The sequence below is a fragment of the Leclercia sp. GLN_9 genome, from assembly GCF_043105735.1.
Lineage (GTDB): Bacteria > Pseudomonadota > Gammaproteobacteria > Enterobacterales > Enterobacteriaceae > Enterobacter > Enterobacter adecarboxylatus.
The window spans coordinates 1-81984 of the sequence record NZ_JBICLV010000023.1; the positions used below are offsets into that span (position 1 = coordinate 1).

An 81984-nucleotide genomic window follows, 5' to 3' on the forward strand; every position below is an offset into this window, starting at 1 on the left:
CTGACCCGGCGGCTTGTTTGCCGTTGTTCCGTGTCAGTGGAGGCGCATTATAGGCAGTTCTTCGGCGGTGACAAGCATAAATCTCAAAAAGTTTTCCGCTCGCTCACTTTTCGCTCTTTACGTTTATTAAAGCCGCGAATTGCGGGTTAATTGCGCAATTTCCCGGGCGAAACTGGCGACCTGTGACCAGTCGGTATAGACCACTTCTTTGCGCGTATCGGTTTCGCCGCCGGTCATCTTCATAATAAGACGGATCATAAAGCGGTCGTACCAGCGATAATGTGGGTAACGCAGCGCACCGGCAAAGACGGCACAGGCCGCTGGCTTCCAGGGCGAGTTCAGCAAAAACTTACGGGTGTAGCTGTTGGTCTGCGGTGTGCGCTTTTCTGCTTTACGTGCCACCAGGTTTACAGAGTAGAACGCCCCCGGCAGGCTGTTCAGCGTAGCCACATGCTTTTTCACAAAGCGATCCACCGCCGGATGGAAATGACCGTAGCGAATCGAGGCCCCGATGACCACGCGGTCATACTCCTGCCACGCAATCTCATCGGTACGGTTCAGGTTGATGACATCGGAATAGATGCCCTGCTCTTTTAACTCAGAAGCCAGAAAAGCGGCAATCTCGCGCGTTTGTCCGTCACGGGTTGAAAATAGAATTAATGTTTTCATAAATGGCTCCCTTTATTCGCGCCAGAAAGTTGGCGTAAAGAGGACCAACAGCGTAAAGACCTCAAGACGCCCGAACAGCATGTTGGCAATCAGGATCCACTTCGCGGTCGGATTCATGCTGGCAAAGTTATCTGCGACTACGCCGAGGCCCGGTCCCAGGTTATTCAGTGTGGCCACAACGGAAGCGAACGCCGAGAAGTCATCCACACCCGTTGCGATAATCGCCAGCATGCTGACGATAAAGACCAGCGCGTAGGCGGAGAAGAAGCCCCACACCGCTTCAAGAATACGTTCTGGCAGCGCGCGGTTACCCAGCTTAATGCTATAGACCGCATTCGGGTGAACCAGACGTTTAAGTTCGCGGTTGCCCTGCTTAAACAGCAGCAGGATGCGGATCACTTTTAGCCCGCCCCCCGTCGAGCCGGCACAGCCGCCGATAAACGCTGAACAGAGTAGCAGGACCGGCAGGAAAAGCGGCCAGCGCGCAATGCTGTCGGTGGTGAAGCCTGCCGTCGTCGCCATCGACACCACCTGGAAGAAGGCCTGGTTCACCGTAGTGACCGCCGAGGCATAGACATCGTGCAGCCAAAGCACCAGGGTACAAATCACCACCAGCGTCAGCTGTACGCCGATAAACATGCGGAATTCGGGATCGCGCCAGTAGACCTTCAGGTTACGACCGCTAAGTAAAGAGAAGTGCAGACCATAGTTACAGCCGGAGATCAGCAGGAAGACCGCAATGATGGTGTTGATCGTTGGGCTGTCAAAATAGCCGATACTGGCATCATGGGTGGAGAACCCACCAATCGCGATGGTGGCAAAGCTATGGCCGATAGCATCAAAGGCCGGCATTCCAGCGAACCACAGCGCCAGCGCACAGGCAACGGTCAGCAGCACATAGATGAGCCATAAGGTTTTGGCCGTCTCGGCGATACGCGGGCGCATCTTATTATCTTTCAGCGGCCCCGGCATCTCTGCCCGGTACAGCTGCATCCCCCCGACGCCCAGAATTGGCAGGATCGCCACGGCTAATACGATGATCCCCATCCCGCCGAACCATTGCAGCATCTGGCGATAAAAGAGGATGGCGTGGGGGAGCGAGTCCAGCCCCACCAGCGTGGTAGCACCGGTGGTGGTCAACCCGGAGAAGGATTCAAAGAACGCATCGGTGATGGTCAGGTTGGGCTGTTCAGAAAAGATGAAGGGCAATGCCCCCACGCTGCCCAGCACGGTCCAGAACAGCACCACGATCAGGAAGCCTTCGCGGGATTTCAGCTCCCCTTTCTCACGACGGTTAGGCCACCATAATAAGGAGCCAATCATCAGCGCGACGAAAAAGGTCTGTGTAAAGGCCCGGCCCGCACCATCCCGATAAATAAGCGCCACCAGTCCGGGAAGGATCATCGTCCCGGAGAAAAGTATGACCAGCAATCCAACGATTCGGGTTATGGCACGAAAATGCATCTCTGCCGCTTCCTTTGGTATTCAAAAAGTAAGGTGGGGATTATTCTTCAATCGGCCGTAATTGCAACGAACCACGACTAAAATCAGCCAGTTTTGCTGAGAATGCCGGAAGCGACGCCTGAGGTAGCGCCACACGCAATTGCACCGTCGCCTGGTAATCACTGTGCACAATCAGACCCTGATACAGCTTCAGCAACGACTCGATGCCGGATAACTGGGCGTAATCGCACAATAAAGTATATTCGGTAAGTGGCGTTTTGCGGATCGTTGACAGGTGATTAAGCGCCTGCTGAACACCGCCGCCATAGGCCTTAACCAGCCCGCCCGTTCCCAATAATACGCCGCCGTAGTAACGCACCACGACGGCGGTGATTTCACCCACGCCACTGCCCATTAACTGAGAGAGCATCGGTTTACCCGCCGTGCCCGCCGGTTCACCATCATCCGAGAACCCCAGCTTCTGCGAATCATCAGGCGGCCCGGCGACCCACGCCACGCAGTGGTGGCGTGCGTCAGGGTGCTCTGCCCGTACTGACTCAACAAAGGCTTTTGCCGCCTCCACGCCGTCGGTATGTGCCAACAGCGTGATGAAACGGCTTTTTTTGATCTCTTCCGCAAAGGTGACCGGCGCTGCCGGTATGAGCCAGCTGTCCATTACGCCAGCTTCAGATCTCGCGTCATGTTTTCAGTACCGTTTTCGTGGATCACCACGTTATCTTCGATACGGATGCCGCCAAACGGCTTCAGCGCCTCAATCTTCTGCCAGTTGAAGTGCTTGCTGAACTGCCCTTCGCGCCACGGCGCCAGCAGAGACTCAATGAAGTAAATACCCGGCTCGATGGTCAGCACCATACGCGGTTGCAGGATACGCGTGCAGCGCAGGTAAGGATATTTGGACGGCGCGGCCAGATGCGTACCGGTGTCATCCTGCATAAAGCCCGCTGTATCGTGAACCTGCAGACCCAGAGGATGGCCAATACCGTGCGGCATAAACGGCCCGGTCAGGTCGTTTTCCACCATTGCCTCTTCGCTCATATCGCTGACGATCTGATGCTTACGCAGCAGCTTCGCGATGCGCTGATGGAACTGGATGTGGTAATCCACGTAGCTCACACCGGCCTTCATGGTGGCGATCAGGGCCAGTTGCTCTTCATTCACGTCTTTGATCAGCTGGGCGAACTCGGTATCGCTGTTCGCGGCCCAGGTGCGGGTCAGGTCGGCGGCGTAGCCGTTGTACTCCGCGCCAGCATCCAGCAGGAAACTGCGCATTTCGGACGGTGCGCGGTGATCGAGTTTGGTGTAGTGCAACACTGCCGCGTGCTCATTCAGCGCCACAATGTTGCTGTACGGCACGTCGGTATCACGATGGCCGGTGGCCGTCAGATAGGCCAGGTTAATGTCGAACTCGCTCATCCCGGACAGGAAGGCTTCGTGCGCCGCACGATGGCCATTGACCGCGGTTTTTTGCGCTTCGCGCATACACGCCAGCTCATAATCGGTCTTGTAGGAACGGTAGTAGTGCAGATAGTCGATAACGCCTTTCGGGTTAATGTTATCCGCTGCGATGTCCAGACCGCGCGCACGTTCTGGCACCGGGCCAATATAGGCCATGTTGCCGCGGGTAGCAGGTAACTGGCTACCAATGCCGTCTGCTTTCGGCAGGGCAATCACCTCAACCTCTTCGGTCCAGAAAGAGGTCGGCAACGGTTCCACGTTGTGCCAGTAATCCACTGGCAGGTAAAACCACAGTTTTGGCTTGTTCACGCCATCCACCAGCAACCAGCAATTGGGAACCTGGGTTACCGGCACCCAGGCTTTAAATTGCGGGTTCACCTTGAAGGGATAAGCGTGATCGTCGAGAAAGACATTAAACAGCTCGCCGGAGTGGATGAGTAAGGCATCCAGCTTAAAGCGAGCCAGTACGTCGCGGGTACGTTCCTGTAACGTAACAATGTGATTTTTATACAGCGCGGCCAGTGAGTCCATCGTTCTTCCTTTTGTTTTGACCTCAAGTATCCGCATCTTAGCACACCTCAGAAAGGCTGCGTGATCTCCGCCGAGCGTGATCAGACCTACAATTATTTAATGAGTAATTTGCATTTCATTAACACAAAACCCACACTCCGATTCATCTGGTATGACCAGATCCAATTGCTGGATTCAGGAGACCGACATGCTCTACAAAGGCGACACCCTGTACGTAGACTGGCTGGAAGGTGGCATTGCCGAACTGGTGTTCGACGCCCCCGGCTCAGTGAATAAACTGGACACCGCAACCGTGGCCAGTCTTGGCCATGCGCTGGACGTTCTGGAAAAAGAGGCCGACTTAAAAGGTCTGTTGCTGCGTTCTGAGAAAGCGGCATTTATCGTCGGCGCAGACATCACCGAATTCCTCTCGCTGTTCCTGGTGCCACAAGAGCAACTGAGCCAGTGGCTGCATTTTGCCAACAGCGTCTTTAACCGTCTGGAAGATCTTCCGGTCCCGACTATCTCTGCGGTCAACGGCTATGCACTGGGCGGCGGCTGCGAATGCGTGCTGGCGACCGATTACCGTCTGGCCACCCCGGATCTGCGTATCGGCCTGCCTGAAACCAAACTGGGCATTATGCCGGGCTTTGGCGGCTCGGTCCGTTTGCCGCGCCTGCTGGGTGCCGACAGCGCCCTGGAGATTATTGCTGCCGGTAAAGATGTCGGTGCCGATCAGGCGTTAAAACTCGGTCTGGTGGATGGCGTCGTTAAGCCTGAAAAACTGCATGAAGGTGCGCTCGCCATTCTGCGCCAGGCGATCAATGGCGACCTAGACTGGAAAGCAAAACGCCAGCCGAAACTGGAGCCGCTGCACTTAAGTAAAATTGAAGCCACCATGAGTTTCACGATTGCCAAAGGCATGGTGATGCAAACCGCGGGTAAACACTACCCTGCGCCGATCACCGCAGTGAAAACCATCGAATCTGCGGCACGCCTGGGCCGTGACGACGCACTGAAATTAGAAAACCAAAGTTTCGTCCCCCTGGCGCATACCAACGAAGCCCGCGCGCTGGTCGGTATTTTCCTCAACGATCAGTTCGTTAAGGGCAAAGCGAAGCAGCTCACCAAAAATGTCGAGACGCCAAAACAGGCGGCGGTACTGGGCGCAGGCATTATGGGCGGCGGCATCGCTTACCAGTCGGCCTGGAAAGGCGTGCCGGTGGTCATGAAAGATATCAACGAGAAGTCGCTGACCCTGGGCATGACCGAAGCGGCCAAGCTGCTGAACAAACAGCTCGAACGCGGCAAGATCGACGGCCTGAAGCTCTCCGGGGTGATCTCCACGATCCACCCGACGCTGGAATACAGCGGTTTCGATCGTGTGGATGTGGTGGTCGAAGCGGTAGTCGAAAACCCGAAGGTGAAAAAAGCGGTACTGGCAGAGACAGAAGACAAGGTGCGCCCGGATACCGTGCTGGCGTCCAACACTTCCACCATTCCAATCAGCGAACTGGCCAGTGTCCTGAAGCGCCCGGAAAACTTCTGCGGAATGCACTTCTTTAACCCGGTGCATCGCATGCCATTGGTTGAAGTCATTCGCGGCGAGAAAACGTCTGACGAAACCCTCGCCAAAGTGGTGGCCTGGGCCAGCAAGATGGGCAAAACCCCGATTGTGGTGAACGACTGCCCGGGCTTCTTTGTCAACCGCGTGCTGTTCCCGTACTTTGCCGGGTTTAGCCAGCTGCTGCGCGACGGGGCTGATTTCCGCAAGATCGACAAAGTGATGGAAAAACAGTTTGGCTGGCCAATGGGTCCGGCCTATCTGCTGGACGTGGTCGGTATTGATACTGCGCATCACGCGCAGGCGGTGATGGCGGCCGGCTTCCCGGAGCGGATGCAGAAAGATTACCGCGATGCGATCGACGCGCTGTTCGAATCGAACCGCTACGGTCAGAAAAACGGCCTCGGCTTCTGGCGTTATAAAGAAGACAGCAAAGGCAAACCGAAGAAAGAAGAAGACGCAGCCGTGGACAGCCTGCTGGCTGAAGTCAGCCAGGCGAAGCGCGATTTCAGCGACGAAGAGATTATCGCCCGCATGATGATCCCAATGGTCAACGAAGTGGTGCTCTGTCTCGAAGAGGGCATTATCGCCAGCCCTGCGGAAGCCGATATGGCGCTGGTGTACGGCCTGGGCTTCCCTCCGTTCCACGGCGGCGCGTTCCGCTGGCTGGATACGTTGGGCAGCGCCCGCTATCTGGATATGACGCAGCAGTATGAACATCTCGGCGCGCTGTATCACGCCCCGGAAGGTCTGCGTACCAAAGCGCGTCATAACGAAGCGTACTATCCCCCGGTGGAGCCTGCCCGTCCGGTTGGCGCACTGAAAACGGCTTAAGGAGTCACAATGGAACAGGTTGTCATTGTCGATGCAATTCGCACCCCGATGGGCCGTTCGAAGGGCGGCGCATTTCGTAACGTGCGCGCGGAAGATCTCTCCGCACATTTAATGCGTAGCCTGCTGGCGCGCAACCCGGCGCTGGAAGCTACCGCTCTGGACGACATCTACTGGGGCTGCGTTCAGCAGACCCTGGAGCAGGGTTTTAACATTGCCCGTAACGCGGCGCTGCTGGCGGAAATCCCCCATTCCGTACCGGCAGTCACCGTTAACCGCCTGTGCGGTTCATCGATGCAGGCTTTGCATGACGCAGCACGCATGATCATGACCGGCGATGCCCAGGTCTGCATGATTGGCGGTGTGGAGCACATGGGCCACGTGCCGATGAGCCACGGCGTCGATTTCCACCCCGGCATGAGCCGCACCGTGGCGAAAGCCGCGGGCATGATGGGGCTAACGGCAGAGATGCTTTCCCGCCTGCACGGCATCAGCCGCGAAATGCAGGACAGCTTTGCCGCCCGCTCACACGCCCGCGCCTGGGCTGCAACGCAGTCCGGTGCCTTCAAAAATGAAATTCTGCCGACCGGCGGTCACGACGCCGACGGTGTACTGAAGCAGTTCTACTTCGACGAAGTGATCCGCCCGGAGACGACAGTTGAAGCCCTTTCGACGCTGAGACCGGCCTTTGATCCGGTGACCGGCACCGTGACGGCGGGTAGCTCTTCCGCCCTGTCCGATGGTGCTGCGGCGATGCTGGTGATGAGCGAAAGCCGTGCCCGCGAGCTGGGCCTGACGCCGCGCGCGCGCATCCGCTCAATGGCGGTGGTGGGTTGCGATCCGTCAATCATGGGTTACGGCCCGGTGCCCGCCTCAAAGCTGGCGCTGAAAAAAGCCGGGCTGTCCACCAGCGATATCGACGTCTTCGAGATGAACGAAGCCTTTGCCGCGCAGATCCTGCCGTGCATTAAGGATCTGGGGCTGATGGATCAGATCGACGAGAAGATTAACCTCAACGGCGGCGCCATTGCGCTGGGCCACCCGCTGGGCTGTTCCGGGGCGCGAATCAGCACCACGCTGATTAACCTGATGGAACGTAAAGACGCTCAGTTTGGTCTGGCGACCATGTGTATCGGCCTGGGTCAGGGGATCGCGACGGTATTTGAGAGGGTGTAATCAAAAGATAGTTCCCCTACATTATTCGCGCTGCATCGCGGCAGTAACTGAGCGAATCCCCGGGAGCATAGTAAACTATGTGACCGGGGGGGAGCGAAGGCAGCCAACAAAGAGGCAGCGTGAATGATGACGGGGAAAAGTTTAGTTGCCGTTTTCCCGCCTGTCAGGGGCGGGCTTTTTCTTTTCAGATAAACGCAAACGCGTCGCCAAACAGACGATCTTCACGCGCCCCACGTTCATTGCAGAACAGGTCCCGGGCAATTTTTGCCATTTCGAAACGACCGGCAATATAGATGTCGTGATTCACCAGCGTACCGTGATCCTGCAGTACCGCCGTTAACACAGTGCCGCTGCGACCACGCCAGCCCTCTTCCGGCTGCTCAACCACCGGCTCAACACGAAGGTTCGGATGAGTAACGCTCAGCGCTTCCAGCTCAGAGAGATCGTAAAGGTGCTTCGCCTCACGGCCACCCCAGTAAATGGTGATGTCCCGGTCCGGGTTACGCGCCAGCGCCGTCAGCAGAATGGAACGCACGTAGGAAAAACCGGTGCCGCCTGCAATCAGGATTAACGGACGATCTTCGTCATCGCGTAGCCAGGCTTCGCCATGAGGAATATCAATCTCAATCACGTTCTCTTTCAGAATGCGATCCATTACCGCCATCGCATACAGATTCAGCTCTGACGCCCCAATGTGCAGCTCGATAAACTCTTGCTCGTCCGGCGTTGAGGCCATTGAGAAAGGACGCTTATCCCGCTCATCCATCACCACCATTAAATACTGGCCAGCGCGGAAGGAGAACGCCGATTCAGGTACTAAACGGACGCGATATACGGTGTCGGTGATAGCGTCTACCGAAGTCACTTTACAGCTTAAGGTTGTCATTCGCTCTCTCTGTCGGCAAGTCTATAGGGCATAACGGCGCCGTCAGGCGTCTTTACCGTTATTCATTATGGCCAGTTCATCCCAGATCGCGTCAACTCTCGCAGTCACCTCAGGATCCTTTTTGATCGGACGACCCCATTCACGTTGGGTTTCGCCGGGCCATTTATTGGTGGCATCCAGTCCCATTTTTGAGCCAAGCCCGGAAACCGGCGAGGCAAAATCCAGATAATCAATGGGCGTGTTTTCAACTAACACGGTATCGCGTGCCGGATCCATACGGGTGGTAATGGCCCAGATCACGTCATTCCAGTCGCGGGCGTTAACGTCATCATCGCAAACGATCACAAACTTGGTATACATAAACTGACGCAAGAAAGACCATACGCCCATCATCACCCGTTTAGCGTGACCGGCATACTGCTTCTTAATGGTTACCACCGCCAGGCGATAGGAGCACCCTTCCGGCGGCAGATAGAAATCAACAATTTCCGGGAACTGCTTTTGCAGGATCGGCACAAAAACTTCGTTCAGCGCCACGCCCAGTACCGCGGGTTCATCCGGTGGACGCCCCGTATAGGTGGAGTGGTAAATGGCATCCTCACGCTGGGTAATGTGCGTCACGGTAAACACCGGGAAGCTGTCAATTTCGTTGTAATAACCGGTGTGGTCGCCATACGGCCCTTCCGGCGCCATTTCACCCGCCTCGATGTAGCCTTCGAGCACGATTTCCGCACTGGCGGGCACTTCCAGATCGTTAGATACGCACTTCACCACTTCGGTTTTAGTGCCGCGTAGCAGCCCGGCAAAGGCGTATTCCGACAGGGTGTCTGGCACCGGCGTAACAGCACCGAGAATGGTGGCCGGGTCGGCGCCCAGCGCCACGGCGACCGGGAAGCGTTCGCCCGGATGGGCCGCGCACCACTCCTGGAAATCAAGCGCGCCGCCGCGATGCGACAGCCAGCGCATAATCAATTTATTCTTACCAATCAACTGCTGACGGTAGATGCCGAGGTTCTGCCGCTCTTTATGCGGACCGCGCGTCACGGTCAGGCCCCAGGTAATGAGCGGGGCGGCATCTTCGGGCCAGCACTGCATGATTGGGATACGCGTCAGATCGACCGCATCGCCTTCCACAATCTTCTGCTGGCAGGGCGCGCCGCGCAGGCGTTTGGTCGGCATGTTCAGGACTTGCTTAAACTGCGGCAGCTTATCGAAGAGATCGCGAAATCCTTTTGGCGGCTCAGGCTCTTTTAAAAAGGCCAGCAGCTTGCCCACTTCACGCAACGCGCTGACATCCTCCTGCCCCATCCCCATCGCCACACGTTTTGGTGTGCCAAACAGGTTGCAGAGCACCGGCATGGTATAGCCTTTCGGGTTTTCAAACAGAAGCGCTGGCCCACCCGCGCGGAGCGTGCGGTCGGCAATTTCTGTCATTTCCAGGTAAGGATCGACAGGAAGGGTGATGCGTTTCAGTTCGCCCTGCTTTTCCAGCAGTTCCAGGAAGTCGCGTAGATCGTTGTATTTCATGCAGTTAGTCAAGCTCTCTCTGTAAGCATTTTATTATACGGCGTAAGACTGCCTGATGCTGTAGTTTTGTTAAATAAGCGTGAAGATTCAAGGCTTCTTCTGCGTACGGCCATTATAATCACCTTAGCGATCCCGCCAGGGTTTTGATATGCTTGCCGGTATAGCAAGTGGAAAAGAGTCATTATGCAGGCCTGGTATTTACTGTATTGCAAGCGTGGGCAACTTCAGCGTGCTCAGGAACATCTGGAACGCCAGGCAGTGAACTGTCTGACGCCTGTGATCACGCTGGAAAAAATTGTCCGTGGTAAACGCACCACCGTCAGTGAACCGCTGTTCCCGAACTACCTGTTTGTTGAATTCGACCCCGAAGTGATCCACACCACCACCATCAGTGCGACGCGCGGTGTCAGCCACTTTGTGCGCTTTGGCGCGCACCCGGCGACGGTGCCCGCTTCTGTGATCCACCAGCTCTCGGTCTACAAACAACCTGAAGACATTACCGATCCCGATACTCCCTTCTCCGGCGACGATGTAGTGATCACCGAAGGGGCGTTTGAAGGGCTGGTAGCGATTTTCGCTGAGCCGGACGGTGAAGCCCGCTCCATGCTGCTGCTGAACTTACTGAATAAAGAAGTGAAGCAGAGCATCAAAAATACCAGCTTCCGCAAAGTTTAAAATTCGACGCCAAACAGACGACGTACGTTGTCATCCGTCTGCGTAGCCAGCCACTGCGCCTCTTCGTCACGCCAGTGGGCGACCCGTTCAATGATATGTCCCAGATAAGCCGGTTCATTGCGTCGTGAGGCCGGTTTTGGACGGAGATCGCGTGGCAGCAGGTACGGCGCGTCGGTCTCCACTAACAGGCGATCGGCAGGTATCACCGGCAGTAACTCGCGCAGTTCCAGTCCCCGTCGTTCATCGCACACCCAGCCAGTGATCCCCAGATACAAACCGCGCTCCAGACAGGCTATCGCCTCCTCCCGCGTGCCGGTAAAACAGTGCAGCACTGCCCCAGGCAGTTTATCCAGCCAGGGTTCCAGCAACGCCAGAAAACGCTCGTGGGCATCACGGCAGTGCATAAACACCGGCATGTTCAGCTCCGCGGCTAACGCCAACTGGGCGCTAAAGGCATGTTCCTGCTCGGCAGGGGTAGAAAAGTTGCGGTTAAAGTCGAGACCACATTCCCCGATAGCCACCACCTCAGGACATGCGGCTAAGGCCCGGAGTGCGTCGGCACTTTCCGCCGTCCACTGGCTGCTGTCGTGCGGATGGACGCCCGCCGTTGACCAGCAGCGGTCGTAGCGCTGCGCCAGCTGCTGCGCCTGCTCGCTTTCGTGCAGGTTGGTACCCGTCAGCAGCAATCCGTTTACCCCGGCGGCGACAGCCCTGGCCACCACCTCGTCACGATCCTGGGCAAACTGCGGGCTGGTCAGGTTCAGACCGATATCAAACATACAGGCTCCCATATGACAACCGCCCTGGCGGGCGGTTGATGTTACTCTTTTGTCTCTTCGGACTCTTCGTCGTGATCTTCACGTCGCTTGCCGGTATAGAAGCGCGAGAAGAAGATGCCAACTTCAAACAGGCAATACATCGGGATCGCCAGCAGAGTTTGCGAGAAGACATCCGGCGGTGTTAATAGCATGCCTACGACAAACGCGCCCACCAGAATATAGGGCCGTTTTTTCCGTAAGTCGTCCGGAGTAGTGATCCCCATCCAGCAGAGCAACACAATGGCAACCGGCACCTCAAAGGCCACGCCGAAGGCCATAAACAGCGCCATCACGAAGCTCAGATAACTGGCAATATCAGTCGAGACCTGGACTCCTACCGGCGCGGTATTTGCCAGGAAGCCAAACGCCAGCGGAAAGACCACGAAATAGGCAAAGGCCATGCCGATATAAAACAGCAGCGAACTGGAGACCAGCAGCGGGATCACCAGACGGCGTTCATGCTTATACAGCGCAGGGGCAATAAAGGCCCAGACCTGGTAGAGGATCACTGGCGCAGAAGCAATCAGCGACACCCAGAAAGTGAGCTTGATCGGCGTGAAGAAGGGCGAAGCCACGTCGGTGGCGATCATGGTTGCCCCGAGCGGCATCTGCTTGATCAGGGGTGCAGAGACCAGCTGATAGATGTCGTTGGCAAAATAGACCAGGCATAAAAAAATGAGGCAAACCGCAATAATGCAGTTCAGCAGGCGTTTACGCAGCTCGATCAGGTGCGTAATCAGCGGTTGAGTTTCATCTACTGCCATGTTTACGATTTATCACTCGACGAGGGGGACGCGTCAGCAACGGGTGCAGGCTTTTTCTCTGCGGGCGCTGGCGTCGGTTCTTGTTTGGGGATCACCGGCTCGGCTGGCGACTGTTCGGGCGCAGCAGCCTGGTGCTCAGCAGTGGCAGGCGTCACGCCTTCATGTTGCGCTTCGTTATCTTTGACCAGCGGGTTGCGAATGGTATTGGCTTCGTCGCTCGCTTTTTCCGGATCGTTGACACTGTAGGAGCGCTTCATGGATTCCGCCGCTTCGCGCAGTTCGTCCATCGAGGCTTTCAGTTCCGGCGACAGGTTATCCATGCTCGCCTTTTCAACTTTTTTCAGGCTGTCCTGAAACTCCTGCAGCTTAAGCTCCTGGGCCAGCTCATTTTGCACCGTTGTCGCCAACGATCGTAGCGCACGTACCCAGCCTGCAACCGTTTTTACTGCCACAGGCAGACGTTGTGGCCCCAGAACAATGAGGCCAATCACGAAGACCAGCAGCAGTTCACTAAAACCTATATCGAACACGAATTACACCTGCTCGTTATCGTGGCGTTTAGCATTTTCCTTTTTAGCATCGTCTTGTTTATCAGCGATAGATTTAGCAGTGAAATCCGCATCCTGGCTGGATTTATCCTGCTTCTCGTCATCATCTTTGATCGCTTTCTTGAAGCCTTTGATGGATGCACCGAGATCGGAACCGATAGAACCAAGTTTTTTGGTACCGAACAGCAGCACGACGATGACGGCAATGATCAACAATTGCCAAATACTGATACCACCCATACATCTTCCCCAGTTGTAGACGATTAATTAATCAGGCCGCATTATACGTTATGCGGCCCTGCTATAGCGACGCAATTCAGCGCGTTTTACGCCATCCGGCTAACCAGACAACCACGCCACCCGCCATCAACCAGGCGGGCATAAGTTCCCACTCAGGACGATTGATCAGCAGCAGCGTGCCACTTAACAACAGTGTCGCCCCAATGCCAAACAGATACCGGGACTGCCCCTGACGCACATGGTTGGTTTGCAACTCGCGGGCAATTTTATCCACGCTGTGCTGCAAGTTTTTGCTCTGACGCAAACTGTCATACACCAGTTCAGGAATTTCGGGCATTTTTTCAATCCAGAAGGGTGCTTTCTCTTTCAGGGAGCGCACCAGCGCGGGAAGACCAACCTGATCTTTGATCCACGACTCCAGGAAAGGTTTTGCCGTTTTCCATAAGTCTAACTGAGGATAGAGCTGCCGCCCCACCCCTTCAACGTAAAGTAATGTTTTCTGAAGTAAAACTAACTGCGGTTGCACTTCCATATTGAAGCGGCGTGCGGTATTGAACAGGTTCAACAGCACATGACCGAACGAGATCTCTGCCAGCGGCTTCTCAAAGATGGGTTCACAGACCGTACGAATGGCGAACTCAAACTCTTCAACATTGGTATCCAGCGGAACCCAGCCGGAATCAACGTGCAACTCGGCGACTTTGCGATAGTCCCGGTTAAAGAAGGCGATAAAGTTCTCGGCCAGGTAGCGTTTATCTTCTTTATTCAGCGAGCCGACAATACCGCAGTCGATGCCGATGTACTGCGGATCTTCGGGGTGCTCGTAGCTGACGAAGATATTGCCCGGGTGCATGTCAGCGTGAAAGAAGCTGTCGCGGAACACCTGGGTAAAGAAGACCTGCACGCCACGTTCGGCCAGCAGCTTCATGTTGGTGCCCTGCTTTTCCAGGGTCGCAACGTCCGAGACCGGGATCCCGTAGATGCGCTCCATCACCATCATGTCCTGGCTGCAATAGTCGGAATAGACTTCCGGCACATACAGCATCGGGCTGTTTTCAAAGTTGCGGCGCAGCTGAATGGCGTTCGCCGATTCACGCAGCAGGTTCAGCTCATCAATCAGCGTTTTTTCATATTCGCGTACCACTTCCAGCGGGCGCAGACGGCGGCCGTCAGGCAGCAGACGCGGCACCCAGCGGGCCAGGCGATAGATGAGTTTCATGTCGGCTTTGATGATTGGCAGAATATCCGGGCGGATCACCTTAATGACCACCTCTTTGCCATTCTCTTTCAGCTTTGCGGTATGAACCTGAGCAATAGAGGCCGAAGCCAGCGGCTTGATGTCAAAATCATCAAACCAGGTCTCAACCGGGAGATCGCCCATCGCCTTTTCGATCTGCTGTTTCGCCAGCTTGCCTTCGAACGGGGCGACTTTATCCTGCAGCAGCGCCAGCTGATCGGCAATCATTGGCGGGAACAGGTCACGGCGGGTGGAGAGCATCTGGCCGAACTTGATCCAGACCGGTCCCAGCTCCTGAAGAGCCAACCGCAGTCTTTCACCAAGCAGTTTGTCCTGATGGCGATTAGGCATCCAGAATAGCGTTCGTCGCCAGATACGCAGCGGCATTGTGATACGCATTCTGGGGATAAGTTCGTCCAGACCGTAGCTCAAAAAGGTGCGGATGATAAAGTAGAGGCGCCGAATTTCACCAGGCGTCATTTGCCCTCCAGTTTTTCAAGCCGTTTTGTCAGTGCATCGACCGAACGCTCAACGGCTGCGGTCTCTTCTGCGAACCATGCTGCTTCCAGCGGGCCTGGCGCCATGCGCCACTCCTCGGTAAGCACTTCTCCGGCGTAGCGCTGCTGGCGCTGAAAACCCTTTTTCAGCAACGAGGCACCGCCGCGCAGTACTTTACTGATCCCTTCAGCGGCAATATCGCCTGTCCAGGGAGCCAGCAATTCTGCCGGGTCAAACTCGGCCAGGTCAGCCAGGGAGACAAAGTTTTGCACCACCTGGAGATCGCCCTGAACCTCCAGCTCGCCGCTACGGATCAGGGCGGTAAGCTGCTGGCGATCGCGCAGTTTGGGTAACGTGCTCATGTGGGTAATGACGGAGCAATCGGCCTCGCCTTCCCACTCGCCGAGCACGTCGAGCTGACGCTCGCTGAATACCAGCACCAGCGGGGTCGAAAACTCTTTTAATACCACCCGCAGCACTTTGCCGTTCAGACGCTGACGCGCCGTTTTCAGCGCAGGAGACCGATAAAGAAACGTATTCAGTACGTTTTCCACACCGGCTGTGATCAAGGGTTTAAACGGCATTCGCCACCTCCACTCAGAACTTATAACCGCGATGTAGCGCGACAACGCCTGCCGTCATGTTGAAGTAGTCAACATTGTCAAAGCCTGCATCCTGCATCATGGCTTTTAAGGTGTCCTGATTTGGGTGCATACGGATGGATTCAGCCAGGTAACGATAGCTGTCTGCATCGTTGGCCACCATTTCGCCAATACGTGGCAGGATGTGGAACGAATAGGCGTCGTACGCTTTGCTCAGCGGCTCAATAATTGGTTTTGAGAATTCCAGCACCAGCAGGCGTCCACCCGGTTTCAGCACGCGGTACATGGAACGCAGCGCCTTCTCTTTATCGGTGACGTTACGCAGACCGAAAGAGATAGTGATGCAGTCAAAGGTGTTATCCGGGAAAGGCAGCGCTTCAGCGTTCGCCTGGACATATTCAACGTTGCCGACCACGCCAATATTGCGCAGTTTCTCACGGCCCATTTTCAACATGGAGTCGTTGATATCAGCCAGCACAACACGGCCCGTTTCGCCCACCAGACGCGAGAATTTCGCTGTCAGGTCGCCGGTGCCGCCAGCCAGATCCAGCACGGTTTGCCCACGACGCACGCCGCTACAATCAATAGTGAAGCGCTTCCACAAGCGATGAATGCCGAATGACATCAGGTCATTCATTACATCGTACTTCGCCGCCACGGAATGGAAAACGTGGGCCACCATGTCAGCTTTCTGCGCTTTAGCGACAGTCTGAAAGCCAAAGTGCGTTGTGTCTTGTGAATCTTCAACCATCTTAGAGCCTGCTTATCAGTCAAATGTTTGAGAAGTGTAACAGATTGGGCGCATTTGCCCTACGTTTCAACCACCCCAGGAATAACGTTCCAGGGGGCTGCCGACGCCTGTTTGCCTGCTAAGGTATTGTTTATATTTTAAACGGGACTATCACTGCGCAGCCGGTACTCTTCATCCTGAGACGTGGCCTGTTCGACCATTTCAGGATTAATCTCGCGTTTTACCTCTACGCCAAGGCTGCGGAACGATTCGGCCTGGGCCAGCAGGTTGCCGCGCCCGGAGGCCAGTTTTTTCATCGCCTGGCGATAGTTATCCTGAGCGCGATCCAGGCTCTGCCCGACCGATGACATATCATCGACGAACAGGCGCATTTTGTCATACAGGCGGCTGGCGCGATCGGCAATCTGTTGGGCATTGCGGCTCTGGTGCTCGTAGCGCCACAGGTTAGCAATGGTGCGCAGCGCCACCAGCAACGTGGTAGGGCTGACCAGCATAATGTTGTTTTTCAGCGCTTCAGAGATCAGCTCCGGCTGGCGGTCCAGCGCCACCAGGAAGGCCGGTTCAACCGGGATGAACATCAGCACGTAGTCAAGCGAACGCAGGCCAGGCAGTTGCTGATAATCTTTGCGCCCCAGCAGACGAATGTGGTTACGCACAGAGGCGATATGTTCCTGCAACGCCGACTCGCGGGTGTAGTCATCTTCGGCGTTGAAGTACCGCTCATAGGCTACCAGGGTCATTTTGGCATCGATGACCACGTCCTTTTCTTGCGGCAGACGAACAATGACGTCGGGCTGCATTCGCGCACGGGTCTCGGTTTCAATGCTGACCTGAGTTTGATATTCATGGCCCTCGCGCAGACCAGAGGCCTCCAGCACGCGGGTTAGAACCACTTCACCCCAGTTGCCCTGGGTTTTATTGTCGCCTTTCAGCGCCCGGGTGAGGTTGATCGCCTCCTGCGCCATCTGGGCATTCAGTTGCTGGAGATTACGGATTTCATGAGCCAGCGTGTGGCGCTCCCGCGCCTCCTGACCAAAGCTGTCCTGGACCTGGCGACGAAAGCCGTCCAGCTGTTCGCGCAGGGGCGTTAGCAGGCCGTTCAGGCTCTGACGATTTTGTTCATCGACGCGGCGGTTACTCTGCTCAAAGATACGGTTGGCGAGATTTTCGAACTGCTCACTCAGGCGCTGCTCGCTGTTGATCATCTGGCGGATTTTGTCTTCCGCATGCAGCTGGGTGGACTCCAGACGGGTAGTGACTTCGCGCAGGTCGGCTTCCAGCGAGGTATTGATATCCCGCAAATTACGCAGTTCGTTATTGAGTAACTCGCATTCATCGCGCCAGTGCCCGCTCTGCGCCGTTTGTTGTTTTAGCGCACTTAAGTCGGCCACCATCTCTTCGCGTTCGGCAAGCTGCTCGGCTTTTTGCTGCGCATGCTGGTAGCTGGCGAGCAACCAGCCTACGCCGACGCTGACCAGCGCAATAACGGCATAAAAAAGGACAGAAATATCCACGACGCCCCCTGCATCAAGGTATGACCCGCACAAAATAGAATTGTGCTGTATAAACGTCCAGTTTGAAAAGGGTTTTCTGCGAGGCGCTACGCAAAGAAAAAGGCCGAACAGGTCGGCCTTTGGCAGAGAAAAGGGGAAATTACAGCAGGCGACGGGCCGCTTCTACCACGATTTTCACCGCGTGGCTTTCGGTCTGCTTCATGGTCTCAGCGTTCGGGATCTCTTGCTGGGTACGGTTAACGATCACACCCGCAACCATACCGGCACGCAGGCCCTGGCTTGCACACATGGTCAGCAGCGTGGCTGATTCCATTTCATAGTTCATAACGCCCATAGACTGCCACTCTTCCATCGAACCTTTGAAGCGGTTAACGACGCGACCGGAGAAGGTGTCGTAGCGCTCCTGGCCCGGATAGAAGGTATCAGAGGAGGCGGTGACACCAATGTGAGTCGTCGCGCCAACGGATTTTGCGGCTTCCACCAGCGCGGTGGTGCACTCGAAATCGGCCACAGCCGGGAATTCCATTGGAGCAAAGTGCAGGCTCGCGCCATCCAGACGAACGGACGCCGTGGTCACCAGGACATCGCCAACGTTGATATGCGGCTGGATCGCACCGGTCGTGCCGATACGCAGGAAAGTACGAATGCCCAGCTGTGCCAGCTCTTCAACAGCAATAGAGGTAGACGGGCCACCGATACCGGTAGAGCACACGATCACCGCTTTGCCGTCCAGCTCTGCCCGCCAGGTCGTAAATTCGCGATGGGCTGCCAGCTTAACCGGCTTATCCATCAGCGCGGCGATCTTTTCCACACGCTCAGGATCGCCAGGGACGATAGCGAGCGTAGCCCCTTGTAAATCGTTTTTAGTGAGGCCGAGATGAAAAACATCAGACTTAGACATAGAAAACTCCTCTGGGGGTCAGTTTGTCAGCAGAAGCAAAACGGTACTTTACCGAAGGATCCGGCTCAGTTTCGTGACGGACATCACCATGAATAAAATTGATTGCAGTTAATTACCATGAAATAGTGATTAACATCACATTAACGACTTATATCGTTATCTGTTGCACAAAAGATAGCCTGTTTCGGGCACTGTGGATTGTTAACCTGCGGACTATATTTACTTTTGCGCTAATTGGTACGGAGAATGCCATGACTGGAAAATCTGGATTTGCCCCTGCTGCAGACTTGCAAGCCTCAACCGTTGTCACTACGCCCGACGAAGCCATTACCGCCGGGGAGACCTCCATTCCGACCCAGGGCGATAATATGCCCGCTTATCATGCCCGGCCTAAAAATGCGCAAGGGGCATTGCCGATCGTCATTGTGGTTCAGGAAATTTTCGGCGTGCATGAGCACATTCGCGATATCTGCCGTCGCCTGGCGCTGGAAGGCTATCTGGCCATCGCGCCTGAACTCTATTTCCGTCAGGGTGACCCGAACGATTACAGCGACATTCCCACCCTGTACAGCAATCTGGTCACTAAAGTACCGGATGCACAGGTGCTGGCGGATCTTGACCACGTTGCCAACTGGGCGGCGCGCAATGGTGGCGATGCCCACCGTCTGCTGGCGACCGGCTTCTGCTGGGGCGGACGTATCAGTTGGCTGTATGCCGCGCACAACCCCCAGCTAAAAGCTGCCGTGGCCTGGTATGGCAAGCTGGTGGGCGAGAAGACGTTGAATTCACCGAAGCATCCGGTCGATATCGCCACCGATTTGAACGCACCGGTGCTTGGACTCTATGGGGCAGAAGATACCGGTATCCCGCTTGATACCGTGGAGACCATGCGCCAGGCCCTGCGCGCGGCAAACGCCACGGCGGAGATTGTGGTCTACCCGGAAGCCGGGCATGCGTTTAATGCTGACTATCGTCCGAGCTATCATGCCGAATCAGCCAAAGATGGCTGGGCACGGATGCTGGCGTGGTTTGCGCAGTATGGCAATAAGAAGTAACCACAGGACCGGTAAAGACAATCCATTGCCGGGTAGCATCTTGCTTTACCCGGCCCTACAGCTGAACAGCTCTGTGGTTTTGTAGGCCCGGTAAGCGTAGCGCCGCCGGGCAAACTGCCGATGTTATGACGCCTGACGCAAATTCTGCGCAGCTTTCACCATATTTGCCAGCGCGGCCCGGGTTTCCGGCCAGCCGCGGGTTTTGAGGCCGCAATCCGGGTTAACCCACAGGCGCTCTGCCGGAATACGCTGCGCCGCTTTCTGCAACAGGGCTTCAATCCACTCCACGCTCGGGACGTTCGGGGAGTGAATGTCGTATACCCCCGGCCCGATTTCGTTCGGGTAGTCGAACTCTTCAAATGACTCCAGCAACTCCATATCGGAACGCGAGGTCTCAATGGTAATCACGTCGGCATCCAGTGCAGCGATGGAGTCCATGATGTCGTTGAACTCGCAGTAACACATGTGAGTGTGGATCTGGGTGTCATCTTTCGCTACCGCGGCGTTGATGCGGAAAGCTTCCACACCCCACTGAAGGTAGGCATCCCAGTCACTGCGGCGCAGCGGCAGACCTTCGCGTAGCGCCGGTTCGTCGATCTGGATGATGCCGATCCCTGCGGCTTCCAGATCGGCTACTTCGTCACGCAGCGCCAGGGCAATCTGTTTGGCGATGGTTTCACGGGTGACATCTTCACGCGGGAAGGACCAGCACAAAATCGTCACCGGACCTGTCAGCATACCTTTTACTGGCTTGTCGGTCAGGGATTGGGCGAATTTTGCCCATTCCACGGTGATCGCCTCAGGACGGCTGACATCGCCGATCACCACAGGCGGTTTCACGCAGCGGGAGCCGTAGCTCTGCACCCAGCCATTTTGCGTAAAGACGAACCCGTCGAGGTGTTCACCGAAATACTCCACCATGTCATTACGCTCGGCTTCACCATGGACCAGCACGTCCAGCCCCAGGCGCTCCTGCTCCACAATCGCCTGCTTAATGTGTTCGGCGATACCTGTGCGGTAGTTGCCCGCATCAAGGTTGCCCTTTTTGAAGTCCAGACGCAGGCCGCGGATCTCGGTAGTCTGCGGGAAGGAGCCGATGGTAGTGGTCGGCCAGGCTGGCAGGTTGAAGCGCGCGCGCTGGGCTTCGGCACGAACCTCATACGGACTCTGGCGTTGGCTGTCCTGAGCCGTGATGGCCGCCAGACGTTTTTCCACGGCGGCATTGTGCACGCGCGTCGAGTGGCGACGGGCCTGAATCGGGGCGCTCCATTCAGTGATCGCCGCCGTGTCGCCCGTATTCAATGCATCGCGCAGCAGGGCCAGCTCTTCACATTTTTGCAGAGCGAAGGCAAACCAGCTTTTCACTTCTGCATCCAGCCGTGTTTCAACGCTCAGGTCGATTGGGCTGTGTAACAATGAACACGAGGAAGCTACCCACAGATCACGTTTACCGACAATGCCTTTAATCTGTGCATATTTTTCTGTCAGATCGGCACGCCAGACGTTACGACCGTTCACCAGTCCTGCCGAGAGCAGCCAGTCGGACGGCAGACGATGGTGCAGTTCAGTCACCTCATCTTTGCCGTGAACCAGATCCACATGGAGTCCCTGCACTGGCAGCGCGGTAATGGTGTCGAGGTTTGGCGTGACACCCTCGAAATAGGTGGTCAACAGCAGCTTAACCTGGCCCGCAAGCGCATCGTACGCCGGTTTGAAGGCCTCCAGCCACGCCTGCGGCAGCTCCAGTACCAGTGCAGGTTCGTCAATCTGCACCCACTCAATACCGCGTTTCGCCAGTTCAGCCAGGAACTGTTGATACACCGGCAGGATGTCGTTCAGCAGGCTCAGGCGGTCAAAATGCTCGCCCTTCACTTTGCCCAGCCACAGATACGTTACCGGCCCCAGCAGCACGGGTTTGATCTTGTGGCCCAGCGCCAGGGCTTCGTCCACTTCGTCCAGCAACTGGGTCCAGGTCAGTTTGAACTGCTGACCTTTGACGAACTCTGGCACCATGTAGTGGTAGTTCGTGTTAAACCATTTGGTCATTTCCGCCGCTGCCGCTGGCTCACCCGTCGGGGCGCGGCCACGGCCAATACGGAACAGGGTGTCGATATCTACCGATCCATCGTTGTTCTGATGACGAGCCGGCACGTTGCCAAGCAGCAGGCTGGTGGTCAGAACATGGTCGTACCAGGCGAAATCGCCCACCGGCAGCAGGTCAATACCGGCCTGCTTCTGCTGGTTCCAGTGACGGGCGCGCAGCTCGCGGCCTACCGCCAGCAGTTCTTCACGGGTGGTGTTACCTGCCCAGTAACTTTCTTGTGCTTTTTTCAGTTCGCGACGAAGGCCGACGCGCGGGAAACCGAGAGTATGGTTAATGATTGTCATGTTTTCTTCCTCTAATTAATTGTAAATCCTTTGGATTTTCAATTCAGGGAAGGCGGTAAGTTTGCTCATCTCCCGGCGCTGACATAAGTCAGTGACCGGAGTGAGGAAACGCAGCCAACGCACCATAAATTTAAAAGACGAAGGATTTTAGCCGTCCAGATGTTTACACATCCATAATTGGCGGTTACTGTATATTCCTCAAGCGCAAATTGTTCATGGCGAAGTGAAGGACTTTCATGATCGAGATAAAACACCTGAAAACGCTACAAGCGTTGCGGAACTGCGGGTCCCTCGCGGCGGCGGCGGCCACGCTGCACCAGACACAATCCGCTCTTTCTCACCAGTTCAGCGATCTGGAACAACGCCTTGGCTTCCGTCTGTTTGTGCGTAAAAGTCAGCCGCTACGCTTCACCCCCCAGGGGGAGATCCTGCTGCAGCTGGCTAATCAGGTGTTACCGCAAATCGCCAGCGCGCTACAGGCTTGCCATGAGCCGCAACAGACTAAACTGCGCATTGCCATTGAGTGTCACAGCTGTATTCAGTGGCTGACCCCCGCGCTTGAGAACTTCCGCCAGAAGTGGCCGCAGGTGGAAATGGACTTTAAATCCGGCGTGACTTTTGACCCGCAGCCGTCCCTTGTTCAGGGCGAGCTGGATCTGGTGATGACCTCGGACATTCTGCCGCGCAGCGGCCTGCACTATTCGCCAATGTTTGATTTTGAGGTGCGTCTGGTGCTGGCCCCGGATCATCCGCTGGCCGCGAAAACACGCATCACGCCGGAAGATCTGGCCACGGAAACGCTGCTGATCTACCCGGTGCAGCGCAGTCGTCTGGATATCTGGCGTCACTTCCTGCAGCCCGCAGGCATTAGCCCGCAGCTGAAAAGCGTGGATAACACCCTGCTGCTGATTCAGATGGTGGCGGCCAGAATGGGTATCGCGGCGCTGCCGCACTGGGTAGTGGAGAGTTTTGAACGCCAGGGTCTGGTGGTGACCAAAACCCTGGGCGAGGGATTGTGGAGCCGGTTGTACTCCGCGGTACGCGATGGCGAGCAGCGTCAACCGGTTACCGAGGCCTTTATTCGCTCAGCGCGGAATCACGCCTGCGATCATCTGCCGTTTGTGCGGAGCGCGGAGCGACCCAACGGCGATGCACCCACAGTGAAGCCAGGATCACCGTTCCCCCAATAATGAAGCTTGGCCAGTGCGGTTGTTCCTGCCAGATGGCGAGGTTCACCAGCAGGCCTGCCGGGACATGCACGTTGTTCATGATCCCCAGCGTCCCGGCGTCCACCTGCGTGGCGCCGTAGTTCCACATAAAGTAACCCAGCCCGGATGCCACCACCCCCAACCAGACCAGCACGCTCCACTGCAGCGTGGTCGTCGGCAACTTCTGCGGATTCCCCAGCATGAACCATGCCGCAACCGCCACGATAGCCGCCCCCATGTAGAACCAGGCAAAGGCGTTATGCTGCGGCATCGGCCGGGTTTCCATCAGGCGTTTATAGCCCACCATGCCAATCGCGAAGCTGATGTTGGCGAGCTGGACGAACATCAGCCCGGTCCAGAAGTGATCGCTCACTTTGTCGTAGCGAATAATCGCGGCCCCCACCACCGCCAGTGCCGCGCTCAGCAGGTAGCCCCAGCGCAAACGGCGCTTGCTCAGCAGATCGTAAATCAGGGTGATATAGAGCGGTGTCAGCACGGTAAACAGCAGGAATTCCGATACCGACAGGTAGACGTACGCCCGAAAGCTGAACAGGTACATAATGCCAAGCTGCATCGCGCCTACCAGCATATACAGCAGAATGGTTTTCAGCGTTTGCCCACGTGTACGCAGGAACGGCAGGAACACCAGCGCCGCCAGCCCGACGCGCATCAGCACCGAGAAGTAGCTATCGACGTGTCCGGCAAGGTATTCGCCGATCAGGCTAAAGGAGAAGGCCCACAGGATAGTGGTGATGATGAGTAGCGCCACAATGCTTGTCTCTTTAAAAGATGGACAGGCATTGTAGCGAACTCTTTGGTTGACAACTGAACGCTAAACAACCAAATGAAGATTATTCAAGGAACAGCTTACGCAGGTATTTTGGCACTGCGTTGTCGCCGTTGGTACCGATCACTTCCAGCTCCGGGTGCAGGTCTTTCAGACGCTGATGGGCATTTTCCATGATGCAGCCTTTACCCGCCATGGAGAGCATTTCGGCGTCGTTCATACCGTCGCCAAAGGCGATGCAATCCTGCAGGTTAAAGCCCAGACGTTTAGCTACCGCTTCCAGAGCATGCCCTTTAGAGACGCCACCCGCCATCACTTCCAGACAGGTAAGCGTGGAGAAGCTGACGTTAACCCGATCGCCCCAGCGGGCATTGATCGCCTGCTCCAGCGGCAACAGCGCTTCGTGAGTTTCGGTGGTGAAGAACACTTTGCTGATGCCTTCTGGCTCCAGCAGGCCGGGTTCGTACAGCGAGTAGTTGAAGACCGCCTCTTTGAAGAACCGCATCTCGTCCGGGCGGTGACGGTTCATAAACCATTCATCGTCGCGATAGACGTTGGTGATGATATCGGGGTTGTTATGCATGATACCGAACAGATCGGTGGCGATATCGCGATCGAGGTTATGGGTGAAGATCAGATTCCCGTCCAGATCGTGCACGCGGGCACCGTTGGAGGTGATCATATAGGATTTGATCTCCAGATTATCGCGGATCTGCCCCACATCAACGTGGTGGCGACCGGTGGCGAAGACAAAGTTCACGTCACGGGCAGTCAGGAGTTTTAAGGTCTCTTTCGCGTAAGGCGATAAGGTGTGGTCGGGAGAGAGCAGCGTGCCATCTAAATCAGACGCGACAACCTGGTACATAGGAAAATTTAACCTCTGGTGAATATCAGTTATGCCTGCCGAAAAAGTCGACGATGGCGTGGAGTGCGACTGAGCGCATGGCGTCCTTTTCAAAAAGGATCTCATGGTACGCGCCGTTTATGACCAGCGGTTTATCCCCTTCGCAAGGGTGACCGGCTGCGGCTCGCAGTTCACAAAAGCGGTCGTGCATGCGGTTATCCACTACCCGCTCCTCTTCTGCCTGAAGGATAAGCGTGGGCGTGTTGTCCTGACCGGCATTCGCCAGTACCTCTTCCCCTGCCAGAATCCCTTCGCGAACCCAGTGGTAAGTTGGCCCGCCGACGCGTAAACGCGGTTCATCGGCATAAAAGCGCAGGTTGCGGCGATAACGCTGCCGACTGTGAGTTAACACGTTAATGGCAAACGGCAGTGCGCGCCAGCGCCCGGTGCCGATGGCATAGCCTTCCCGAATGCGCTGATGGCCCTCAGCCCAGTCGAGAATATGGCGTACCATCCAGTCCGGGAAGCGCATGACGATGCCAAACATCGGGGCGCTCAGGGCAATGGCATTACACTGGTGCTGCGGGTGGCGCTGTAAAAACAGCGTGGCGATTGCGCCCCCCATCGAGTGCGCCAGGATAAACCGTTTTCGCCACGGACCGGGCTGTACTTCCTGTTGCCAGAAGGCGGCAAAATCATCGACGTAATCACTGAACTGACTCACATGACCGCGGTGCGTGTCGGACAACATTCGCCCGGAGCGTCCCTGACCGCGATGATCGATAATCAGCACGTCATAACCCAGCCGGAAGAGATCGTAGGCCAGCTCGGCATACTTGACGTAACTTTCGATTCGCCCGGGGCAGATGACTATCACCGAATCATGGGCTTCGGCCTGAAAACGAACAAAGCGCACAGGAACATCATCGACGCCTGCGAAACCGCCTTCCTCGCGCTGGCGCCAGAAATCGGTCAACGGCCCCATTGAGAAAGCAGCGAAAGCCTTTTCTCGCGTTTCCCAGTCCTTATTCTGCTGAAACATCGGGTTTACACCCCTGTAAGCCAAGGAATATCGTTTTTTCGTGACAGGTCGTAAAATGTCGCAACATTAGCGTATTGTGGCATAAAAATAGACGATTCGGGAGCTTCAAATGACCTTCGAGTGGTGGTTCGCCTACCTGCTGACATCCATCATCCTCAGCCTTTCCCCGGGTTCCGGGGCCATTAACACCATGACCACCGCCATGAACCACGGCTATCGCGGCGCCGCCGCGTCTATTGCCGGATTGCAGACCGGGCTGGCCATTCATATCGTGCTGGTCGGCATAGGACTCGGAACGCTCTTCTCCCGCTCGGTGCTGGCTTTCGAAGTGCTGAAATGGGCCGGTGCGGCCTATCTTATCTGGCTGGGGATCCAGCAGTGGCGCGCCGCAGGTGCATTGGATCTGAATACGCTTGCTCAGACCCAGAGCCGGGGCCGCCTGTTTAAGCGTGCGGTATTTGTAAACCTGACCAACCCGAAAAGCATCGTCTTCCTGGCCGCCCTGTTTCCGCAATTTATCGTGCCGCATCAGCCGCAGATCATGCAGTACGTGGTGCTCGGTGTAACCACCATTGTGGTCGATATTATTGTGATGATTGGCTATGCGACGCTGGCAACCCGGATTGCAACATGGATTAAAGGGCCTCGTCAGATGAAGGCCCTGAATAAAGTGTTCGGTTCGCTGTTTATGCTGGTAGGTGCGCTGCTGGCGTCAGCGAGGCATGCTTAATCACATTGCCGGATGGCGCTGATCCGGCCTGTGATTAATGTTACCGTCCTTATCGGGACAGGATCAGGTGAATACCGAAGCCGGCGAATAACGCGCCGGCAAAGCCATCAATCCACTTCGCCAGACGTTGATAACCGCGACGCATCGACGGGAGCGCAAACAGGCTCGCCACGACCGTAAACCAGGCGAAGGTTTCCAGCACGATCAGCAGGAAAATGCCCCAGCGTGCACCGGCCCCGACGTCTTCACCCACAAACAGTGAAAATACTGAACCGAAATAGATAATCGCTTTGGGATTCGCGAGATTAGTCAGCAGCCCTTTCACAAAGCTACGCCCACTGGCGGCCAGCTCCATTTTTGGCTCAGGTGCCTCGCTGCCCTCTTTCTTAAATGCCCCGCGCAGCATCTGGTAGCCCATCCAGCACAGATACAGACCGCCGCCCACCATAATGATGTTATGCAGCCAGGCCATTTTATCGAGGATCAGGTTCAGGCCCAGCAGCGCCAGCGCTGCCCAGACCATTACGCCAAGAGTAATGCCCAGCACGCCCATCATTGCCTCTTTACGGGAGCGGCTCACCGCCGTTTGTGAGACGAAGAAAAAGTCAGGGCCAGGGCTCATCAGCGCCACGATGTGCACCAGCGCCACGGTCAGAAACAGGGTTAACATAATTAACTCGCGGGGAAATAGTTCAGGGAGTCATCATCCTGGCACTTTTTTGCCAGACTGACTACTCCTCATCATCGCCATCCGTATGGGAACGAATCAGCGCCATAAATTCTTTCCCAAAACGCTCTAGCTTACGTGTACCAACGCCGTTGACGCTGAGCATTTCGCTGGCGCTGAGCGGCATCTGCTCGGCCATCTCAATCAGCGTCGCATCGTTAAACACCACATACGGCGGGATATTCTCTTCATCCGCGATAGCCTTGCGCAGCTTACGCAGTTTGGCGAACAGCTTGCGATCGTAGTTGCCGCCGTAGGATTTCTGCATCACCCGCGGTTTCAGCGCCACCACGCGCGGCACGGCCAGTTGCAACTCCACGACGCCACGCAGCACCGGGCGGGCAGCTTCGGTGAGTTGCAGCGCAGAGTGCTGGGCAATGTTCTGGGTCGCAAAGCCCAGGTGGATCAGCTGACGGATGACGCTGACCCAGTGCTCATGGCTCTGATCTCGTCCAATGCCGTACACCGGCAGCTTGTCGTGACCCATCTCGCGGATGCGCTGATTGTTGGCGCCGCGCAGCACTTCCACCACATAGCCCATACCAAAGCGTTGGTTGACGCGGCCAATGGTGGAGAGCGCCTTACGCGCGTCCATTAGCCCGTCATACTGCTTCGGCGGATCGAGACAGATATCGCAGTTACCGCACGACTCCTGGCGACCTTCGCCAAAATAGTTCAGCAGTACCAGACGGCGGCAGGTTTGCGCTTCAGCAAACGCGCCCATCGCGTTGAGCTTGTGGCGCTCGATATCCTGCAGCGCCCCGGCAGGTTTCTCTTCGAGGCAGCGACGCAGCCAGGCCATGTCAGCCGGATCGTAGAACAGCATCGCCTCTGCGGGCAGGCCATCACGCCCGGCGCGGCCCGTCTCCTGATAGTAGGATTCAATATTGCGCGGAATGTCGAAATGCACCACAAAGCGCACGTTCGGCTTGTTGATACCCATCCCAAAGGCGACGGTCGCCACCACGATTTGCAAATCGTCGCGCTGGAACTTCTCCTGCACTTCGGCGCGAACGTGGTTTTCCAGCCCGGCATGATAGGCCGCGGCGCTGAAGCCCCGGCTCTGCAGCCGCGCAGCGGTGTCTTCCACCTTCGCCCGGCTGTTGCAATAGATGATGCCCGACTTGCCGCGCTGCTCCTGGACATAGCGCAACAGCTGATCCAGCGGCTTGAACTTTTCCATCAGCATGTAGCGGATGTTTGGACGGTCGAAGCTGCTGACCTGGATCAGCGGATCGTTAAGGCCCAGCAGCCGCACAATATCGTGCCGGGTGGTATCGTCGGCGGTGGCGGTAAGCGCCATAAACGGCAGCTCAGGGAAGCGCTGGCGCAGCTGGCCGAGCGCGGCATATTCCGGGCGGAAATCATGGCCCCACTGGGAAATACAGTGCGCTTCATCCACTGCCAGCAGCACCGGATTCCAGTGCGCCAGATGCTCAAGGAAGTTATCCAGCATCAGGCGTTCCGGGGCGATATACAGCAGACGCACCTGCCCGGTACGGCACCCGGCCATCACTTCCTGCTGTTGCTCGCGGGTTTGGGTGGAGTTGAGACAGGCCGCCGCCACGCCATTCGCCAGCAGTTGGTCAACCTGATCTTTCATCAGCGAGATCAGCGGTGACACCACCACCGTCAGGCCGTTCAGTACCAGCGCGGGAACCTGATAGCACAACGATTTCCCGCCGCCGGTCGGCATTACCACCAGACAGTCACGGCCCGCGAGGGCGGTGTTAATGATGGTTTCCTGGCCCGGGCGGAACTGCTGGTAGCCAAAGGTTTCATGCAAAACCTGTTTAGCCAGCAACTCCTGATTTACGACTTCCGCCTGCACCACATCAACCCCATTTGCCTGAAATAAAAACAGGCGCTATTTTCAGCGCCTGCGAGAGAAACTTCAACGTTTAAGACAAAAACATTCGAGAGGGCTAGAAAAGATCGTTCAGCATCACGCCCACGCCGACGCGGGTCTGGTTGAAGTTGTAGTCGATGAGCGATTCGCCGTAGCCACTGTAGATCTGGGTGTAGAAACGAACATGCTTAGTCAGCGGATAGCTGACGCCCATCTCCGCACCGCCGTAGCCGGTATTCCAGTTGTACTGACCCTTCACGCTAAGCACCGCTTCGCCCAGCTGATAGCCCACTCGCAGCTGGTAGTAGCCCATGTATTTGGTGATATCCGGGTTATCGTCGGTATTGCCCACCACATACCAGGGTTTGACCTCCACCAGCCAGTTACCGTTCTGCGCCATCAGGCGGGTATAGAGACGGTTCCAGCTGCGCGACGTTGGGTCGGAGCGGCCGTTAGACATGTGATTGTAGCCAAACTCCACGTCCCGCAGCGTCCAGCCCGCCAGCGAGTAATCGGTGGCGAAGCCGAGGAACAGCTGTGGCTCATAGTTGGTCTCACGAAACGGCGAAGATTCATCGCTGTTCGACAGCTGCCACCAGGATTTTTGCGTGTAGGAGCCACCCAGAATCGAGTTCGGCCCCAGAATGCCGCGCCATAGCGGGAAGGCAAGGCTCAGCTGAAACTTCACTTCATCTTTTTGCGAATCGTCAGCCCAGTCATAGGTGCGGATCGCCTCTTTATTGAGGTCGCTGGTGGCGGTGTAAATTAAATAGTTGCTGTCATAGGGGTAGAGCGTAAAAGGATTATCGTGCTCTTCCAATAAGTTAGCGATGATGCTGCCGCGCACGGCAGGCGCTTCCTGAGTTACCGCTTCCTGGGCGAATGCCATAGAGGGCAGCGTAACCGCCGCCAGGAACCCGGCCTGATATATCCGCATCGGTGATGCTCTCCTGCGAAATTGTTTTAATGAAGAATTATTTTGTTCCCTTTTAACATATTTAATTAATAGCCGCCTCACCTGCACTCTGAATCTGGAAATTCACATTGATGAGGCATAAAATCAACATCTTTTTAACAATAAGGATGTGACGTGCTATGTCTGCCACGCTAACTGCTGACCAGGCCCTGAAGCTGGTCGGTGAGATCTTCGTCTACCATATGCCGTTCAACCGTGCGCTGGGGCTGGAGCTGGAGCGCTACGAGAAAGATTTTGCCCAACTGAGCTTTAGTAACCAGCCGATGATGGTGGGTAACTGGGCACAAAGTATTCTCCATGGCGGGGTGATCGCCTCGGCCCTCGACGTTGCCGCCGGGCTGGTTTGCGTCGGCAGTACCCTGACCCGCCACGACACCATTAATGAAGACGAGCTGCGCCAGCGCCTGTCGCGGATGGGCACCATCGATCTGCGCGTCGATTATCTGCGTCCAGGCCGTGGGAATCGCTTTACCGCCAGCAGCAGCCTGCTGCGTGCGGGCAATAAAGTTGCGGTCGCGCGCGTGGAGCTGCACAACGAAGAGCAGGTTTATATCGCCAGCGCAACCGCCACTTATATGGTGGGTTGAGAAGGTAAAATCGGGTAAAATTGCGTTACTTTTTTGTAACGGATTTTCCTGATGGATGCTAAACAGACGCGGCAGGGTGTTCTACTCGCTCTTGCCGCCTATTTTATTTGGGTATCGCGCCCGCCTACTTCAAGCTGATTCACTACGTTCCCGCTGACGAAATTCTTACCCACCGTGTGATCTGGTCGTTTTTCTTTATGGTGGCGCTGATGAGCGTAAGCCGTCAGTGGTCAGGGGTGAAAACGCTCCTGCAAACGCCGAAGAAAATTTTCCTGCTGGCGCTTTCTGCCGTGTTGATTGGCGGCAACTGGCTGCTGTTTATCTGGTCGGTCAACAACCATCACATGCTGGAAGCGAGTCTCGGCTACTTCATTAACCCGCTGGTGAATATCGTGCTGGGGATGCTGTTCCTCGGGGAGCGCTTCCGTCGGATGCAGTGGCTGGCGGTGATCCTCGCCCTCTGCGGCGTTTTGGTTCAGCTGTGGACCTTTGGCTCACTGCCGATCATTGCGCTGGGGCTGGCGTTTAGCTTCGCCTTCTATGGCCTGGTACGCAAGAAAATCGCCGTGGAAGCACAAACCGGGATGCTGTTCGAAACCCTGTGGCTGCTGCCAGTGGCTGCGATTTACCTGTTCGGCATTGCCGACAGCAGCACCAGCCATATGGGCAGTAATCCGTGGACGCTGAACGTGATGCTGATGGCGGCCGGTGTCGTTACCACCATCCCGCTGCTGTGCTTTACCGGAGCGGCAACACGTCTGCGCCTGTCGACGCTGGGTTTCTTCCAGTACATCGGTCCGACGCTGATGTTCCTGCTGGCGGTGCTGTTCTACGGCGAAGTGCCGGGTGCGGATAAGATGGTGACGTTTGGGTTTATCTGGGTGGCACTGGCGATTTTCGTCGCGGATGCGATTTATGCCCAGCGCCGAAAAACGCGTCTGTAATCCTCTCGGGCCATGTCAGAGAATGGACAGGGAATGGCCGGGTAAGGCGTAATCGCCACCCGGCATAACACTTAAAGCCAGTTACGGCGCTTGAAGTAGAGATAAGGCGCCAGCCCGGCGAGTACCATAAAGACAATCGCGCCCGGATAACCAAAGCTCCATTTCAGCTCCGGCATAAACTCAAAGTTCATCCCGTAGCTGGAGGCCACCAGCGTAGGCGGCAGGAACACGACCGAGACCACCGAGAAGATCTTGATGATGCGGTTCTGCTCGATGTTGATAAAGCCCATCGCCGCCTGCATCAGGAAGTTAACTTTCTGGAACAGGGATTCGTTGTGCGGCAGCAGGGATTCGATATCGCGCAGGATCTCACGCGCCTGCTCCAGCTGACCGCCCGGCAAACGCGCCTTACGCACCAGGAAGTTCAGCGCACGCTGGGTATCCATCAGACACAGACGCACCTTCCAGCCGATATCTTCCAGCTCTGCCAGAGTCGAAAGCGCTTCGTCGTACTCATCGCCCTGATGGCCTTCCATGATCACCCGACTCAGCTCTTCCAGATCGCTGTAGATGTTCTCAATCTCATCTGCCAGCTGTTCGATTTTGGTTTCAAACAGGTCAAGCAGCAGCTCATAGGCATTGCCGTCCACCATCGCCTGGCTACGGGCACGCATGCGGTAGAGACGAAATGCAGGCAGTTCACGCTCACGCAGGGTAAACAGGCGACCATCGCGAATGGTAAATGCGACGGTGGAGTTACCGGCGTGATCTTCCGCATCTTCGAAGAAGAAAAAGGAGTGGATGTGCAGACCGTCTTCGTCTTCGAAGAAACGGGCCGACGCCTCGATGTCTTCCAGTTCCGGGCGGGTGGCCAGGCTTTGTCCTAGCTCAGATTGTACGCGCAGGCGTTCGTCGTCGTCCGGCTCGACCAGATCCACCCAAACGGCATCAATGAGGGGTTGTGACTCTTCAGCTTCAAGCCGAATCAGTCGGTTCTTTTCCAGTTGAAATGCGCTCAGCATGACCGGGACTCCCAATGCAATAAATATCGGACAGTTCGGTGGGCACACAGAAACAAATTGGGTTTCAGACCATTAAACAGCCTGACTCAGCGCGACGGGAATAACTGTCGCTGACAACCACTAAGGGCATCAGCGTGAGGAGATAGCCTTAGGAGTTGTTCCTGGATGACAGGGAATTGAGCCAGTATCTACTGGGTGTGTCCAAGGCGAATGTCCTCTTAGCGTAATCGTGCGCGCATGTTACGCCAGCAGTCACAGCGGCGTCAACACGCAACGGAACGCTGAAGAACTTAAAATGCCCTTCAACGTTTAAGCCTGGCAGCTTATTAAAAAATAGTGATATTTTTCGGAAAGTTACACTGCTTCCAGCCGGGCGTAAGCGGCCACCAGCCATTTGATCCCCTGCCCCTGGAATGCCACCTGCAGACGGCTATGTTCCCCGCTGCCTTCCAGATTCACAATCGTGCCCTCACCAAATTTGGCGTGGCGCACACGCTGGCCGAGCTTGAATCCGCTGTCGTTTTCAGCAATCGGTGCACCCAGGCGCTGATGGCTAACCGGACGGCTGATGCTGGCCCGCAGACGGACCTCTTCCACGCACTCTTCCGGCAGTTCACCGACAAAACGCGACGGCCGATGGTAAACCTCTTTGCCGTACAGACGACGGGTTTCCGCATAGGTCAGGGTCAGCTTTTGCATTGCGCGGGTCACGCCCACATAGGCCAGGCGGCGCTCCTCTTCGAGACGCCCGCCCTCATCCAGCGACATCTGGCTCGGGAACATCCCCTCTTCCATGCCGACGATAAACACCTGCGGGAACTCCAGCCCTTTGGCCGAGTGCAGGGTCATCAGCTGAACCGCGTCCTGCCAGGTGTCAGCCTGCCCTTCGCCTGCTTCCAGCGCGGCATGGGACAGGAATGCCTGCAGCGGCATCAGATCTTCGTCTTCTTCGTTGTAGCTGAACTGGCGCGTGGCCGTCACCAGCTCCTCTAAGTTCTCGATACGGGTCTGGCCCTTCTCGCCCTTCTCCTGCTCGTACATCATGCGCAGGCCGGAGTCTTTGATCACCCGGTCGGTCTGAACGTGTAGCGGCATATCGGCAGTTTCATGTGCCAGGGCTTCGATCAGCTCCAGGAAGCGTTGCAGTGCGCTGGCCGCACGTCCGGCAAGAGCCTTCTCCTGCAGCAGCTCGCGACACGCCTGCCACAGGGTCAGCTGGCGATCGCGGGAGGTCTGACGCACCACGTCCAGGGTGCGATCGCCAATGCCGCGCGTTGGGGTGTTGACCACGCGCTCAAAGGCCGCGTCATCGTTACGGTTGGCAATCAGGCGCAGATAAGAGAGCGCGTCTTTAATTTCCTGACGCTCAAAGAAGCGCATCCCGCCATAGATGCGGTACGGCATGCTGGCCTGCAGCAGCGCCTCTTCCAGCACACGCGACTGGGCGTTGCTGCGATAGAGAATGGCGCATTTCTCCAGCGCGCCGCCGTTGTCCTGCCAGGTTTTGATCCGGTTAACCACGAAGCGGGCTTCGTCCAGCTCGTTGAACGCGCAGTAAAGCGAGATCGGCTCGCCGTCGATGCCCTCGGTCCAGAGCTTTTTACCCAGTCGCCCGTTATTGTTTTCAATCAGGGCGTTGGCCGCGCTCAGGATGTTGTTGGTAGAGCGGTAGTTCTGCTCGAGGCGGATGGTCTCTGCGCCAGGGAAGTCCTTAAGGAAACGCTGGATGTTCTCCACCTGCGCGCCACGCCAGCCGTAGATCGACTGATCATCGTCACCGACGATCATCACCTTGCTGGAGTCGCCCGCCAGCAGGCGGATCCACGCGTACTGAATGTTGTTAGTATCCTGGAATTCGTCCACCAGGATGTTGGTGAAGCGTTCGCGGTAGTGCTGCAGGATGTGCGGCTTGTTGAGCCACAGCTCGTGGGCGCGCAGCAGCAGCTCGGCGAAATCCACCAGCCCGGCGCGATCGCAGGCTTCCTGATAGGCCTGATAAACCTTCTGCCAGGTCTGTTCAATGGGGTTGCCAAAACTCTGGATATGATGTGGACGCAGCCCTTCGTCTTTTTGGCTGTTGATGTACCACATGGCCTGACGCGGCGGCCACTGTTTCTCGTCGAGATTCATGGCCTTGATCAGGCGCTTAAGCAGGCGCAGCTGATCTTCGCTGTCGAGGATCTGAAAGTCCTGAGGCAGATTGGCGTCCAGATGGTGCGCACGCAGCAGACGGTGTGCCAGCCCGTGGAAGGTGCCGACCCACATGCCGCCCTGGCTGGTGCCCATCAGCTGGGCGATACGGTGGCGCATCTCTGCCGCCGCTTTGTTGGTGAAGGTCACCGCCATAATGGAGTACGGCGAGCAGTTCTCCACGCTTTGCAGCCAGGCGATACGGTGTACCAGCACACGTGTCTTACCACTGCCCGCCCCTGCCAGCACCAGCATATTGGTGCGCGTCGCGGCAACCGCGTCACGCTGTTTGTCATTAAGGCTGTCGAGCAGGTAAGAAACGTCCATTGGCACCGTCACGTAGTAATCAGGAACACTGCAAAGCGCCCGGTGGCGCTTTGCTTACCGGGCCTACGACTGCAAAACCCTGGTAATTTATACAATATTACTGGTGATTATATCAGCGTGGTGAGGGATGCCAACCGTGAAATTTCGATGTGGGGCAGCAGGCGGCTGTCAGGGGTCTGCATCAGATCGGCATTTTCCGGCTTGATCCAGCAGGCCTGCATCCCGCAGCGGATCGCGCCTGCGACGTCGGTGGTCAGGTCATCGCCCACGTGCAGGATCTCTCCCAGCGGCAGACCGAGCTTCTCCGCCGCCAGATGATACATATCGTTGAACGGCTTGGAGCGTCCGTGCGGGCCTGCGCGCAGCACAAACTCGAAATAGTCACCCAGGCCGAACAGCTCCGGCTGGGCGTTGCCGTTGGTGATGGCCACCAGTGGCCACTTCTCTGCCAGTTTCGTCAGCGTGTCATGGGTCTCCTGGGGCACGTCGATACGGCTGCGCCATTGGGCAAAGTGGGCCATTGACGCTTCAGCGCCAAGCGCGGCTTCTGCGGCGGTCAGGCCGGCATTCAGCATCGCCTGCTCCACAGCACGACGACGCCACTCAGTTACGTCGTGATAGATTTCCGGCTCGGTTTGTCGTAACGCCTGGCGTAAACGGTGGAACTCTTTGTTTTCCAGCGTTTTTAACGCCGGATGGTAGTTTTGCACAAACGCCAGCGCTTCCTGCTCGGTACGCAGGATCACCTCGCGGTTGTCGTAAAGGGTGTCATCAAGGTCGAACGTCAGTGCAGAGATGTAACCTAATGGACGATAAAAACGCATTATTTCCCCCGTTTGGCGCGTGGATGCGCCGCGTCGTACACCGAGGCAAGGTGTTGAAAATCAAGATGGGTATAGATTTGGGTGGTGGACAAATTGGCGTGGCCCAGCAGCTCCTGCACCCCACGCAGATCGCCGCTGGATTCCAGCATATGGGTAGCGAATGAGTGGCGAAGTTTGTGCGGATGGACATGGCTGTTCAGCCCCTGCTTGATCCCCCACTCGGCAAAGCGTTTTTGCACGTTTCGCGCCGAGATTCGCTTCCCAAGCTTCGAGAGGAACAGGGCATCATCTTCGGTGCCAAACAGGCCGCGCAGATCGAGCCAGTGTTCTATCCATGCCACGGCGTTACGGCCAATAGGCAGGCGGCGCTCTTTGCTGCCTTTGCCCATCACCCAGACTTCGCCGGTATCCAGATCGAGATGTTTGATATCGAGGTTCACCAGCTCGGAAAGACGTAATCCCGCGCCGTACATCACCTCCAGCATCGCCCGATCGCGTACCGCCAGCGGATCGTTCAGATCGATATCCAGCAGGCGGTTAACGTCATCGACATCGATATTTTTTGGCAGGTGGCGCGGCGCTTTTGGCGCGGCGATGCCTTTAGCCGGGTTGGCATTCAGCTCACCCTGGCTCACCATCCAGTCGAAGAAGCTGCGCAGGGCAGACAGACGCAGCGCAAGGCTGGCAGGACCAAGCCCTTTACGGCGACTGCGCACGGCAAAGGCACGCACCGAGGCGGCATCACACTGCTGCCAGCTGGTCAGGCCCATCTCGTCAGCCAACTGCATGATGGCATCAAGCTGGCGCTGATAGTTGAGCAAGGTGATCGGGCTGAGCTGACGCTCAACGCCCAGATAGCGCAGAAAACGCGTAACGGCAGGGGCCAGCAGCGCATCGGTCATACGCGTTCAATCCAGCGTTCCAGCAGCTCGGGCAGCATCTGCGCGATCTCCTGGATCAGCTGCGTACCTTGTCCCTGCTGATAGTGCTGCGGATCGCGGCTGGTAAACAAGATCACCCCGAGATCGCCATCGCGTCCCATCAGCGACATTGCCACCGAACCAATCGCTTTGGCTTCCGGCAGGACAACCAGCAGTTCCGGGCCATTCAGCGGCCCAAGATAATGGTTCTCACACCCCATGCGCTGAATGCGCACCGGCTCAAAGGCCTGACGGTTCAACGCCAGATGGGTAAAGCCGGAAGGGGCGCCAATGCGCCAACGATCCGGGAACAGGCGCAGGGTTGCCCCGGCCAGACCCAGCTCGCGTGCCCAGCGATGCAAACGGAGCAGAAATTCGTCCAGGCTGCTGGCGGAGGCCAGTCGCGATTGCAGATGCAACAGGCGGTAGAACAGGCCTTCATTACTGGTAGCCTGCTCCATCAGCAGCGAAATGTTCTCTTCAAGGTGGTTGATATGATTGCGCGCGCGGGCCATATGCCATTCGACCAGCGAGACCGTTCCGCGCACGGGATGCGGTACGCGCATCTCTTCAACCACACGGGCATTGCGAATGAAAAACTCAGGATGGCGCAGCAGATAATCAACAACCGCCCGGTCGTCCATCTCCGTCAGCGTTTCCTGCAGTTCTTCTCCTGGTTGTTTCATAGATGGATAAACCCGTCGTAAACTTGTGTCGCCGGGCCAGTCATATAGAGCGGCTGACCCGGGCCTTTCCAGGCGATATCAAGACGGCCGCCTGGTAAATCCACGCGAACCTCTTCCGCCAGTAATCCCTGCGCAATCCCCACCGCGACGGCCGCACAGGCACCGCTGCCGCACGCCTGTGTTTCGCCCGCCCCGCGTTCAAAGACGCGCAGACGGATGTGATCGCGCGTGATGACCTGCATAAATCCAATATTGGCGCGCTCAGGAAAGCGTTCATGGCTTTCCAGCACCGGACCGAGCGTTTCAACGGGCGCGGTCGCGACATCATCAACCTGAATCACGCAGTGCGGGTTCCCCATCGAGACCACGCCGCACAAGACTGTCTGTTCTGCGACGCGCATGATATAGGTCTTTTCCGCTTTGTTGGCGCGGAACGGCACCTGCGACGGCTCGAAGTTCGGCTCGCCCATGTTGACCCGCACCAGTTCGTCGTCGGTGACGCTCAGCACCATCCGCCCATTGGCGGTGCTGACGCGAATATCGCGCTTGTTGGTCAGCCCTTTCAGCCGGACAAAGCGGGCAAAACAGCGCGCGCCGTTGCCACACTGGGAGACTTCACTGCCGTCAGCATTAAAAATGCGATAGTGAAAATCGAGATCGGGATCGTAAGGCGGTTCAACCACCAGCAGCTGATCAAAGCCTACGCCAAGGTGCCGATCGGCCAGACGGCGGATCAGCTCTGGCGAAAAGAAGACATTCTGCGTTACCGCGTCGACGACCATAAAATCATTGCCAAGGCCATGCATTTTAGAGAACTGCATCATTTACTCCATTGCGCGGTTCGCAACGCGCGTCAGTAGTTAACCTGGCTTGGGCCGCCATTGCCGCCGCGATCGTTACGATCTGGCATGGTGGTTTGCACAGGGCTATCCACTTTTTTGGTCGGTGGCGGCGCGGTTTTATCTGCTGGTGGGAAATAGAGCGGCCCTTTCAGACCACAGCCACTCAGGCTAAACAGTGCGAGGAGAACGGCAAGCGTTCCAAAAACGTTTTTCATTATCAGGTTGCCTGTAAGTTCATGCTTTCTGTTTCTATCATCGCAGGAGAAGGCGCAAAAGCAAGAGTTTGCCGCTAACCTGCAACCGGAATTATTTAGCGTTATACTGCCGCCATCACGAAAAACAGGAACAGAACCATGAATGACAGTGAATTCCATCGCCTTGCCGATAACCTGTGGCAAACCATCGAAGAACGTATTGACGACTGGGATGGCGACAGCGACATCGATTGTGAAATCAACGGCGGCGTGCTGACCTTAAGCTTCGAAAACGGCAGTAAAATTATTATTAACCGTCAGGAACCGCTGCACCAGGTGTGGCTGGCCACCAAACAGGGCGGCTACCATTTTGATCTGAAAGGCGACGAGTGGATTTGCGACCGCAGCGGCGAAGCATTCTGGGATCTGCTGGAGCAGGCAGCGACCGCACAGTCGGGCGAAGAGGTTAGCTTCCGCGGCTAATAACAAAAAGCGTCTCTTCAGGAGACGCTTTTTTGGATTTACCTCTTCTCCCTGTGGGAGAGGGTTGAGGCAAAGACACCAGGCCGAATAAGTAAAGCGCATCCGGCTCAGCGGCTCAGCGGCTCAGCGGCTCAGGAGAAATACTGCTGCAACAGCGGAGCGTTCGCATCCTGATTGGCCGGTGCAGCTGCAATCACCTGCGTGCGGAACGGGATCACCTGCGCACGGCCATCGACCTTCACAATCTGGTAGAACTGCGGCAGGTTGAAGTTAATAAAACTTGAGCCGTAGGTGAAGCGGTCGTGTGAGGACGAGTAGAAGCGGCTGACGTCGCGCACCAGCTCCTCTTTGCTGCCTTCACAGTGGTGATACACTTCGGCGCGGTTGGTTTCATCAAGGATATAGATATTGAAACCGGCATCGTCGCCCGACTCTTCAAAGAAGAACTGAATAATCCCTTCGCTGGCAAAACCATCCACCACCTGCGGCAGTTTGACGTGGTTAGTCTCAACCTGGACCGACAGGCCATGCAGTTTGTTGTGCGAAATGGCACCATAGAATTCGATAGCGTTTTCCAGCTTCTGCACTGAAACGTTCAGACGTTCAAAGAACAGACCCCAGGTTTGCCCGGAGACGCGCAGCGCTTTAAAGCGACCGGTTTCCTGACGGGTACTGGAGAGACGCAGGTCGATACATTCGGAGACCAGCTGCTGCACGCGGGTACGGATCAGGCCGCGCAGATGCTGGCTGTAGCAGAACACCTCGACGCTGTCCGGTGGCGCCGCATCCTGGTGCATCTTGCCGAGAATGGTTTTCAGCGCTTCGATCATCGCCTGCTCGCCGTTGAAGTGCAGGGTACGCACCTCATTCCACGAGTTGCGGTACAGCAGATCAACGCTGCCCACCAGGCAGTTTTGCTGCTCGCCAAAGCTGAACACGTCCAGCTTACGGAAATCAAAATGCACCACCTGATTGCGGAACGCCGCCGTCGGGTCGTATTCCAGGTTGACGATAATCGCCAGATGGCGAATTTCGCACGGACTGTAGAGCGCTTTTGGCGTCGGCGCAGGCAGACGCAGCGGGAAGTGGTGCGACACATCGGCCACCATTTCCTGCAGTTTAGCGAGATCGACAATCTCGTTGCCTTTAATAAACAGGCGGGTACGTGATGTCAGCAGACCGTTAAACCAGGCCCAGGCCACCAGCTTGTTCAGGTAGCGGTTATATTCCAGCGGCTGATGGCTGATGATCGAGTCCATGCTTGGCGCACGGTTATACAGATACCACCCGGTACGGTTCGCACGTCCCGGCGGCACATAGATAAAGGTCAGGTTCGGTTCAGACAGGTCTGGCGAAATCTGCGGGTTCACCAACGTCACTTTACCTGGCAGCGCTTCAAATGCAGCATATAGCTTACGGGTCAGAACACCGATATCCTGCGGGCTGGCGGAAACGCTGAGGTTATTACGACGGGCAAAACGGATCAGATTACGGTAGCTCTGCATCATGGCATCGAGCAGTTCATTGTGTGCTTCACGCACCTGGTCGATTTTCCAGTTGGCGCGGTTATCAAGCATCGACAGACGCTCTTCGTCCCATCCCCACTCTTTAACTAACTGGCTGACCACTTCACGACGCCAGCCGACGCATGCCCGTTCGCGGCTGAGCTTCTCACAGACTTTGAGATAGAAACATCGACGAACCAGATCCAGACGGGTCGGATCGTCAATGGCTTTCAGATATTCGGTAACGCGCTCAAGCATCATGCAGTAGGCATCAAGACCGAAAGAGACGATCTCGCCATCATGCAGACGCTGTTTGATGTCTTTCGCCAGCAGACGCGGCGTCGGGTATTCCCACGAATAGGCTTCAAGCAGCAGGGTTTTCAGCACTGCTTTGTACGGGGAATCGATACTTTTATACAGCTGCCACAGGCTTGCGCCGAAATACTCTTCAGCAGACAGCGAGCTTAAGCCGCCCAGATCCAGCCACTCGTTTGGCGTCAGGACGCCCTGGGCGTAGAGCTTCATGACGTAATCGTCGTAATGCTCTTCTTCGTCGCACGGCACCATACTCCAGAGAATACGTTTCCCGGCCAGGCGTACGGCGGTACGGTAGAACTCATCCAGCAATAAGATGTGCTGTGTCGAGCCGCAGTCTTCACCACCCAGACTGCCGCTTTCGTTATGGCGGAAACGGTTTTCATCAATCAGGAAGAAGCTTACTTCCACACCGAGCGATGCTGCCCAGCTCTCCAGCAGGCTGCATTTACGCTGCAACAGCTGGCGCTCGTCATTATCGAGCCAGGATTGATGGCAGACCCAGATATCCAGATCCGAAGAACAGCTTTGTCCTACTGAAGAGGTGCTGCCCATGGTGTAGACGCCGGTGATAGGCAGTTCCCCTTTTGGGGACTCCTGCGGCGGCATGCCACGGTAGAGCTCCAGCTCTTTAAGGTAGTGTTCTTGGGTTTCATCAGGCGTGAAAAGGCAGATGCCCTTGGGAACGTTACCGTCGAGGTAACCCGGCATCAGTGGGTGGTGATAGTGCAACAATGTCGGCAGAAGACTGTAAACCTGCTGGAAAGCAGGACCCATTGCAGCAAGCGCGCGATCGACACGCAGTTGGTTGATGGCATCCAGTCTCTGTTTCAGAGTCTCAATATAGAGGTACAAGACGTATCGCCTGATGTTCAGAAAGCGCTAATCTTCAACAAGACCGAGGATTACGCGTTCACAGTATTTCGAAAGTAACCGTCACCCTTTTTCGCCCTTATCTTTATGGTCTCGGAGACGAAAAAATGGTCTAAAACGTGATCAATTTAACACCTTGCCGATTGACCGTAAAGAAAGATGCGCTACATACAAGTGTAGCACCCTTCCGTACGTGTAAATTCCTGAATACGGCAGAAGGCAACGTCTATGGCTGCCCTGTCCTGAACCCCTCAACGTCCGTAAACCTGACAGTCCCAAGACAACAATGTTAGGATGGTCAGTAGATGATTAAGACGGTAACAAGCATGTTAGACAATGTTTTAAGAATTGCCACACGCCAAAGCCCCCTTGCGCTATGGCAGGCACATTATGTTAAGCAGCGCCTCGAAGCCTGCCATGCTGACCTGCGTGTTGAGCTGGTGCCTATGGTCACGCGTGGCGATGTCATTCTTGATACCCCGCTGGCGAAAGTGGGCGGTAAAGGCCTGTTCGTGAAAGAACTCGAGCTGGCACTGCTTGAGGGGCGCGCCGATATCGCGGTTCACTCCATGAAAGACGTCCCGGTCGATTTTCCGCAGGGATTGGGCCTGGTGACCATTTGCGAGCGCGAAGATCCGCGCGACGCCTTTGTTTCAAACCGCTATGACTCACTGGATGCCCTGCCACAGGGCAGCATTGTTGGCACGTCAAGTTTACGCCGCCAGTGCCAACTGGCCGAGTCCCGCCCGGATCTGGTTATCCGCTCGCTGCGCGGTAACGTCGGCACCCGTCTCGGCAAGCTGGATAACGGTGAGTACGACGCCATCATTCTGGCAGTTGCCGGCCTGAAACGCCTGGATCTGGAATCGCGCATTAAGGTGGCCTTATCCCCGGAGCAGTCTCTCCCGGCCGTAGGCCAGGGCGCGGTGGGCATTGAGTGTCGACTCGACGATCAACGCACTCATGCGCTGCTGGCACCGCTCAATCATGATGAGACCGCGATTCGCGTCAAGGCGGAGCGCGCCATGAATACCCGCCTGGAAGGGGGATGTCAGGTGCCGATTGGCAGCTATGCTGAATTAAAAGATGGCGAACTGTGGTTGCGTGCCCTCGTTGGCGCGCCGGACGGTTCGCAAATGGTGCGCGGCGAACGCCGTGGTAACCCTCAGGATGCAGAACAGCTGGGTATTTCGCTGGCAGAAGAGCTGCTGAATAACGGTGCCCGTGAAATTCTCGCGGACGTCTATAATGGAGAACCCCCGGCATGAGTATTCTCGTCACCCGCCCTTCTCCCGCAGGAGATCAGTTAGTGAGCCGTCTGCGCACACTGGGGCAGGTGGCGTGGAGCTTTCCGCTGATTGAGTTTTCCCCGGGTCGGGAGCTTCCCCTGCTCACCAGCCATCTTGCCGCACTGCAGGCCGGTGACATGCTGTTTGCCCTGTCGCAGCATGCGGTGGAGTTTGCCCACGCCCGGCTGCAACAGGAAGGCCAGCGCTGGCCGGATGCGCCAGGCTATTTTGCCATCGGCAGAACCACCGCCCTGGCGCTGCATACTGAAAGTGGTAAAGACATTCGCTATCCACTGGATCGGGAAATCAGCGAAGTGTTGCTACAATTACCTGAATTACAAAACGTTGTGGGGAAGCGCGCCCTGATTTTGCGCGGCAACGGTGGACGAGAACTGCTGGGCGACACGCTGCGTGAACGCGGAGCAGAAGTGACATTTTGTGAATGTTATCAACGTTGTAATAAACACTATGACGGTGCGGAAGAGGCGATGCGCTGGCAGTCTCGCGGCGTCACCACCCTGGTGGTGACCAGCGGCGAAATGCTGCAACACCTCTGGTCGCTGATCCCACAATGGTATCGTGAAAACTGGTTACTCCGCTGTCGGCTTCTGGTCGTCAGTGAGCGTCTGGCGAACCTCGCCCGGGAACTGGGCTGGCAAGATATTCGGATCGCTGATAACGCCGACAACGATGCGCTGCTGCGCGCATTACAATAACTCTCATAATGGGAAGCCATAATGACGGAACACGAAAAATCCTCCGCCGTGGTTGAAGAGACCAACGAGACTGTGGACACCACGCCACAGCCAGAAACGACAGAGAAAAAACATGGCAGCAATAAAACCAGTCTGGCGTTAAGCGCGATTGCTATCGCCATTGCGCTGGCCGCAGGCATCGGCCTGTACGGTCTGGTGAAAAAACAAGCCACTAACCAGACCGCCACCAGCGATGCGCTGGTTACTCAGGTTACCGCTCTGCAGCAGGCACAGCAGACGCAGAAAGCCGAGCTGGATGCGGTGATCAAACAGCAGGCAGCCCAACTGGCCGACGCGAACCGTCAGCAGGCTGAACTGACGAAGCAACTGGATGAGATGCAGCAAAAAGTGGCGACCATCTCCGGCACCGATGCCAAAACCTGGCTGCTGGCGCAGGCTGATTTCCTGGTCAAACTGGCTGGACGTAAGCTGTGGAGCGATCAGGACGTCACCACCGCCGCCGCGCTGCTGAAAAGCGCCGACGCCAGCCTGGGCGACATGAACGACCCGAGCCTGATCACTGCCCGTCGCGCCCTTACCGAAGATATCGCCAGCCTGGCGACCGTCTCGCAGGTGGATTACGACGGCATCATTCTGAAAGTGAACCAGCTGTCGAACCAGATCGACAACCTGCGTCTGGCAGACAATAACGACGACGACTCCCCGATGGATTCCGACAGCGGCGAACTCTCCAGCTCGCTGAGCGAGTGGCGCATCAACCTGCAAAAAAGCTGGCAGAACTTTATGGACAGCTTTATCACCGTCCGCCGCCGCGATGAGACCGCCGTGCCTCTGTTAGCCCCGAATCAGGACGTCTATCTGCGTGAAAACCTGCGTTCACGTCTGCTGGTGGCCGCCCAGGCGGTTCCTCGCCATCAGGAAGAGACCTATAAGCAGGCGCTGGATAACGTCTCAACCTGGGTGCGCGCGTACTATGATACCGACGATGCCACCACCACGGCCTTCCTCGAAGATGTGGACAAGCTGAGCCAACAGAACATCACCATGAACGTCCCGGATAAGCTGGCGAGCCAGCCGATTCTGGAGAAGCTGATGCAGACGCGCGTGCGCAACCTGCTGGCACAGCCTGGCGTGGCCGCAGAGCAAGAAGCCCCCGCTTCCGCTCCGGCTCCTGACAGCGCGCCGCAAGGAGAGTAATTATGTTAAAAGTCTTATTACTCTTCGCACTGTTGATCGCCGGGATCGTGCTCGGTCCTATGCTGGCTGGTCATCAGGGTTACGTGCTGATCCAGACCGATAACTACAATATCGAAACCAGCGTGACCGGACTGGTGATCATTCTGATCCTGGCGATGGTGGCGTTTCTGGCGATCGAATGGATCCTGCGCCGCATCTTCCGTACCGGAGCGCATACCCGTAGCTGGTTCGTTGGCCGTAAGCGCCGCCGCGCCCGCAAGCAGACCGAACAGGCGCTGCTCAAACTGGCCGAAGGCGACTATCAGCAGGTTGAGAAGCTGATGTCGAAGAACGCCGATCACGCGGAACAGCCGGTGGTCAATTACCTGCTGGCTGCCGAAGCCGCCCAGCAGCGCGGCGACGAAGTGCGGGCCAATCAGCATCTGGAGCGCGCCTCCGAACTGGCCGAAAACGACCCGATCCCGGTGGAGATCACCCGGGTGCGCCTGCAGCTGGCGCGTAACGAAAATCATGCCGCCCGACACGGCGTCGATCGTCTGCTGGAGATCGCCCCGCGTCATCCTGAGGTACTGCGTCTGGCAGAGCAGGCTTATATCCGCACCGGCGCCTGGGGTTCGCTGCTGGACATCATCCCGTCGATGGCAAAAGCTGACGTGGGTGACGATGAACAGCGCGACAACCTGCAACGTCAGGCCTGGATCGGTCTTATGGACCAGGCGCGTGCCGATCAGGGCAGCGATGGCCTGAAGACCTGGTGGAAAAATCAGAGCCGCAAAACGCGCCAGCAGGTGCCGCTGCAGGTGGCAATGGCGGAGCACCTCATTGAGTGTGACGATCACGATACCGCGCAGAGCATTATCGTTGATGGCCTGAAGCGTCAGTATGACGATCGGCTGGTGATGGTGATCCCGCGTCTGAAAACCAATAACCCGGAGCAGATCGAGAAAATGCTTCGCCAGCAGATCAAAACCGTGGGCGATCGACCGTTGCTGTGGAGCACCCTTGGTCAGTCGCTGGCAAAACATGGCGAATGGAAAGAGGCTAGCCTCGCCTTCCGCGCGGCGTTAAAACAGCGCCCGGATGCTTTCGACTACGCCTGGCTGGCGGATACGCTGGACAAGCTGCATTTGCCAGAGGAAGCCGCCGCGATGCGTCGCGATGGCCTACTGCTGACGTTGCAGAACAATCCCCCGCAGCAATAATTTTACAGGAGGCCTGACGGCCTCCTTTTTTATTTGCTACATTCTTTGCATCATCTTCATGAGACCGCCTTCACCAATGTAACGACCTCCTTTCATTAAACATTTTTCCTGCACACGCCTTTGCGGCGTGGACTCAACTGTTTTTGAAAGGATCGTTTCATGAACACGCTTTTATCTGCGCTTTTTCGCGCGCTCCGCAGCCATCGCTGGCTGCGTCTGCTGGCCTGCGCTTTTCTGTTTACCTCTGTGGGGAATGGCTTAACCCAGGTGATGGTCTTTGGCCTGCTGCTGGACTGGCATGCCCCTGCCTCGTTACTGACTCTGGCATACCTGTTTGCCACGCTACCCGGATTTCTGGGCAGCCTCGTCGGGGAGAAGCTCTGTATGCGCTTTTCGCCCATCCGCCTGCTGATCCTCACCGAGTGGCTGGGTCTGCTCGCCCTGCTGTTTCCTCTGCTTGGCATTCAGTTTCACAGCATGGTGGCGCTGCTGGCGGTGCAGTCCACCGAGGCCTTCCTGGCTGGCATGAGCTGGCCCGCGTTGACTCTGCTATTCCGGCAAGGATTGTCGGAATCCGAGCTGCCTGCAGCAACATGCCTGGAGACGGTGATTTTTGCTTCGCAGGTGCTGCTGGGGACCGGGCTGGGTATGGTGCTGTTCCATCATCTGCCTGCCCTGGCACTGTTGGGAATTGATGCGCTCACGTTTATTGGCTCTCTGGTGATGCTGATCCTCGCTGGCAACGCCTTGTCCTCCCTGGCGCCAGAGCAGGCAGCGGAAACCGACAGACCAATGGCGGTGCGCTGGCAGGCGCTGGCCCCGCGGCAAAAACGCAGCCTGTTATTACTCCCCGTTCTGGCGGCCGTCGGTTCGCCCGCTATGGCGCTGCTGCCTGCCCTGGCGCAGCACATCGAACCGGATGATGCCGCCGGGCTGGCCCTGCCACTGCTCTTTGCCCGCAGCATGGGACAGCTGTGCGGCCCGCTGCTGCTGAACAGAGAGAGTTTGTCCCGCTACGCCGGGCAAAATCGCCTACTGCTGACCTGCCTCGGCCTCTTTCTCCTCGCCTACGGAACAATCCCGCTGCTATCGGTGACGCTGGCGCTGGGGATGGTGTTCATCGCCCATCTGGCCTCGAACATCGTTTTTGCGGCAGGCACATTTAGCCTGTTAAGCAGCTTTCAGGCCAGCCAGGGCTCCTCTGCCAGCGGCAAAGCATGGCGATGGCAAACCGCCAGCGCATCACTTTTTACCTGCATCACGGCACTGGTCGCTGACGTGCTGGGGCCGCTACAGGCACTGTATGGCGTCTCGGGCTGTGCGCTGCTGATGGTGGTGGGGATCCTGACGCGCTACTGCAAATAAGGCATAAAAAAACGCCTGCTAAAAAGCAGGCGTTAAACAGGTCTGTTCGACAACTTGTGGTGCTTCACTCAACGTTGTGCCCATGGTGTTTGATGAGGCCGAAGCGACATCTGTCAGTGGACGATAAGCACCGTAAATGGCTCTGCATCATTCCGGGGTTTATGAGGCCCTAAAGCGAACATAAGAGATGGAATGAGCATCTACACGTATATTATTGCATGCAACATGCCAAAGTTGCACAGGGAAGTTGTCCGATCTCCAACTTTTTAAGATAAAAGGAAATTATGGCATTCGGTCAGGCATTAGGCGGCAAAATGGCTCAGGATGGCGGGCAAAGTGTCTCCTGAGAACGACATCGCGGCATGTAAATGGATATATATTTATTTATCAATAACTTAAGTGTCCCTTATTCGCGACAGATTGGAGTGTGACTGTCGGCAATAAGCAACAGCAACAAGAACAGTAGCACGTACAGAAACAAAAACAGGAACATGGATAGGAGCAGAAGCAGAAGCAGAAGCAGAAGCAGAAGCAGAAGCAGAAGCAGGAGCAGGAGCAGGAGCAGGAGCAGAATCAGGAATAGCAGAAAACAAAAAACCCCGCCGAAGCGGGGTTCAAAATTGGTCGGCGAGAGAGGATTCGAACCTCCGACCCACTGGTCCCAAACCAGTTGCGCTACCAAGCTGCGCTACTCGCCGTTGTACTGCTTTTTGAATTTTTAGTTCAATTCATTAAAAGTCGTGGTGCGAGGGGGGGGACTCGAACCCCCACATCCTAAGGACACTAACACCTGAAGCTAGCGCGTCTACCAATTCCGCCACCTTCGCAATTCACAACTCTTTAAATAATGGGGTGGCTAATGGGATTCGAACCCACGACAACTGGAATCACAATCCAGGGCTCTACCAACTGAGCTATAGCCACCACGACTTAATTCTTTACTTCCACGCGGTTCTGCCTACTTAACAGACCACCGCAGCTCCAGCACCGGGTAAATGGTGCGCCCGACAGGATTCGAACCTGAGACCTCTGCCTCCGGAGGGCAGCGCTCTATCCAGCTGAGCTACGGGCGCTTAGCGCCGTTGCGGGGCTGGATATTACGGAGGTCTCGCTCTGCTGTCTAGTGCTTTTTTAAAATAAATGCGCGTTTGATTACAGTTTGCGCATTTTGCCGCATATTACTGCGTTTTTGTCCTTTCGACGTGTCGACCCAGGCCAAAAAGCTTATATCCCAGGCTCACGGCAGCGATAAATATCATCCCGACATACAGTGACATGCGGGTATCTTCGTTGAAGTACATGCCGACCAGGACGCAGATCAGGAATGCCATCGTCAGATAGTTCGCCCACGGGAACAGAATGGAGCGGAACGGATGGCTGGCGATCGCTTTTTTATGTGCCTGACGGAAGCGCAGCTGGCTAATCAGAATCACAAACCATGGCACCATACCTGGCAGAACGCTGGCGCTGTACACATAGACAAAGACACGCTGCGGGTTCGGAATGATGTAGTTCAGGCAGGAACCCACCAGCAGAATGGCAATCGAGATAGCCACACCCGCCACTGGCACACCGGCGCGGGAGACTTTCCCCACCACCGCAGGAAGCTGACGGTTCTTCGCCAGGGCATAAAGCATACGCCCGCAGCTGTACATGCCGCTGTTACAGCCGGACAGCGCCGCCGTCAGTACCACAAAGTTGATAATGCCTGCCGCCGCGGTAATACCGATTTTGGCAAAGGTCAGCACAAACGGGCTGCCGGTGGTGCCAATCTCATTCCACGGGAAGATGGTGACAATGACAAAAATCGCGCCCACGTAGAAAATCAGAATACGCCACAGCACTTTGCCAACCGCGCTACGCAGGGTCACCTGCGGGTTTTTGGCTTCGCCTGCGGTGATACCGATAAGCTCCACACCCTGATAGGACGCCACCACGATACAGAGCGCCGTCAGGAAGCCCTTCCAGCCACCAGCAAAGAACCCGCCGTGCTCGGTCAGGTTACTAAAGCCAATCGCCTGCCCACCGTTGCCCAGGCCAAAGAAGATGACCCCTACCCCGATAACGATCATCACAATGATGGTGGTGACTTTAATCATCGCGAACCAGAATTCGATTTCGCCGTACAGACGCACAGCCGCGAGGTTAGCCAGCGCCACCAGCCCCACGGCGATCAGGGCGGGTATCCATTGCGCCATCTCCGGGAACCAGAACTGCACGTAGACCCCGATAGCGGTGATCTCCGATATCCCTACCGCCATCCACATAAACCAGTACGACCAGGCCGTGAGATAGCCAAAGAATGGACTCATATAGCGGTGCGCGTAGACGGCGAATGAACCGGCAACCGGTTCAAGGAACAGCATTTCGCCCATTGAGCGCATGATAAAGAAGACGAACAGTCCGGCGACAATATATGCCAGCAGAACCGACGGCCCTGCCCATTTCAGCGTACTGGCAGACCCCATAAACAGGCCCACACCAATCGTCCCGCCCAGGGCGATAAGTTCTATATGACGAGCTTCCAGTCCACGCTGAAGCTCCGGTTTTTTCTCTGCCATAAATCCTCGGTTGTGCTTGCGACTCTCCCGGCCTGAGCCGGTTATTGTTATAGGTACAGATGTGCTATCACGGGCTGTGCGTTATGGACCGTTTATGTTAACGGTTGATGCAAAAACAGCCTGGTACAGTAATGAGGGGAGGAATGGTTTCTTAAATTTTGTGAAATGGCAAACGATGCGTTAAAAAAATGAATGTATTGCACAGAAAAGCAGCAGGTTTGCTGGCAGGTTGCAGCGCGAACAACAGATCGCGCTGCAAATAAGCTCTTAAAGCCGACCGGAATGGTGCCAGGCGAGATAACGCAGCAGACGCAACTGGCGGCGGATGCGGCTGGGCTGTGATAACAAGCGGTACAGCCACTCCAGGCCGAGGGTCTGCCAGGCCTTTGGCGCCCGCTTCACATGGCCGGTGAAGACGTCATAGGTGCCGCCAACACCCATATAGAGCGCGTCCGGGTATACCTGACGGCAGTCGCGCATCAGGATCTCCTGGCGCGGGGAACCCATCGCCACGGTGACAATCTTCGCCCCGCTGTCACGAATGCGGGCAAACAGCGCCTGCTGCTCATCTGCGTTGAAATAACCGTTCTGGCTACCGACGATATTCACCTGCCATTGGGCACGTAGCTTCTGCTCGGTTTGCGCCAGAATCTCCGGTTTGCCGCCGATAAGGAAGACCGGCGTACCGTCTGCCCCCGCCCGCGCCATCAGCGCTTCCCAGAGGTCGGCTCCTGCCACACGGGAGACGTTCGCATCCGGGTATTTCTTGCGTACCGAACGCACCACGCTGATCCCATCAGCATATTTAAATTCTGCCGCCTCAATCAGTTCCCGGACCTGAGCGTTATCCTCAATGGTAAGCATTTTTTCTGCATTGATGGCCACCAGCGTGCCGGTCCTTATCTCATTTCCCGCGCAGAGATAGTCCAGGGCATGTTGCATATCACGCCAGCCGATCAGCTTCAGGCCCCGCAGGTCATACTGCGGCGCAGAGGTATTGTCAGTCATTATTATCCTTACTCAGACTCGCGAAAGCGTCCTGCCGCTTGCCGGTTCACGCTTGCGCACTAACCCGGCGGTGTCGAACAACCAGTACAGCAGCTTCGCCATCAGCAGACAGGCGCCAAAAACCATCATGAAAAAGACCACGCGCGAGACGAATGAATCCAGCCCCTCTCGCGCCAGCACGATCATATTGAAAATGGCACCGAAACAGAAACTATGCAAAATCGCTGCCTTATAGCGATTGGTCTCCTGATTGCCCAGCGTATAGAGCCAGTCGAACCATTTGATAATCAGCCCAACGGCGATCGCCCCCGGCAGGATGAACCAGCCGCCGCCCATCACCACCAGCGAGCCGATCAGCGTCGGTGAAATCGCCAGCCCGGAGTGGTTGTTCAGCACCTCCCAGGTAAAGTAGTTGGCGGTGTTCAGGACCACGCCCGGCCTGTCCGGCCATAGCCAGGTGGGGATAAAGACATAAAAATCGCGCACGATGGGCGCCAGCCCCTGGAAGTCGATTTTGTCGTAGTTTTGCAGCAGCAGAGCGAGGTTTTCCCACGGCGAGAAAGTGTCGCGGGTAAGGTACAGGAAGGTGTAAAACGCCTCATCGCCGCTGACGTCCATGCCATAGCGCTTCAGCGCCAGCCAGAACATACCCACAATCCCCATCACGCCCGCAGCAGCCAGCATCCATAATGAGATCCAGCCGCGAATGATGCCGATAAACAGGAAGATGGCGAAGGCAATGATGATGTTCGCGCGCGTACCGCCGACAATCATGTAGGTCAGCAGGCCAAAGGCCACGGTACTGACGAGGAAAAACAGCCACGCCCGGGCGTCCTGGCGCAGGAAATAGATGACCAGCATCGCCGGAATAAAGAAGTAGAAGAAGCGCTTAAGCGCCACCCCGGAGACTTCACTGGAGAAGATCTGGCTGTAGGAGTGCAGCTTAAACAGCAAAAAGCCGTTATGCATGAAGAAGATACCGACGGTGACAAGCGCAATCCCCATCAACATCACCCAGGTCAGGTGGGTCTCAACCCGGTTCATGGTAAACAGCGGCCGTCGCTCAACGTCAGGGCGGGCGGGCCTTAGCCGCGTCTTATAGGCGACGTAGTACACCCCATAGAAGCAGGTGGCCGACAGCAGCGCCTGCATCAGGATCTCCGGCGGCACAACGGCCACATCGAAGCGGAACACCAGCATGCTGGTGAGCGGGAAGCCAAAGTAAAAGGTAAGCAGAAATAGCAGCGAGAAGAAGACGTTGAAGTTAAAGCGCACCCGCCGGAACTCGAACCAGGTCAGGGTGGCAATAAACAGCGCGCTCAGAAGCCAGATGACCAACAGTCCGCTAAATTGCAACTGGCTCATGCTTTCTCCCCTGAGGCGATCCGCAGCGCCTGGTGCCACGGCGTGAGGTAGTTCGGGCTGAAGAAGTCGATGGCGTTTTTGTCCACCTGCGTCAGCTGTCGCTGTGCTTCACGCACGATCTCTTCGTTAAGATCATCAGTGGTGAACAGCACCGGAATGTGCTGCTCCGCCATATCCTGCCAGAACGGGTTGTCGCGATTGAGCACGCAGGGCACGCCCGCCTGGATCAGCAGACACAGCGTACCAATCCCCTGCTGGCGCGCGAAGATGAAGTAGCCCAGATCGCACTGGCGCAGCAAAGCGAGATAGTCGTCAAAGGCCAGCTTATCGCTGAGGATCTGCAGGTTAGCCGGGCTGAACAGCGCCAGCCCGCTCTGACGGACTTCATCAATATACGCCGCGTTATTAGCAGGATAGCCCATGGGCACAATCACGTTAACCGTATCGCCAAATTGCTGATGCACCGCCTTCAGGGCCGCAATATGCTCATTACTGCGATCCCCGGAGTTACCCACCAGAATCGTCAGCTTACCCTCGCGTTTCACGTCCCTGGCTAAACCGTTCAGCGCGGGGTCCATGCGGGTAGGAAAATAGAGCAACTCCCCGCGAACATTCGGATGACGTTGGGCGAAATAGTTCAGATCGCCGCGGGTGGCAAAAATACACCCTACGCGCCCCTGAGCCATGCGGCGCAGCGGGTAGAACAGACGGAACTTCCAGCCCTGAGACACTTCATACAGGTCGGCGCCCCAGATATGCCAGTTGAACTGCGCAGGCTTGATGCCCCCGCTCAGCAGCGCCAGCCAGAGGCCGGTATTGAACTGCCCGTGGAAAAAGAAGCGCTGCTGGCGGTTCGCTTTTGCTCTGGCGATCACCGCTTTGGCAAGCGAAGCTTTGTCCGGCCAGAAGGTAAGGTTCAGTGCCGGGCAGGCGGCGCTCAGGCCGGTATCTTTACCCACCACCATAAATTCGCGCGCCAGGGCGCTGCCGGGTGCCAGCTCATCATTAAAGATCCGCAGTACGGTCTGGTTATGGTGTGGGATATCCGATCCCAGGACGTGAATCAGTGCAGTCATGCGCGTTTATGCCAAAGTAAAAAGACGCCGCAACAGGCAGCAAAATAGACAATGTAGGTAGCCATATAGGCCTGGGCCGCCCCCAGCGCGCCGTGCGACGGGATAAGCCAGTGCGAGAACGCCGTCAGCAACGTGAACTGGCTGATTTCCGCGAGAATATAGAGCCGCAGCGATGCTTTGGCGATCACCAGATAGCCGAAGACGTAAGCGCCTACTTTCAGTACATCGCCTACCAGTTGCCAGGCGAACAAATCGCGCATCGCGGTAAATTTGTCAGAGAACAGCAGCCAGATGGCGACATCACGCAGCAGCCAGACGGTAAAGCTGGCCACCGCCACTGCCGGTAAAACGAAGCGCAGGGAACGGAGTATCTCGCGGGTGATCTCTTGTCGGCCGGTGAGCCTTGAGAGCGTGGGCAACAGGTAGACGCTAAAGGAGGCGGTAATAAATTGCAGGTAGGCGTCCGAGATGCTGCTGACCCCTTGCCAGATCCCCACCTCATCCCAGCTGTAGTGGGCTGCCAGCAGGTTTCGCATCATCACATAAGCCACCGGCAGGGTGACGGAGGTGATCAGCGCCATCAGGGTGAATTTGCCCAGTTGTCCCGCGAGGAGCGTGTCCCATTTTGGCTTGAGGTAGTGCAGCGGAATCGTGCCTCTGCGCATCAGCATTCCCGCCGCCGGGATCACCACCAGCGCAGGCACCAACGCCAGCCCCAGCAGCGCGCCTTCATAGCCGCCGAGACGGTAGCAGGCGTAATAGGCCATCACCCCAATCACGCTGCCGACGATCAGCGCCAGCGCATTGCCGGCGGCATCGCGAAAGCCCTTCATCAGCGCCAGCAGCAGGTTTGCCCAGGCGATACCCATCTGCACCAATGCGACCAGCCGCACCAGGCCCTGATAGCCGGTGTGACCAAACAGCCCCTGACTGATGGGGGCGGCTGCCAGTAAAAAGATAATCGCCAGCAAGGTGGAAAAACCCAGCACCATCGCTGATGAGGTTCCGACTACCGTGCGTAATTGCGCCTTATCATCATGATATTGCGCAACATATTTGGTGACGCCGTTGAAGATGCCCGCCCCGGCCAGCACGCCCAGCACGGTAACGAGCTGACGGAAGTTACCCGCCTGCCCGACGCCCGCCGGACCAAATGAGACCGCCAGCAGTTTGACGACCAGCAGCCCCGCGCCGATCTTGACGAGTGTGGACGCGGCGGTCCACACCGATGCTTTCGCCAGAGACATATCAGCCGAAATAACTCAGAAGGGTATTAATCACCGTGCGCTGGTTGACCGCAGCGAGGTTGTAGAACAGCGGTAAGCGGAGTAACCGCTCACTTTCTTTGGTGGTGAAACGGTCTTCGCCGACGAACTGGCCAAAGGCTTCCCCTGCCGGGCTGGAGTGCAGCGGAATGTAGTGGAACACCGCCAGGATCTCAGCCTCTTTCAGGTACGCGATAAGCTCGCCGCGATCGTCGTTATCCCGCAGCTTGATGTAGAACATATGCGCGTTATGCACGCACTCTGCCGGGATGGTCGGCAGCTCGATACGGCCTTTGCGCGCCAACGGGGCCAACGCATCGTAATAGGTCTGCCACAGGGCCAGACGCTGCTGGTTAATGCGATCTGCCGCTTCCAGTTGCGCCCACAGGTACGCCGCCTGCAGATCCGCCATCAGGTAGCTGGAGCCGATATCACGCCAGGTATATTTATCTACCTGCCCGCGGAAGAACTGGCTACGGTTGGTGCCTTTCTCGCGGATGATCTCCGCGCGCTCCACCAGGGCGCGATCGTTAATCAGGGTCGCGCCGCCTTCACCGCCTGCGGTGTAGTTTTTGGTTTCGTGGAAGCTAAAGCAGCCAATATGACCGATGGTGCCCAGGGCGCGGCCTTTATAGGTTGACATCACCCCCTGCGCGGCATCTTCCACCACATACAGGTTGTGTTTTGTGGCGATCGCCATGATGGTGTCCATCTCGCACGCCACACCGGCATAGTGTACCGGCACAATGGCGCGAGTTTTATCGGTGATGGCCGCTTCAATCAGCGTCTCGTCGATGTTCATGGTATCCGGGCGGATATCCACAAAGACGATTTTCGCCCCGCGCAGCACGAAAGCGTTAGCGGTCGAGACGAAGGTGTAGCTTGGCATAATGACTTCATCGCCAGGACCGATATCCAGCAGCAGGGCTGCCATCTCCAGTGAGGCGGTGCAGGACGGCGTCAGCAGGACCTTCGCGCTTTGAAAACGCTGCTCCATCCACTGCTGGCAGCGGCGCGTATAGCCGCCATCGCCACAGAGTTTGCCGCTGCCCATCGCAGACTGCATGTAATCAAGTTCGGTGCCCACCACAGGAGGCGCATTAAATGGGATCATCTTGTCACCTGTATAGCCAGTAAGCGGTCGTTTCGATGTTGCCGCCGCTTGCGATATAACGTTTAAGCGCGGCGGTGTTGCCCATCTGGGTCGCCACCCGCACAGTAGAAAGCTGCTGTTGTTGGGACCAGCACAGCGCCGCCTGCATTAACTGCTCGCCCATGCCGCGCCCGGCCAGCAGGCCGATACGCGCGTCGGTGTCATTCAGTTTACGCAGGGAGACAAATCCCTTGATGGTGCTATCCGGCGCACGAAACACCAGGCAGAGATGGTCGAAGCTGCCTTTGACCGCATTTTCGATCCACTGGGCATAGAAGCGGCCGCTGTCGTCCGGGGCGTACCAGGGCGCGCGGAACCGGCTCTGCGCAAAAGCCTGCGCGGCCAGCTGGCGCAGCGCCGGAATATCCTGCTCTGTCGCGATTTCCGCTCCAGGGCAGGCGTGCTGCGTCACGTTGATCGCGAGATCGACTTCACCCTCGACCAGCCTGAAACCCTGCTGCTGAAGCGCATCCAGCCAGTCGGCGCGGGTGGCCGGAATTTTGGCCTGCAGGCGTTGCCAGGCGGCTAAATCATCGGCCGCCAGTAACGGGGCGTCTTCAGACAGGCGCACAATGGCCGTGGGCAGGGCAAAGAACTGACTTTCCCAGTCCAGCGGTTGTAACGCGCCACGCAGCTGACTCAACGCCAGACGCCTTTGGTATCAACGATAAACTCCTGACGAACGGCATCGCCCGGAATCGCTTTAAACGCATTGTGATCCACCAGCAGTACCAGCACGTCGGCGGTAGCCAGGGCATCCTCTACAGATGTCAGAGTGCAATGACCGGCCAGCTTTTTCGGCAGCTCATGAATATTAGGTTCAACTACCTGCGTTTCGCCGCTGTGCCAGTCGGCAATCATCTCAGCAATTTCCATCGCCGGGCTTTCGCGCAGATCGTCAATGTTCGGCTTAAAGGCAAGACCAAAACAGGCGATAGTCACTTCGTTTGCCCGCTTGCCGCTCTGCGTCAGGTAATCAGCCACCGTGGCTTTCACCTGGTTCAGTACCCAGTGTGGTTTGCTGTCGTTCACTTCACGAGCCGTACGGATCAGACGCGCCTGCTGTGGGTTCTGCGCCACGATAAACCACGGGTCAACCGCGATGCAGTGGCCGCCTACACCCGGGCCAGGTTGCAGGATATTGACGCGCGGATGGCGGTTCGCCAGGCGAATCAATTCCCAGACGTTAATCCCCTGATCGGCACAAATGAGCGACAGTTCGTTAGCAAACGCGATGTTGACGTCACGGAAGCTGTTTTCCGTCAGCTTGCACATCTCGGCGGTACGGGAGTTAGTCACGACGCACTCGCCTTCCAGGAAGATGTTATACAGCTCACTGGCACGGGTAGAACAGACAGGCGTCATGCCACCAATCACACGGTCGTTTTTAATCAGCTCGACCATCACCTGTCCTGGCAGCACACGCTCCGGGCAGTAGGCGACGTTAATATCAGCCTGCTCGCCCGCCTGCTGCGGAAAGGTGAGATCCGGGCGCGCTTCGGCCAGCCACTGTGCCATCTGCTCGGTGGCACCCACCGGAGAGGTTGACTCCAGGATCACCAGCGCGCCTTTTTTCAGCACCGGGGCAATGGATTTTGCAGCCGCTTCGACATACACCATATCCGGCTCATGCTCGCCTTTGAACGGCGTAGGCACGGCAATCAGATAGGCATCGGCGGGCACCGGTGTGGTGCTCGCTTTCAGGTATCCTCCCTCAACGGCGGTTTTTACCACCTTGTCGAGATCCGGCTCCACAATGTGGATTTCACCCTTGTTGATGGTGGCAACCGCATGCTGGTTGATATCCACACCCACTACCTGTTTTTGACGGGAGGCGAATGCCGCCGCCGTTGGCAGCCCAATGTAGCCAAGCCCAATGACAGAAATGGTCGTAAAACTCATAGCGATACCCGATTGTGTTTGAGTGCGTACAAAATACGGTCACAGGCCTGGCCATCACCATACGGATTATGGGCGCGGCTCATGGCCTGATACTCTTTATCGTCGTGCAGCAGGCGCGTCACCTCTTCCACGATGGCGCGCGAATCGGTGCCCACCAGCCGCACCGTTCCGGCTTTAACCGCTTCCGGGCGTTCGGTGGTTTCACGCATCACCAGCACCGGTTTGCCCAGGGAAGGCGCCTCTTCCTGAATGCCGCCAGAGTCCGTCAGGATCAGCCAGGCGTGATTCATCAGCCAGACGAAAGGCAGATAGTCCTGCGGCTCAATCAGGATGACGTTTTCGACATGGCCCAGGATGCGGTTGACCGGCTCACTGACGTTCGGGTTCAGGTGTACCGGATAGACAATCTGCACATCTTCATTCAGGGCGGCGATTTCTGCCAGCGCGTGGCAGATTTGCTCGAAGCCCTGACCAAAACTTTCCCGACGGTGGCCGGTGACCAGAATCATCTTTTTGCCATTGGCCAGGAAGGGATACCGCTCGGCCAGTTCCCCACGCAGGGTATCGCTGGTCAGTACCCGATCGCGCACCCAGATAAGGGCGTCGATCACCGTGTTGCCGGTGACAAAGATATGCTGGTCGTTAACGTTCTCGCGCAGCAGGTTTTGACGGGAGTTCTCCGTCGGCGCGAAGTGGTACATCGCCAGATGCCCGGTCAGGGTACGGTTTGCCTCTTCAGGCCACGGGGAAGAGAGATCGCCGGTACGCAATCCGGCTTCGACATGCCCCACAGGAATACGCTGATAGAACGCCGCCAGACTGGTGGCGATGGTGGTGGTGGTATCGCCGTGTACCAGTACGACATCAGGCATGAACGACTCCAGAATAGGTTTTAACCCTTCCAGAATACGACAGGTAATTTCAGTTAATCCTTGCCCCGGCTTCATAATATTGAGGTCGTAATCGGGAACAATAGAAAAGAGGTTAAGGACCTGATCCAACATCTCCCGATGCTGGGCGGTAACGCAAACTTTCGCCTCGAAATAAGGGTCGTTTGCCAGCGCGTGTACCAGAGGCGCCATCTTGATGGCTTCCGGCCTCGTACCAAAGACGGTTAGTACTTTCACATCGATTCTCTTCGATTAGGCGATGAAGGCCACAGGCCTTCATCGTAGATGGCGTTCTTAATTTTTGCGACGACGGGTTAATGCCACGCCAGCGCCAATCAAAGCACCCACAATCCCCCACATAATCATCAGGAATGCGCGACGTGGACTATCGCGTTTTACAGGTTCTTCAGGAGTTCGCAAATAACGATAGGTCTGAAAACGTGGATCCAGTGTCGGACCGACGTTGAGGGTTGTTAGCATGGCGCGATTTTGGTCGTAGTCGAGGTCTACATCTGGCCCCACGGCTTGCAGGTTTTCCAGACGCGCCTGCAGCATCGGGCGACCCAGCAGGAACATTTCAGAGTCCGGCAGTTCGTCTATGGGTACGTCAGTTTCGCTGCGGGAGATGTTGCTCTTCTCCGCAATCTTCAGCGCCTGTTCAATATTATGAACCCGGCGGTTGAAGATCGCTTTCGCGACCTCTTCCTGACGTTTGACCTGCGCTTTCATCTGTACGGTACGCGCCGCCCAGGCCCCTTTCAGTTCATCATTCAGATGACTTGCCGCACGCTGGCTGGCGAAAGCAACGTACTGACGCAGCAGGTTATTGGCATCCGGCGCGGTTTCCGCGATCAGTTTGACGCTGTCGTTGATGTTGCGCAGCGGATCGCCCGCCATAAACTGGATATTGTTGATCAGCTCATCCAGCAGGGCGGCATCTGCCTTGCTGTTACCCACCATACGCTGTTTGTAATAGTCGGTCTGGTTCCAGAAATCACGACGTGTATCCCAGGAAGCCAGCTGCATGATGAACTCTTTGTACGATTCGTCCATCACTGACGGCTGGTCGGCGGAGGCGGGATTCGCTTTCACATCCAGGTTACGCAAAAACTGTTGCTGGGAGTAGAATCCCCCCAGCATGTTTACCGTCGGACGGTCAGTAATCGCCGTCGCGCTCCACTCTTGTCTGGCGAAAAAAGTATAAGCCAGGGCGATAAGTGCAAAGCCCAGCGCAATTCCTGCAATCCAAAACTTGCCCGCCCATAACACGCGGAACAAGCCACGAACATCCAGCTCATTCTCAGTTACCACTGATTTTGCTCCCGCCAACGGTTGAGTCATTACAGTCCCGATTTACTTGGTTAAAGTTGGGTTATTGCCATTATTTCGACGCATACGACGTTTCACGCGTTTAATAAATCGCGCCACTTTCCATGCGCGCTTAATACAATAGCCGTACAGGAAAAATGCTAGCAAGAATAATACCAACATTACCCATTCAGGAATGAAATGAGCATATTCTGCGGCGACACCAATACCTGCCAGCAGCGCAGCGGCCAGCGTAATTAAGACAAAGGCCTGACGTGAGGTGAAGCCGGCACGCATAATGAGATGGTGAATATGTTGACGGTCTGGCGAGAACGGACTCATCCCTTTACGCAGGCGACGGTACATAATCGCCACCATATCCATCAGCGGGATGGCAATAATCCACAGCGCCGTCACCGGGCTGATCGGGTGGGTATTCCCCTGGGTGGTTTCCAGCAGGATCCAGATGACGGTAAAACCAATCAGCGTACTCCCGGCATCGCCCATAAAGACTTTATAGCGGCGCCCCAGCACGCCCAGGTTCAGGCAGATATAAGGCAGAATGGCGGCAATCATCGCAAAACACCACATCGACAGGCTGTATTGTCCGTCGAACCACAGGATGATGCCGATCGCGGCAAACGACACGCTGGAGAGACCACCCAACAGGCCGTCAATGCCATCCACCATGTTAAAGGCGTTAATCGCCGCCCACACCGCAAACAGCGTCAGGAAGTAGCCGAACGGCCCTAACACCATCTCCCAGGTTCCGAAGATGTAGCCCAGGCTACTGAGATAGAGTTTGCCGACAACCATCATGATGACGCCGATAGCCGCCTGAACCGCAGCGCGAAATTTCACGCTGATATCAAACCTGTCGTCCAGCGCCCCCACCAGTACCAGCACACCGGCACACGACAAATAGAGCGCCGCATGCGGGATATAGTAATCCGCAATACTGAAGGTGAAGCAGATGCCCGCATAAACAGAGATTCCGCCAACCAGCGGAATCAAGCCTTGATGGCGTTTACGATAATTGGGCTTATCCACCAAACCGACTCTTTTTGCCGCCTTACGGGCGAGAAATAAAAAGCAGGTGGTGAAAAGAAAAATACTGATTAGCTCAGTCACCGCGGTGAGTAGATTCACTATGGATACTCTCAACAAATGTTAATCCCGGAAGTATAACCTTGAAGGCTCGGCTTCAGAAGGAAAAAGCAGGCCTCGCCCAAGTCCCTTTGTTTATTTTTCAAACAATTAATTTTCTGCTTTGACGAACATTCCGATTTTCGTCTCTCGCAGAATAATTCTACAGCGCACTGTAACAGCGTATAAGTCAGAAAAGAAAAACGCCACGTAAAAACGTGGCGTTTCGGCGGTTTATTTACTTTACGAGCGCTTCATCATATCGAAGAAATCGTCGTTAGTTTTGGTCATCGCCAGTTTGTTAATGAGGAATTCCATTGCGTCGATTTCACCCATTGGATGGATAATTTTGCGCAGGATCCACATTTTCTGCAGCTCTTCCTGAGTGGTGAGCAGCTCTTCTTTACGGGTACCGGAACGGTTGTAGTCGATCGCCGGGAAGACACGTTTTTCTGCAATCTTACGAGACAGGTGCAGTTCCATGTTGCCTGTACCTTTAAACTCTTCGTAGATAACTTCATCCATCTTCGAGCCGGTATCGATCAGCGCCGTTGCGATGATGGTCAGGCTACCGCCCTCTTCCACGTTACGCGCAGCACCGAAGAAGCGCTTCGGACGGTGCAGGGCGTTGGCATCCACACCACCGGTCAGCACTTTACCAGAAGCCGGAACCACGGTGTTGTAAGCACGCGCCAGACGAGTGATGGAGTCGAGCAGGATGATAACGTCTTTTTTATGCTCAACCAGACGCTTCGCCTTCTCGATAACCATTTCCGCAACCTGAACGTGACGGGATGCTGGTTCGTCGAAGGTAGAAGCCACAACTTCACCTTTCACCAGACGCTGCATCTCGGTTACTTCTTCTGGACGTTCGTCAATCAGCAGCACCATCAGCACACAGTCTGGGTGGTTGTAAGCGATGCTCTGCGCGATATTCTGCAGCAGCATGGTTTTACCCGCTTTTGGCGGTGCCACAATCAGACCACGCTGGCCACGACCAATCGGAGACGCCAGATCCAGAACGCGAGCGGTTAAGTCTTCGGTAGAACCGTTACCACGCTCCATGCGCAGACGCGAGTTCGCGTGCAGCGGCGTTAAGTTTTCAAACAGGATCTTATTGCGCGAGTTTTCTGGTTTGTCGTAGTTAACTTCGTTAACTTTCAACAGCGCAAAGTAGCGTTCACCCTCTTTAGGAGGACGAATCTTACCTGAAATGGTGTCACCAGTGCGGAGGTTGAAACGGCGGATTTGGCTGGGGGAAACGTAGATATCATCAGGACCGGCGAGGTAGGAGCTGTCTGCAGAGCGGAGGAAACCAAATCCGTCCTGCAATATCTCCAGCACACCGTCGCCAAAGATATCTTCGCCACTCTTTGCGTGCTGCTTCAGGATGGCAAAAATGATGTCCTGCTTGCGCATACGAGCCTGGTTTTCCAGTCCCATATTTTCGCCGAGAGTGATCAGCTCAGAAACCGGCGTATTCTTTAATTCGGTAAGATTCATAATGGTGTGGGTTCTTAAACTCGGGGTGATACTCGAACTTAATTTGTGAATGGTATGGCAGGGTCATCCATGCCTGTTAGCGGCCATCGACTCATGTCTGTTCGCTGTCTGGTCACAGGGAAAGCACAGAACTGAAACGACAAGACGGATTGAGTGACAAGCCCGGAATCTATCCACTTCACGCACTGTTTAAAGGAAACAACGGGAAGTATCGGGTAAAACAAGATTCAAACAACAAGGTATGTTTAAAACGAAGTCATAGGTAACTTAGCATGACTCAAGCCGGGCGTCCAGAGATCCAAACAATTTAGAAACTCTGGACGCTCAGACGAGAACCTTACGCCAGGTTGGCGTCCAGGAACTCTTTCAGCTGACCTTTGGACAGTGCGCCCACTTTGGTCGCCGCAACTTCACCGTTTTTGAACAGCAGCAGAGTTGGGATACCGCGAATGCCATACTTAGGCGCGGTGCCCGGGTTCTGGTCGATGTTCAGTTTAGCAACGGTCAGTTTGCCCTGATATTCGTCAGCGATCTCATCCAGAATCGGGGCGATCATTTTGCAAGGACCGCACCATTCAGCCCAGAAATCGACGAGGATCAGCCCGTCAGCTTTTAGTACGTCCGTGTCAAAACTGTCGTCAGTCAGGTGAATAATTTTATCGCTCATATATAACTCCACAGGAATAAGCCTGGCGCGTTGATCTCGCTTCCATCAACGACCTGTTGATGTAGCATTAACCAACTAAAGGTTGACTTTATTTCACCGGATACGCTTTCGTAAAGCAATAGTAAGCTGATATTCTACCACACTATGAGCAAAACACATTTAACAGAACAGAAGTTTTCCGACTTCGCCCTGCACCCAAAAGTCATCGAAGCCCTTGAAAATAAAGGGTTTCATAACTGCACGCCTATTCAGGCTCTCGCCCTCCCGCTAACGCTGGCAGGTCGCGATGTTGCAGGGCAGGCGCAAACCGGTACTGGCAAAACGATGGCGTTTTTAACGTCAACGTTTCATTATTTACTTTCTCACCCGGCAATTGCTGACCGCAAAGTTAACCAGCCGCGCGCGCTGATTATGGCCCCGACGCGAGAACTGGCGGTACAGATCCACGCTGACGCAGAGCCACTGGCACAGTCCACCGGCCTGAAACTCGGCCTGGCCTACGGCGGTGACGGTTATGACAAACAGCTGAAAGTGCTGGAAAGCGGCGTCGATATTCTGATCGGCACCACCGGCCGTCTGATTGATTACGCTAAACAGAACCACATCAACCTCAGCGCTATCCAGGTTGTGGTGCTGGATGAAGCCGATCGCATGTACGATCTCGGCTTTATTAAAGATATCCGCTGGCTGTTCCGTCGCATGCCTGCCGCTAACCAGCGTCTGAACATGCTGTTCTCGGCAACGCTGTCGTATCGCGTCCGTGAACTGGCGTTCGAACAGATGAACAACGCCGAATACGTCGAAGTGGAACCGGAACAGAAAACCGGCCACCGTATTAAAGAAGAACTCTTCTATCCGTCGAACGAAGAAAAGATGCGTTTACTGCAAACGCTGATCGAAGAAGAGTGGCCAGATCGCGCTATCGTGTTCGCCAACACCAAACACCGCTGTGAAGATATCTGGGGCCACCTGGCTGCGGATGGACATCGTGTAGGTCTGTTGACCGGCGACGTCGCGCAGAAAAAACGCCTGCGCATCCTTGAAGAATTTACCCGTGGCGACCTGGATATTCTGGTGGCGACGGACGTGGCGGCACGCGGCCTGCACATCCCGGCAGTGACCCATGTCTTTAACTACGACCTGCCGGATGATTGCGAAGATTACGTTCACCGTATCGGTCGTACCGGTCGTGCGGGCGCCAGCGGTCACTCTATCAGCCTCGCCTGTGAAGAGTACGCTCTGAACCTGCCAGCGATTGAGACCTATATCGGTCACTCGATTCCGCAGAGTAAATACAACCCGGAAGCGCTATTAAGCGAACTGCCGCCAGCGAAGCGCCTGACGCGTGCCCGTTCCGGCAATGGCCCGCGCCGTAACAGCGCACCGCGTAACCGTCGTCGTTCAGGCTAAAAACTATGCTCCGGTCCACCTCGCTCTATGCAGCTATTGATTTAGGTTCGAATAGTTTTCATATGCTGGTTGTACGCGAGGTGGCGGGAAGTATACAGACGCTAACGCGTATTAAGCGCAAGGTCCGTCTCGCGGCGGGCCTGAGTGCGGATAATCATCTCTCTCCTGAAGCCATAGAGCGCGGCTGGCAATGCCTGCGTCTCTTTGCCGAACGTCTGCAGGACATTCCTCCTCAGCAAATCCGTGTCGTTGCTACCGCAACCCTGCGTCTGGCAGTGAATGCCGGTGAGTTTATTGCCACCGCACAGGCGATCCTCGGTTGCCCGGTGCAGGTGATCAGCGGCGAAGAAGAAGCCCGCCTGATTTATCAGGGCGTGGCGCACACCACAGGCGGGGACGAACGTCGTCTGGTGGTGGATATCGGCGGCGCAAGCACTGAACTGGTCACGGGTATCGGTGCCCAGGCCACCTCCCTGAACAGCTTATCAATGGGCTGTGTCACCTGGCTTGAGCGCTACTTTAGCGATCGCAACCTGGCGCAAGAGAACTTCGATGAGGCAGAAAAAGCTGCCCGCGAGGTGCTGCGCCCGGTGGCGGATGAGCTGCGTTATCACGGCTGGAAGGTCTGCGTTGGCGCGTCCGGTACCGTCCAGGCGCTACAGGAAATCATGATGGCACAGGGGATGGATGAACGCATCACGCTGGCGAAACTGCAGCAGTTAAAGCAGCGCGCAATCCACTGTGGCCGTCTTGAAGAGCTGGAAATTGAAGGGCTGACTCTTGAGCGCGCCCTGGTTTTTCCCAGCGGGCTGGCGATCCTGATTGCCATCTTCACCGAACTGAATATTCAGTGCATGACCCTTGCGGGCGGTGCGTTACGGGAAGGTCTGGTCTACGGCATGCTGCATTTGGCCGTCGATCAGGATATTCGTAACCATACGCTGCGCAATATTCAGCGCCGGTTTATGGTGGATATCGAACAGGCGCATCGGGTTGCGAACCTGGCGGTCAGTTTCCTCGATCAGGTCGATAACGAGTGGCATCTGGAGCCGGTCAGCCGCGAACTGCTGGTTAGCGCATGCCAGTTGCACGAGATCGGCCTGAGCGTCGATTTCAAACAGGCGCCACTGCATGCCGCCTACCTGGTACGCAATCTCGATCTGCCCGGCTATACTCCGGCGCAGAAAAAACTGTTAGCCACGCTGCTGTTGAACCAGACCAATCCCGTCGATCTCTCTTCGCTCCACCAGCAAAATGCGGTACCACCGCGCGTCGCGGAACATCTCTGCCGCCTGCTGCGTCTGGCGATCCTCTTTGCCAGCCGTCGGCGTGACGACTTGCTGCCCGCCATCACCCTGACGGCGGAAGGCGAAAAGCTGACGTTGAACCTGCCGGAAAAGTGGCTGGATAATCATCCGCTGGGGGCAGAAATGCTGGTGCAGGAGTGCCAGTGGCAAAGCTATGTGCACTGGATACTTGACGCGCAATAACCCTGATGACATGCCCGGCAGCGCTACGCTTACCGGGCCTGTTAACTAACGGTTTTTTGCTTTCTCCATCATCGCGCGAATATTGGCGATACTGGCCTGGCCTTTATGCATCCGCTCTTCAGCGGTAATCACTTTGCGTTCCTGCTCCCAAAGCACATCATCCTGAGGTAATTCCAGCAGGAAGCGGCTCGGCTCCGGGCGCACCAGTTCCCCGTACTGACGGCGCTCTTTACACAGCGTAAAGGTCAGCTCTTTTTGCGCTCGCGTAATGCCCACATACGCCAGACGGCGCTCTTCGTCGACGTTATCTTCATCGATACTGCTCTGATGCGGCAGAATGCCCTCTTCCATGCCCACCAGATAGACATAGGGGAACTCCAGCCCTTTCGAGGCATGCAGGGTCATCAGCTGCACCTGATCCGCTTCTTCTTCGCTTTCGCCGCGCTCCATCATGTCACGCAGGGTAAAACGGGTGACGACCTGGGTCAGGGTCATTGGCTCGTCGATGTCGGACCCTTCCAGCATCTCGGTCATCCAGCTAAAAAGCTGGTTGACGTTCTTCATCCGCATCTCTGCCGCTTTCGGGCTGGCGGAGGTTTCATAAAGCCAGGATTCATAGTCGATGCCGCGGATCAGATCGCGCACCGCTGCGATCGGCTCTCGCTCGCTCAACTGCTGGATCTCGCGCAGCCAATGGGTAAAGCGGGTCAGTGATTCATAGCCACGCCCGGTTAAGGTATGGCTCAGGCCCATATCGAAACTGGCAGTCAGCAGGCTCTTATTGCGGGTCATTGCCCACTCGCCCAGTTTTTGCAGCGTTGCCGGGCCAATCTCCCGCTTCGGCGTATTCACGATCCGCAGAAACGCGCTGTCGTCATCCGGGTTAGTCAGCACGCGGAGGTAGGCGAGCAGATCTTTGATCTCCGGGCGCGAGAAGAACGAGGTGCCGCCGGAGATTTTGTACGGAATGCGGTTTTGCATCAGCATCTTTTCAAAGACGCGCGACTGGTGATTCCCGCGATAAAGAATGGCGTAATCTTTATAGTTGGTCTTATTCACAAAGTGATGAGCAATCAGCTCCCCCGCCACGCGTTCAGCTTCGTGATCTTCGTTATTGGCGCTCAGCACTTTAAGTTCAGTGCCATAACCCAACTCAGAGAAGAGGCGCTTTTCAAAGACGTGCGGGTTGTTGGCGATCAGGATGTTTGCCGCCTTCAGAATACGGCCGGATGAGCGGTAGTTCTGCTCAAGCTTGATCACCTGTAGTGCCGGGAAATCTTTGCTCAGCAGGACCAGGTTTTGCGGACGGGCACCGCGCCAGGAGTAGATCGACTGATCGTCATCGCCTACTACGGTAAACCGCGCGCGCTGCCCGACCAGCAACTTGACCAGCTCGTACTGGCTGGTGTTGGTGTCCTGATACTCATCCACCAGCAGATAGCGGATCTTGTTCTGCCAGCGTTCGCGCACCTCTTCATTGCGCTGCAGCAGCAGCGTAGGCAGCAGGATCAGATCGTCGAAATCGAGCACGTTACAAGCTTTCAGATGATCGTTATACAGGCTATAGCAGTGGGCGAAGATCCGATCCCGCTCGCCTTTGGCACTTGCCGCGGCCTGTTCGGGGTTCATCAGATCGTTTTTCCAGTTGGAGATCGTAGAGATCAACTGCTGCAGCACCGTTTTGTCGTCTTCGATTAGCCCTTCGGTAAGCTCTTTCAGCAACGCCACCTGGTCGGTATCGTCGAACAGGGAGAAGTTCGACTTCATGCCCAACGCCGCATATTCGCGCTTAATGATATCCAGCCCCAGGGTATGGAAGGTGGAGATCATCAGGCCGCGCGCCTCTTTACGCCCCAACGTCTGCCCGACACGCTCTTTCATCTCGCGCGCCGCTTTGTTGGTAAAGGTCACCGCCGCGATATGGCGTGCCTGATAGCCGCAGCCGCGGATCAGGTGGGCGATCTTGCTCGTGATGACGCGGGTTTTACCGGAACCCGCCCCTGCCAGCACCAGGCATGGTCCAGTAACGAATTCGACCGCTTGTTGTTGTCCAGGGTTTAAACGCATGGGAATATTGCTCAATCTTCGAACGGGGTGGGGATTGTAGCAGAAAGCCGGGCGCAGATTTACCGGCTAATGATAAAGTGAAGAAAACGCGATCAACCCCGAGAGCAGAACCATGAAAAAGAGCGCAGCGGCCCTGCACATTCTGGTAAAAGAAGAAAAACTGGCGCAGGAGATCCTCGCCAAACTGGCGCGCGGCATCAGCTTTGATCACCTGGCAAAACGCTATTCAAAATGCCCGTCCGGGCGTAACGGTGGCGATTTAGGTGAGTTTAAGCAGGGTGCGATGGTCGGCCCCTTCGATCAGGCGGTCTTCAGTTGCCCGCTACTCAAGCCTTACGGCCCGGTGAAAACCAAATTTGGCTACCATATCATTAAGGTGCTGTACCGCAGCTAACGCGTGGTATATTGCGCCCCGATTTAACTCAACCCTTCAAGGCACGATCATGGCTAAAACAGCGGCAGCAATGCACATCCTGGTAAAAGAAGAGAAACTGGCTCTGGAGCTTCTGGAGCAGATCAAGAACGGCGGCGACTTCGAGAAGCTGGCGAAAAAGCACTCCACCTGCCCATCAGGTAAAAAAGGCGGCCACTTAGGTGAATTCCGTCAGGGCCAGATGGTTCCGGCGTTCGATAAAGTGGTGTTCTCTTGCCCGGTGCTGGAGCCAACCGGCCCGCTGCACACCCAGTTCGGTTACCACATTATTAAAGTGCTGTACCGTAACTAATAAAAAGCCCGGAGTTTGAACTCCGGGCTTTTTTTCGGGTGGCAGCTACGCTTTACCCGGACTGTGACTCTTTTGCAGGTCGGGTAAGCAAAATGCCACCCGACATGCGCTTTTAGCCTGCTACCGCGATGCGTTTCATGTCGGTCATGTAGCCACGCAGCTTCTGGCCCACTTTCTCGATTTCGTGGCTGCGAATCGCTTCGTTTACGTCACGCAGCTGGGCGTTATCTACCGCGCCTTCGGTAATCGCTTTGCCCAGGTCGCCGGTCTGCAGCGTGGTCATGAACTCTTTCAGCAGCGGTACGCATGCGTAAGAGAACAGGTAGTTACCGTACTCCGCGGTATCCGAAATCACCACGTTCATTTCGTACAGACGCTTACGGGCGATGGTGTTCGCGATCAGCGGCAGCTCGTGCAGTGATTCGTAGTAAGCAGATTCTTCGATGATGCCGGAATCAACCATGGTTTCGAAGGCCAGCTCAACGCCTGCTTTCACCATCGCAATCATCAGAACGCCTTTATCGAAGTACTCCTGCTCGCTGATTTTGCCGTCGAACTGCGCAGCGGTTTCGAACGCGGTTTTGCCGGTCTCTTCACGCCAGGTCAGCAGGTTTTTGTCGTCGTTCGCCCAGTCAGCCATCATGCCGGAAGAGAACTCACCGGAGATGATGTCGTCCATGTGTTTCTGGAACAGCGGTGCCATGATGGTTTTCAGCTGCTCAGACAGCGCGAATGCACGCAGTTTTGCCGGGTTAGAGAGGCGATCCATCATCAGGGTAATACCGCCCTGCTTCAGCGCTTCGGTGATGGTTTCCCAGCCGAACTGAATCAGTTTCTCAGCGTATGCCGGGTCGGTGCCTTCTTCCACCAGCTTGTCAAAGCACAGCAGAGAGCCGGCCTGCAGCATACCGCACAGAATGGTCTGCTCGCCCATCAGGTCAGATTTTACTTCCGCAACGAAAGAAGATTCCAGAACGCCCGCACGGTGGCCACCGGTGGCCGCTGCCCATGCTTTGGCAATCGCCATGCCTTCGCCTTTCGGATCGTTTTCCGGGTGAACCGCGATCAGCGTTGGTACACCGAAACCACGTTTGTACTCTTCACGCACTTCAGTACCTGGACACTTAGGCGCTACCATCACTACGGTGATGTCTTTACGGATCTGCTCGCCCACTTCAACGATGTTGAAGCCGTGAGAGTAGCCCAGCGCTGCGCCGTCTTTCATCAGCGGCTGTACGGAACGTACAACGTCAGAGTGCTGTTTGTCTGGCGTCAGGTTAACCACCAGATCCGCCTGCGGGATCAGCTCTTCGTAGGTGCCTACTTTGAAGCCGTTTTCGGTAGCTTTACGCCATGAAGCGCGCTTCTCAGCAATGGCTTCTTTACGCAGGGCGTAGGAGATATCCAGACCGGAGTCACGCATGTTCAGGCCCTGGTTCAGACCCTGTGCGCCACAGCCGACGATGACCACTTTTTTACCCTGAAGGTAGCTCGCGCCATCAGCAAATTCATCGCGCGCCATGAAGCGGCATTTGCCCAACTGCGCCAACTGCTGGCGCAAGTTCAGTGTATTAAAGTAGTTAGCCATGGGTGATACCTCGTGATGTTGTGTGTCTTATTGTTCGGTTCGCTTTTCAGCGAGAATGTACCCACATTACAACAGGAAATTTATTGCGGAAATTGATATATTCACAACGTCATGTTGCAATTTCTGCAATGTAAAAACGGGGAGTGGAATCAGTGGATTTACGCGATCTGAAATTATTCCTGCATCTGGCGGAAAGCCGTCACTTTGGCCGCAGCGCACGCGCCATGCACGTCAGCCCCTCCACGCTTTCCCGCCAGATCCAGCGCCTGGAAGAGGACCTTGGCCAGCCGCTGTTTGTGCGCGACAACCGCACGGTGACGCTTACCGAAGCCGGGGAAGAGCTGCGCACGTTCGCCCAGCAAACCTTGTTGCAGTATCAGCAGTTGCGCCACACCATCGACCAGCAAGGGCCATCACTTTCCGGTGAGCTTCATATTTTTTGTTCCGTTACTGCCGCCTACAGTCACCTGCCGCCTATTCTTGATCGCTTCCGCGCCGAACATCCGTCGGTAGAGATCAAACTCACCACCGGTGATGCCGCCGACGCGATGGAAAAGGTGGTCACAGGCGAAGCGGATTTGGCCATTGCCGGGAAACCGGAAACCCTGCCAGGCGCGGTGGCGTTTTCGATGCTGGAAAATCTGGCGGTGGTGCTTATTGCCCCGGCGCTGCCTTGTCCGGTGCGCAATCAGGTCTCGGTGGAAAAACCAGACTGGTCAACGGTGCCCTTTATCATGGCCGACCAGGGACCGGTACGCCGCCGCATCGAGCTGTGGTTTCGTCGGCAGAAAATCAGTAATCCCTCGATTTACGCGACGGTGGGCGGGCATGAGGCGATGGTCTCGATGGTGGCGCTCGGCTGCGGCGTGGCGCTGCTGCCGGAAGTGGTGCTGGAGAACAGCCCGGAACCGGTGCGCAATCGCGTGATGATTTTAGAGCGCAGCGACGAGAAAACGCCGTTCGAGCTTGGCGTGTGCGCACAAAAAAAGCGGCTGCATGAGCCGCTTATTGATGCGTTCTGGAAAATTCTGCCCAACCACTAGCCGGAGCCTTATCCGGCTACGAGCCGTTTACCCTGCCAGGAAGAACCTGAACGCCGGGTTATGGGTCTCGTCATGGCAGTCGTAACCCAGCTCATTGAGGCGCGTTTCGAAATCCGGTTCATGCTCACCCAGTTCGAACGCCGCCAGCACGCGGCCATAATCGGTGCCGTGGCTGCGGTAATGGAACAGGGAGATGTTCCAGTACGTGCCCAGCGTATGCAAAAACTTCAGCAATGCACCCGGTGATTCCGGGAACTCGAAGCTGAACAGACGCTCCTGTAACGGTTTCGACGGACGCCCGCCTACCATGTAGCGAACGTGCAGCTTCGCCATCTCGTCATCAGAGAGATCCACTACGCTGTAACCGCCTTCATGCAGCAAGGAGAGGATCTCCTTTCGCTCGTCCAGACCGCGGCTTAAGCGCACCCCGACAAAAATGCATGCGTCTTTGGCATCGGCAAAGCGGTAGTTGAACTCCGTCACCGAACGACCACCCAACAGCTGGCAGAACTTCAGGAAGCTGCCCTTCTCTTCCGGGATGGTCACCGCCAGCAACGCTTCACGCTGCTCCCCCAGCTCGCAACGCTCGGAAACGTAGCGCAGACCGTGGAAATTAACGTTCGCGCCAGAGAGCACGTGGGCCAGACGCTCGCCGCGAATGTTGTGCTGCGCGATGTATTTCTTCATCCCCGCCAGCGCCAGCGCACCGGATGGCTCTGCCACCGCGCGCACATCCTCGAAGAGGTCCTTCATCGCCGCGCAGATAGCGTCGCTATCAACGGTGATGATGTCGTCGAGATATTCCTGGCAGACGCGGAAGGTTTCATCCCCGATGCGTTTCACCGCCACGCCTTCGGCAAACAGCCCGACGCGCGGCAGATCCACCGGATGACCGGCATCCAGCGCCGCCTTCAGGCAGGCAGAGTCTTCCGCTTCCACGGCAATGACTTTGATCTGCGGCATCAGCTGTTTGATCAGCACCGCGACCCCTGCCGCCAGCCCGCCCCCACCGACCGGAACAAACACCCGATCGAGATGGGCATCCTGCTGCAGCAGCTCCAGCGCCAGCGTGCCCTGGCCAGCAATCACCATCGGATGATCGAAGGGCGGCACCCAGGTAAAGCCCTGCTGCTGCGCCAGATCGATGGCTTTGGCTTTCGCTTCGTCAAAATTGGCACCGTGGAGCAGCACTTCGCCGCCAAATCCGCGCACCGCATCGACTTTAATATCTGCCGTTGCCACTGGCATGACGATCAGGGCTTTCAGCCCCAGTCGCGCAGCAGAGAACGCCACGCCCTGGGCATGGTTGCCTGCGGACGCCGTGATCACACCACGCGCTTTTTGCTCGTCGGTCAACCCGGCCATCATCGCGTAGGCACCGCGCAGTTTGAAGCTGTGTACCGGTTGACGGTCTTCACGCTTCACCAGAATGACGTTATCCAGCCGTGAAGAGAGCTTGTCCATTTTTTGCAGCGGGGTAACCTGCACCGCTTCATAGACCGGCGCACGCAGCACCGCCCGGAGATATTCTGCCCCCTCAGGGGCAGACGATAAAGGTTGGGATTCGGCCATCATTAGCCCCCGAGTTTGGATTTATCGCGCACCGCGCCTTTATCCGCACTGGTGGCAAGGGTAGCGTAAGCACGCAGGGCGAAGGAGACTTCGCGCTGACGATCTTTCGGCGTCCAGGCTTTGTCCCCACGCGCGTCCTGTGCCTCACGGCGGGCAGCAATTTCCTGAGGGCTCAGTTTCAGCTGAATACCACGATTCGGAATGTCGATTTCGATCAGATCGCCATCTTCGATGATCGCGATGTTACCGCCGCTGGCCGCTTCCGGCGAAACGTGACCGATTGAGAGACCGGATGTCCCCCCTGAGAAACGACCGTCGGTGATCAGGGCACAGGCTTTACCGAGACCCATAGATTTAAGGAAGGTCGTTGGGTAGAGCATCTCCTGCATCCCCGGCCCGCCTTTCGGTCCTTCGTAGCGGATCACCACGACATCGCCAGCCACAACTTTGCCGCCGAGGATCGCTTCCACCGCATCATCCTGACTTTCGTAGACTTTTGCCGGACCGGTGAATTTCAGGATGCTGTCGTCCACGCCTGCCGTTTTAACGATACAGCCGTTTTCCGCGAAATTACCGTAAAGCACCGCCAGGCCGCCATCTTTGCTGTAGGCATTTTCCAGCGAGCGAATGCAGCCTTCCGCGCGATCGTCATCCAGGGTGTCCCAGCGACAGTCCTGGGAGAACGCCTGCGTGGTACGGATACCTGCCGGGCCGGCGCGGAACATTTTTTTGACGGACTCGTCTTTGGTCAGCATCACGTCGTACTGATCCAGCGTTTGCGGCAGCGTCAGACCGAGCACGTTTTTCACGTCACGGTTCATCAGCCCTGCGCGATCTAACTCCCCGAGGATCCCCAGCACGCCACCCGCACGGTGAACATCTTCCATGTGGTATTTCTGCGTGCTTGGCGCAACTTTACACAGCTGCGGCACTTTGCGGGACAGCTGGTCGATGTCGGTCATGGTGAAATCAATTTCTGCTTCCTGGGCCGCGGCCAGCAGGTGCAGAACGGTGTTGGTGGAACCGCCCATGGCGATATCCAGAGTCATGGCATTTTCAAACGCCGCTTTGCTGGCGATATTGCGCGGCAGTGCGCTGGCATCGTCCTGCTCGTAGTAGCGTTTGGTCAGCTCAACAATGCGTTTACCGGCGTTAAGGAACAGCTCTTTGCGATCGGCGTGGGTCGCCAGCAGCGAGCCGTTACCCGGCTGAGACAGACCCAGCGCTTCGGTCAGACAGTTCATTGAGTTCGCAGTGAACATACCGGAACAGGAGCCGCAGGTCGGACACGCCGAACGCTCAACTTGCTCGCTCTGCTCGTCGGAGACTTTCGGGTCAGCACCCTGAATCATCGCGTCAACCAGGTCGAGCTTGATGATCTTGTCGGACAGTTTGGTTTTACCCGCTTCCATCGGACCGCCGGAAACGAAGATCACCGGGATGTTCAGGCGCAGGGAGGCCATCAACATCCCCGGGGTGATTTTGTCGCAGTTGGAGATGCAGACCATCGCATCGGCACAGTGGGCGTTAACCATGTACTCCACCGAGTCGGCAATCAGCTCGCGCGACGGCAGTGAATAAAGCATGCCCCCGTGCCCCATTGCGATCCCGTCATCCACGGCGATGGTATTGAACTCTTTCGCCACGCCGCCAGAGGCTTCAATCTGCTCGGCAACCAGCTTCCCGAGATCGCGCAGGTGCACGTGACCCGGTACAAATTGGGTGAAAGAGTTGACCACGGCGATAATCGGTTTGCCGAAATCGGCGTCGGTCATTCCGGTGGCGCGCCACAGCGCGCGGGCGCCCGCCATATTGCGGCCGTGAGTGGTAGTGGCGGAACGGTACTTAGGCATGCGTTATTTACTCCCGTCTATCTGGTAAATGGGACGGTGCGTGCCGTCCCATATTTATGCTTATTGATTAACCTGATCCAACCAACCCCATTTATCTTCGGTTTCACCGGTAAAGAGGCCAAAGAATGCTTCCTGGATACGTTTGGTCACCGGACCACGGCGGCCTTCGCCCACCTGGATGCCGTCAACGCTGCGCACTGGCGTGATCTCTGCCGCGGTACCGGACATAAAGATTTCATCGGCCAGGTACAGCGATTCACGGGACAGAACCTGCTCGCGCACTTCGATGCCCAGATCCTGCGCCAGCTTGATGATGGCGTCACGGGTGATGCCCGGCAGGGCTGAGGAGGTAAACGGCGGCGTGAACAGAATGCCATCTTTCACTTCGAACAGGTTCTCACCTGCACCTTCAGAGATATAGCCGTTCACATCCAGGGCAATACCCTCCTGATAGCCGTGGCGACGGGCTTCGCTGCCAACCAGCAGGGAGGAGAGGTAGTTACCGCCCGCTTTTGCTGCGGTCGGGATGGTGTTTGGTGCCACACGGTTCCAGGAGGAAACCATCGCGTCGATCCCCTGCTCCAGCGCTTCTGCGCCGAGGTAGGCTCCCCACGGGAACGCGGCGATGATCACATCAGTGGTGTAACCGGCTGGCGGGTTGACGCCCATACCCACATCGCCCACAAATACCAGAGGACGAATATAGGCGCTGGTCAGGTTGTTTTTGCGCAGGACGGCGCGGCAAGCTTCCATCAGCTCATCCACGCTCTGGGAAACCGGGAAACGATAAATTTTGGCTGAATCACGCAGACGCTGCATGTGTTCGCGATGACGGAACACAACCGGACCTTTGTGTGAGTCGTAGCAACGGATGCCTTCAAAAACAGACGTACCGTAGTGAAGCGCGTGGGACATCACGTGGACTTTAGCGTCCTCCCAGCGAATCATCTCACCATTGGACCAAATGAAATCAGCTTTTTTCGTCGTCATTTTTCTTCCTTTGCGCTCAGGCGCGAATTTGTTGTGTTTGTGATGTAGCGGCACGCTGCTGGATATCGACCCGGGCGACGTCGACCAGTTTGCTCAACTGGCTAAACAGTAATTCGACGGGGCGCTGGCTGGCAACGGTCAATTCGATATTTATGTTTTGCGCGTCGGTGGCGGTTTCCATGTTCATCGAACATATCTGGAACCCACGATGGCGCACCACGCGCAATACACGTTCTAACGTTTCCGGGTTGAAGCGAGCCTGCACGGCGACCTGATGTTGCATCATGATAATTTCTCCAGCATTTGTGAGTTACTGGCGCCGGGCGGCACCAACGGCCAGACATTCTCAAGTTCGTCGATTGAGACATGAAGCAGGTAAGGCCCCTTGCTTGACAGCATTTCATCAAGTGCCGCTTCAACCTGGTCTTTACGGGTGATGTGCTGGCCAGGAATGCCGAAGGCGCTGGCCAGAACGAGGAAATCGGGGTTATCGGTCAGGGTGGTTTCGCTGTAACGCTCCTGGAAAAAGAGCTGCTGCCACTGGCGCACCATGCCTAAACGTTGGTTATCCAGCAGTACGATCTTCACCGGCAGTTGCTTGCGCTTGATGGTGCCCAACTCCTGCACGTTCATCATGAAGGAGCCATCACCAGAGACACAGATCACCGTATCGTCCGGGCGCGCCACCTGGGCACCTACCGCAGCTGGCAATCCGAAGCCCATCGTGCCTAAGCCGCTTGAAGTAATGAAGTTTTCCGGGCGCGTGTAAGTCATATGCTGCGCTGACCACATCTGATGCTGACCCACGTCGGTGGTCACGACACTGTTGGCCGGTTTGCGATCCGACAGCTGCTTGAGCAGCAACGGCGCGAAGATCGCGTCGCCAGGATGGTCGTAGCGCCAGGCGTGTTCGCGGCGCATTTCTGCCGCATGCTGCCGCCACGCATCGATCGCTAAAGTCTGCTGTAACGCAGGTAACAGCGCGTTGAGATCGCCCTGCAAGGCCACGTGTGCCTGGCGGAGCTTATTCATCTCTGCCGGGTCGATATCCATATGAATGACTTTGGCATTCGGTGCGAAGGTATTCAGCTTGCCGGTTACGCGATCATCAAAACGCGCACCCACGGCGATCAGCAGGTCACACTCCTGCACGGCGAGGTTGGCGGCTTTCGTGCCGTGCATCCCCAGCATGCCAAGGTAGTACGGGTAATCGGCATCCACCGCGCCCAGCCCTTTTAACGTGCAGGCAGCGGGCATCCGGGTAGTGGCAATAAATTCGCGCAGGGCCGGAACCGCTTGCGCCATCCCTACTCCGCCGCCTACATAGAGGATCGGCTTTTGCGCATGGGCCAGCATCTGGCTGGCCTCGCTGACTTCTGCAAATGGAAACGCATCATCATTCTCAACGGTGGAGAAGTGCGGCTCCAGATCCCCTAACGCAACCTGGATATCTTTCGGGATATCAACCAGCACCGGGCCTGGACGGCCTGAGTTTGCCACCTCAAAGGCTTCCGCCATGACGCGCGGCAGCTCTTCCAGGGATTGCACGAGGAAGCTGTGTTTTGTGCAAGCCAGTGACAAACCGAGAACGTCCACTTCCTGGAAAGCATCGGTGCCGATGAAAGGGGAAGCGACCTGGCCGGTGATGGCCACCACGGGAACAGAATCAAGCAGTGCATCAGCCAGACCGGTGATCAGGTTGGTTGCGCCCGGGCCGGAGGTCGCCATGCAGACGCCGGTTTTCCCGGTTGCACGCGCATAGCCAATGGCCGCCATCGCTGCACCCTGCTCGTGTCGGCACAACAGATGTTCCACGCCGCCGTCATACAAAGCATCGTAAATCGGCATAATTGCGCCGCCCGGGTAACCGAAGATGGTATCGACTCCCTGCGCTCGCAACGCATGTACTACCCACTGTGCGCCATTCATAGTTACTTCCCCGTCGTAAATCGAGAGAAACAGAATTTTGTGCTACTACTCATGTTCTGCTCCTCGCTTATGTTTTAAGGTCATAAAAAAACCCCCGGACCTTTCGGTGCGGGGGTCTTAGTTCGTTAAGGCTTGATTATTAAGCCTTTCCTCGTCCAAGTGCAGCCCCGCACGGTGGGATAATAATCACCACCACGCTAATCACGACCAGGCTAATCACTAGTAGAAGGGCTGTCATTTTCTGTTCTTTTTGCATCTTGTTCGAAGGAATACCTAAAGAGTTATCACAGATATCGAACCGAACACAACATTTTTTTATAATCCACTTTCTTATTACGCTAATAATTTAGATAAATATCATTGTTTTTTATGACAAAAATAGAAAATGAATTAATTTCACTTTTTTGTGCGCAGGAGAGGCGAGAAGAAATGCTTATTACGATCTGCGAGCGGGCTTCCATGACGATGAAAAGATTACAATTTCGTAAAAATATTCAGGAACAGGCCGTGTAAAAACACCCTTTGCCGGTAAAGGTCATCACATCACCGTGACATAGTGGCGCTTCAAGGAGGGTCTTTATGTCACTGTCGGTTGTTTATACCCGCGCTGCGTTAGGCGTCAAAGCGCCGCTGATTTCCGTTGAGGTTCACCTCAGTAATGGCCTGCCGGGCTTAACCCTGGTCGGCCTGCCAGAAACCACCGTCAAGGAAGCCAGAGACCGGGTACGCAGCGCAATCATCAATAGCGGTTATACCTTTCCGGCCAAAAAGATCACCATCAACCTGGCGCCTGCCGATTTACCCAAGGAAGGCGGGCGATATGATTTACCTATCGCCATTGCGCTTCTCGCTGCCTCTGAGCAGCTCTCCTCTTCCAGACTGAGCACATACGAGTTCGTGGGTGAGCTGGCGCTTACAGGCGCATTAAGAGGGGTTCCCGGCGCAATATCGGGTGCCCTGGCGGCCATTCAGGCTGGCAGAGAGATTATTGTCGCCAATGATAATGCTGCCGAAGTTAGCCTTATTGAACAAAAAGGCTGTCTGGTGGCCGGGCATTTGCAGGAGGTATGCGCCTTTCTTGAAGGCCGACACGAGCTGGCTGCGCCCGTTCAGGAGCCATTCGCGATAGAAAAGAGCGACCGGGACATCAGAGATATCATCGGTCAGGAACAAGGTAAACGGGCGCTGGAGATCACTGCGGCTGGCGCGCACAATCTGCTGCTGATTGGCCCCCCTGGTACCGGTAAAACCATGCTCGCGAGCCGACTTGATGGCCTGCTCCCGCCACTCAGCAACCATGAAGCGCTGGAGAGTGCGGCAATCCTGAGCCTCGTTAACGCCTCATCGATGTATAAGCAGTGGCGTCAGCGCCCTTTTCGCGCACCGCACCACAGCGCCTCGCTCGTGGCCATGGTGGGCGGGGGCGCGATTCCCGTGCCGGGTGAGATCTCACTGGCGCATAACGGCATTCTCTTTCTGGACGAGTTACCTGAGTTTGAAAGACGTGTACTGGATGCCTTACGCGAGCCTATCGAATCCGGGCAGATAAATATCTCCCGCACCCGCGCAAAGATCAGTTATCCCGCTCGCTTTCAGCTTATCGCCGCCATGAATCCCAGCCCAACGGGGCACTATCAAGGCAACCATAATCGCTGTTCGCCAGAGCAGACGCTTCGCTATCTGGGGCGCTTATCGGGGCCATTTCTGGATCGCTTCGATTTATCGCTTGAGATTCCGCTACCGCCGCCAGGGTTATTAAGCCAGACGCATACCAAAGGAGAATCCAGCATCACCGTGCGAAACAGAGTGATTGCTGCGCAGGAGCGACAGCGGGTAAGACAACATAAACTCAATGCTCACCTGGATAATGCGGAGATACGCAGGTATTGCTTACTTGCGGCAGAAGACGCCCTGTGGCTGGAAGAGACCCTTACCCGATTTGGCCTGTCGGTGCGTGCCTGGCAGCGGCTGTTGAAGGTGGCCCGTACGATTGCCGATCTGGAAGAGAGTGAAACGATTGAACGCAGGCACCTGCAGGAAGCCCTGAGCTATCGCGCTATCGATCGCTTGCTGCTGCACCTGCAAAAGATGCTGAGATGAAAAAAGGGGCCGTAGCCCCTTTTTCTTAATCGTCTGACTCGGTGTAGTCTTCTGCACCTTCCATCTGTGGTTTACCACCAGACAGAGTATGGAACCGTTTTGGACGCTTGATACGGCCCATATACTTGATCCATACGCGCTCCGCTTCCGTTACCGGCTCACGCTCGCCACGGCAGACGGCTACAAACGATTTTTCGTCTTCAGTGGTGGGTTCACGTTTTCCCAAATCCAGTTCATTGAAGGCATAACCGTGGCGCTCAAGCAGTTGTGCTTCTTTGATGGTGAAATCACCATGGCGAGAAAATCCGCGTGGATAATTTTTATTGTCGAAAAAACGATTAGTCGTCGTAAAGCTTTCCGCCATCCTACACGCTCCTATATCTTTGGCCGAGCTATTTATGGCGCGGAGTATTAGTTACGCTTGACAGAGCGTCCAACAAAACATTTAAATCATAACGACAAATTATTTTGCGGAGAAAACCGTGGATACGGAATTGCTAAAAACTTTCCTCGAAGTGAGCAGAACTCGCCACTTCGGGCGCGCCGCAGAAGCGCTTTATCTGACTCAGTCGGCGGTGAGCTTTCGTATTCGTCAGCTTGAAAATCAGCTTGGGGTGAACCTTTTCACTCGTCATCGCAACAACATTCGCTTAACGCCCGCAGGTGAAAAACTTCTGCCCTATGCAGAGACTCTGATGAACACCTGGCAGGCCGCGCGTAAAGAAGTAGCTCATACCTCAAAGCATAATGAGTTTTCTATTGGTGCCAGTGCCTCTTTGTGGGAATGCATGCTAAGCCCCTGGCTTAGCCGTTTGTATCGCTCTTATGGGCAGCTACAGTTCGAGGCGCGCATTGCGCAGCGGCAGTCGCTGGTAAAGCAGTTACATGAACGACAGCTGGATCTGCTGATCACCACCGAAGCACCGAAAATGGATGAATTTAGCAGCCAGATCCTCGGGCAATTTACCTTGGGGCTTTATGCGGCTGAACCTTCGGCCATGAAGAGCGACCTGAATTATCTGCGACTAGAGTGGGGACCTGATTTCCAGCCGCATGAGGCGGGTTTGATTGCCATTGATGATGTGCCGGTCCTGACCACCAGTTCCGCTGAGATAGCCTGCCAGCAACTGGCATCGCTAAAAGGCTGCACCTGGTTACCACAGCGCTGGGCGAGTCAGAAATCCGGCCTGTATACGGTGACGGATTCAGTCCTGCTCCAGAGGCCACTGTATGCCATCTGGCTACAGAACAGTGACAAGCAAGGGCAAATTAAAGATCTGCTTAAAATCAATGTGATGGATTAAGAGAAATGTTGCAGGGACGCAACGCAAAGAGGTTAAAAAAGGGAAGTTTGGGCTTTCTTAGACGCAAAAAAAATCCTTTGCCGAAGCAAAGGATCCTTTATATGGCAGGGGCGGAGAGACTCGAACTCGCGACACCCGGTTTTGGAGACCGGTGCTCTACCAACTGAGCTACGCCCCTAAATTTCTTACCACTAAGCCTGCTAATAAAGCAGGCTTAGTTTAAATAGGTGGCGGAACGGACGGGACTCGAACCCGCGACCCCCTGCGTGACAGGCAGGTATTCTAACCGACTGAACTACCGCTCCACCGAATACTTCTGTAACCACCGGGTTACTGCCCCGGTTCACTACGT

The 81984-nt window shown here is 56.1% G+C and carries 74 protein-coding genes, 6 tRNA genes and 1 pseudogene; 21 read left to right on the top strand and 60 right to left on the bottom strand.

Translation table 11 applies throughout. The annotated features are described in order from the left end of the window. Positions 1 to 126 precede the first annotated feature (126 nt). From hemG to pepQ, 4 genes are read right to left on the bottom strand one after another with little or no spacing between them, the layout of a single operon-like run. Positions 127 to 669 (bottom strand): menaquinone-dependent protoporphyrinogen IX dehydrogenase, encoded by a 543-nt coding sequence (hemG, locus tag ACF8PE_RS16100; protein ID WP_032615067.1) that lies wholly within the window; start codon positions 667 to 669, stop codon positions 127 to 129. A 12-nt stretch (positions 670 to 681) separates the two neighbouring features. Then, positions 682 to 2133 carry a Trk system potassium transporter TrkH gene (trkH, locus tag ACF8PE_RS16105; protein WP_032615069.1) on the bottom strand — a complete coding sequence of 484 codons (1452 nt, stop codon included), beginning with the start codon at positions 2131 to 2133 and terminating at the stop codon, positions 682 to 684. Positions 2134 to 2173: 40 nt separating this feature from the next. Beyond that, positions 2174 to 2788, bottom strand: a complete 615-nt coding sequence (locus ACF8PE_RS16110; RefSeq protein ID WP_117386895.1) for an IMPACT family protein — start codon at positions 2786 to 2788, stop codon at positions 2174 to 2176. After that, positions 2788 to 4119 carry a Xaa-Pro dipeptidase gene (gene pepQ, locus ACF8PE_RS16115; protein ID WP_144884714.1) on the bottom strand — a complete coding sequence of 444 codons (1332 nt, stop codon included), beginning with the start codon at positions 4117 to 4119 and terminating at the stop codon, positions 2788 to 2790. Before pepQ ends, ACF8PE_RS16110 begins: the two co-directional genes overlap by 1 nt. Before the next feature lie 187 nt (positions 4120 to 4306). Here pepQ and fadB point away from each other — a divergent pair, with 187 nt between their 5' ends. Both fadB and fadA read left to right on the top strand, forming a co-directional pair. Next, positions 4307 to 6496: a fatty acid oxidation complex subunit alpha FadB gene (fadB, locus tag ACF8PE_RS16120; RefSeq protein ID WP_392495071.1), complete on the top strand. Its 2190-nt coding sequence runs from the start codon at positions 4307 to 4309 to the stop codon at positions 6494 to 6496. Between the two features lie 9 nt (positions 6497 to 6505). Then, positions 6506 to 7669: an acetyl-CoA C-acyltransferase FadA gene (gene fadA, locus ACF8PE_RS16125; protein ID WP_032615079.1), complete on the top strand. Its 1164-nt coding sequence runs from the start codon at positions 6506 to 6508 to the stop codon at positions 7667 to 7669. A 184-nt stretch (positions 7670 to 7853) separates the two neighbouring features. Here fadA and fre read toward each other — a convergent pair whose 3' ends face one another. Beyond that, positions 7854 to 8555, bottom strand: a complete 702-nt coding sequence (gene fre, locus ACF8PE_RS16130; protein ID WP_032615081.1) for an NAD(P)H-flavin reductase — start codon at positions 8553 to 8555, stop codon at positions 7854 to 7856. A 42-nt stretch (positions 8556 to 8597) separates the two neighbouring features. Next, positions 8598 to 10082 (bottom strand): 4-hydroxy-3-polyprenylbenzoate decarboxylase, encoded by a 1485-nt coding sequence (gene ubiD / locus ACF8PE_RS16135; RefSeq protein WP_072250904.1) that lies wholly within the window; start codon positions 10080 to 10082, stop codon positions 8598 to 8600. A 183-nt stretch (positions 10083 to 10265) separates the two neighbouring features. Between ubiD and rfaH the strand changes: the two genes are divergently transcribed. Continuing rightward, positions 10266 to 10757, top strand: a complete 492-nt coding sequence (gene rfaH, locus ACF8PE_RS16140) for a transcription/translation regulatory transformer protein RfaH (RefSeq protein WP_032615086.1) — start codon at positions 10266 to 10268, stop codon at positions 10755 to 10757. Here the strand turns inward: rfaH and tatD are convergent. The 9 genes from tatD to udp all read right to left on the bottom strand — a co-directional run bounded on the left by tatD (position 10754) and on the right by udp (position 18630). Further along, on the bottom strand, positions 10754 to 11536 hold the full coding sequence (tatD, locus tag ACF8PE_RS16145; protein WP_103793464.1) for a 3'-5' ssDNA/RNA exonuclease TatD: 783 nt from the start codon (positions 11534 to 11536) through the stop codon (positions 10754 to 10756). The genes rfaH and tatD overlap by 4 nt on opposite strands. Positions 11537 to 11577: 41 nt before the next feature. Further along, complete coding sequence (gene tatC, locus ACF8PE_RS16150) at positions 11578 to 12339, bottom strand: Sec-independent protein translocase subunit TatC (RefSeq protein ID WP_103793463.1); 762 nt, start codon at positions 12337 to 12339, stop codon at positions 11578 to 11580. Positions 12340 to 12341: 2 nt separating this feature from the next. Next, entirely contained in the window at positions 12342 to 12869 is a 528-nt protein-coding gene (gene tatB, locus ACF8PE_RS16155; protein ID WP_077227580.1) for a Sec-independent protein translocase protein TatB, read from the bottom strand. A gap of 3 nt (positions 12870 to 12872) precedes the next feature. Then, positions 12873 to 13127 carry a Sec-independent protein translocase subunit TatA gene (gene tatA, locus ACF8PE_RS16160; protein ID WP_032615095.1) on the bottom strand — a complete coding sequence of 85 codons (255 nt, stop codon included), beginning with the start codon at positions 13125 to 13127 and terminating at the stop codon, positions 12873 to 12875. A gap of 76 nt (positions 13128 to 13203) precedes the next feature. Then, positions 13204 to 14844: a ubiquinone biosynthesis regulatory protein kinase UbiB gene (ubiB, locus tag ACF8PE_RS16165; RefSeq protein ID WP_059306995.1), complete on the bottom strand. Its 1641-nt coding sequence runs from the start codon at positions 14842 to 14844 to the stop codon at positions 13204 to 13206. Further along, entirely contained in the window at positions 14841 to 15446 is a 606-nt protein-coding gene (gene ubiJ, locus ACF8PE_RS16170; protein WP_059306994.1) for a ubiquinone biosynthesis protein UbiJ, read from the bottom strand. Before ubiJ ends, ubiB begins: the two co-directional genes overlap by 4 nt. 13 nt (positions 15447 to 15459) lie before the next feature. Continuing rightward, positions 15460 to 16215 carry a bifunctional demethylmenaquinone methyltransferase/2-methoxy-6-polyprenyl-1,4-benzoquinol methylase UbiE gene (gene ubiE, locus ACF8PE_RS16175; RefSeq protein ID WP_032615102.1) on the bottom strand — a complete coding sequence of 252 codons (756 nt, stop codon included), beginning with the start codon at positions 16213 to 16215 and terminating at the stop codon, positions 15460 to 15462. Positions 16216 to 16352: 137 nt separating this feature from the next. Then, positions 16353 to 17729 carry a DNA recombination protein RmuC gene (gene rmuC / locus ACF8PE_RS16180; protein WP_051916088.1) on the bottom strand — a complete coding sequence of 459 codons (1377 nt, stop codon included), beginning with the start codon at positions 17727 to 17729 and terminating at the stop codon, positions 16353 to 16355. A gap of 139 nt (positions 17730 to 17868) precedes the next feature. Then, positions 17869 to 18630 carry a uridine phosphorylase gene (udp, locus tag ACF8PE_RS16185; RefSeq protein ID WP_032615104.1) on the bottom strand — a complete coding sequence of 254 codons (762 nt, stop codon included), beginning with the start codon at positions 18628 to 18630 and terminating at the stop codon, positions 17869 to 17871. 251 nt (positions 18631 to 18881) lie between these two features. Here udp and ACF8PE_RS16190 point away from each other — a divergent pair, with 251 nt between their 5' ends. After that, a complete protein-coding gene (locus ACF8PE_RS16190; protein WP_032615106.1) occupies positions 18882 to 19685 on the top strand; it encodes a dienelactone hydrolase family protein in 804 nt (267 codons plus the stop codon). Positions 19686 to 19808: 123 nt separating this feature from the next. Here ACF8PE_RS16190 and metE read toward each other — a convergent pair whose 3' ends face one another. Then, complete coding sequence (gene metE / locus ACF8PE_RS16195; RefSeq protein WP_103793462.1) at positions 19809 to 22073, bottom strand: 5-methyltetrahydropteroyltriglutamate--homocysteine S-methyltransferase; 2265 nt, start codon at positions 22071 to 22073, stop codon at positions 19809 to 19811. Positions 22074 to 22309: 236 nt separating this feature from the next. On the opposite strand from metE, the gene metR reads away from it, so the two are divergent. Further along, positions 22310 to 23263 (top strand): HTH-type transcriptional regulator MetR, encoded by a 954-nt coding sequence (gene metR, locus ACF8PE_RS16200; RefSeq protein WP_077227584.1) that lies wholly within the window; start codon positions 22310 to 22312, stop codon positions 23261 to 23263. On the opposite strand, the gene ACF8PE_RS16205 is transcribed toward metR, so the two are convergent. The 3 genes from ACF8PE_RS16205 to pldB form a co-directional block, all read right to left on the bottom strand. Continuing rightward, positions 23151 to 24050, bottom strand: a complete 900-nt coding sequence (locus ACF8PE_RS16205) for a carboxylate/amino acid/amine transporter (RefSeq protein ID WP_130588103.1) — start codon at positions 24048 to 24050, stop codon at positions 23151 to 23153. The genes metR and ACF8PE_RS16205 overlap by 113 nt on opposite strands. Before the next feature lie 82 nt (positions 24051 to 24132). Further along, positions 24133 to 24933 (bottom strand): sugar/pyridoxal phosphate phosphatase YigL, encoded by an 801-nt coding sequence (yigL, locus tag ACF8PE_RS16210; RefSeq protein ID WP_148569988.1) that lies wholly within the window; start codon positions 24931 to 24933, stop codon positions 24133 to 24135. 25 nt (positions 24934 to 24958) lie between these two features. Then, positions 24959 to 25954, bottom strand: a complete 996-nt coding sequence (pldB, locus tag ACF8PE_RS16215; RefSeq protein WP_103793461.1) for a lysophospholipase L2 — start codon at positions 25952 to 25954, stop codon at positions 24959 to 24961. A gap of 109 nt (positions 25955 to 26063) precedes the next feature. Here pldB and rhtB point away from each other — a divergent pair, with 109 nt between their 5' ends. Then, positions 26064 to 26684 carry a homoserine/homoserine lactone efflux protein gene (gene rhtB / locus ACF8PE_RS16220; RefSeq protein ID WP_032615119.1) on the top strand — a complete coding sequence of 207 codons (621 nt, stop codon included), beginning with the start codon at positions 26064 to 26066 and terminating at the stop codon, positions 26682 to 26684. Between the two features lie 49 nt (positions 26685 to 26733). Here rhtB and rhtC read toward each other — a convergent pair whose 3' ends face one another. The 3 genes from rhtC to pldA all read right to left on the bottom strand — a co-directional run bounded on the left by rhtC (position 26734) and on the right by pldA (position 30197). Beyond that, positions 26734 to 27354: a threonine export protein RhtC gene (gene rhtC, locus ACF8PE_RS16225; protein WP_103793460.1), complete on the bottom strand. Its 621-nt coding sequence runs from the start codon at positions 27352 to 27354 to the stop codon at positions 26734 to 26736. A 61-nt stretch (positions 27355 to 27415) separates the two neighbouring features. Continuing rightward, positions 27416 to 29245, bottom strand: coding sequence for an ATP-dependent DNA helicase RecQ (recQ, locus tag ACF8PE_RS16230; protein WP_077227587.1), 1830 nt, complete (start codon positions 29243 to 29245; stop codon positions 27416 to 27418). Positions 29246 to 29336: 91 nt separating this feature from the next. After that, positions 29337 to 30197 (bottom strand): phospholipase A, encoded by an 861-nt coding sequence (pldA, locus tag ACF8PE_RS16235; protein ID WP_032615125.1) that lies wholly within the window; start codon positions 30195 to 30197, stop codon positions 29337 to 29339. 158 nt (positions 30198 to 30355) lie between these two features. On the opposite strand from pldA, the gene yigI reads away from it, so the two are divergent. After that, complete coding sequence (gene yigI, locus ACF8PE_RS16240; protein ID WP_032615127.1) at positions 30356 to 30823, top strand: acyl-CoA thioesterase YigI; 468 nt, start codon at positions 30356 to 30358, stop codon at positions 30821 to 30823. 51 nt (positions 30824 to 30874) lie between these two features. Then, positions 30875 to 31767, top strand: a pseudogene (rarD, locus tag ACF8PE_RS16245) (EamA family transporter RarD). A gap of 71 nt (positions 31768 to 31838) precedes the next feature. Here the strand turns inward: rarD and corA are convergent. From corA to ACF8PE_RS16285, 8 genes are all read right to left on the bottom strand, one after another. Then, on the bottom strand, positions 31839 to 32789 hold the full coding sequence (gene corA, locus ACF8PE_RS16250) for a magnesium/cobalt transporter CorA (protein WP_032615131.1): 951 nt from the start codon (positions 32787 to 32789) through the stop codon (positions 31839 to 31841). 148 nt (positions 32790 to 32937) lie between these two features. Beyond that, positions 32938 to 32994, bottom strand: a complete 57-nt coding sequence (gene ysgD / locus ACF8PE_RS16255) for a YsgD/CorL family protein (protein ID WP_212743980.1) — start codon at positions 32992 to 32994, stop codon at positions 32938 to 32940. A 149-nt stretch (positions 32995 to 33143) separates the two neighbouring features. Then, entirely contained in the window at positions 33144 to 35306 is a 2163-nt protein-coding gene (gene uvrD / locus ACF8PE_RS16260) for a DNA helicase II (RefSeq protein ID WP_032615133.1), read from the bottom strand. A 107-nt stretch (positions 35307 to 35413) separates the two neighbouring features. Continuing rightward, entirely contained in the window at positions 35414 to 36130 is a 717-nt protein-coding gene (gene yigB / locus ACF8PE_RS16265; protein WP_163604397.1) for a 5-amino-6-(5-phospho-D-ribitylamino)uracil phosphatase YigB, read from the bottom strand. Beyond that, positions 36130 to 37032, bottom strand: a complete 903-nt coding sequence (gene xerC, locus ACF8PE_RS16270; RefSeq protein WP_077227589.1) for a tyrosine recombinase XerC — start codon at positions 37030 to 37032, stop codon at positions 36130 to 36132. The genes yigB and xerC overlap by 1 nt, the downstream gene beginning before the upstream one ends. Continuing rightward, positions 37029 to 37736, bottom strand: a complete 708-nt coding sequence (locus tag ACF8PE_RS16275; protein ID WP_032615138.1) for a DUF484 domain-containing protein — start codon at positions 37734 to 37736, stop codon at positions 37029 to 37031. Before ACF8PE_RS16275 ends, xerC begins: the two co-directional genes overlap by 4 nt. After that, positions 37733 to 38557, bottom strand: coding sequence for a diaminopimelate epimerase (gene dapF, locus ACF8PE_RS16280; RefSeq protein ID WP_032615140.1), 825 nt, complete (start codon positions 38555 to 38557; stop codon positions 37733 to 37735). Before dapF ends, ACF8PE_RS16275 begins: the two co-directional genes overlap by 4 nt. A gap of 32 nt (positions 38558 to 38589) precedes the next feature. Further along, a complete protein-coding gene (locus ACF8PE_RS16285; RefSeq protein ID WP_032615142.1) occupies positions 38590 to 38793 on the bottom strand; it encodes a lipoprotein in 204 nt (67 codons plus the stop codon). A 138-nt stretch (positions 38794 to 38931) separates the two neighbouring features. Here ACF8PE_RS16285 and cyaY point away from each other — a divergent pair, with 138 nt between their 5' ends. Then, positions 38932 to 39255, top strand: a complete 324-nt coding sequence (gene cyaY / locus ACF8PE_RS16290) for an iron donor protein CyaY (RefSeq protein ID WP_032615144.1) — start codon at positions 38932 to 38934, stop codon at positions 39253 to 39255. A gap of 131 nt (positions 39256 to 39386) precedes the next feature. Here the strand turns inward: cyaY and cyaA are convergent, their stop codons facing one another. Next, a complete protein-coding gene (gene cyaA, locus ACF8PE_RS16295; protein ID WP_032615146.1) occupies positions 39387 to 41930 on the bottom strand; it encodes a class I adenylate cyclase in 2544 nt (847 codons plus the stop codon). A gap of 344 nt (positions 41931 to 42274) precedes the next feature. On the opposite strand from cyaA, the gene hemC reads away from it, so the two are divergent. The 5 genes from hemC to ACF8PE_RS16320 all read left to right on the top strand — a co-directional run bounded on the left by hemC (position 42275) and on the right by ACF8PE_RS16320 (position 47717). Beyond that, on the top strand, positions 42275 to 43216 hold the full coding sequence (gene hemC, locus ACF8PE_RS16300) for a hydroxymethylbilane synthase (protein WP_151586702.1): 942 nt from the start codon (positions 42275 to 42277) through the stop codon (positions 43214 to 43216). After that, positions 43213 to 43953, top strand: a complete 741-nt coding sequence (gene hemD, locus ACF8PE_RS16305; RefSeq protein ID WP_032615150.1) for a uroporphyrinogen-III synthase — start codon at positions 43213 to 43215, stop codon at positions 43951 to 43953. Before hemC ends, hemD begins: the two co-directional genes overlap by 4 nt. Before the next feature lie 21 nt (positions 43954 to 43974). Continuing rightward, positions 43975 to 45150: a uroporphyrinogen-III C-methyltransferase gene (gene hemX / locus ACF8PE_RS16310; RefSeq protein ID WP_032615152.1), complete on the top strand. Its 1176-nt coding sequence runs from the start codon at positions 43975 to 43977 to the stop codon at positions 45148 to 45150. A 2-nt stretch (positions 45151 to 45152) separates the two neighbouring features. Further along, entirely contained in the window at positions 45153 to 46352 is a 1200-nt protein-coding gene (hemY, locus tag ACF8PE_RS16315) for a protoheme IX biogenesis protein HemY (RefSeq protein WP_032615154.1), read from the top strand. Positions 46353 to 46511: 159 nt separating this feature from the next. Further along, entirely contained in the window at positions 46512 to 47717 is a 1206-nt protein-coding gene (locus tag ACF8PE_RS16320) for an MFS transporter (protein ID WP_200142916.1), read from the top strand. 621 nt (positions 47718 to 48338) lie between these two features. On the opposite strand, the gene ACF8PE_RS16325 is transcribed toward ACF8PE_RS16320, so the two are convergent. The 17 genes from ACF8PE_RS16325 to trxA form a co-directional block, all read right to left on the bottom strand. Further along, positions 48339 to 48415, bottom strand: a tRNA-Pro gene (locus ACF8PE_RS16325). Positions 48416 to 48458: 43 nt separating this feature from the next. Beyond that, a tRNA-Leu gene (locus ACF8PE_RS16330) sits at positions 48459 to 48544 on the bottom strand. A 21-nt stretch (positions 48545 to 48565) separates the two neighbouring features. After that, positions 48566 to 48641: transfer RNA gene (locus ACF8PE_RS16335), tRNA-His, on the bottom strand. 72 nt (positions 48642 to 48713) lie between these two features. Further along, positions 48714 to 48790: transfer RNA gene (locus tag ACF8PE_RS16340), tRNA-Arg, on the bottom strand. A gap of 105 nt (positions 48791 to 48895) precedes the next feature. Continuing rightward, positions 48896 to 50278 (bottom strand): amino acid permease, encoded by a 1383-nt coding sequence (locus tag ACF8PE_RS16345; protein WP_163604391.1) that lies wholly within the window; start codon positions 50276 to 50278, stop codon positions 48896 to 48898. A 267-nt stretch (positions 50279 to 50545) separates the two neighbouring features. Next, the gene (gene wecG, locus ACF8PE_RS16350; RefSeq protein ID WP_144884736.1) at positions 50546 to 51286 is read right to left on the bottom strand and encodes a lipopolysaccharide N-acetylmannosaminouronosyltransferase; all 741 of its coding nucleotides are present in this window, start codon (positions 51284 to 51286) and stop codon (positions 50546 to 50548) included. Positions 51287 to 51298: 12 nt separating this feature from the next. Continuing rightward, positions 51299 to 52651, bottom strand: a complete 1353-nt coding sequence (gene wzyE / locus ACF8PE_RS16355; RefSeq protein ID WP_130588091.1) for an ECA oligosaccharide polymerase — start codon at positions 52649 to 52651, stop codon at positions 51299 to 51301. Further along, on the bottom strand, positions 52648 to 53727 hold the full coding sequence (locus tag ACF8PE_RS16360; RefSeq protein WP_392495072.1) for a TDP-N-acetylfucosamine:lipid II N-acetylfucosaminyltransferase: 1080 nt from the start codon (positions 53725 to 53727) through the stop codon (positions 52648 to 52650). The genes wzyE and ACF8PE_RS16360 overlap by 4 nt, the downstream gene beginning before the upstream one ends. Beyond that, positions 53724 to 54974: a lipid III flippase WzxE gene (gene wzxE / locus ACF8PE_RS16365; RefSeq protein WP_164541144.1), complete on the bottom strand. Its 1251-nt coding sequence runs from the start codon at positions 54972 to 54974 to the stop codon at positions 53724 to 53726. The genes ACF8PE_RS16360 and wzxE overlap by 4 nt, the downstream gene beginning before the upstream one ends. A gap of 1 nt (position 54975) precedes the next feature. Then, the gene (gene rffA / locus ACF8PE_RS16370) at positions 54976 to 56106 is read right to left on the bottom strand and encodes a dTDP-4-amino-4,6-dideoxygalactose transaminase (RefSeq protein WP_163604387.1); all 1131 of its coding nucleotides are present in this window, start codon (positions 56104 to 56106) and stop codon (positions 54976 to 54978) included. A gap of 4 nt (positions 56107 to 56110) precedes the next feature. Then, positions 56111 to 56788, bottom strand: coding sequence for a dTDP-4-amino-4,6-dideoxy-D-galactose acyltransferase (gene rffC / locus ACF8PE_RS16375; RefSeq protein ID WP_230431068.1), 678 nt, complete (start codon positions 56786 to 56788; stop codon positions 56111 to 56113). After that, complete coding sequence (gene wecC, locus ACF8PE_RS16380) at positions 56785 to 58047, bottom strand: UDP-N-acetyl-D-mannosamine dehydrogenase (RefSeq protein WP_392495073.1); 1263 nt, start codon at positions 58045 to 58047, stop codon at positions 56785 to 56787. The genes rffC and wecC overlap by 4 nt, the downstream gene beginning before the upstream one ends. Continuing rightward, a complete protein-coding gene (gene wecB, locus ACF8PE_RS16385) occupies positions 58044 to 59174 on the bottom strand; it encodes a non-hydrolyzing UDP-N-acetylglucosamine 2-epimerase (RefSeq protein WP_032615176.1) in 1131 nt (376 codons plus the stop codon). The genes wecC and wecB overlap by 4 nt, the downstream gene beginning before the upstream one ends. Before the next feature lie 57 nt (positions 59175 to 59231). Continuing rightward, a complete protein-coding gene (gene wzzE, locus ACF8PE_RS16390) occupies positions 59232 to 60278 on the bottom strand; it encodes an ECA polysaccharide chain length modulation protein (RefSeq protein WP_392495074.1) in 1047 nt (348 codons plus the stop codon). Positions 60279 to 60290: 12 nt separating this feature from the next. After that, positions 60291 to 61394 carry a UDP-N-acetylglucosamine--undecaprenyl-phosphate N-acetylglucosaminephosphotransferase gene (wecA, locus tag ACF8PE_RS16395; RefSeq protein ID WP_032615180.1) on the bottom strand — a complete coding sequence of 368 codons (1104 nt, stop codon included), beginning with the start codon at positions 61392 to 61394 and terminating at the stop codon, positions 60291 to 60293. Between the two features lie 240 nt (positions 61395 to 61634). Next, positions 61635 to 62894 (bottom strand): transcription termination factor Rho, encoded by a 1260-nt coding sequence (rho, locus tag ACF8PE_RS16400; RefSeq protein ID WP_001054528.1) that lies wholly within the window; start codon positions 62892 to 62894, stop codon positions 61635 to 61637. 337 nt (positions 62895 to 63231) lie between these two features. Continuing rightward, a complete protein-coding gene (gene trxA / locus ACF8PE_RS16405) occupies positions 63232 to 63561 on the bottom strand; it encodes a thioredoxin TrxA (RefSeq protein ID WP_006179218.1) in 330 nt (109 codons plus the stop codon). A gap of 144 nt (positions 63562 to 63705) precedes the next feature. Here trxA and rhlB point away from each other — a divergent pair, with 144 nt between their 5' ends. After that, complete coding sequence (rhlB, locus tag ACF8PE_RS16410) at positions 63706 to 64971, top strand: ATP-dependent RNA helicase RhlB (protein WP_032615184.1); 1266 nt, start codon at positions 63706 to 63708, stop codon at positions 64969 to 64971. 5 nt (positions 64972 to 64976) lie between these two features. Then, on the top strand, positions 64977 to 66461 hold the full coding sequence (gppA, locus tag ACF8PE_RS16415) for a guanosine-5'-triphosphate,3'-diphosphate diphosphatase (RefSeq protein WP_165718461.1): 1485 nt from the start codon (positions 64977 to 64979) through the stop codon (positions 66459 to 66461). Between the two features lie 45 nt (positions 66462 to 66506). On the opposite strand, the gene rep is transcribed toward gppA, so the two are convergent. Further along, positions 66507 to 68528 (bottom strand): DNA helicase Rep, encoded by a 2022-nt coding sequence (rep, locus tag ACF8PE_RS16420; RefSeq protein ID WP_392495075.1) that lies wholly within the window; start codon positions 68526 to 68528, stop codon positions 66507 to 66509. 112 nt (positions 68529 to 68640) lie between these two features. On the opposite strand from rep, the gene ppiC (ACF8PE_RS16425) reads away from it, so the two are divergent. Continuing rightward, entirely contained in the window at positions 68641 to 68922 is a 282-nt protein-coding gene (gene ppiC / locus ACF8PE_RS16425; protein WP_032615191.1) for a peptidylprolyl isomerase PpiC, read from the top strand. A 49-nt stretch (positions 68923 to 68971) separates the two neighbouring features. Then, positions 68972 to 69253 (top strand): peptidylprolyl isomerase PpiC, encoded by a 282-nt coding sequence (ppiC, locus tag ACF8PE_RS16430; protein WP_032615193.1) that lies wholly within the window; start codon positions 68972 to 68974, stop codon positions 69251 to 69253. A 112-nt stretch (positions 69254 to 69365) separates the two neighbouring features. Here ppiC (ACF8PE_RS16430) and ilvC read toward each other — a convergent pair whose 3' ends face one another. Beyond that, entirely contained in the window at positions 69366 to 70841 is a 1476-nt protein-coding gene (gene ilvC / locus ACF8PE_RS16435) for a ketol-acid reductoisomerase (RefSeq protein WP_032615195.1), read from the bottom strand. A gap of 152 nt (positions 70842 to 70993) precedes the next feature. Between ilvC and ilvY the strand changes: the two genes are divergently transcribed. Then, positions 70994 to 71884: an HTH-type transcriptional activator IlvY gene (ilvY, locus tag ACF8PE_RS16440; protein ID WP_164541149.1), complete on the top strand. Its 891-nt coding sequence runs from the start codon at positions 70994 to 70996 to the stop codon at positions 71882 to 71884. A gap of 27 nt (positions 71885 to 71911) precedes the next feature. Here the strand turns inward: ilvY and ilvA are convergent, their stop codons facing one another. The 7 genes from ilvA to ilvL all read right to left on the bottom strand — a co-directional run bounded on the left by ilvA (position 71912) and on the right by ilvL (position 78466). Further along, complete coding sequence (gene ilvA, locus ACF8PE_RS16445; protein ID WP_191152089.1) at positions 71912 to 73456, bottom strand: threonine ammonia-lyase, biosynthetic; 1545 nt, start codon at positions 73454 to 73456, stop codon at positions 71912 to 71914. 2 nt (positions 73457 to 73458) lie between these two features. Next, entirely contained in the window at positions 73459 to 75309 is a 1851-nt protein-coding gene (gene ilvD / locus ACF8PE_RS16450) for a dihydroxy-acid dehydratase (RefSeq protein ID WP_032615201.1), read from the bottom strand. Positions 75310 to 75369: 60 nt separating this feature from the next. Then, complete coding sequence (gene ilvE, locus ACF8PE_RS16455) at positions 75370 to 76299, bottom strand: branched-chain-amino-acid transaminase (protein ID WP_032615204.1); 930 nt, start codon at positions 76297 to 76299, stop codon at positions 75370 to 75372. 16 nt (positions 76300 to 76315) lie between these two features. Then, positions 76316 to 76585, bottom strand: a complete 270-nt coding sequence (gene ilvM / locus ACF8PE_RS16460; protein WP_032615208.1) for an acetolactate synthase 2 small subunit — start codon at positions 76583 to 76585, stop codon at positions 76316 to 76318. Then, positions 76582 to 78228 (bottom strand): acetolactate synthase 2 catalytic subunit, encoded by a 1647-nt coding sequence (ilvG, locus tag ACF8PE_RS16465; protein ID WP_032615211.1) that lies wholly within the window; start codon positions 78226 to 78228, stop codon positions 76582 to 76584. Before ilvG ends, ilvM begins: the two co-directional genes overlap by 4 nt. Positions 78229 to 78230: 2 nt before the next feature. Next, complete coding sequence (gene ilvX, locus ACF8PE_RS16470; protein ID WP_196221615.1) at positions 78231 to 78281, bottom strand: peptide IlvX; 51 nt, start codon at positions 78279 to 78281, stop codon at positions 78231 to 78233. Between the two features lie 86 nt (positions 78282 to 78367). Next, complete coding sequence (gene ilvL, locus ACF8PE_RS16475) at positions 78368 to 78466, bottom strand: ilv operon leader peptide (RefSeq protein WP_023620831.1); 99 nt, start codon at positions 78464 to 78466, stop codon at positions 78368 to 78370. 341 nt (positions 78467 to 78807) lie between these two features. On the opposite strand from ilvL, the gene ACF8PE_RS16480 reads away from it, so the two are divergent. Beyond that, a complete protein-coding gene (locus ACF8PE_RS16480; RefSeq protein ID WP_204231706.1) occupies positions 78808 to 80328 on the top strand; it encodes a YifB family Mg chelatase-like AAA ATPase in 1521 nt (506 codons plus the stop codon). 25 nt (positions 80329 to 80353) lie between these two features. Here ACF8PE_RS16480 and ACF8PE_RS16485 read toward each other — a convergent pair whose 3' ends face one another. Further along, positions 80354 to 80692 carry a DUF413 domain-containing protein gene (locus tag ACF8PE_RS16485; protein WP_032615215.1) on the bottom strand — a complete coding sequence of 113 codons (339 nt, stop codon included), beginning with the start codon at positions 80690 to 80692 and terminating at the stop codon, positions 80354 to 80356. Between the two features lie 118 nt (positions 80693 to 80810). On the opposite strand from ACF8PE_RS16485, the gene hdfR reads away from it, so the two are divergent. Continuing rightward, positions 80811 to 81632 carry an HTH-type transcriptional regulator HdfR gene (hdfR, locus tag ACF8PE_RS16490; protein WP_032615217.1) on the top strand — a complete coding sequence of 274 codons (822 nt, stop codon included), beginning with the start codon at positions 80811 to 80813 and terminating at the stop codon, positions 81630 to 81632. A gap of 102 nt (positions 81633 to 81734) precedes the next feature. Here the strand turns inward: hdfR and ACF8PE_RS16495 are convergent. After that, positions 81735 to 81810 (bottom strand) — tRNA-Trp (locus tag ACF8PE_RS16495). A 50-nt stretch (positions 81811 to 81860) separates the two neighbouring features. Beyond that, a tRNA-Asp gene (locus ACF8PE_RS16500) sits at positions 81861 to 81937 on the bottom strand. Positions 81938 to 81984 lie beyond the last annotated feature (47 nt).

What these genes read in the sequence shown, in the direction of transcription:
- tatC (WP_103793463.1), bottom strand. Translation starts at nt 12,339, where the DNA reads ATGGCAGTAGATGAAACTCAACCGCTGATTACGCACCTGATCGAGCTG.
- uvrD (WP_032615133.1), bottom strand. Translation starts at nt 35,306, where the DNA reads ATGGACGTTTCTTACCTGCTCGACAGCCTTAATGACAAACAGCGTGAC.
- ubiD (WP_072250904.1), bottom strand. Translation starts at nt 10,082, where the DNA reads ATGAAATACAACGATCTACGCGACTTCCTGGAACTGCTGGAAAAGCAG.
- ilvA (WP_191152089.1), bottom strand. Translation starts at nt 73,456, where the DNA reads ATGGCCGAATCCCAACCTTTATCGTCTGCCCCTGAGGGGGCAGAATAT.
- metE (WP_103793462.1), bottom strand. Translation starts at nt 22,073, where the DNA reads ATGACAATCATTAACCATACTCTCGGTTTCCCGCGCGTCGGCCTTCGT.
- ACF8PE_RS16360 (WP_392495072.1), bottom strand. Translation starts at nt 53,727, where the DNA reads ATGACTGCACTGATTCACGTCCTGGGATCGGATATCCCACACCATAAC.
- ACF8PE_RS16110 (WP_117386895.1), bottom strand. Translation starts at nt 2,788, where the DNA reads ATGGACAGCTGGCTCATACCGGCAGCGCCGGTCACCTTTGCGGAAGAG.
- ubiE (WP_032615102.1), bottom strand. Translation starts at nt 16,215, where the DNA reads ATGGTTGAAGATTCACAAGACACAACGCACTTTGGCTTTCAGACTGTC.
- wecC (WP_392495073.1), bottom strand. Translation starts at nt 58,047, where the DNA reads ATGAGTTTTACGACCATTTCTGTCATTGGGCTTGGCTACATTGGGCTG.
- ilvC (WP_032615195.1), bottom strand. Translation starts at nt 70,841, where the DNA reads ATGGCTAACTACTTTAATACACTGAACTTGCGCCAGCAGTTGGCGCAG.
- rfaH (WP_032615086.1), top strand. Translation starts at nt 10,266, where the DNA reads ATGCAGGCCTGGTATTTACTGTATTGCAAGCGTGGGCAACTTCAGCGT.
- ACF8PE_RS16485 (WP_032615215.1), bottom strand. Translation starts at nt 80,692, where the DNA reads ATGGCGGAAAGCTTTACGACGACTAATCGTTTTTTCGACAATAAAAAT.
- ubiB (WP_059306995.1), bottom strand. Translation starts at nt 14,844, where the DNA reads ATGACGCCTGGTGAAATTCGGCGCCTCTACTTTATCATCCGCACCTTT.
- rho (WP_001054528.1), bottom strand. Translation starts at nt 62,894, where the DNA reads ATGAATCTTACCGAATTAAAGAATACGCCGGTTTCTGAGCTGATCACT.
- ACF8PE_RS16190 (WP_032615106.1), top strand. Translation starts at nt 18,882, where the DNA reads ATGACTGGAAAATCTGGATTTGCCCCTGCTGCAGACTTGCAAGCCTCA.
- rhlB (WP_032615184.1), top strand. Translation starts at nt 63,706, where the DNA reads ATGAGCAAAACACATTTAACAGAACAGAAGTTTTCCGACTTCGCCCTG.
- ilvD (WP_032615201.1), bottom strand. Translation starts at nt 75,309, where the DNA reads ATGCCTAAGTACCGTTCCGCCACTACCACTCACGGCCGCAATATGGCG.
- ACF8PE_RS16480 (WP_204231706.1), top strand. Translation starts at nt 78,808, where the DNA reads ATGTCACTGTCGGTTGTTTATACCCGCGCTGCGTTAGGCGTCAAAGCG.
- trkH (WP_032615069.1), bottom strand. Translation starts at nt 2,133, where the DNA reads ATGCATTTTCGTGCCATAACCCGAATCGTTGGATTGCTGGTCATACTT.
- ACF8PE_RS16275 (WP_032615138.1), bottom strand. Translation starts at nt 37,736, where the DNA reads ATGAAACAACCAGGAGAAGAACTGCAGGAAACGCTGACGGAGATGGAC.
- wecG (WP_144884736.1), bottom strand. Translation starts at nt 51,286, where the DNA reads ATGACTGACAATACCTCTGCGCCGCAGTATGACCTGCGGGGCCTGAAG.
- ACF8PE_RS16320 (WP_200142916.1), top strand. Translation starts at nt 46,512, where the DNA reads ATGAACACGCTTTTATCTGCGCTTTTTCGCGCGCTCCGCAGCCATCGC.
- rhtB (WP_032615119.1), top strand. Translation starts at nt 26,064, where the DNA reads ATGACCTTCGAGTGGTGGTTCGCCTACCTGCTGACATCCATCATCCTC.
- wzyE (WP_130588091.1), bottom strand. Translation starts at nt 52,651, where the DNA reads ATGAGCCAGTTGCAATTTAGCGGACTGTTGGTCATCTGGCTTCTGAGC.
- pldB (WP_103793461.1), bottom strand. Translation starts at nt 25,954, where the DNA reads ATGTTTCAGCAGAATAAGGACTGGGAAACGCGAGAAAAGGCTTTCGCT.
- tatD (WP_103793464.1), bottom strand. Translation starts at nt 11,536, where the DNA reads ATGTTTGATATCGGTCTGAACCTGACCAGCCCGCAGTTTGCCCAGGAT.
- udp (WP_032615104.1), bottom strand. Translation starts at nt 18,630, where the DNA reads ATGTCTAAGTCTGATGTTTTTCATCTCGGCCTCACTAAAAACGATTTA.
- hemC (WP_151586702.1), top strand. Translation starts at nt 42,275, where the DNA reads ATGTTAGACAATGTTTTAAGAATTGCCACACGCCAAAGCCCCCTTGCG.
- yigL (WP_148569988.1), bottom strand. Translation starts at nt 24,933, where the DNA reads ATGTACCAGGTTGTCGCGTCTGATTTAGATGGCACGCTGCTCTCTCCC.
- dapF (WP_032615140.1), bottom strand. Translation starts at nt 38,557, where the DNA reads ATGCAGTTCTCTAAAATGCATGGCCTTGGCAATGATTTTATGGTCGTC.
- gppA (WP_165718461.1), top strand. Translation starts at nt 64,977, where the DNA reads ATGCTCCGGTCCACCTCGCTCTATGCAGCTATTGATTTAGGTTCGAAT.
- corA (WP_032615131.1), bottom strand. Translation starts at nt 32,789, where the DNA reads ATGCTGAGCGCATTTCAACTGGAAAAGAACCGACTGATTCGGCTTGAA.
- ilvM (WP_032615208.1), bottom strand. Translation starts at nt 76,585, where the DNA reads ATGATGCAACATCAGGTCGCCGTGCAGGCTCGCTTCAACCCGGAAACG.
- metR (WP_077227584.1), top strand. Translation starts at nt 22,310, where the DNA reads ATGATCGAGATAAAACACCTGAAAACGCTACAAGCGTTGCGGAACTGC.
- yigI (WP_032615127.1), top strand. Translation starts at nt 30,356, where the DNA reads ATGTCTGCCACGCTAACTGCTGACCAGGCCCTGAAGCTGGTCGGTGAG.
- fadB (WP_392495071.1), top strand. Translation starts at nt 4,307, where the DNA reads ATGCTCTACAAAGGCGACACCCTGTACGTAGACTGGCTGGAAGGTGGC.
- ACF8PE_RS16285 (WP_032615142.1), bottom strand. Translation starts at nt 38,793, where the DNA reads ATGAAAAACGTTTTTGGAACGCTTGCCGTTCTCCTCGCACTGTTTAGC.
- fadA (WP_032615079.1), top strand. Translation starts at nt 6,506, where the DNA reads ATGGAACAGGTTGTCATTGTCGATGCAATTCGCACCCCGATGGGCCGT.
- ACF8PE_RS16345 (WP_163604391.1), bottom strand. Translation starts at nt 50,278, where the DNA reads ATGGCAGAGAAAAAACCGGAGCTTCAGCGTGGACTGGAAGCTCGTCAT.
- ilvG (WP_032615211.1), bottom strand. Translation starts at nt 78,228, where the DNA reads ATGAATGGCGCACAGTGGGTAGTACATGCGTTGCGAGCGCAGGGAGTC.
- rffA (WP_163604387.1), bottom strand. Translation starts at nt 56,106, where the DNA reads ATGATCCCATTTAATGCGCCTCCTGTGGTGGGCACCGAACTTGATTAC.
- pepQ (WP_144884714.1), bottom strand. Translation starts at nt 4,119, where the DNA reads ATGGACTCACTGGCCGCGCTGTATAAAAATCACATTGTTACGTTACAG.
- wzzE (WP_392495074.1), bottom strand. Translation starts at nt 60,278, where the DNA reads ATGACTCAACCGTTGGCGGGAGCAAAATCAGTGGTAACTGAGAATGAG.
- hemG (WP_032615067.1), bottom strand. Translation starts at nt 669, where the DNA reads ATGAAAACATTAATTCTATTTTCAACCCGTGACGGACAAACGCGCGAG.
- ppiC (WP_032615193.1), top strand. Translation starts at nt 68,972, where the DNA reads ATGGCTAAAACAGCGGCAGCAATGCACATCCTGGTAAAAGAAGAGAAA.
- hemD (WP_032615150.1), top strand. Translation starts at nt 43,213, where the DNA reads ATGAGTATTCTCGTCACCCGCCCTTCTCCCGCAGGAGATCAGTTAGTG.
- ilvL (WP_023620831.1), bottom strand. Translation starts at nt 78,466, where the DNA reads ATGACAGCCCTTCTACTAGTGATTAGCCTGGTCGTGATTAGCGTGGTG.
- xerC (WP_077227589.1), bottom strand. Translation starts at nt 37,032, where the DNA reads ATGACCGATGCGCTGCTGGCCCCTGCCGTTACGCGTTTTCTGCGCTAT.
- trxA (WP_006179218.1), bottom strand. Translation starts at nt 63,561, where the DNA reads ATGAGCGATAAAATTATTCACCTGACTGACGACAGTTTTGACACGGAC.
- tatA (WP_032615095.1), bottom strand. Translation starts at nt 13,127, where the DNA reads ATGGGTGGTATCAGTATTTGGCAATTGTTGATCATTGCCGTCATCGTC.
- wzxE (WP_164541144.1), bottom strand. Translation starts at nt 54,974, where the DNA reads ATGTCTCTGGCGAAAGCATCGGTGTGGACCGCCGCGTCCACACTCGTC.
- fre (WP_032615081.1), bottom strand. Translation starts at nt 8,555, where the DNA reads ATGACAACCTTAAGCTGTAAAGTGACTTCGGTAGACGCTATCACCGAC.
- rhtC (WP_103793460.1), bottom strand. Translation starts at nt 27,354, where the DNA reads ATGTTAACCCTGTTTCTGACCGTGGCGCTGGTGCACATCGTGGCGCTG.
- yigB (WP_163604397.1), bottom strand. Translation starts at nt 36,130, where the DNA reads ATGCGTTTTTATCGTCCATTAGGTTACATCTCTGCACTGACGTTCGAC.
- hemX (WP_032615152.1), top strand. Translation starts at nt 43,975, where the DNA reads ATGACGGAACACGAAAAATCCTCCGCCGTGGTTGAAGAGACCAACGAG.
- pldA (WP_032615125.1), bottom strand. Translation starts at nt 30,197, where the DNA reads ATGCGGATATATCAGGCCGGGTTCCTGGCGGCGGTTACGCTGCCCTCT.
- ppiC (WP_032615191.1), top strand. Translation starts at nt 68,641, where the DNA reads ATGAAAAAGAGCGCAGCGGCCCTGCACATTCTGGTAAAAGAAGAAAAA.
- rep (WP_392495075.1), bottom strand. Translation starts at nt 68,528, where the DNA reads ATGCGTTTAAACCCTGGACAACAACAAGCGGTCGAATTCGTTACTGGA.
- ilvE (WP_032615204.1), bottom strand. Translation starts at nt 76,299, where the DNA reads ATGACGACGAAAAAAGCTGATTTCATTTGGTCCAATGGTGAGATGATT.
- ubiJ (WP_059306994.1), bottom strand. Translation starts at nt 15,446, where the DNA reads ATGCCGTTTAAACCCTTGATCACAGCCGGTGTGGAAAACGTACTGAAT.
- hemY (WP_032615154.1), top strand. Translation starts at nt 45,153, where the DNA reads ATGTTAAAAGTCTTATTACTCTTCGCACTGTTGATCGCCGGGATCGTG.
- cyaY (WP_032615144.1), top strand. Translation starts at nt 38,932, where the DNA reads ATGAATGACAGTGAATTCCATCGCCTTGCCGATAACCTGTGGCAAACC.